Raw genomic sequence first — 115,343 nt, 5'->3', positions numbered from 1 at the left:
GGCGCCGACCACGCCGCGTTCGGCCCCGGAGAGCACGCAGGTGTAGCGCCCCCGGTCGACGGCGATGACGAACCCGTCGACAGCGTCGGCGTGCTGCGGGCGGGTGCGCGTACGCGGGCGCGACGACTTTCCGGGCCGGACCCGCACGTCGTCCTCGTCGTACTCCCGCCGTTTGGTCGCCAGGACCTGTCCTCTTCTCGCGTCAGCTCTTGCCGGTCACCATCGCTGACCATAGTGCCGGGAACTCGGGCATGGTCTTGGAGGTACACCCCACGTCGTCCACCTCGATGCCCGGAACGGCCAGCCCGGCCACCGCTGCGGCGTGCGCCATCCGGTGGTCGTGGTAGGTGCGGAAGACGCCGCCGCGCAGCGGTCGGGGCCGGATCTCCAACCCGTCCGGTGTTTCGGTGATGTCCGCCCCGAGGCCGCCGAACTCGCGGGCGAGCGCGGCGAGCCGGTCGGTCTCGTGGCCACGGATGTGCCCGACGCCGGTGAACACCGACGGCGAGTCGGCCAGCATTGCCAGCGCGGTCAGCACGAGGGTCAGCTCGCCGACGTCGGACAGGTCGGCGGTCAGACCGTGCACCACGCCGGTGCCACGGACGGTCAGCCCGTTTGTGGAGAGGGTGACCTCGCCGCCCATCCGCTGGAGCAGCGAGCGGAGTTTCTCGACCGGCTGACCGCTGCTGTGCGGCCAACCCTGCAAGGTGACCTCGCCGCCGGTGACCAGCGCGGCGGCGAAGAACGGCACGGCGCCGGAGAGGTCCGGTTCGATGTCCCAGCCGCGCCCGGTGAGCGGGCCGGGCTCGACTGCCCAGACGTCGGGGGTGCTGTCGTCGACCGCCGCGCCGGCGGCCCGCAGCATCTGCACCGTCATCCGAACGTGCGGCGCGGAGGGCACCGGCGGGCCGACGTGGCGGACCACGACGCCCCGGTCGAAGCGTGGGGCGGCCAGCAACAGCCCGGAGACGAGTTGGCTGGAGGCCGACGCGTCGATCACGACCTCGCCGCCGGTGACCCGGCCGGCGCCGAGCACTGTCAGCGGCAGGCTGCCGGTGCCGGTGACGTCGATCCGAACGCCCAACGAGCGCAGCGCGCCGACCAGCGGGCCGAGTGGGCGGGTGCGCACGTACGGGTCACCGTCGAAGGTGACCTGCCCGTCGGCCAGGCCCGCCACCGGTGGCACGAATCGCATCACGGTGCCGGCCAGCCCGACGTCGACGTGGGCGGGGCCGGCCAGCGGGTGCGGTCGGACCAGCCAGCGCTCGTCGTCGCTGATCGAGACGTGTGCGCCCATCGCCCGCAGGCCGGCGGCCATCAACTCGGTGTCGCGGGCGCGCAGTGGCCGGGCCAGTGTCGACGGGCCGGCGGCCAGTGCGCTGAGCACCAGGGCCCGGGCGGTCATCGATTTGGAACCGGGCAGGCGCAGCGTCGCCGCCACCGGGTCGGATGCGGTCGGTGCGGTCCACGGCTGCGGCGGCCGGGTCGCGGTCAGGTTGCCCACGGTTACATTCTGCCGTGTCGGCGGGCGGGCGGCGGCGCCCGGCACTCGTACTCCCGGTTGGCGGGACAGCCGACGGGGCCTCCGACGCGTTAGCGTGTGCCCCATGTGCGGCAGGTACGCGACGACCCGGAGCTCCGGCGAGCTGAGCGCGCTGTTCGAGTCGTCCGACGACTCCGACGGCCTGATCAGGGCGGACCACAACGTCGCGCCGACCGACCCGGTGCCGCTGGTCCGGGTCAGCCCGGAGGGGCACCGCAGCCTCTGTGTCGGTCGCTGGGGTCTGTTGCCGCACTGGTCCCGGTCCGCCTCGGGAGCCGCCCGGATGATCAACGCGCGGGCGGAGACCGTGGCCACCAGCCGGGCGTACGCCCGGTCCTTCTCCCGTCGCCGTTGCCTGGTTCCGGCCGACGGCTGGTACGAGTGGGTCCGGCTGCCCGAGGGCGGGCGACAGGCGTACTTCATGACCCCCCGGGACGGCTCGGTGCTCGCGCTGGCCGGCATCTGGTCGGTCTGGAAGTCCGACGCGGAGACCCGGCTCACCTTCAGCGTGCTGACCACCGCGGCGCTCGGCGACCTGGCCGAGGTCCACGACCGGATGCCGGTGCTGCTGCCACCCGAGCGGTGGTCGTCGTGGCTCGCGCCGACCGAGGAGCCGGAGCGGCTGCTCACTCCGGCGTCGGCCGAGCAGTTGGCCGGGTTGGAGATCCGCCCGGTGGGCGCGGCGGTGGGAGACGTTCGCAACGACGGGCCACAGCTGACCGCGCGGGTGGCGGTGGCGCCGACTGTGACACCGCAGGAGCTGACCCTCTTCTGACGCCGCCGCGCATCGTCGGCCGCCGATTTGCCAGGGTTCCGCGCGATTCGTCTCCTGGCTGTTCAGTCATGTTCCCGGCAGACCCTTGTCCCGGTGTTGCGAAGTGCGATAGAACACAGCGCCGGTAGTGGCTGTCGGTCCGCACGGGGCGGACGACGTCCACAGCTCTTGCCGGTCCCACGGGGGAGGTGGGTGGATGACACGGGCACGTATGCCGCGCCCGCACGAGGTGGCGGCGGCGCGGCGAGATCCGCGACTGCTGCGGGCCGTGCGAGAACGGCGACAGGACGACGCATGGCGCACCAGAGGAACCTGCCAGAGCGTCGATCCGGAGACATTCTTTCCGGCACCGAACGAGCCGGCGGACGCCGCCGTCGCGCTGTGTCGCAGTTGTGACGTGCAGGGGTCCTGCCTGGCCTGGGCCCTCGACGTCGGTGACTGCCACGGCGTGTGGGGCGGCACCACGCCGCGGGAACGACGCGCGATGCTTGTCGCCTGGCGCGGCGAGGTCGAACCCGATCCGGACGCCGTCGACGACGCGGGCCCGCCGGTGCGCGATCGCCTGCTGGCCCTGGTCCCGCTGAGCTGATCGGCGGCCCGGTTCGCACCCGACGCCCGTCCGGCGGCGCAGAATAGGCCGGTGCCAGCCAGCAACGAGATCGACACCCCGCGCGGTCCGGCGTGGATCGACACCGACCTGCCGGTCCGCCCGGCCACCGCCCTGCTCGTCCTCGGGCACGGCGCGGGCGGCAGCGTCGACGCGCCCGACCTGCTCGCGGTCCGGGACGCGTCGGTGGCGGCCGGCCTGGCGGTGGTCCGGGTCACGCAGCCCTACCGGGTCGCCGGTCGACGTGCCCCGGCACCGGCAGGTCACCTCGACGAGGCCTGGGCGGCGGTGCTCGCCGAGCTGCGTGACCGGCACGCCGACGTGCCGACGGTGGTGGTCGGTGGGCGTTCCAGCGGCGCACGGGTGGCCTGTCGGACGGCCCGTGCGGTGGGCGCGGTGGGCGTGGTCGCCTTGGCCTTTCCACTGCACCCGCCCGGCCGGCCGGAACGCTCGCGCGCCGCGGAACTGGGCACGGGCCTGCCGACGTTGGTCGTCAACGGAGACCGGGATCCGTTCGGGACCCCGGAGCCGGGACCGGCAGTGCAGGTGGTGAGCCGTCCCGGTGAGACGCACGACCTGCGCCGCGATCCGGCCGGCACCGCCGCCGCGGTGCGCGACTGGCTGTCCGCCCAGGGCTGGGCGGCCGGCTGACGCGTCGCGGTCGGCTCGCCGGGGCGACCGTTTCCGGCGCGGGCACGGGTCGTTGCATCCGTTGGTGCCGCAGGCCCGAGCAGGGCCCGTTACACCAGTCCTCCCAGGCCCTTCCTGGTCCCAGCGCCGGCCGACGTCGGGGCCGGGACCAGGAACGGGGAGGACCGGCCGGAATGCCCCAGTGGTCATCTCGCGTTACTACCCCCGGACGACTTTTCTTCGAGGGGGGTGACCGGTGCCAACCGAGACACGAAGCCTGGAACGGGACGAGCGGGACGCCCGGCAGCTGAAGCGGCTGCTGGACGGTCCGGAGTGGCCGGCGACGGCGGGACCGGGCGTGGTGGGTGCGGTGAGCACGGGCACACCGGCCGGAAGTGAATCTGCGGGCAGGTCCGTGCGCGTATCCTCGGCGGGAAAGCATCCGACGCGAGGGGATGTGCGGTTGACCACCGAGAAGACGGACGAGCGCAGGGCCCGATTCGAGCGGGACGCGATGCCATTCGTCGATCAGCTCTACGCTGCTGGGCTGCGAATGACACGCAACCCGGCGGATGCCGAGGACCTGGTCCAGGAGACGTACCTGAAGGCGTACGCGGCCTTCCACCAGTTTGAGCAGGGCACGAACCTCAAGGCCTGGCTCTACCGGATCCTGACCAACACCTACATCAACTCCTACCGCAAGCGGCAGCGTCAGCCGATCCAGGCGCCCACCGAGGAGATCACCGACTGGCAGCTCGCCGAGGCCGAGTCGCACACCTCCAGCGGGTTGCGCTCGGCCGAGACCGAGGCACTGGACCGGCTGCCGGACAGCGACGTCAAGGAGGCCCTCCAGCAGTTGCCGGAGGAGTTCCGCCTGGCCGTCTACCTCACCGATGTCGAGGGCTTCTCCTACAAGGAGGTCGCGGACATCATGGGCACGCCGATCGGCACCGTGATGTCGCGTCTGCACCGGGGCCGTCGTAATCTGCGCAAGCTGCTCGAGCGTTACGCCGGGGAGCGGGGCTTCAGTGCGGCCCGCTCGGCGAAGGGCTCGACCGCCGCTGCCGGCCGGGAGGTATGACGTGAGCTGTGGGGAGCCGCACGAGACGGACTGCCGCGAAGTGCTCGCGGAGGTGTATCTCTACCTGGATCTGGAGTGCGCCGACGAGCGCCGCTCGCTGATCCGGCACCACCTGGACGAGTGCGGGCCCTGCCTGCGCGAGTACGGGCTGGAGCAGGAGGTGCGGGCGCTGGTGGCGCGTTGCTGTGGCAACGAGACCGCGCCGGATCAGCTGCGCGAGCGGCTGCGGGTCAAGCTCACCGAGCTGGTGGTCTTCGAGACCAGCGACTCTCGTGAGCTGGCCGACTGATCGTTTGAGCTGGCCGATCGAGCGCCGGCACCAGCTGGCAAGACCGGTGGCCCGGGTCGATGTCGACCCGGGCCACCGGTGTACCCGGCCTCGGCCGGCTGAGCGGCGACGGGCAGTCGGCCCGTCGACCCGTTCAGGAGTTGGGACGCTTGCCGTGGTTCGCGGCGTTCTTCTTACGAGCCTTCTTCTTCCGGGACTTCTTCGCCATGCTGACCTCCTCGTGATGGGTCGGATCCGTCCTGCGCACGACCTCGGCGCGGATGCGGCCACCGGCGGTCCGGCGTCGGGTCCGACCCGCTGATGGTAGTGCGGTCGACAGCCGCCGCCTTCCCCAGGGCGGGCCTGTCATCCCGGCTGCGCCGCTGCCCGCCCATCGCCGGTCGACGCATGATTGGATACATCGGCAGGCACGTCGCGAAGAGGGAGGGCCTGGACATGGCCGAGGAGATCCGCGCCGAGATGGTGGCCAACGTCTGGAAGGTCGTCGCCACGGCGGGTGACACGGTGACCGAGGGCGACACCCTGGTGATCCTCGAGTCGATGAAGATGGAGATCCCGGTCGTCGCCGAGTCCGATGGTGTGCTCCAGCAGCTCGTCGTCAACGAGGGCGACGTCGTGCAGGACGGTGACCTGATCGCGGTGATCGCTTGACCGGGTTGCGGGTCCGTTTGGCCGAGTCGGCCGACTTCCCGGCGGTGGCCCGGCTGACAGTGGCCGCGTACGAGGCGGACGGCCAGCTCAAGGGCGAACACGGGTACGGCGAGGTGCTGGCCGACGTGTCGACCCGAGCCGCCAGCGGCGAGGTGCTGATCGCAGTCGACGAGGTGACCGGGGCGGTGCTCGGCTCGGTCACGTTCGTGCTGCCGGGCACCCCGTTCGCCGAACTGGCGGGGCCGGGCGAGGCGGAGTTCCGGATGCTCGCCGTCGACCCGGGCGCCCAGGGGCGGGGTGTGGGTGCCGCGCTGGTCGAGGCGTGTGTCGACCGGGCGACCGAGTTGGGTTGCACGGCGGTGGCGATCTGCGTCCGGGCCGGGATGGCCGATTCGGCGCACCGGCTCTACTCGCGGCGCGGTTTCGTCCGTTCTCCGGAGAAGGACTGGTCACCGCTGCCGGGTGTGGATCTGCTCGGCCTGCGGCTGGAGCTGACGCGCGGCTGAGCCGGCGACCGACGAGCCCCGGGCCGGCACGATCACGCCCGGTCAGGCGTCGGGTTGCGTGCCGATGGCGGCCAGCAGTTCGTCTGCCACCTCCAGGGCGAGCTTGCGGCGTTCGTCGTCGCTGATGTGCGGCGCGCGGACCGCGAACCAGCTGGTGTGCACAGCGAAGATTGACAGCGCCGCGCGCAGTTGGGCGGCGGGGGAGTCGTCGCCCCGGCAGAGCGCGTCGGCCAGCTCCAACATCCGACCGCGCATCTTCTGCCCGGAGGAGAGGCTCTTGAGCGCGGTCTGGTTCTGCTCGAAGAAGCGCATCACCGACGGCTGAGTGCCGTCGAACATCGTGTCGGCGTACCGGGAGATCAGCTCGCGCCGGGTGGACAGGGTGGCGGGCTGGGTGGCGGCCCAGGCGATCAGCGCATCCATCCCCTCCAGCCGGTCCTCGACGAAGCTGGCGACGATGTCGTCCTTGCTCTTGAAGTGGTAGTAGAGCGCGGCCTTGGTGACGTTGAGGCGCTCGGCGATTTCCCGGAGCGAGGTCTTCTCGTACCCCTGCTCGGTGAAGAGTTCGAGCGCGACGGCCTTGATCCGTTCCCGCGTTCCGCCGCCTGTGCTCTCGCTCACGCACACCCTCCAAATGGCTTGACCGTTGCTTGTACCCAACTTACCGTGCGGCTAGTAAGGTGACTAGCCGGGCGGCAAGTAAGTACGGCAATCCTCGGGGGGAGCTTACCCATGACTCAGGCAACCCAGGCCGGCACTCGACCCAACAACATCCGGGTCGTGCTGTTCGGGCTGATGATCGCGATGATGCTCGCGATGCTCGACAATATGATCGTCAGCACCGCGTTACCGCGGATCGTCGGCGAGTTCGGCGGGCTCAACCACTTCACCTGGGTGGTTACCGCGTACGTCCTCGGCACCACCGTCTCCACCCCGATCTGGGGCAAGCTCGGTGACCTCTACGGCCGCAAGTCCGTCTTCCTGACCTCGGTCGTCGTCTTCCTGGTCGGCTCCGCCCTCTGTGGCATGGCCGGCTCCGGGATGCTCGGCGGCCCAGAGGACGGCATGGTCCAGCTCATCGCCTTCCGGGCCGTGCAGGGCCTCGGCGCCGGTGGCCTCATGGTCGGCGTGATGGCGATCATCGGTGACCTGGTCCCGCCCCGCGAGCGCGGGCGCTACCAGGGCATGATCGCCGGCATCATGGCCATCGCCATGGTCGCCGGCCCGCTGGTCGGCGGGTTCATCACCGACCACCTCTCGTGGCGCTGGGCGTTCTACGTGAACCTGCCGCTGGGCGGAATCGCGCTGCTCGTGCTGATCACCACCATGCACCTGCCCAAGTACCGCACCGAGCACCGGATCGACTGGCTCGGCGCCGGGCTGCTCTCGGTCGGCATCACAGCGATCGTGCTCATCACCACCTGGGGTGGCAACGAGTACGACTGGGTGTCACTGCCGATCCTTGGCCTGGCCGTGCTGGCCGTCGTCGCGTTGGCGGCGTTCGGCCTTGTGGAACGCCGTGTCCAGGAGCCGATCCTGCCGCTGGCGCTCTTCGCCAACCGTAACTTCGCGCTGATCTCGGTGATCGGCTTCCTGCTCGGCTTCGCGATGTTCGGCGCGATGAACTTCCTGCCGCTCTACCAGCAGACAGTGCAGGGGGCGTCGGCCACCAACAGTGGTCTGCTGCTGCTGCCGTTGATGTTCGGCATGCTCGTCGTCTCGCTGGTCATCGGCCGGGCGATCACCCGCAACGGCAGGTACCGGGCGTACCCGATCATCGGTGGCGTGACGATGACGGCGGGCATGGCGCTGCTGTCCATGCTCGACACCGACACCAGCAAGCTGATGTCCTCGCTCTACATGATCGTGCTCGGCGTCGGCATGGGCTTCCTCATGCAGACGTCGATGCTGATCGCGCAGAACAGCGTGGAGCAGAAGGACCTCGGCGCGGCCAGCGGCGCGGCCACCTTCTTCCGGTCGATCGGCGGCTCGTTCGGCATCTCGCTGTTCGGCGCGATCTTCGCCAACCGGCTGGCCAGCTCCGAGGGCGGCCGGGCCTTCGGTGGCGGCGAGGCCGGCGCCGGGATGGACCTGGAGAAGCTCAGGGAACTGCCCGCCCAGGCGCGCGAGGCGGTGCTCGGTGGTCTGTCCGACGCCATCTCGCACGTCTTCCTCTGGGCGGTGCTGTTCACCATCGTGATCCCGGTGCTCGCCTGGTTCATCAAGGAGATCCCGCTGCGCACCGCGAACGAGGCGCCGCCGCAGGCCACCCCGGAGGAGGACGCCGAGGTCGCCCTCGGCAAGGCCCCGGTCGCCTGACCCACGAACCTCCGCGATCTTGCACTTTGTGCGCGTGCATAAGCACTGTTTCCGACAAAACGGCGACAGTAAGTGCAAGATCGCGGGGTGGTGGGAGTCAGCGGCGGAGCAGGCGTTGCCAGAGGCGGCGTAGGGGGTTGCGGGGGCGGGGGAGCCGGGGGGAGTAGGTGGCCAGCAGTTCGGTGGCCAGTGCCGCCGTCGCCGGATCCAACTGCGGGGCGGCGAGTGCCAGGTGGGCGAGCGAGGCGGCGATCGGGACCGGTCGGCTCCGCGCCACGGCAGCCGCGTCGGCCAGCCGCTCCGCCACCACCCGGGCCACGTCCGACCGCACCGAGGGGTCCACCCAGGCGGCCGTGACCAGGGCGAACAGCGCCGCCTCGGTGACCCAGTCCTCGACGCCCCAGATCAGATCGAGCAGCACCCGGCGCCGGGTCGAGCCCTCCCACGGCTCGTCGGTGCGGTGGTGCAGCAGCCCCAGACAGGCCCACACCTGCACTCCACGGACCCAGACCGACGGGTCGTGGGCCGCCAGCAGTCGACCCACCGCGTTGGCCGGCGCCGCCGGCGGGTGCACCAGCAAACCGAGCAGGTCGCCCAGGTCGAGGCCGGCCAGGCCCACCGCGGCGTCGTACGCCGCCGGTGGATGTGCCCACGCCGGGTGGGCGATCTGCCCGATCCGTTCGACAGCCGTCGCCGAGGGCGCCGCGAGCGCGGGCGTCGGGACGGCGTCCGCGTAGTGCCACAACCGCTGAGCGGTCTCCCGGCGGGGCTCGCGCGGGTCGGGCTCGGGCGTGCCGACCACCTCGATCCGCAGCCCGGGGGCGGTGGAGATCGCCGTCCCGACCGCGCTCGGCGGGGCGGCGGCGGGCAGGCGTACGGCACCACCGAGACCAAGTTCGTCATCGGCCACCGCCTGGCGCATGGCGTCGACAAGGGGCCCACCGGCCGGGGTGAGTTGGCCGAGCCAGGGCCTACCTCGGCAGCACTGGGCCAGGTCGCCGTGCTCGTGGCTGTCGTCCGGGTGGTCCCGCACGAAGTCGGCGAGCGCGACAAGGTGGGCGAGGTCACCGTCGCGCAGGTGCCGCAGGCGGTGGGCGGTGTGCACCGCGCAGTCGAACGACGGATCGCGCGCCAGCGCCCGCTCGGTCCACTCCAACGCCTCGTCCAGTCGGCCGATCTCGGCCAGGGTGCCGGCGATGTCCGCGTAGATCGCCAGGTCGTCGGGGTCCAGCTCGACGGCCCGACCGAGGGCCGCGAGGCCGTCACGGGTCCGGCCCGAGCTGCGGTACGCGTACCCGAGCCACACCTCGCCCATCTTCGAGGGCTGTGCGCGAACCCCTCGGGTGGCCCAGCGGACCGCCAGCTCGACCTCGCCGAGGCGCCGGGCCAGCGCGGACGCCGCGCCCAGCAGCAGGCCGTGTTCGGGGTGCACTGTGGCCGCGTTGCGGGCGAGCGTGAGGTACGGGGTCAGCGGGGCCCGGCCGATCCGCGGCACCGGGTCGGGTAGTGCGGCGCAGACCTGCATGAGGACGCGGGCGATGTGCTCCGGTTCCAGTCGTTCGGCCAGCTCGGGCGCGGTGACCCAGGGCACGCCGGCCCACTCGGTGCCGGGCGCGTACGACGTCGCGGCGGCCAGCAGCTCCAGCCCTTCGGCGGGGCGCCCGGCGGTGGCGAGGAGGTGGGCGCGGGCGACGACCGCGCCGACGAACGTGTGGTGGTTGATGGGGAAGAGGTCGAGGCCGCCGCCGCTCGACACGGCGAGCCGGGCCAGCGTCTCGTGCACCTCCGGCAGGGTGGGGGCCCGTGCCAACGCGCCGGCGAGGTGGCCGGCGGCGTGGTGCAGGTCGCCCTCGTCGAGTGCCAGCCGGGCCAGCGCCAGCTCCTCCGTCGCGGAGAGCGCGGGATCGTCCGTTCCCTCGGGCACGTCGTCCTCTCGTGGCAGTTAGACCGGGTGCAACGGGTAAAGCTTAGTTGATATTGAGATCAACTGGTGATCAGCTGCGCAATCCTGCTCGTTCGATTGCTGAGATACGCTCAAAAGTGCAAGACTGAGCAAGAATCGCGCGGCAACCGCGCAGGGGGAGGGTTTCCGTGACACGTGCAGGGGCTGGAATGGCAGCCGACATCGACGAGCAGCCGGCTGGCTACGCGCGCCTGCTCTCCGCTGCCAACGCCGCCGAGATCGCCCGGGTGGCGGCGGTCATCGCGGAACGTCGGCCACGGCACGTGGTCTTCACCGCGCGGGGCACCTCCGATCACGCGGCGCTCTACGGGGCCTACCTGACCGAGATCCGGCTCGGCCTGCCCGCCGGGCTGGCCTCGCCCAGCGTCGTCACCCTGTTCGGGGCCCGCCCCGACCTCTCCGACGCGCTGGTCGTCGGGGTCAGCCAGAGCGGCGGCTCGCCCGACCTGGCCGAGGTGCTGCGCGCCGCCCGAGCCTCCGGTGCGCTGACCCTCGCTGTGACAAACGCCCCCGACTCGCCGCTGGTCGACGTGGCCGAGTTGAGCGTCGACATCGCCGCCGGGCACGAGCGGGCGGTGGCCGCCACCAAGACGTACACCGCGGAGCTGCTCGCCCTGCTGATGCTGGTGGAGGGGATCCGGGCCGGCGACGGCGTGCTCCCGAAGGCCGAACGGGAGGCGCTCGACGCGCTGCCCGAGCTGGCCGCCCGCACCCTGGCCGACGGCACCCCGGCCCAGCTCGCCCCGCGCTACCGGTTCGCCCGGCAGTTGGTCACCACCGGCCGGGGGTACGCCTACCCCACCGCGCGGGAGGCCGCGCTGAAGCTGATGGAGACCTCGTACCTGCCGGCACTCGCCTTCTCCGGCGCCGACCTGCTGCACGGCCCGCTCGCGATGACCGACCCGGAGGTCCCCGTGCTCGCCGTGGTCGGCTCCGGCCCCGGCGGCCGGTCGATGGGTGAGGTGCTGCCGCGCCTCGGCGAACGCCGCGCCGACGTCGTGGTGGTCGGCTCCGCCGACGTACCGGGCGCCACCCGGCTGGCCGTCCCCGAGGTCGACGAGCGGTACGCCCCGCTCCTGGACATCCTGCCGATGCAGCGGTTGGCGCTGGCCCTGGCTCTGACCCGAGGCGAGGACCCGGACGCGCCGCGCGGGTTGAAGAAGGTCACCGCGACGATGTGAGGCGCGGCGTGGCACCCTGGTCACCGTGTCCACGCTGCGCGACCTCGCCGAGGAGCACACCCATCTCCGTCCGGCCGACATCGACCACCTGCACCGGATCGCCGGCGACTGGCAACTGCTCTCCGATCTGTCCTTCGCCGACCTGCTGCTCTGGGTGCCGGTCGACGCCGACGGCACGTTCCTCTGCGTCGCCCAGGTGCGCCCGACCACCGCACCGACCGCCTACCAGGACGACCAGGTGGGTCGGATCGTCGGCGGTCCGGAGGTGGCCCACCTGGGGGTGGCGTACTCCCAGGGCCGGATCTGGCGCGAGGGCGACCCGGTCTGGTACGGCGACGTGCCGGCCCGCCACGAGGCGATCCCGGTTCGGCTGCGTACCGCCGAGGGGGAGGCCGGCGAGGTGATCGCCGTGGTGGGGCGGGACACCAACCTCTCCACCGCGCGTACGCCCAGCCAGCTGGAGCTCAACTACCTCACCACCGCCGACGACCTGGCGCAGATGATCGCGGACGGCACCTTCCCGCCGCCGCGGCATCCGGGCGAGACCACATCGGCGCCCCGGGTCGGCGACGGCCTGGTCCGGCTCGACGCCGGCGGCAAGGTCACCTACGCCAGCCCGAACGCGCAGTCCGCGTACCGCCGCCTGGGCTACGCCTCGCACCTCGTGGGGGAGGACCTGGCCGCGTTGCACCGCCGGTTGGCCGGTGACCCGCTGGACGGCACCGAGGCCTCGAACGGCATCCTGGCCGCGCTGCGCGGTGAGGCGCCACCCCGCCGGGAGATCGACGCACGAGGTGCCACGATGCTCACCCGGGCGCTGCCGCTGATGCCGGCCGGGGTGCCGATCGGAGCGTTGGTGCTGGTCCGGGACATCACCGAGGTACGCCGCCGGGACCGGGCGCTGATCACCAAGGACGCCACCATCCGGGAGATCCACCACCGGGTGAAGAACAATCTTCAGACGGTGGCCGCGCTGCTGCGGTTGCAGGCCCGCCGGGTGGCGATGCCGGAGGCCCGGGTCGCGCTCGAGGAATCGGTCCGTCGGGTCGCCTCGATCGCCCTGGTGCACGAGACCCTCTCGATGTCCAGCGACGAGGCGGTGGAGTTCGACGGCATCGTCGACCGGGTGGCCAGCGCGGCGACCGAGGTCGCGGCGACCGAGGTGAGCGTCGGCATGCGCCGGCGGGGCAGCTTCGGCGTACTGCCGGCGGAGATCGCCACCTCGCTGGTGATGGTTCTCAACGAGTTGCTGCTCAACGCCGTCGAGCACGGCTTCCCACCGGCCGACGAGGCGGAGGATCCCCCGGTGGCCTCCGCCTCCGGCATGGTGCCGGTCGCCGCGCCCGAGGTGGACCCGTCGCTGCGACCCGAGGTGGTGGTCTCCGCGCACCGGTTCCGCAAGATGCTGCACGTCTCGGTGACCGACAACGGGCGCGGCCTGCCCCCGGACTTCGACGCCGAACGCGGCAGCCGGCTCGGCCTGCAGATCGTCCGAGCGCTGATCACCGGGGAGCTGCGCGGCACCATCGAACTGCGTGCCGGCGCCAACGGTGGCACCGAGGCAATGCTGGTCGTCCCGCTGGCCCGCAACACCCACGACGGCCGCTCGCAGACCTGAGCCGCCGGCCTGCCCGTGGACGGGCCGGTCAGCGGTCGGGGCGGCTGGTCAGCAGGGCAATGGTCAGGCCGGGGCGCGGCCAGACCTGGGTGACGGTGAAGTCGGTGCGTAGGGCGTCGCCCTTGGGGCCGGGCACAGCGGCCAGCGGCTCCGCGTGCCGGCCGGAGACGACGAGCCACACCCTCGTCGTACCGGCCAGGCACGGTGCTGGCTGGGGGCACTCGGCGGCCCACAGGTCGCCGCGGCGGACCTCGTCCTCGGTGACCAGCACGTCGCGTGGCGGGTCGCTGAGGTGGTACTCGATGCCGAGATCGAGGAAGAGCCAGCTGTGCCGGGGCGAGTAGACCACCGCGTCCCCCGGGCGTTGGCCGTCGGCGATCACCCGGGCCGCCCCCGCGTAGTCCACCGGCGCGCTGCGCGGCCACTCGTGGGTCCGTCGCAGCGCGGCCTGGTCGGGTAGGCCGAGCAGCCCGGCCAGGACCACCACGACGAGCGCGGCCGGAGCGGCCACGGCGGCCAGCGCCGCGCCCGCCAGCAGGCACGCGAAGGGCACCACGAAGACCAGGTACCGGGGCACCCACAGCGGTACGACAGTGCCGGCGGCGAAGAGCAGCAGTACGGGCAGCAGCACCGCGCCGACCGGCAGCAGGGAGCGCCGCCCGAGCCGGGCCGCGCCCAACGCGGCGACCCCGAGCAGCAGGCCACCGACCACACCGCTCTGGGCCACGCCGCCGGGCAGCGCGCTCAGGTCGTCCAGCCGGGCCAGGTGGACCCAGTTCAACTGCCGGGACTGCTGGCTACGCGCCTTGACCAGCAGCGGGCCGGCCAGCAGCGCGACCGGCACCACGGCGACCAGCCACCGCCACACCCGCCGGTCCCGCTCGGCGTCGGGCTGGGCCGGGGTGGCGATGCCGGCCGGGGCCGGGCCGCGCCACCAGACGATGAGGACGACCAGCGCGTGGGCGGCGAGCAGTGTGAGCGCGATCAGGTGGATGAGCCCGAGAGCGGCGACGGCGGCGGCGTAACCGGCCCAGCGGGCCCAGCTCGGTCGACGCAACGCGGCCACCAGCAGCACTGTGGCGAGCACGGCGAGCATGGTGGCCAGCGCGTACGGGCGAGCCTCCTGCCCGTAGCGGGAGGTGCCGGGGAGCACCGCGAACAGCAGCCCGGCGAAGAGACCGCCGCGCCGGTCGACGAGCCGCGCGCCGAGCACGGCGAGCAGCCCGGCGGCCACTGTCATCGCCAACACGGCCGGTACGCGCAGGGCGATCGTGGAGTCGCCGAAGACCCCCGTCCAGAGGTGCATCAGCAGGTAGTACGGCCCGGTGGCGGCGTCGATGGTGCCGGCCAGTCGGGCCAGGTCGCCGGGCGACCGGGTGGCCGCGCTCCACGTCGCCAATTCGTCGCGCCAGAGCTGGGCGGAGCCCAGCCCGGTCACTGTCACCGCCACTGTCAACAGCACCGGGGGGAGCCAGACCGGCAGGCGGCGCAGGTGCTCCCACGCCGCCCCGGCCGACCTCTCGGACAATTGCCGCACGGTCCGAGCCTGCCACGACCACCCCCTCCGTGGGCGTCACCGGCGCTCTCCGCGTTATGCCCGAACTGTCCTTGGTGACCAGCTGGTCGGCTGAGCTCCGGCCCGTGATGTGGGATCCAGCACGTGGACATTGGCCGGCCCCCATGGGGTGTGGCAGCATGGGCCCATGACCGCCGCAGTCGTCCGCCGCTTCGTGGCACGCCGCCACGTCGATTACGGCCGCGTGCGCAGCGCGATCTGTCCGGCCTACTGACGACGCCCGACCATTCTGTCTCGGGCGCGCTCCGCGCCGGCTGTCTCAGACACCGTTGTCCCGCCCGCTTCGCCGGGCCGGCCGCCGCGCCCCGCGTATCCCGAGGCACAGCAGACAACGGAGGACGCCGCGATGGCGGTCAGCAGCATCCCGGCCCGTTCCGAGGACCCGACGGCTCGCCCGACCCGAGCGCCGCGCCGGCCACGGGGTGAGGGTCAGTGGGCGCTCGGCCACCGCGAGCCGCTCAACCCCAACGAGCGGATCAAGAAGGACGACGACCCGCTCAACGTCCGGGCCCGCATCGAGACCATCTACGCGCATCGCGGCTTCGCCTCGATCGATCCGCAGGACCTGCGGGGCCGGTTCCGCTGGTGGGGCCTCTACACCCAGCGCAAGGCGGGCATCGACGGTGGGCGTACCGCGGTGCTGGAGCCGCACGAGCTGGAGGACGAGTTCTTCATGCTCCGGGTCCGCATCGACGGCGGGCAGCTCAGCCTTGCCCAGCTGCGGGTGATCGCGGACATCTCCCGGGAGTTCGCGCGGGACACCGCCGACATCACCGACCGGCAGAACATCCAGTACCACTGGATCCGGGTCGAGGACATGCCGGAGATCTGGCGTCGGCTGGAGTCGGTCGGTCTGCAGACCACCGAGGCCTGCGGCGACTGCCCGCGGATCGTGCTGGGCAGCCCGGTCGCCGGTGTGGCCCGCGACGAGCTGCTCGACCCGACCCCGGCGATCGACGAGATCGTCTCCCGGTACGTCGGCGACAAGCAGTTCTCCAACCTGCCCCGCAAGTTCAAGACGTCGATCTCCTGGCTGGTGGACACCCCGTACGAGTCGAACGACATCGCCTTCCTCGGTGTCGACCACCCGGAGCACGGGCCCGGCTTCGACGTCTGGGTCGGCGGGGGGCTCTCCACCAACCCGATGCTCGCCAAGCGGCTCGGCGTCTGGGTGCCGCTGGCCGAGGTGCCGGACGTGTGGGCCGGGGTGGTCGGGATCTTCCGCGACTACGGCTACCGCCGACTGCGCAACCGGGCCCGGTTGAAGTTCCTGGTGGCCGACTGGGGTGTGGAGCGCTTCCGCGAGGTCCTGGAGAAGGACTACCTCGGTCGTACGCTGCTCGACGGCCCGGCGCCGATCCTGCCGTCGAAGCCGGTCGACCACGTGGGCGTGCACGAGCAGGCCGACGGGCGGCACTACGTGGGTGCAGCTCCGGTGGTCGGGCGGGTCTCCGGCGCGCAGCTCAGCCAGCTGGCCGACGTGGTCGAGGCGCACGGCAGCGACCGGGTGCGGCTCACCCCGTACCAGAAGCTGCTGGTGCTCGACGTGCCGTCGGAGCGGACGGAGTCGCTGATCGACGCGCTGCGCGGAATCGGTCTGGAGGCCCGGCCGTCCGCCTGGCGGCGCGGCACGATGGCGTGCACCGGCATCGAGTACTGCAAGCTCGCCATCGTCGAGACGAAGGCCCGCGGCGAGGAGTTGGTGGCCCGGCTGGAGCAGCGGCTGCGCGACTTCGACGCGGACATCTCGATCCACATCAACGGCTGCCCGAACGCGTGCGCACGCACCCAGGTGGCCGACATCGGGCTCAAGGGGCAGCTGGTGGTCGGCCCGGACGGCCGGCAGGTCGAGGGTTTCCAGGTGCACCTGGGCGGCGGGCTGGGCATGGCCCAGGGGCAGACCGCCGGTTTCGGCCGCAAGCTTCGCGGCCTGAAGACCACCGCCGACGAACTTCCGGAGTACGTGGAACGGCTGGCCCGTCGCTACCTGGCCGGTCGGAGCGAGGGCGAGACGTTCGCCAACTGGGTGATCAGAGTCGACGAGGAGGAACTGCGGTGAGCAGCGAGAACCGAGCGGCACCTCTGTACTGCCCGTACTGCGGCGAGGAGGACCTACGGCCGCACGAGGCGGGTCACGGCGCCTGGGAGTGCCACGCCTGCACCCGGGTCTTCTCGGTGAAGTTCACCGGGTTGCTGAGTCGGGCGGTGACCTCATGAGTCTCGTCTCAGCCGCGAGCCTGCGCCTGGTGGGCCCGGGCGGCTCGACGTCGGCCGACCCGGCCCGGCGCGACCCGGACGAGCTGCGGGCCCTGGCCGAGCAGGCCGCTCGGGACCTGGAGGGCGCCCCGGCACTGGAGATCGCCCGCTGGGCTGCGCAGACCTTCGGTGAGCGGTTCTGCGTGACCAGCTCGATGGCCGACGCCGTGCTGGCGCACCTGGTCTCCCGGGTGGCCCCCGGGGTGGACGTGGTCTTCCTCGACACCGGCCTGCACTTCCCCGAGACGCTACGGGTACGCGACGAGGTCGCCCGGACGCTGCCGGTGAACGTCAGGTCGATCCGGCCCCGGCTCACCGTCGGCCAGCAGGACGGCCAGTACGGCCCTCGGCTGTTCAACAAGTCGCCGGACGACTGCTGCCAGTTGCGCAAGGTGGAGCCGCTGGAGCGGGCGCTGACCGGGTACGACGCGTGGGCCGCCGGTCTGCGTCGGGACGAGTCGCCGAGCCGGGCCAACACACCTGTGGTGACCTTCGACGCCCGTCGGGGCAAGGTCAAGGTCAACCCGATCGCGGCCTGGTCGCAGAAGGATGTGGACTCCTACATCGCCCGTTTCAACGTGCCGGTCAACGAGCTGTTCAAGCAGGGTTACGGGTCGATCGGCTGCTGGCCGTGCACCCGCCGTACGAAGGCCGGCGAGGACGCGCGGGCCGGCCGGTGGGCCATGTTCGAGAAGACCGAGTGCGGGCTGCACGTCTGACCTCCCCGGCGACGCCCCTGACCGGCCTCGGTGCGGCTGGCGGGGCGGACCCGGTGGTGCTTGTCGCGCACGGCAGTCGTGACCCACGGGCTGCCGATGCCACCCGGGCGCTGGCTCGGGCGGTGTCGGCGGCCCGGCCGGGCACACCGGTGTGGGCGAGTTGGCTGGACCACACCGAGCCGGGGCCGACCGAGGTGCTGCGGGACCTGGCCGTGGCCGGTCACCGCCGGGCGGTGCTGGTGCCTCTGCTGCTGACCGCCGCGTACCACCATCGGGTGGACATTCCGGCGGCGGTCGCCGCGGCGACGCGGTCCGGGCCACCGCTGTCGGTACGGGTGACCGATGTGCTCGGGCCGGCGGAGGACACTCCCGATCCTGGGCTGCTGGCCGGGCTGTGCCGACGGCTGGGTGAGACGCGTCCGGGCCGCTTCGACGCGTTGGTGCTGGCCGCGGCGGGCACCCGGGACGCGCGGGCGCGGCGATCGGTGGGCCGGGTCGCCGATGCGCTCGGCGTGGAGTTCGGGGTGCCCTGCCGGGTGGCGTACGCCTCGGCGGCTCCACCAGCGGCCGGTGTGGCGGTGTCCCGGTTGCGGGCGTCCGGCGCGCGTCGGGTCGCGGTGTCCGCGTACTTCCTCGCGCCGGGGCTGTTCCATGACGCGGTGACCGAGGCGGCCGGGGCGGCGGGTGCGGTGGCGGTCGCCGCGCCGCTGACCGACGCACCGGAGTTGGTCGAGTTGGTGCTGCGTCGGGTCGACGACCGGCCGGTGCTGGCGTCTACGGGCTGACCCGTGCCGGCGCTGCGTGATCCGGCCCGTGCGGGCACTGGGTGATCCCGGCCCGTGCGGGCACTGGGTGATCCGGTGCCGGACAGCAGAACGCCCCGGTGGGCGAACCCACCGGGGCGTACAGCTGTGTGTTGGGGTTCAGGCGGAGTGAGCGCGCAACACCCGGAGACCGCCGCGCCGCTTGACGGCGCGCCGCTCCTCCTCGCTCATTCCGCCCCAGACGCCGGCGTCCTGACCAGACTCGAGTGCCCACTGAAGGCACTGGTCGGTCACGGAGCAGCGCCTGCAGACGGCCTTGGCCTGCTCGACCTGCAGCAGAGCCGGTCCAGACGTCCCGATCGGGAAGAACAGCTCGGGGTCCTCGTCGCGGCAGACACTATGGTGACGCCAGTCCATGGCGGCAACACTCCTCATTCTGGATGGGTGGCGAACAATTGCTTGTCGTGCTTTTCCTATATGCATCCGCAGTGCCGATGGTGACAGTTAGCGTCTGTCCATTCGGCAGTGCGTGAGCAGGCGTTCAGCGCCGGGGACCTGCTGGAACAGCTCAACCTGACGAGCATATCCAGGCAATGTCCCGGTAACTCAAGTTCGCTTGTGAATACTTTCACGAACAGTCGCGATGTCAAGGGTGACGCTCGGAAAAACTCCGGGCGGTGAGCAAGCCCACAACCCATTTGTCCGGATTCCAGTGCTTTCCTGGTTACCCGCCGTGCCACAGTCGAGGATCAATATAGTACAGTCCGCGTGACATTGCTGACATTTCCGGCACCTGCCCCTCGGTGTGGCGGCGACCAAGTCGATCGGTTGTGGCCACCGTGTCGACCAAGGGCAGTACCCGAGACCTAGCAGATTACTCTCAGTGCGGCCGGAACGGAGGTGAATCTGACTTTCTCCCGCTCGCCGAGATAGTCCCCGTCCAGCTGGAACGCCTGCGGACGACTGGAGACCAGCGTGAACTCCGCGGTGTCATGGAGTCGTAACACCTGCCGACCGCGTGGATCCGGTTGCCGGGACAGGAACTGCGTCACTGTCCGTGTTGTGCTAGCCACCCGGAGCTGACGCAACGCCAGCACATCGAGCCCCAGATCGAACGACGCCGCCGGGTTCGGGTTGACCTCCCGGTCGCCCAGGTACGTCCACGGTGCCGTGTTCTGGATGATGACGGTGGCCAGCTCGGCCTCCGCCGGCTCACCCGGACGCTCCAGGACGATCGCCGGATGCCGCCGGTCCGAGGCGAAGAAGTACTGGTTCATGATCGAACGCAGATAGAGCGATGGTGTCGAGACCCGCCCCTTCCGCCGGGCCTGCTCCACCCGGTGGATCACCGCGGCGTCCAGGCCGAAGCCGGCGCAGAAGGTGAAGTAGCGGTCGTCGGCGAGGCCCAGCCCCACCGTCCGGCTCCGGCCCAGCCGCAGCCCTTCCAGGATCATGCTGGTCGCCTCCGGCCACTCCCGGGGCAGACCCACAGCGCGGGCGAACACGTTTGTCGAGCCACCGGGGACGGTCGCCAGCGCGGGCAGTCGCTCCGCCATCGGCGCGTCGCCGGCGCGAGTCGGCGGTTCGGCCGTCATCAGGCCGTTCACCACCTCGTTCACAGTGCCATCGCCACCCAGGGTGACGACCAGGTCGACGCCCTCAGCGGCTGCCTCCCGGGCCAGCGCCACGGCGTGTCCACGCCGACGGGTGTAGCGCACGCTGAGATCGACTTCGCTGCGCAGCGCCCGGACGAGCACGTCCCGGCTGCGTTCGCTGGTGGTGGTGGCCTTCGGATTGACCACCAGGACGGCCCGCATGGGCGGCACTGTACCTTCCGGCAGCCCGGGTATCGTGGCGCGCGTGACCATCGACTCGGACCCGATCCCCGTCACGCTCCGCTGGGCCGTCCGGCTGCTGTGGGCGGAGGCGGCCGTCGTCGGGCTGATCGCCGTCTGGCTGATCTGGGCCGACCTCACGGCCACCCGCACCGACCTGCTGGTGGCATTGCTGGTGACAGTGTTCGCCATCGGGGCGGCCGTCGCGCTCTGGGCCCTGGGTCGCGCGCTGCTACGCCGTCAGGCGGGCGCACGAGCCCCCGCGATAGTGCTTCAGCTGATGCTGCTGCCGATCGGGTGGTTCATGATCCAGGCCGGCCTGGGTTGGCTGGGCGTGCCGCTGATGGCGCTCGGCCTGGGCGTGGCCTGGCTGCTGATCTGCCCACCGACGACCCGGGCCCTCGGCTTCGAGTGACCCCGCCGGTGCGTCGGACCGGTTAGTAGCCGCCGGAGCGGCGGGTGAGCAGCGCGATCGTGGCCCGATCGTCGGCGGAGGTGGCGGACGCCGAGGTGGTCAGCGCGGTGAGCACCTTCCAGGCGAACGATGACTCGCCGGGCAGGGTGGCACCGCGCACGGTCGGCACCGTCACCTCGACGGTCAGCGCGTCCTCGGTGACCGCGAAGCGGCACTCCAACTCGGCGTCGCGGGTGGCGATGGCGAGCAGCATGGCGCACGCCTCGTCGACAGCGATCCGTAGATCCTCGATCTCGTCGAGCGCGAACTGCAACCGGGCCGCGAGACCGGCGGTGGCGGTGCGGAGCACGCCGAGGTAACCGCCGTCGGCAGGCACCGTGAGGTGCACCACGTCGTCGTCGGTCGCTGGCTGGCCAGTCAGTTGAGTCACGCCTCATCCCCCCGGTCGGGGACTCTACCCGGTCAGTCGCCCGTACGCGTGCCGGCGGTGGTGGCGTGCTCGGCCAGCTCGCGGAGCGCGGCGCCGCTGAGTCGGTAGGGAACCCACTCGCTCATCTGTTCGGCGCCGATCGAGGCGTAGAAGCCGGCCGCCGGATTCCAGTCGATCATCCACCACTCCAGCCGCTGGTAGCCGCGTCGTACGCAGATGTCGGCCAGCGCGGCGAGCAGCAGTCGACCGGCTCCGGTGCCCCGGGCGGCCGGCCGGACGTAGAGGTCCTCCAGGTGGATGCCGTGCACGCCGGCCCAGGTGGAGAAGTTGAGGAACCACAGCGCGAAGCCGACCGGCTCGTCGTGCGCGTCCACCGCGACGTGACCGAAGAGCGCCGGAGCGGTCGTACGACCGCTCCAGCTCGGCGCGTCTGACGCCACGCCGCGACCTGGAGCAGTCGCGAAGAGCGCCGAGGTCAGTTGCTCGGTGGTGAGGTGGCACTGCTCCGCGGCACGCTCGTACTCGGCCAACTCGTGCACCATGGCGACGACGGCCGGCACGTCCTCGGGACGTGCCGGCCGGATCGTTGGGATGACCGGGGAGGTCACGCCTTCTTGGTCTCCCAGAAGATCTTCGAGATCTCGTCGATCTTCGCGAGCAGCTTGTCGGCGGTGGCCGGGTCGAGGCTGCCCTTGACGCCACCGGCGCCGGCGAGCTTGGTGGCCTCGTTGAACAGGCTGTGCAGGTTCGGGTACTTCTCGAAGTGCGGCGGCTTGAAGTAGTCGGTCCACAGCACCCAGAGGTGGTGCTTGACCAGCTCGGCGCGCTGCTCCTTGATGATGACGGCGCGGGTGCGGAACTCCGGGTCGGTGTTCGCCTGGTACTTCTCGCAGATCATTTTGACCGATTCGGCCTCGATCCGGGCCTGAGCCGGGTCGTAGACACCGCACGGCAGGTCGCAGTGAGCGCTCGCGGTGACGCGGGGCGCAAGGATGCGCGGAAGTCGCATCGGGATCCTCCATGGGAAGTTTGCGATGATCAAAGGCGACATTACTCCTGGGAATGCTCCCCGAACGGGGTGGAGGTGAAACCAGTGGCCGCCGATCACCCGGCTGAGGTGCCCCGGTTGCGCGGGCCGCTGACCGCCGTTCTGGTGACCGGCCCGTCCATGGCCCCGACCCTGCGGCACGGCGACGCGGTTCTGGTTCGTCCCGGTGGCCGCCCGATCCGCGCCGGCGACGTGGTGGTCGCTGTCTTCCGGACCCGGCCCGATCTGCTGGTGGTGAAGCGTGCGGTCCGGCCGCAGGACGGCGGCTGGTGGCTGCGTGGCGACAACGACCTGATCACCGATGACTCCCGGGCGTACGGGGTGGCCGACGTACGAGGGCGGGTGGTGGCCCGCTACTGGCCACGCCCCGGACGGGTACCTCGCCGTCAGTTATGACCCTGCTCACATCCGAGGGGTGGTGCCGACACTATGCTCGGAAAGTGCCCGGGTGACCCCCCGCACCGCGTGCCACCGCTCGCCGCCCACCTCGCGGCGAGGCAGGCCGCCTCACATCTGCTCGACAGATCCTGGAGTCACCACCATGTCGTCGTCCACCGTGGACCCCGCTGATCCCGTCTTCCTCCTGCACCGGGGCGGCAAGATGGCCGTCACCTCGACAGTGCCGCTCACCAGCCGGGAGGACCTTTCCCTGGCGTACACCCCGGGGGTGGCCCGGGTGTGTGAGGCGATCGCCGCCGACCCCGCCCTGGTGGACGACTACACCTGGGTGTCGCACACGGTCGCGGTGGTCACCGACGGCTCGGCGGTGCTCGGGCTGGGCAACATCGGTCCCCGGGCCGCGCTCCCGGTGATGGAGGGCAAGGCGGTGCTGTTCAAGCAGTTCGCCGGGGTGGACGCCGTGCCGGTGTGCCTGGACACCCAGGACGTGGACGAGATCGTCGCCGTGGTGCGGGCGCTGGCACCGTCCTTCGGTGGGATCAACCTGGAGGACATCAGCGCGCCGCGATGCTTCGAGATCGAGCGTCGGCTCGACGAGGCGCTGGACATCCCGGTCTTCCACGACGACCAGCACGGCACCGCCATCGTGGTGCTGGCCGCGCTGCGCAACGCCGCGACGCTGCTCGACCGCAAGCTCGGTGACCTGCGGGTGGCGGTGAGCGGCGCGGGCGCGGCCGGCGTGGCCGTGACGAAGATGCTGATCGCCGGGGGCGTCAACCCCGACCAGGTGGTGGTCTGTGACTCCAAGGGAATCATCGGCCGGCACCGCACCGAACTGACCGGCACCAAGGCCGAGTTGGCGGCGAGCACCAACGCCGACGGCCGCCACGGCGACATCACCGAGGCGTTGCGCGACGCGGACGTGCTGGTCGGGGTCTCCGGCGGGCAGATCCCCGAGGCCGCGGTGGCCGGGATGGCGCCGGGCGGGATCGTGTTCGCGCTGGCGAACCCGACCCCCGAGGTGCACCCCGAGGTGGCCGCCCGGCACGTCGCTGTGGTCGCCACCGGGCGCAGCGACTACCCGAACCAGATCAACAACGTGCTGGCCTTCCCCGGTGTGTTCCGCGGCGCGCTGGATGCCGGCGCCACCCGGATCACCGAGGCGATGAAGGTCGCCGCCGCGGACGCCATCGCCGGTGTGGTGGCGGAGTCCCTGACCGCCGACGCGATCGTTCCGTCTCCGCTCGACCCGCGCGTCGCGCCGGCCGTGGCCGAGGCGGTCGCCGAGGCCGCCCGCCGCGACGGCGTCGCCCGCCGCTGAGCGCACGCGTGGGCCGGGGCGTTCCGACGCCGCCGGCCTGTGCGCACTCGTTGGCCGGGGCGCTCCGGCGCAGCATGCGCCGCCGGCCTGTGCGCACGCGTTGGCCGGGGGCGCTCCGGCGCAGCATGCGCCGCCGGCCTGTGCGCACGCGTGGGCCGGGGGCGCTCCGGCGCAGCATGCGCCGCCGGCCTGCGCGCAGGCTTCTTAACGAGCGCTCAGCTTGTTACCGTGCCGATCATGCGTGCTGCCTTTGCCTCCCGTTTCGACGACGCCGATCCGCTCGCCGCGCTCACCGTCGGCGAGCGGCCCGAGCCGACCCCTCCGGCTGACGACTGGGTGACCGTGCAGTTGCGGGCCACCTCGCTCAACCACCACGACCTCTGGTCGCTGCGCGGGGTGGGTCTCACCAAGGCCCAGCTGCCGATGATCCTCGGCTGTGACGCTGTCGGGCTGGACCCGGAGGGACGCCCGGTGGTCGTGTACCCGGTGGTCGTCACGCCAGGTGACCCGCGCGGGGTTTCCATCCTCTCCGAGCACTTTGCCGGGACGCTCGCCGAGCGGGTGGCCGTACCCCGGTCGAATCTGATCCCGCTGCCCGACGGCATGGCGGCGACCGACGCGGCGTGCCTCCCCACGGCCTGGCTGACCGCATGGCGGATGTTGACCACCAAGGGCCGCGTCGCGGACGCCGACAGCGTGCTGGTCCAGGGCGCGGGCGGCGGCGTGGCCACAGCGGCCGTCGCGCTCGCCGTCGCGATGGGCAAGCGGGTGTACGCCACCAGCCGCGACGCCGTCAAGCGGGACCGGATCTCGGCCCTCGGCGCCATCGCCGTGGAACCCGGTGCCCGGCTGCCGGAGCGGGTGGACGTGGTGATCGAGACGGTCGGTGCGGCCACCTTCGACCACTCGCTGAAGTCGGCCGCGCCGATGGCCCGGATCGTGGTCTCCGGCGCGACGGCCGGGCACGAGCCGTCGGTCAACCTGCGCCGGGTGTTCGCCATGCAGCTGGAGATCCTGGGCACCTCGATGGGCACGCCCGGCGAGCTGTACGAGCTGCTGGCGTTCTGCTCCGACAACGAGGTGCGCCCGGTGGTGGACAGCGTCATCCCGTTCAGCCGGGTCGAGGACGCCTTCGCCCGACTGCACTCCGGCGACGCCTTCGGCAAGGTCGTCATCGACCACACGGCCTGACGCGCACCGCGCGCGGCGTCGCCGCGCCGCCCGGCCTGGCCCCGCCCGGCCTGGCCTGGCCCGCCGCAAGATCGCGCAATATCACGGAAATAGTGGCCTCCGCGTCGTGGGAGGCCACTATTTCCTGGTTACTGCACGATCTTGTGGCGGTCGAGTGCCGGAGCGGCCGTCAGAGGTGGTCGTCGAAGGTGGCGATGTCGCCGCGCGTCGCGTCGGTGGAGATGCGCTTCTTGGCGTCGGCGTCGCCGTAGAGCGACCAACGCAGGAACTCGACCGACGTGTCCGAGACGACCCGCAGCGTCGCGCCGTCGCCGAGCAGCGCCCGCCCGTGGTCGCCCTTGGGCAGGCTCAGCATCGCCTTCGGCCAGGGCACCTTGTCGTACGCGGCCTTGCCCGCCGCGTACTCGACCACCTCGTCCAACTCGCCGTGCACGAACAGCTGTGGCGCTGCCGCGCCCGCGAACGCGGTGCCCACGCCGAGCGCCGTGCCCGCGAACACCACACCCGCGTCCAGCCGCTCGTCCCGGCTCGCGGTGAACAGGCCGATGGTGGTCACCCCTCCCGCGGAGTGCCCGGCCGCGGCCACCCGCTCGCCGTCCAGCCGGCCGCGCAACGCGTCGCCGGCCTTGCCGTCCAACGCCAGCACCTGGTCCAACGCGTACGACACGTCGGCGGGTTGGTTGAGCACGTCGAGGACGTTGTTGTCAGCGCCCCGCGAGGTGTGCGGGAATGTCGGCGCGGCCACCACGAAACCCGCCGCCGCCCAGCGGGTCAGCAGCGTCGCGTAGTCGTCCGGTCGCCCACCCAGGCCGTGACTGAACATCACCACCGGGAACCGGCCCTCAGCCGCCGTCGCCGACCGCTTGGCCGCGCCGCCAGACTGCCCGGCCGCCGGGTACCAGAGCGTCGTCGGCAGCGCGCGGCCGTCCCGGTTCAGCTTGAGCTGGCGTACGCCGACCGCGAAGGCGCGCTGCGGGGCCTCGCCGGCGGGGACCTGCGGTGTCGGCGTGGCGGCGGGCGGTGGCTCGACGGGCGCCTGCTGACCCTCGGTCTTCCTGGCGTCCGCTGAGCAGCCGACCAGACCGGCCATGAGCACGGCGCTGGCCAGCAGGGCGGGGGTGACGCGACGTGGCATGAATCCGATTGTGCCTCGCCCCGCCGACGTGCCTGGTGGACTTCGACGCGGTGTGCCCGTCGACTCACCCAGCGCTGCGCGGTCGGTATCAGGCCGTAGCACGTTCGGCGAGCGGGCGTCGCCGACATGCGGCGTCGGTCAGCGCGCGCGGAGGGAAGGCGGCGTTGGGGTTGTACCGGTTCGTTCCAGCGCAACGATCTCGTCGATCCGGTCGGGGGCGCGTCGTTCCGGCATCCAGACCGGGTGCATCTGCTTGAACCCGATCTGGGGCGCCACCTGTGTCGGTCGGGTCAGTGGGCCGGGCGGGACTCGTAACGGGTCAGGGTGGGGGAGTGGGCGTCGGCGGGGAGGCGGGCACCGGCGGCCCGGTCGCCGTAGAGGGTCCAGCGCAGGAAGTCGGTGGTGGTGGCGAGCACCGGGGCGAAGCCGGGGTGACCCGGCGTGAGGTAGGCGCCGTGGTCCTGGCCGAGCAGGCTGAGGAACCCGGCCGGCCCGGGGGTGCGGGCGTACGCGGCCCGGCCGACAGTCACCGGCACCACCGGGTCGGCCGTGCCGTGCACGAAGAGCACTGGCGCGGCCGGCCCGGCGAAGCTGCCCGGCAGCCCACCGCCAGCGATCACGATCCCGGCGCGTAGCCGAGCCGAGTGACCCTCGCTGAACATGCCCGAGGTGGTGAAGCCGCCCGCCGAGTGCCCGGCGGCGGCGACCGAGGTCAGGTCGAGGTGCCCGGCGAGGGGATCGACAGGGCTCCGGTCGAGGTCGCCCAGATGCCGGATCAGTCGCCAGGCGTCGGCCGGCTGGTGGCGTACGTCGGCCCGGGTGAAGTGCGCGGCACCCTGTCGGGTGTGCGGGTACGCGGGTGCGGCCACCACGAAGCCAGCCGCCGCCCAGCGGGTGGTCAGGCCGGCGTGCAGCTCGGGCAGGCTGCCCAGCCCGTGGCTGTAGACCACCACCGGGAACCGTCCGGCCGCCACCTGATCGGTCGACGCCGGGTACCAGATCGTCACCGGCAGGGGGCGCGTCGAGCGCGGATCGAGGGTGAACGTACGCACGCCGACGGCGTACGACACCTCGGGCGCCCGACGCGCCGACACCGGCCCGGTGGCCCCGCCGGCCACGGCGGTGGCCGGCGCACAACCGGCCAGCAGCGCTGTCACCAGTACGGCCATCAGCCGGCCCGCCCCCATCGTTCCACGGTAGGTGCCCGGGCGGGCGTGGCGGCCCCGCCGTCCGGCTCGGGTGCACGCGCCACCCGGTCGGTCCCCTCCGCCGGCCGGGTCCACCCCTGGGACGCCGCGGGCCGGGGACGGTGCCGCCTGGCCGGCTTCGCTAGGGTCACCGACATGCCTGAGAACTACACGGACCCCAGCGGCAACACCGAGGCGTTCCGCGCCTTCAACCAGACGCCGGAGACCGCTGCGCCGACGGAGGCTCCGTCCCGCCTGCCGCTCATCATCGGTGCGGCAGTGGTCGTCGTGGTGCTGGTGGCACTCGTCGCCTGGCTGGCGACCGGCTGATCGAGACGTCTGGCTGGCGTCTCGCTGATCGAGTCGCGTGGCTGGCGCCGGCACCGGACGGGCTTCACCGAATCGCGCGCACCCTCGGGTTCCCCGGGGGTGCGCGCCTCAGTGGCGTCAGGCCGCCCCGACCACGTCCCGGGTCTGCCGGGCGATTTCCCGCTCCTCGTCGGTGCGGATGACGCAGACGCTCACCTCGGCGTTGTCGGGCGAGATCAACCGGTCGCCCTCGCCGTCGTTGCGGGCGTCGTCCACTGTGATGCCGAGCCGGCCCAGGCCGGCCAGCGCGGTGGTCCGCACCGGCGCGGCGTGCTCGCCGACCCCGGCGGTGAAGGCGATCGCGTCGACCCGACCGAGCAGCGCGTAGTACGCCCCGACGTACTCGGTGATGCGCCGGCAGTACACGTCGAAGGCCAACGCCGCCGCCCGGTCACCGGCCGCCCGGCGTTCGAGCACCTCGCGCATGTCGTTGGCGCCGGTCAGCCCGAGCAGGCCGCTGCGGTGGTTGAGCAGGTCGTCGATGTCGTCCACCGACAGCCCACCCTCGCGGCGCAGGTGGAAGATCATGGTCGGGTCCACGTCGCCGCTGCGGGTCCCCATCACCAGCCCCTGCAACGGGGACATGCCCATCGAGGTGGCGACGCTGCGACCGTTCGCCACCGCGCAGGCGCTGGCCCCGTTACCCAGGTGCAGGGTGATCGTGTTGATCTGCTCGTACGGGCGGCCCAGCAGTTCGGCGGTGCGCCGGGACACGTACGCGTGCGAGGTGCCGTGGAAGCCGTACCGGCGGATGTCGTACCGCTCGGCGGTGTCCCGGTCGATCGCGTACGTCGCGGCGGCCTCCGGCAGGGTGTGGTGGAACGCGGTGTCGAAGACGGCGACCTGCGGGACGTCCGGCAGCGCCTCGCGGGCCACCTCGATGCCGGCCAGGTTGGCCGGGTTGTGCAGTGGGGCGAGCGGCACCAGATTCTTGATCGCGGCCAGCACGGCGTCGTCGACGAGTACCGGCGCGCTGAACGTCCGGCCGCCGTGCACCACCCGGTGTCCGACCGCCGCCAGCCCCGCCAGGTCCAGCCCGTCCAGGATCTGCCGGACCGCCTCGGCGTGGTCCACCGGGCCGCCGCCGGGCTCACCGATCCGCTCGACGGTGCCGTGGTCGAGTGCCCGGTCACCGTCGTAGCGGCGCCACTTCACCGACGACGACCCGCAGTTGAGCACCAGTACCCGACTCACGACGCCTCCTCGGTGGCCGCCTGGATGGCGGTGATCGCCACGGTGTTGACGATGTCCGGCACCGTGGCACCCCGCGACAGGTCGTTCACCGGCCGCCGCAGGCCCTGCATCACCGGGCCGACGGCGACCGCCCCGGCCGAGCGCTGCACCGCCTTGTACGTGTTGTTGCCGGTGTTCAGGTCCGGGAAGATGAAGACGGTGGCGTGCCCCGCCACGGGGCTGTCGGGCAGCTTCGTGGCCGCCACCGCCGGGTCGATCGCCGCGTCGTACTGGATGGGCCCCTCGACCAGCAGGTCGGGCCGGCGCTCCCGGACCAGCGCGGTGGCCGCGGCGACCTTCTCCACGTCGGCGCCCGCGCCGGAGCTGCCGGTCGAGTACGACAGCATGGCCACCCGGGGTTCGATGCCGAACCGGGCGGCGGTGTCGGCCGACGAGATCGCGATGTCGGCGAGCTGGGCCGCGTCCGGGTCGCGGTTGACAGCGCAGTCGCCGTAGACCAGCACCCGGTCGGCGAGCAGCATGAAGAAGACGCTGGAGGCCACCGAGACGTCCGGCAGCGTACGGATGATCTCGAACGCCGGCCGGATGGTAGCTGCGGTGGTGTGCGTGGCGCCGGAGACCATGCCGTCGGCGCGGCCGGTGGCCACCATCAACGTGCCGAAGTAGTTGGGCTGCGCCACGATGTCGTGCGCCAACTCGGTGGTGACGCCCCGGTGGGCGCGCAGCCGGGCGTACTCGGCGGCGAAGTCGTCGCGCCACTCGCTGGCGCCCGGGTCGACCACCTGCGCGTCGCCGAGGTCGATGCCCAGCTCCCGGGTGCGTCGGGAGATGTCGTCCGGCCGGCCGAGCACCGTCAGTTCGGCCACTCCACGCCGTAGCAGGATCTCCGCCGCGCGCAGGATCCGCTCGTCGGTGCCCTCCGGCAACACCAGGTGCCGGGGCTTCGAGCGGGCACGGTCGATCAGCTCGTTCTCGAACATCAGTGGGGTGACCCGCGCCGACCGGCTGAACCGCAGCCGACGGGCCAGGTCGTCGGTGTCCACACAGCGCTCGAACGCGCCGAGCGCGGCCTCCACCTTGCGGGGATTTGTCGCGCTGGGCCGGCCCTCGATGCGACTGGACGCGGCCACCGTGTCGTAGCTGTCGAGACGCACGGAGAGCACCGCCAACCCGGTGTTGAGCCCCTCCACCAGCCGCATGACCCTGGGGTCGGGCTGCTCGCCGAGGGTGAGCACCAGCCCGGCCACCGACACCTGCCCGGCCACGTGCGCGGCGCTCGCGGCGACGAGCAGGTCGGCCCGGTCCCCGGGGGTGATCACCAGGGCGCCCTCGGTGAGGTGGCCCAGCACTGTCGGCACGTGCGCCGCGCCGACCACGAAGTCCAGCACGTCGCGACCGAGCGCGGCGTCGTCTCCGGCCAGCAGGGTGGCGTCGAGCGCCGCCGCCACCTCGGCCACCGTCGGCGCGGACACGCTCGGCACCTCCGGGATGGCGTACGCGGGGACCGGCAGGTCGGGCAGCGTCATCGGCGCGGTCACCCGGTTGGCGATCACCGCGAGCACCGTTGCGCCGAGGTCGGCCAAATCGTGGTACGCCCCCCGCATCGCCGACGCGACAGCCGCCGGCTCCTGCCCGAAGCCGTCCACGACGGGCACCACCACGCTGCCGAACTCGGTGGCCAGCCGGGCGTTGAAGGCCAGTTCCCGGGGGTGGGCCGGGTCGCCCGGCTCGTCGAAGTCACTGCCCACCACCACCACCGCCGGGCACTGCCGCTCCACCGCCCGGTAGCGCTCGACGATGGCGGAGATGAGCTGCTCCCGGCGGCCGTCGGCGACCAGCGCCGAAGCCTCGGCGTAGCTCGCCCCGGCCAGTTCGGACAGCGGCACCTCGACCCGGTACCGCTCGCTCAGCAGGGCGAGGATCGGGTCCTGGCCGGTGTCGGCCACCAACGGCCGGAACACGCCGATCCGCCCGACCTGGCGGGACAGCAACTCCGCCAACCCGAGGGCAATCGTCGACTTGCCCCCGCCGGACCCCACGCTGGTGAGGTAAACACTCCGAGCCACGTTCCCACCCCCTGCCCGTTGATCAAGAAGTTTGCGTCAGCTCCGGCCCCCATCGTGACCGAAACTTCTTGATCACCGGGTGCGGAACGGGGTTAGGGGTTAGGCGTCTTCGTCGTCGGGGTCGTCTAGGCGGGCCAGGTAGGTTGCCAGGCGCTCGATGGGGGTTTCGAAGTCCGGGTTGAGGTCGACGAAGTCGCGCAGGCGCTCGCCTAGCCACTCCAGCGTGACCTGCTCTTCGCCCCGGCGCTCGACCAGCTCCTCGATGCCACGGTCGGTGAAGTACATGGGTACGTCCTCGTGCTCGGCCCGGCTCGGGCCGGGCGGATGAGATGGCGGGTGGACCGACAGAGCGGGGCAGGACCGTGGTGAAACGGCCCTGCCCCGGCTTCCGTGCTCAGGTCAGGTCACGGGCGGGGGAGAGCCGCCTCGATCAGCGCGTTCTGCTCGACCTCGTGGGTCTTGGCCGAGCCGACCGCCGGGGCGGCCGCGGCCGGGCGGGAGATCCGCCGCAGCCGAACGTCAGTGAGGTGCTCCAGCAGGTTGAGCGCGACGAACGACCAGCCACCCTGGTTGGCCGGCTCCTCCTGCACCCAGGCGAAGTCCTCCGCGTTCGGGAACTGCGCGAGGGCGGCCCGGATCTCCTCCACCGGCAGCGGGTACAGCTGCTCCAGCCGGAGGATCGCGGTGTCGGTGACGCCGCGCTCCTGCCGGGCCTGGAACAGGTCGTAGTAGACCTTGCCGGAGCAGAGCAGCACCCGCTTCACCGACTCCGGCGCCGGAGCGGCCGTGTCGCGCAGCACCGTCTGGAAGGTGCCGGTGGTGAAGTCCTCCACCGACGAGACGCAGAGCTTGTGCCGCAGCAGCGACTTCGGCGTGAACACCACCAGCGGCTTGCGCTTGGGCGACAGGGCCTGGCGGCGCAGCAGGTGGAAGTAGTTCGCCGGGGTCGTCGGGATGGACACCCGCATGTTGTCCTCGGCGCACATCTGCAGGAACCGCTCCGGCCGGCCGGAGGTGTGGTCCGGGCCCTGACCCTCGTGGCCGTGCGGCAGCAGCAGGGTGATGGCGGAGCGCTGGCCCCACTTCACCTCACCGGACGAGATGAACTCGTCGATCACCGACTGGGCGCCGTTGACGAAGTCGCCGAACTGGGCCTCCCAGGCGACGAGGGCGTTGATGTTCTCCACCGAGTAGCCGTACTCGAAGCCCATCGCCGCGTACTCGCTGAGCAGCGAGTCGTGCACGAAGAACCGGGAGCGGTCGCCGTCGCCGGTGAGCGACTTCAGCGGCAGGTAGTCGTCGCCGGTGCGGGAGTCGACCACCGAGGCGTGTCGCTGGACGAACGTGCCGCGACGAGAGTCCTGCCCGGCGAGCCGGACGGTGACCCCGTCGTGCAGCAGCGCCCCGAGCGCGATGATCTCGCCGAAGCCCCAGTCGATGTTGCCCTCGACGGACATCTTGGCCCGCCGGTCCAGCAGCTGCTGGATCCGCTTGTGCGGGGTGAAGCCTTCCGGCAGGTTGACGTGCGCCTCGCCGATGGCCTTGACCACTGACGCGTCGGTGGCGGTGTCGACCTGCGGCTCCGGCTCCTCCTCGCGGCGCGGCCGGTTGAGCTGGCGCGGTGCCGAGGCGGCGTCCCGGGTGGCCTTGAAGACCTTCTCCAACTGCGCCTGGTAGTCGCGCAGCAGCTCCTCCGCGTCCTCCACGGTGATGTCACCGCGACCGATCAGCTCCTCGGTGTAGAGCTTGCGGACCGAGCGCTTCGAGTCAATGATCTTGTACATCTGGGGGTTGGACATCGACGGGTCGTCGCCCTCGTTGTGCCCGCGCCGGCGGTAGCAGACCATGTCGATCACGACGTCCTTGTTGAACGTCTGCCGGTACTCGAAGGCCAGCCGGGCCACCCGGACCACTGCCTCCGGGTCGTCGCCGTTGACGTGGAAGATCGGCGCCTGGATCATCCGGGCCACGTCGGTGCTGTAGAGGCTGGACCGGCTGTACTCCGGGGCGGTGGTGAAGCCGACCTGGTTGTTCACCACCACGTGCACCGTGCCGCCGGTGCGGTAGCCGCGCAGCTGGGACAGGTTGAGCGTCTCGGCGACCACACCCTGCCCGGCGAAGGCGGCGTCACCGTGCACCGCCAGCGGCAGCACCGTGTAACCCTCCAGCTTGAGGTCGATCCGGTCCTGCTTGGCCCGGACGATGCCCTCCAGCACCGGGTCGACGGCCTCCAGGTGCGACGGGTTGGCCACCACCGACACCTTGACCGCGTGCTCGCCGTCGGGGGTGGTGAACTTGCCGTTCTGGCCCAGGTGGTACTTCACGTCGCCGGAGCCCTGCGTCGAGCGTGGGTCCAGGTGACCCTCGAACTCCGAGAAGATCTTCTCGTACGGCTTGCCGACGATGTTGGCCAGCACGTTGAGCCGACCCCGGTGGGCCATGCCGATGACGACCTCGTCCAGCCCGTTCTCGGCGGAGGACTCCAGCACCTCACCGAGCAGCGGGATCAGCGACTCGCCGCCCTCCAGCGAGAAGCGCTTCTGGCCGACGTACTTGGTCTGGAGGAAGGTCTCGAACGCCTCGGCGGCGTTGAGCCGGTTGAGCACGTGCTTCTGCTCGTCGGCGGACGGCTTCTCGTACTTGCGCTCGATCCGTTCCTGGACCCAGCGCCGCTCCTCCGGGTCCTGGATGTGCATGTACTCGATGCCGACCCGGCGGCAGTACGAGTCGCGCAGCACGCCGAGGATCTCGCGGAGCTTCATCCGCTGCCGGCCGGCGAAGCCGTTGACCGGGAACTCGCGGTCCAGGTCCCACAGGGTCAGCCCGTGCTGGAGGACGTCCAGGTCGGGGTGCTTGCGGATCTTGAATTCCAGCGGGTCGGTGTCGGCCATCAGGTGACCGCGCACCCGGTACGCGTGGATCAGCTCGTGCACCCGGGCGGTCTTGTTGATCTGACCCTCGGAGTTGACAGCGACATCGCGCATCCAGCGCACCGGCTCGTACGGGATGCGCAGCGCGGTGAAGATCTGGTCGTAGAAACCGTGCTCGCCCAGGATCAGCTCGTGCATCACCTTGAGGAACTCGCCGGACTGCGCGCCCTGGATGATCCGGTGGTCGTACGTGCTGGTCAGCGTGATGATCTTGCTGACCGCCAGCTCGGCCAGGGTCGCCTCGGACATCCCCTGGTAGGGGGCCGGGTACTCCATCGCGCCGACGCCGATGATCGCGCTCTGCCCCTGCATGAGCCGCGGCATCGAGTGCACGGTGCCGATGCCGCCCGGGTTGGTCAGCGAGATCGTGGTGCCGGAGTAGTCCTCCATGGTCAGCTCGTTGCGCCGCGCCCGTCGGACCACGTCCTCGTACGCCTGCCAGAACTGCCGGAAGTCCATCTGCTCGCAACCCTTGATGGAGGGGACCACCAGGTTGCGGCTGCCGTCCGGCTTGGCGAGGTCGATCGCGATGCCGAGGTTGACGTGTGCCGGGCGGAGCACCGCCGGCTTGCCGTTGGCCTCGGCGAAGGAGTTGTTCATCTCGGGGTGCTGGACCAGCGCGCGAACCATCGCGTAGCCGACCAGGTGGGTGAAGCTGACCTTGCCGCCGCGCCCACGGGCGAGGTGGTTGTTGATCACGATGCGGTTGTCCACCAGCAGCTTGGCCGGGACTGCGCGCACGCTGGTCGCGGTGGGCACGCTCAGCGAGGCGTCCATGTTCTGGACGATCTTCGCCGCGACGCCCCGCAACGGTGTGGTCTGCGGGCCGTCGGCGCTCGGCGCGGCGGCCTTGGCGGCCGGCTTGGGCGCAGCGGTCTTCTCCGGTGCGGTGGTCTTCACCGGCGCGGCCTTCGTGGCCGGAGCGGCGGGCTTGGCCGGCGCCGCCTGGGCGGCGGCCGGCTTGCTAGCGGTCGCCGGCGTGGCCGGGGCGCTCGGTTGGGCGACGGTGGCGGCTGCCTCCGGCTGACCGTCCGGCTCCGGGGCGGCGGCCGGCTTGTCCGACGATTCGGCGCCGCGCGGGGTGCCCGCTCCCGGTGCCGGTCGGTAGTCGGCGAAGAAGTCGTGCCAGGCCGAATCGACGCTCGATGGGTCGGCGAGGTAGCGCTGGTACATCTCCTCGACGATCCACTCATTCGGGCCGAAACCCGCCAGTGGGTTCTCCTGCGAAGTCTGCTGGGTCGACACGGCCGGTAATCGCCTCTTTCACGCGGGTTTGTGTGGCACGCGGTGGGTCCGTCGCGCCCGATTAGGAGCACGGACTAGACGGCTCCCAGGCTACGCCGTACCGATCCCGCAGGCATTTCCGCCTCGGTCCCGTGGCCGGTTTCACAGAAGATGCCAGAAGTTCAGCAACGCCTGCGCGCACCGTGTCGAACTGGTAACACCCGGCCCGCGTACGGCCGGTCGCCGAGGGTGACGCCCGACCCCGGAGCGGCCAGCCTGTCACTGCCGCTCCGGGGTCGCAGACGCCATCAGGCGATGTCGCGCCGCCGGGTGAGCAGGACACCGGCGATTCCGCTGACCAGCGCGTAGCCGATCAGCACCAGGGCCCCGACCCACCAGGACGGTGTGAACTCCGAGGTGCCCTCCGTGATCATGACCTGGGATGCCACAGCGGGCCAGATGACCTGCCACTTGAGCACCGCCTGGCTGTCGAGCACGTTCGACAGGAGCAGGAACAGCAGACCCACCACCTGGGTGCCGATCAGGTAGAGCACCGCCGCCGTGATCACCGCACCGAGCTGGTTGGTGATCAGCGTGCCGATGCCCACCCCGAGGATCGTCCAGATGGCGTAGGCCAGCAGGTTGAACAACAGCGCCCGCTGCACCGGCCACTCGCCGAGCTGAGTGCCGTAGTCGTTCGCGGACAGGAAGATCGCGCCGGCGGCCAGGTCGATGAGCGTGGTCGCCAGCCAGAACATGAAGCCGAGCAGGCTGGCGGCGACGAGCTTGCTGACGATGACCGACGTACGCCGGGGAGTCGTCAGGAACGTCGTGGTCGCGGTCTGGTGGAAGAACTCGTTGGTGACCATCAGGATGCCGATGAGCATCACGAACATCAGCCCGAGGTACTGGCCCGAGGTATAGAGGTTCGCCGCCTGCGCCGGCGCGGTCGCCTGCTCGGCGCTGACGCCGACGTCCTCGGCGTCGCCGCCGAGCGTCGTGACGGCCAACCACGCGTTGATCGCGAACGCCAGGGCGATCGAGAGGAACGCGCCGAGGGCCAGCCACCACCAGGTGCTGGTGGTACGGATCTTGAGTAGCTCGGATCGGACCAGGTTCATCGGATGCCCGCCTTTCCGGCCGTCAGCTCCAGGAAGACCCGTTCCAGATCGGGCCGTTCGGTGGTCAGTTCGTGCAGCTCGACCCCGGCCGCGAGGGCGGATCGGCCGATCGTCGGGGCGTCCACCCCGCCGACCAGCAGCACACCCTGCTCGTCGGTCTCGATGGTCGCCGACTGCGCCTTGAGGGCGGCGGTCAACGCCTCGGCCTGCGGGGTGCGGACCCGGACCCGGGCGCCCTGGGCCATCGACCCGAGCACCTGGTCGACAGGCCCCTGCCGGACCAACTGCCCGGCCGCGATGATCACCACGTCGTCGGCGAGGAGCTGCATCTCCGACAGCAGGTGGCTGGAGACCAGCACCGTACGACCCTCGTGGGCGAGGTTCTTGAGGAACCCACGCATCCACCGGATGCCCTCCGGGTCCAGCCCGTTGGCCGGCTCGTCGAGGATCAGCACGCGGGGGTCACCGAGCATCGCGGCGGCGATGCCGAGCCGCTGCTTCATGCCCAGCGAGTAACCCTTGAACTTGCGCTTCGCCGCCGGGGTCAGCCCGACCAGGGCCAACGCCTCGTCGGCCCGCTGCTTGGGCAGCCCGGCCGCCGCGCAGATGACCCGGAGGTGGTTGATGCCGGTGCGGCCCTTGTGCGCGCTGGAGGCCTCCAGCACCGCGCCGACCTGCCGCAGCGGGGTGGCGAGGTCGGCGTAGCGCTGGCCGCTGATGGTGGCCGTGCCGGCGGTCGGCGTGACCAGATTCAGCAGCATGCGCAGCGTGGTGGTCTTGCCTGCGCCGTTCGGGCCGAGGAAGCCGGTCACCCGTCCCGGCGCCACTGTGAAGGACAGGTTGTTCACCGCCCGGACGTTCTTGTACTGCTTCGTCAGACCGGACACCACGATCTGACCGTCGCTGGTGGGGCTTCGCTGCCCGTCAGTCATCGTTCTCCTCCCGTGTGTGGCGTCGAGGTACGCCGTGGCACAGCGTGACGGCCCGTGGCAACAAGGTCAATCAGGCGCGGTCGCTACGTTTGCCTCCGTCGCGGGGCGGACGCGACTCATCCCTGCGGACGACGGCCCGGGTTCAGCGGGCGATCCAGGTTGCCCGCGCCGCGCCGAGCAGCGACCCGTCCGGGCCGTACAGGCTGGTGTGCACCAGCGCCTTGCGTCCATCGACGCGGCGCAACGCCCCGGTCACCACGCACTCGTCGCCCGGCCCGGGCAGCGCCGCGACCTCGGCGGCGATCCGGCCCAGCAGGTACGGGCGGCCCGGCGCGAGCACCGCCCAACCACCGGGACAGTCCAGCGCGGCCCAGACCGTGGCAACGCTGACCTGTGCGGGCGCGCGGAACGGCGCGGCGGTCCGGCCATTGGGCAGGCGACCGGGGAAGATCCGCAGCCCGTCCGCCCGCTGCGGCCCGCAGACGTAACAGCTGGGAAACGGATGCTCGACCAGGCCGGGGTAGCGGGCCGCGGCGGCCACCGCCGTCTCCAGGTCGACAGGGGGTACGACGGCATCGATCACCCCGGCCGGGCGCACCTCGGCCACCAGCTCGCCGGCCGGGTCCCGGACCTCGCCGTCGACGAGGATCAGCTCGGTGTCCAGCGGTGGTGGCCGGCGCAGGGTCACCTCGACCGGCCCGCTGCCGTCCGCCTCGGCGGCGAAGATCCCCGCGCTCCAGCCGCCGTTGCCGGAACCGGCGGGCCCGTTGTAGCGGGTTTCGATGCGCATCGTCGACCTCCGGTGGTGCGTGTCGGCGCCGTCGCCGGCCTGGTCCGGCAGCCTCGCACGGTCTGCGCCGGGCGTCGCTAGCGGTCTCGCCTGCCGGCGTTCATCCGATCGACACCAGTGGTCCCCGTGGATGGCAACCCGGGCACCTACACAGATCCCATGGCCGTTCTGCATGCCGCTGGCGCACCCCTGAAGACCAGCGGATACACCCTGCTGATCGCCGACGACCCCACCCAGGTCGCGGCCGCGCAACGCCTGCGCCACGAGGTGTTCGCCACCGAGCTCGGCGCCACCCTCCTTCCCGGCGGGGCCGGATTGGACGTGGACCCCTTCGACGCGTACTGCGATCACCTGATCGTCCGCGAGGACAGCACCGGCGAGGTGGTCGGCACGTACCGGCTGCTGCCGCCGGGGCGTACGACCCGGCGCTACGCCGAGGACGAGTTCGACCTGAGCCCGCTCGACCCGCTCCGCGACGACCTGGTCGAGGCGGGTCGGTCCTGCGTGCACCCGGACCACCGCTCCGGCGCGGTGATCAACCTGATGTGGGCCGGCATCATCCGGTACCTGCACCTGCGCGGCTCCCGCTGGCTCGGCGGCTGCGCCTCGGTGCCGGTGGCTGACCGCGGGCGGACGGTCGCCGAGGTGTGGACCCAGGCCCGGGCCCGGCACCTGTCGCCGCCGCCGCTGCGGGTCCGTCCGTTGCGGCCCTGGTTCACCGAGGCGGCTGCCGCCGGCCCGGTCGCCGCAGCCCCGGCCGGGCGGGTGGCGGTTCCGCCGCTGCTGCGCGGCTATCTCCGGCTCGGTGCGTGGATCTGCGGTGAGCCGTCGTACGACAGCGACTTCGGGTGCGCGGACTTCTACGTCCTCTTCTCCCTGGACCGGATGAACCCGCGCTACCTGCGGCACTTCCTCGGCGGTGAGCAGCGGTGAGCGCCGTGCCGCGCGACCTGTGGCGGCCCTCCTCGGGCTGCGGCGACGACTGTCTGCCAGCGGCCGGCGAGGTGCCCACGGTGCCGGTGGCCCGCCGGGTGCTCCGGCTGGTCGCCGCGCTCGGCATGCTGCTGGCAGGGATCCCGGTGGTGGCGCTGCTGCCAGTGCTCCCCACTCGGGAACGGCGGGCGCTGCTCAGCGGCTGGGCGCGGGCGACCGCGCGCGCCTTCGGCGTCCGTCTCGTGGTCCGGGGTCGGTTGCCCCGGCGACGCGCGCTGCTGGTCGCGAACCATGTCTCCTGGCTGGACATCCTCGCGGTGCTGGCGGTCGCGCCCACCCGGATGGTGGCGAAACGGGAGATCCGCTCCTGGCCGGTGGTCGGTCTGCTGGCAGCGGCGGCGGGCACTGTCTTCGTGGACCGCGCCCGACCTCTGGCGCTGCCGAGGACCGTCGCCCGGGTCGCCGAGGCGCTGCGCGCCGGGCGGTCGGTGGCGGTCTTCCCGGAGGGTACGACGTCGTGTGCCGGGATCGGTTCCACCGACTGCCGCCCGGGGGGTGGGTTCCGGCCCGCGACGTTCCAGGCGGCCATCGACACGGGCAGCCCGGTGGTCCCGCTGCGGCTCACCTATAGCTGTGCGGCCACCGGGTCGACCACGACGGCCGCCGCCTTCCTCGGTGCGGACACCCTGCTGCGTTCGGTGGCACGGGTGGTCGCGGCGCGGGATCTGGTGGTCTCGGTGACGATCGCCGCCGCGCTGCACCCGGCCCGTGACGCCGACCGGCGGTTGCTGGCCCGGGCCGCCGAGTCGGCAGTACACCTGGTGCCGACGGCGGGTGCGGTGGCGCGGGCCCGTCTGCGGCCGGTGCCGACGGTGACCCCAGCCGTTTCCGCGCCGGCTCCGCTTGCCGATCGGGAGCTGGACCTGGCGGCCTGAGGGGAGCACGCCGAGCCGAGCCGGCGACCAACTCGCGACCTGTCTTGTGATGTCGCGATGTATCGCGTTACAGTCTCCTCCTGTTCGGCGTGCCTCCCGCGCGTCGTCGAGAGGGGGACGCCATGGCCGGATGGACTGTCGAGAGCCCACGACGGCTCACACTGGACGCTCCGGTCGTCCGCCTGGACGTTCGACTGATCAGTGGGCGGCTCAACGTGGTCGCCACCGACGGGCCGACCCGGATCGACGTGACCCAGGTCGGCCGTCGGCCGGTCCTGATCGACCACACCGACGGTCGGCTCAGCATCCGCCAGGAGCGCGGTCGGGGCTGGTCGGACGTCCTGCGCTGGTTCCGGATGATCCACCGCTATCCCCGGGTGGACGTCTCCATCGCCGTGCCCGCCGACGTCCTCGCCGACCTGGGCCTCGTCGCGGGCTCGCTGGTCGCCTCCGGCCTGCGCCGGCAGACCACCGCCAACGTCGTCGCCGGCCAGATCACCCTGATGGGGCTGCGCGGCAGCACCTCCGCGAAGCTCACCTCGGGGCCGGTGGAGGCACTCGGCGTCCGCGGTGACCTCACAGTGGAGACGGTCTCCGGGGAGGTGATCCTCGCCGACAGCGCCGCCGACCGGGTGCGGGCGCAGACCGTCTCAGGTCAGATCACCTGTGATTTGGACAACCCCCGGCGCAGCGAGATCCGGTTGACCACCATCTCGGGCAGCATCACCGTCCGGGTCCGTGCGGACAGCGACCTCGCCGTCCAGCTGAACACCGCCTCCGGCCGGATCACCAGCGGCTTTCCGCAGCTGCGCACCTCGACGTTCCCACTGCCCAGCAGCGAAGGGGTGCTCGGCGCCGGCGACGGTAAGCTCTGGGCTTCCGCGACCTCGGGGAGCATCGCCCTGCTCGCCCGAGCCGTCGACGACGATGCAGAGGAGCTGCCGTGACCGCCGTGTTCAGCCACGGGCGGCTCCGGCTCTACCTGCTCAAGCTCCTCGACGACGGCCCGAAGCACGGTTACGAGCTGATCCGCCTGCTGGAGGACCGCTTCCTCGGGCTGTACGCGCCCAGCGCCGGCACCATCTACCCCCGGCTGCAACGGCTGGAGGTCGAGGGTCTGGTCAGCCACACCGCGGCCGGTGGCCGCAAGACGTACGACATCACCGACGCCGGCCGTGCGGAGCTGCGCCAGCGGGCCGGCGAGTTGACCGCGCTGGAGACGGACATCGCGGCCTCCGTGGCGGACCTCTCCAGCCTGGCCGGCGAGATCCGCAGCGAGGTACGCGGATCGGTACGCGACCTCAAGCGGGAGCTGAGCGAGGCCACCCGGCAGACCCGGCGGGCCCGGTGGGAGGCGCCCGCACCGCCGCCCCGGCCGGCGTCGACAGCCGGGCCGCAGGCCGAGCTCCTCGACGAGCTGGACCAGCGGCTGGCCGCGTTCACCGCCGAGGTGGGCCGGCTGATCCGCGCCCGACAGTTCAGCGACACCCAACTTCGCACAGCGATCCGGCTGCTCGACGGCGCCCTCGACGGGCTGCGTCGCCTGCTGCGCTGACCGACGTCGCCGACCGGCCGTCGACTCACAGCCTTTTTGCAGGAAGCGTCCAGCGCTGGCGCAGTGATGTCACCGATGATGGGCGCATGCCCGCTACCCAGACCGAGGCGCGACTGCTCGTCGTCGAGGACGACCCCAACATCCTCGAACTGCTCTCCGCGAGCCTGCGGTTCGCGGGCTTCGACGTGGCCACCGCGACAAGTGGGAGCGCGGCGCTGAACGCCGCCAAGGACCACCGGCCCGACCTGGTGGTGCTCGACGTGATGCTCCCCGACCTGGACGGCTTCGAGGTCATCCGGATGCTCCGCGAGGGCGGCACGCGTACCCCGGTGGTGTTCCTGACCGCCCGGGACGCCACCGACGACAAGATCCGTGGGCTGACCCTGGGCGGCGACGACTACGTCACGAAGCCGTTCAGCCTGGAGGAGTTGACCGCCCGGATCCGCGCCGTGCTGCGCCGCACCACTACCGGCGAGCAGGCCCCGTCCCGGCTCACCTTCGCCGACCTGGAGTTGGACGAGGAGACCCACGAGGTGCACCGGGCCGGCCAGCGGGTGCAGCTCTCGCCGACCGAGTTCAAGCTGCTGCGGTACCTGATGCTCAACGCCAACCGGGTGCTGTCCAAGGCGCAGATCCTCGACCACGTCTGGAACTACGACTTCCGTGGCGACGACAACATCGTCGAGTCCTACATCTCGTACCTGCGGCGCAAGGTCGACACCACCCAACCCCGGCTGATCCACACTCTTCGCGGCGTCGGGTACGTCCTGCGCAAGCCGGCGGCGTGAACGCGGTCCAGCAGGCGAAGGGACGGGTGCGCAGCGTTCCGCTGCGGGTGAAGCTGGTCACCTCGGTGCTCGCGCTGGTCGCCGTCGCGCTTCTGGTGATCAGCTCGCTGACCGCGTACTTCCTTCGCAACTACCTGGAGGGCCAGGTCGACGGGCAGGTCCGGTCGACAGCCCAGGGCCTCGGCCAGGTGCTTCTGAAGCTGCGCAGCGGTGAGGTCGGCGCGTTGCTGCCCAGCGACTACGTCGTGATCGTGGCCGACGAGCGGCGGGTGTACGACCCCCTGTACGACAAGCGCAACTTCGACCCCGCGCAGCTACCCACGTTCCCCGCCAGCCGTAAGGACTTCGAGGCGGCGGAGGGCGAACCGCGCACTGTCGTCTCACACGATCGCCTCACCCGGTGGCGGGTCTACTACGCGGCTCAACCGGACGGGTCAGTGCTGGCAGTGGGTCAGCCGCTGACCGAGGTGGACCGGGCGGTGAAGCAGCTCGTCTGGATAGACCTCCTGGTCGGTGGCGCAGTGCTGATCATGCTGGCCTCGGTCGGCGCGGCGATCGTCCGGACCAGCCTCAAGCCCCTCGTCGAGATCGAACAGACCGCCGCGGCGATCGCCGGCGGTGACCTGACCCGCCGGGTGCCCGACCCGGAGGAGGGCCAGGCCGAGCCGACCTCGGAGCTGGGCCGGCTCTCCCGCGCGCTGAACGCGATGCTCACCCAGATCGAGGCGGCGTTCACCGCCCGAGCCGCGTCGGAAACCTCGGCCCGGTGGGCGGAGAGCGCCGCCCGGGACGCCGCCGCCGCCGCTCAGGCGTCCGAGGCGCGGGCCATCCGCTCCGAGGAGCGGATGCGGCAGTTCGTCGCCGACGCCTCGCACGAGCTTCGGACGCCGCTCACCACCATTCGTGGCTTCGCCGAGCTGTACCGGCAGGGTGCGGCAAGTGCGCCGGAGCAGACCGCCGGCCTGCTGCGCCGGATCGAGGACGAGGCGGCCCGGATGGGGCTGCTGGTGGAGGATCTGCTGCTGCTCGCCCGGTTGGACATGGAACGGCCGCTCTCGCTGACCCCGGTGGAGCTGCCGGTGCTCGCCTCCGACGCGGTGCAGGCGGCGCGGGCGATGGCGCCGGACCGGCGGATCGAGCTGGAGATCGCGCCCGAATCCGGCCCGCTCGTCGTCTCCGCCGACGACGCCCGGCTGCGGCAGGTGATCGGCAACCTGGTCACCAACGCGCTCACCCACACCCCACCGGAGGCAGAAGTCCGGGTACGGCTTCGCGCCGAACCGGGTGACTTCGCCGTCGTGGAGGTGGTCGACACCGGTCCCGGCCTCTCGGCCGAGCAGGCGGAACGGGTCTTCGAACGGTTCTACCGGGCCGACGCGGCCCGTACCCGGCGGGCCGACGGCAACACCGGCACCGGCCTCGGCCTGGCCATCGTGGCGGCGCTGGTCGCCGCCCACCACGGCTCGGTCGAGGTGGCCGAGACGCCCGGCGGCGGTGCCACCTTCCGGGTTCGGCTGCCGCTGCTGCCACAGGTCGACGGAGCGGGCGAGTGACTTTCAGCCAACTTCCAGGACGGTTCCAGGTTGATTGCAGTGCGGAGGGAGAAGGTAGTCCCATGACCGAGTTCGAGTCCGACCCGCAGCGCCGGCCGGCCCCCACCGACGCCGAGCCGTCGCACCCCACCGCCGAGCTGCCGCGAGACGAGCGCGCGCAGTCCGACTCCCCGACCACTCCCGTACCGGTCGTCTCGACCGGCGGCGACCCGACGGTCGCCTCCACCACCGGTGACGCGGAGGCCACCGCCGTCACCCCGGCCGCCGCGCCGGTCGGGTACCCCGGTTCCGCCGCGCCCGCCGGCCAGCCGGCCGCCGCTCAGCCGACCGGGTACGAGCCGTCGACCGGCTACGAGCGCCCGGCCGCCGCCGCGTCCGCGCCGCCGTACCCGGTCTCCGGTCACCCGGCGCCCGGCCAGCCCGGCTACCCGCAGCCGGCCGCCGGCCACTACCCAGGTGCCCAGTGGTACCCGGGTCAACAGTCCGGCTGGGCCGGCGGGGGCCAGCCGGGCATGCCGTACGCCCAGCACCAGCAGCACCCCGGGCAGCACGCCCAGCACCCCGGACAGCACCCGCACCACCCGGGCCAGCCGGTCCCGCCGTGGGGCCCGCAGGTCGCGCCGCCCGGCAGCGGCCCCCGGCCGGGCCGGATCGCCAAGTTCGCCGGTGCCGGTGTCGCGGTGTTCGCCCTGATGCTCGGTTCCGGTGTTGCCGGTGGGGCGCTCGCGCTCGCCCTCGACGGCGACGGTGGCGGCATCACCCGCACCTACTCCGCAGCTCCCGTGATCAATGGTGCCGACCTGCCGAAGATCGCCGCCTCGGTGCAGGACAGCGTCGTCTCGATCACCACCGGCAGCGGTGAGGGCTCCGGGGTGGTGCTCAGCGCCGACGGGTACGTGCTGACGAACAACCACGTTGTCGCGTCCGCCGCCGGCGACGCCGTGCGGGTGGTCTTCGCCGACGGCAAGACCGCCGACGCGAAGATCATCGGCACCGACCCGAAGACCGACCTGGCAGTGGTGAAGGCCAACGGGGTGAGCGACCTCAAGCCGGCCAAGTTCGGCGACAGCGACGCCATGCAGGTCGGCGACCAGGTGCTCGCTTTGGGCAGCCCGCTCGGTCTGCAGGGTTCGGTGACCTCGGGCATCCTCAGCGCCCGGGACCGCACCATCCGGGCCGGTGAGGGTCAGCCGCAGGACCCGACCCAGCAGCAGGGCCAGCCGGTCAGCTCGATCTCCGGCCTGCTCCAGACGGACGCCCCGATCAACCCCGGCAACTCCGGTGGCGCGCTGGTCAACACCCGGGGCGAGGTGATCGGCGTCAACACCGCCATCGCGACCTCCGGGCAGAGCACCGGCAACATCGGTGTCGGGTTCGCCATCCCCAGCAACAAGGCCAAGGACGTCGCGGGCAAGCTCCAGCGTGGCGAGAAGGTCAGCCACCCGTCGCTCGGAGTCGGCGTCAACCAGGCCGAGGGCGGCGGCGCCCTCGTCGCGTCGGTCACCCCGGGCAGCCCGGCGGAGAAGGCTGGCCTCCAGCGCGGCGACGTCGTCACCCGGTTCGGCGACAAGCCCGTCAACGACTCGGACGACCTGGTCGGCGCGGTGCAGGCCGGCAAGGTCGGCGACCGGGTCGAGGTCCAGTTCAAGCGCAACGGTGTCGAGAAGACGGAGACCGTGACGCTCGCCGAGACGTCCTAACCAGCTATGTGAAACCTGCTTCCTTCCTCCGGCGGCGGGTGGCGGGGCCGAGGGGGTCGGCTCCGTCACCCGCCGCTCTTTTCCGCCCAGACGGCGGTTCACCCGGATCGGGTGAACCGCCGTCACCCGCTTGCCCGGCAGGTTCGGAGGGCGACGACCGGAACCGGGGGTGGGGTGCCATGACCGAGGTGGTGGGTGTCCGCGACGACCAGCGGATCCAACGCGACGTTCTGGCCGAGCTGGCCTGGGACGCCCGGCTGCGACCGAACGAGATCGGGGTGACAGTCGACCAGGGCGTTGTCACCCTGACCGGATTCGTGGACGGTGCCGCCCGCGGCTGGGCCGCGACGCGGTGCGCGCAGCGGGTTCGCGGCGTACGGGCGGTGGCCGACGAGATGGAGGTGCGGCTGCCCGGCACTCCGGGGCGTACCGATGCCGAGGTCGCCAACGCCGCCACCCGCGCCCTGGAGTGGGACAGCTTCGTGCCCGCCGAACGGCTGGACGTGACAGTGGCGAACGGCTGGCTGATGCTGCGCGGTGAGGTCGAGTTCGGATGGCAGCGGCGGGCCGCCGAGGGCGAGGTGCGCCGGCTCGACGGCGTACGCGGGATCACCAACCTGATCGAGGTACGACCCGCGGCGCCACCGGATGCCGAACGGCTGCGGCGCGACGTCCAGCGGGCGTTGTTGCGCACGCTCGGCGGCGAGCGGGTGAGCGTCGAGGTGGACGGCGACACGCTGGTCCTCGCGGGCGTGGTCCGTTCCTGGTGGGAACGCGATCAGGTCGAGCGGGTGGCGTGGTCCGCGCCCGGGGTGCGGGTGGTCCACGACCAACTCCTGGTGGGCGGGTGATCGTCCGCCATGTCCGGTTTACCTGGGACGCCACCGGGAAACCGCCGCCGACCGGCGGTGCCGCCGCACCGGGGAGCAACGGGGAGGACTCGTGGCCGTGAACCACTCGCCTGCGGGCCGCCCCGAGGAGCGGTCGCTGCGCATCGCGATGGTGGTTCCGCCGTGGTTGTCCGTGCCGCCGCCTGGCTACGGCGGCCTCGAACAGGTCGTCGCCGCCCTGGTGGACGCGCTCTGCGGGCAGGGGCACTCGGTGACCCTGTTCGGCGCCGGAGGTGACCACGGCACGGCGGCCGACGGCTTCGTCTCCACAGTGGCCGAGGTGCAGTACGAGCGGCTCGGCGAGTCACTGCCCGAGCTGGCCCACCTGGCCCGGGTGAATCGGCTGATCAGCCCCGCCGACTTCGACGTGATCCACGATCACACCACCATCGGTCCGTTGGTCGCCGGCCGTCGGGCCGTGCCGACTGTCGCGACGGTGCACGGCAACCCCGTCGGGGAGTACGGCGACGTGCTGAGCGACATCGACGCGGGCGTCGCACTGGTGGCCATCTCGCACGCCCAGCGCCGGCTGAACCCGAACCTGCCCTGGGCCGGCACCGTGCACAACGCGCTCGACATCCGCGGCTTCCCGCGCAAGCACACGCCCGGCGCGGGGCCGGTGCTGTGGCTGGCCCGGTTCAGCCCGGACAAGGGCCCGGACACCGCCATCCGCGCGTGCCGGGCGGCCGGACTGCCCCTGCTGTTGGCCGGCAAGTGCAACGAGCCGGCCGAGCGCCGCTACTACGAGCAGGTCGTCGCGCCGATGGTCGACGAGGACGTGACAGTCGTGCTCAACGCGGACCGCGCGACGACGCTGCGGATGCTTGTCGACGCCCGCTGCCTGATCATGCCGATCCAGTGGGACGAGCCGTTCGGCATGGTGATGCTGGAGGCGATGGCCACCGGCACCCCGGTGGTGGCTCTCAACCGGGGTGCGGTGCCGGAGCTGGTGCGGCCGGGGCTGACCGGGCTCGTCGTCGAGCGGTCGGAGGAGCTGCCCGCGGCGTTGCTCGAGGCGGAGCGGCTCGACCCGGAGGACTGCGTGGCGCACGTCGCTGGGAACTTCTCGGTCGAGCGGATGGCGAGCGGCTACGCGGATGTCTATCGGCGCTTCGCCCTCGGTCGGCACGGCGTCCGTGAACCGGCCCGGGTGCCGGTGCGCTGACCCGCCGGTGTCGCCGGGTCAGGCCCCGGTCGCGCCCAGCTCGGCGATGGCGGCGTCGAGCCGAGAGGCGTACGCCGGGCTGATGCCACCCTCACCGAGACGGACGGCGACCTTCGCGCGCAGCCGGGCCACCGGCGGCGCCAGCTCTTCGCGGCCGGAGCTGACCGCCACTGTCAGGTTGCGGAGCTCGTTGCGCAGGTCGAGGGCCACGTCGTCGCGGATCTCGCCGGCGCTCAGGCCGGCGCCGATCAACCTGTCGACGCGGTTCGCGACCTCGGTCAGGGTGCCCGGGTTCGAGGTGGGCGCACCGGTGGTCGGCTTCGTCGACGGCGCCGGGGTCGGCGGGGTCGACGTGATCGGCGGGGACGACTCGGGGGCCGGCGGGTCGGTCGACGGTGTCGTGACCGGCCCGGCGGAGGGCTGCGCCCGGCGGGTCGGCTGCTGTTCGGGTAGCAGGGCCACCCCGGCCAGTGTCACCCCGACGGCCAGCACCAGCAGCAACACCAGCCGCCGCCGCGACCAGCCCGACCCGGTCGCCGGCTCGCCCGCGCTGGAGGAGGTTCCGCCGTCCGACGTGTCTCCGTCCAGTCGTGCCGCCGCCGGGACGCTGGCCGTGGCGACGGCGGGCGACTGCTGTGGCAGGGGCTGGGTGGGCACCCGGATGGTCGCCGTCGGGGGCTCGGCGGGCAGCGCGTGGTCGCGGAGCGCGGTGGCGACCTGCCGGGCGGTCGGCCGATCGGCGGGGTTCCGGGCGAGGCTGCGCAGGCAGATCTGGGCCACCGGTGCGGGCAGGTCCGGTAGGTCGGCCAGCGTCGGCGGCGGTCCAGTGGCCAGCGCGGCGCTGAGCTGCTCCCAGGTGTCCGCCGGATACGGAACCCGGCCGGTGAGCGCCTCGTGCAGCAGCACACCGAGCGAGTAGACGTCGGTGGACGGTTGGGCCGGCGCGCCGTCGAGACGTTCCGGGGCGACGTACGCGGGGGTGCCGAAGGTCTCGCCGTCCTCGTCCTCGTCGGGCGCGCCGATCCGGGTGGCGATGCCGAAGTCGAGAACCTTGACGCCCGTCCCGGTCATCATCACGTTGGCCGGGGTGATGTCCCGGTGCACGATGCCGAGCCGGTGCGCGGCGGCCAGCGCGTCCGCCACCTGCGCGCCCACCTGGACCGCCTCGGTCCACGGCAACGGCCCCTCGGTGAGCCGCAGCTTCAACTCCTCGCCGCTGAGCAACTCCATCACCACGAACGAGGTGATCGAGCCGTCCGGGTCGACCGTCTCGCCGTAGTCGTGCACCGAGGTCAGGTGCGGGTGCACCAGTTGGGCGGCGGCCCGTGCCTCCTCGCGCACCATGCCCCGGAACCGCGCGTCGGCGGCGAGTGACGGAGCGAGCACCTTCAGCGCGACCACCCGGTCCAGTACCTCGTCCCGGGCACGCCAGATGACCGACATGCCACCGGCGCCGATCTGGTCCAGAAGTCGGTATCTGCGAGCCAGCAATCGGCCCGGATGCAGCGCTGCCTTCAACGATCGCACCTGCCTCAGGGGTGGGAGCGGTATCAGGTTGCGCGAATGCGTCCTGCCTGTCAACGCCGTCGCCACCGGCCGTCGACGGACGGTGCCTGCCGTGCGCCGACCGCCGGTCGACAGCGGCCCACCGGGCGGCTGCGGGCCCGTGCCAGGATGAGAGACATGGCGGGGGGACCGGTGGCGTTCGTGCTCGGCGGCGGTGGAGTGCTCGGCGCGGTCGAGGTCGGCATGTTGCGTGCCCTGTTCCGGGCCGGTATCCAACCCGACATGGTCCTCGGCACCTCGATCGGCGCGGTCAACGGCGCGCTGGTCGCCGCCGACCCGTCGGAGGCGGTGACCGACCGGCTGGTCCGGCTCTGGGCCTCGCCGGAGGCGAGCGAGGTGTACGGCGACTCGGTCGCCCGGCAACTGCGCCGCTTCGCCGCCCGTACCCACCTGCACTCACCCCGGCCGCTGCGCCGCCTGCTCGAGACCGAGCTGGGGGTGGACACCACCTTCGCCGACCTGCGGGTGCCGTTCCGGTGCTGCGCCGCCCACATCGAGCGGGCCGCCGAGCACTGGTTCGACAGCGGTCCGGTGGTGCCGGCCGTGATGGCGTCGGCCTCGGTGCCGGGCCTGCTTCCGCCGATGGAGATCGACGGCGCGCACTACGTGGACGGCGGCATCGTCAACTCCATCCCGATCGGCGAGGCGGTGGCCGTCGGCGCCCGCCGGATCTACGTCCTCCAGGTGGGTCGGATCGAACGGGAGCTGACCCCACCCCGTCGGCCGTGGGAGATCGCGCAGGTCGCGTTCGAGATCTCCCGCCGGCACCGCTTCTTCCGGGAGTTGGCGGCGCTGCCGGAGGGGGTGGAGGTGCACGTCCTGCCGACCGGCGGGCTCAACCCGCGCGACGACACGCCGTGGGCGTACCGGGACATGGCGGCGGTGGGCCGGCGGATCAGCCGCGCGTACACCGCCTCCCGGCGCTACCTCGCCACCCACCTGGAGAGTTGATGTCGCTGCCTCCCCGGTGGCTGCGTCGGCTGCTGCTCGCTCCCGCCGTCGTGTTGCTCGCCTTCCTCGTGGTCACCACGTTGCCGATCTGGGCGCTGCTCGCCGCAGCCGCGTCCCCGCTGGTCCCCGGCCGGTTGCGCCCGCTGCGACTGCTCTGGATCGGCTGCTTCTACCTGGTCTGGGACGCCGCCGCGCTGCTCGCGCTCTTCCTGCTCTGGGTCGTCTCCGGCTTCGGCTGGCGGGCCCGGTCCCCGGCCTTCCAGCGCGCGCACTACGTGCTGGCCGGCTGGTTCCTGCGGGTGCTGTTCTGGCAGGCACGCTGGACACTGCGCCTGAGCATCGACGTGGTGGGCACCGACCCGGACACCGCGCTGCCCGGCCGGCCCGAGCTGGTGCTCTGCCGGCACGCCGGGCCGGGCGACTCGTTCATCCTGATCCACGGGCTGGTCAACTGGTTCCACCGCGAGCCACGGATCGTCCTCAAGGACAGCCTCCAGTGGGATCCGGCGATCGACGTGCTGCTCAACCGGCTGCCCAACCGGTTCATCGCGCCGACCCCGGAGCGCGGCGAGGAGACGGTACGCCAGGTCGGGCACCTCGCCACCGGCCTGGACGACAACGACGCGTTCGTGATCTTCCCCGAGGGTGGCAACTTCACCCCCAGGCGACGGCTGCGCGCCATCGCCCGGCTGCGCTCCCTCGGCCTGGAGAGGATGGCCCTGCGCGCCGAGCGGATGCGCCACGTGCTCGCCCCGCAGCCCGGTGGGATGCTCGCCGCGCTGGACGCCGCACCGGACGCCGGGGTCATCTTCGTCGCCCACACCGGTCTGGACCGGATGCTCACCGTCGCCGACGTGTGGCGGGAACTGCCGATGGACAAGCGGATCGTGATGCGGTTCTGGTCCGTGCCGCCGGAGGACGTACCGACCGGACGGCAGGAACGCATCGACTGGCTCTTCGATTGGTGGGCGCAGATTGATGCCTGGATCGCCGCTAATCGGTAAATGTCCGCGTAGGGTGCGGGCGTGGACGAGATCTGCGTGGTGACAACGGTGGTGGACGCGCGTTCGGTCGCCGACGTGCTGGCGGCTGCGGCCGTCGCCGGCAGGCTCGCCGCCTGCGCCCAGGTTGGTGGTCAGGTGGACAGCACCTACTGGTGGCGGTCCGGGATGGAGACGAGCACCGAGTGGTCGGTGCAGTTCAAGACCGCACCGGATCGGCTCACCGCGTTGCTGGACCAGATCCGGGTCAGCCACCCGTACGAGGTGCCGGAGATCCTGGTGTCCAGGGTGGAGAGCGGCAACCCCGACTACGCCACCTGGGTGTACGAGCACACCCGATCCTGAGTACGCGCACTCTGGGTCGTACCCCGGTCGGTTGTCGATGATGACCGGGTGGACGACACCCGTTACCCCTGCCCCGCCTGCGGTGCACCGGCCGATCTGAGCGCCGGTTGCTCCGGCTGCCGACGCGCGCCCGACCCGATCGCCGCCGAGGTGGTTCGGCTGAGCCGGGAGGTGGCCGAGCTTGAGCCGCAGGTGGAGCGGGCTCGCCGCGCGTACGCCGAGCTGGCCGGGCGGCTGTCGACAGTGTCCGGGCGGCGGGCCGAACTGGCCGCCGTCGTCCGCGCCGGGTTGGCGGCCTCGGTCGTGGCGCGCCAGGCGCCTGTCGTCGGCCCGGCGCCGTTCATCGGTCCGGGCCCCGGGGTCGCCACGGGTTCGCGGCCGGGTGCGGCGGAGACCTCGACCCGCACGGTCCAGGGCCTGCTCTTCGTCCTCGGCGGACTCCTGCTGGGCACTGCGGCGGTGGTGTTCACAGCGGTGGCCTGGGCGGCGGTGGGGGTCGCCGGGCGGGCGTTGATCCTGGTGGCGTTCACAGCGCTCGCGCTGGGCGTACCGCTGCTGGCGGTCCGGCGAGGGCTGCGCGGTACGGCGGAGACGTTCGCCGCGGTGGGATTGCTGCTGGTGGTGCTGGACGGTTACGCGGCCTGGTCGGTGGACCTGGCGGGCGTGACCGGCTGGCCGGGCAGCCGGTACGCCGCGCTGGTCGGGGGGGCCAGCGCGGCGGTCGCCGTGGCGTACGGCCGGTGGAGCGGGTTGACGGGGCCCTGGTTCGCCGCCCTGGTGGCCGCCCAGCCGGCGTTGCCGCTGCTCGCTGCCGAGGCCGGGCTGGGCGCGGCGGGGTGGGCGTTGGTACTGCTCGGGGTGGCGTCGCTGAACCTGGCCGTGCTGACCGCGCTGCGTGGCCGGGGAGGGGCGGCGCAGCTCGTCGGCCGGGTGTTGGCCGGCGCCGGTCACGTCGCCGCGCTGGTGGGTGCCTCGGCGTGCGCGATGGTGCCGCTGGTCGCTGGGCGGGCGGGGGGCTCGCCACTGCTGGCCGGGGTGCCGCTGTTGCTTGTCGCGTTGACCGGGTTCGGTGCGGCCTGGCTCGTCGGGGGGCGGGCGCTGCGGGCGGTGGCGGCCGGGTTGCTGGTGCCGGTGCTCGCCGCCGCCCTGCTGCGTCCGGTGGCGGAGCTGCGGCCGTCAGTGCTGCTGCTCGCGGCGGCGACGGTGGCGCTGGCGATGGCCGCCGCCGTGCGGCTCCTGCCGGTGGTGTCGGCGGTGGACGGTGGCGGGGGTTGGCGGACCGGTCCGCGGGCCGGCGCGCTGGTCGTCGCGGCGGGTACGGCGCAGGTCACCGCGTTGATCACCATCGGGCTGGCGGTCGCCTCCGTCGGCCGGTCGCTGCCGCCCTGGGGCGGTGCCGGGACCGGGCCCGACCTGAGCTGGGGTTGGCAGCTGGCACCCGCTGTGGCACTGGCGATCGGTGCCACGGTGCTGCTGCTCCCTCTGAACACGCGGGCGGTGCTCGCCACGGCCGGCGCGGTGGCGGTGCTCTTCGCCGTACCCGCCGGCTGGTCGGCCTCCTGGCCTCAGGTGGTGGCCATCGACCTGGTCGGCGGGGTTGCGCTGCTGCTCGCCGTGCTGGCCCGCCCGGGTACCCCATCGGTCGCCCTGCGCACCCGCGCGCTCGGCGGTGCCGTCCTGCTCGGGCACGGGCTGCTGGTTGCCCTGGCCGCGCCGACCGGTGCCCTGGTGGCGCTCGGCGCGCTCGCCGTGGTCGGGCTGGCACTGGCCGTCCGGCGGGGGGCCGGCGCGTACCGGGAGGTGGCCGGCGTGGGTCTGCTGGTCGGGCAGCTCGCGCTGCCCGGGATAGCGGCGGTGGCGATGTTCGCCGCGGGCGGGCCGCCCTGGTGGCAGGCCCGGCTCGCGCTGGCCGCCGCCGGGCTGTCGCTGGTCGCGGCGCTCGCGGCCCGCCGCCACCGGGTGGAGCTGATCGGGTACGCCGTGACCGGCGCCGTCGCGGCGGTGACAGTGCCCGGCCTCGCGCCTCTGGTAGGGGCGGGTGACGAGCCGCTCGTGCTGTACGCGGCGCTGGCCGCGCTGGGTGTCACGTTCGTCGCCTGCTGGCTGCCATCGGCGAGCGCCCCCGGCCAGGCGGCCCTCGGGGACCGGTCGGCGGCCCACGGGCGCGAGTCGGCCCGGTCGGCGCTGTTGCTGGCGGCCGGCGGAACGCTGGCGGTGGTCGCCGTCCTGGCGGCCCTGCCGACGGTGCTGACCGCGCTCGGGTCGCCCTACGGCGGCGGGAACCGGGTGTGGTCGGGGGTGCCCACTGTCGTCGCCGACCCGACGGTGCTCCCGGTCGGGTTCGCGCTGCTCGTGCTGGCGGTGGCCGGCGCGCTGGCCGGTCGGCGGTTCGGCCTGCCGGTGCCACCCGCGCTGCCGTTCGTCGCGGCGGCGCTGCCGGTGCTGCTCATCGCGATCGGCGCGCCGTGGCCGGTGCTGCCGGCCGCCGTTCTGCTCACCGGCCTGGCGGCGCTGCTGTTCACCGCGCTGGCGGCAGCCCGCCCGGCGCTCACACCGGTCGCCGTGCCGGTGGGCGTGGTGCTGGTGGCCTCCGGTGTGCTCGGTCTACTGGTCACCCGCGCCGGGACGCTTGCCGCCGAGGGGGCGCTGCTGGTGGCGGCGGTCGCGGTCGCCGCCGGGGCGCGCCGGTTCGAGGTACGGGTCGCCGGCTGTCTCGCCGCCGTGGGCGCGGCGTCCGCGTTGGCGGTGACCGCCCCGCTCGCCGGTGGGCTTCCCTTGCGGGCCGCCGCGTACCCACTGCTGACGGTGGCCGCGTTGGTGCTGGCCGCCGCGGCGGTCACCCCGGCGCGGGTCCGGCTGGGACGGGTGCTGGACGCCGCCTCGCAGGCCGTCGCGCTGGTGGCGGCGGTGCTCGCCGTCGAGGCGGCGCGGCACCTCGCCACCGTCTGCGTGCTCTGGGGTGTCGCCGTCGCGCTGCGGCTGCTGCGCCGGGGCGAACCGGCCGCTCGGCGGTGGGCGTTCGCCGGGATCGCCGCCGGCAGCGAGTTGCTCGGGGCCTGGGTGCTGCTGGCCGCCGGTGGGGTGACGGTGCTGGAGGCGTACACGCTGCCGGCCGCGGCGCTCGCCGTCGGGGCGGGCCTGCTGGCGTTGCGCACCCGCCCGGGGTTGACCAGCTGGCCGGCCCTCGGCCCGGGGCTGGTCGCGGCGTTGCTGCCCAGCCTCGTGTCGGTGCTGGCCGGTGCGGACCCGCAGCCCTGGCGGCGACTGCTCCTCGGCGTGGCGGCGACCGGCGCGGTGCTGGCCGGCGCGACCCGCCGGTGGCAGGCGCCGGTGCTGCTCGGCGGCGGGGTGTTGACGTTGTTGGCGCTGCACGAGCTGGCCCGAGGGTGGGATCTGCTGCCCCGGTGGATCTACCTGGGAATCGGCGGGCTGGCGCTGGTCGGACTCGCCGCCACCTACGAGCGGCGTCGACGTGACCTGGCTCGACTGCGCGCCGCGGTGGGCCGACTGACCTGAGTCGAACCAGTAGGGGTAGGGCCTGCCCTACCCCCCATTCGGGGGTTGTCGGGGTTACTGAGGGCTACCGCGATCGGGAGACTTGACATTAAGCCCGAACCACCCCGGTACGGGCGCAAGCGGAACGGGAGCAGCGATGGCGCTCGGAGCGGTGGCGGAACCGCCGGTACGACGGCGAGGCAGTGACTACGCACAGTTGTCCCGACGGATCAGCCAGGCGGGCCTGCTGGATCGGCGCCCCGGCTGGTATGTCACCCGCATCGTGCTCACCCTCGGTGCCTTCGTGGCCGGCTGGGTGGCCGTGTTCCTGCTCGGCGACTCCTGGTGGCAGCTCCCGCTCGCGGCCCTGATGGCAGTGGCCACCACCCAGGTCGCGTTCCTCGGTCACGACGCGGGGCACCGTCAGATGTTCCGTCGGCGTGGCCCCAGCGAGTTGGTCGGGCTGCTCGCCGGCAACGTGGCGGTGGGGATCAGCTACGGCTGGTGGGTCGACAAGCACAACCGGCACCACGCCAACCCGAACCACGAAGACGAGGACCCGGACGTCGGCGCGGGGGCCCTGGTGTGGACGCCCGAGCAGGCGTTGGAGACCCGGGGGTTCGGCCGTTGGATGGCGCAGCGGCAGGCGTACTTCTTCTTCCCGATGCTGCTGCTCGAGGGCCTGAGCCTGCACGTGGCGAGCATCCGGGCGATCGTCGGGCGGGAGGACGGCAAGTACGCCGTTCCGATGCGGCACCGGGCGGTCGAGGCGGCGTTGCTCGTCGCGCACACCGCCGCCTACGTGGCGCTGCTGTTGGCGGTCATGTCCCCGGTCAAGGCGCTGCTCTTCGCCGTCGTGCACCAGGCGCTGTGGGGCCTCTACATGGGCTGCGCGTTCGCGCCGAACCACAAGGGCATGCCGATGCCGACCGCCGAGGATGAGCTGGACTTCCTGCGTAAGCAGGTGCTGACCTCCCGCAACGTGCGCGGCAGCCGACTGGTGGACACCACGCTCGGCGGCCTCAACTACCAGATCGAGCACCACCTCTTCCCGAACATGCCCCGCGCCAACCTGCGCCGGGCCCAGCCGATCGTTCGCGCCTACTGTGTCGAGCAGGGCATCCCGTACGCGGAGACCGGGCTGGTCGAGTCGTACCGGCAGGCTCTCGGCCACCTGCACGAGGTGGGTCGGCCGCTGCGCGGCTGAACACACCAGGGGGAAGGTGGGGGCGGTGCCAAACGGCACCGCCCCCACCTGCGCGTATCGGGCCGATCGACATCCCGCTACCGCTGGTCGATGCCGGCCGGCGTCCCCGGTAGGGTCGGCGCATGGTAGACCTGCTCACCGCGGACGCGGTGCGAGAAGAGCTGAGCCGGTTGCCCGACTGGTCGGGTGACCCGACCGGCATCGGCCGTACCGTCCAGCTCGGCAGTTTCCCGGCGGCCATCGCCGTGGTGGACCGGGTGGCGAACCTGGCCGAGGAGCTCGACCACCATCCCGACATCGACATCCGATGGCGGACCCTGACCTTCCGCTGTGTCACGCACTCGGCCGGTGGGGTCACCCACCGGGACATCGAGTTGGCCGGGCGGATCGACGACATCGTCCGGAGCGCGGCATGAGATTTGAGATCAGCAAGGTGTTGGACGCCATCGAGGGTCGCGTCTGCACCGACCCGTCACTGGCCCGAGCCGTGATCGACCTGGCCGAGGTGATCCGCTACCAGGACATCGACGGTGGCCGGCCGGCCAGTCTGCTGCGCCTCGGCATGGTCATCGACGCGCTCTCCCGCGAGTTGGAGGAGGACAGCGTCCAGGTCTACGCGGTCGTGCACCGGGCGTTGCTCTCCGACGCCGACCTCACCTCGAACGAGCGGATGGTCGTCCGCCGCTGGGCCGACGACGGGCTCGTCGAGGTGCTCGACAACCCGGGTGACCGGATGTTGGAGGTCGCCGACCTGCTCGGTCTGCCGGTGCTCAGCCGGGTCCGCTTCGACGGGTTGCGCGGTCGGTTCCCGTGGCTGGTCGAACAGCCCGGTCGGGTGGTCGCGCCGGTGCCGGGCGCCGGCGGGCCGGTGTTCATCGCGCACGTCGGTGGTGGGCACTCGCCGGTGGCCGGGAAGCGGTCGCCGACCGGCGTCAAGCTGCTGGCCCGCCAGTGGCGCTGCCCGGAGTCGGGCTGCGCGCTGTTCGGCGGCGGTGGTGGGGGTGGCGCGTTCGCCGACCTGGCCGGGGGTGCCGACCGCAGCCCCGCAGCGCAGCCGCCGCCCGCGCTGCGCAACGGCGTGCCGACCTGCCCCCGCCATGGCGTACGGCTCGGTGACGCCGGCCCGCGTCCGCGTACCGAGGTGCTCGCGGTGCGCGTCGGCGGCCTGGTCCGACGGCGGTTCGTGCTCAGCGAGGAACAGCCGATCGTGGCCGGTCGGGCTCCCGAGCAGGACGGCGGGATCATGCTCGGGCAGTGGCTCAACGACGAGGCCCGGCGCTGGATCAGCCGTGGTCACGTCCGCTTCGAGCTGCGGGTCGGCGAGGTCATCGTGACCGACGTCAGCACCAACGGCTCCGGCATCCGCCCGGCCGGTTCGATGACCGAGTCCGACCGGATCCCGCTGGCGCCGCAGCAGTCCCGGGTGCTGGGTGAGAACGACATGGTGGAGCTGTACCCGGGGGTGCAGATCGGTCGGGCAGAGGAGTTGCCCACCGGTGCCCCGTTCACGCCCACCTCGGTGATGGCCGAGGCCCCGACGATGGCCATGCGCCTGCCCCGCCCCTGACGCGAAAGGCGGGCGTCGGGGTTCCGACGCCCGCCTTTCACCACGTTCCCGGGTCAGCCAGCCAGCACCTCGGCCAGCCGGGTCACCGCCAGGTCGATCTCCTCCTCGGTGATCACCAGCGGTGGGGCGAGCCGGATGGTGGAGCCGTGGGTGTCCTTGGCGAGCACTCCGCGCGCGGCAAGCCGCTCACACGCCTCCCGACCGCTCATCAGCGCCGGGTCGATGTCCAGCCCGGCCCACAGGCCACGGACGCGTACCCCGACGAGCCCCTTGCCGAGCAGCCCTTCCAGACCGGCCCGTAGCCGCTCACCCAGCTCGGCCGAGCGGCGCTGGAACTCGCCGGTGGCCAGCAGCCGGACCACCTCGATCGCCACCGCGCAGGCGAGCGGGTTGCCGCCGAAGGTGGAGCCGTGCTGACCGGGCTTGAGCACGCCGAGGACGTCGGCGTTCGCGGCCACCGCGGACACCGGCACGATGCCGCCGCCGAGCGCCTTGCCGAGCAGGTACATGTCCGGCACGACGCCCTCGTGGTCACAGGCGAAGGTCGCGCCGGTACGCCCCAGACCCGACTGGATCTCGTCGGCGATGAACAGCACGTCGCGTTCGGTGCAGAGCTGGCGTACGCCCGGCAGGTAGCCCTCCGGCGGCACCACCACACCCTGCTCACCCTGGATCGGCTCCAGCAGCACGGCGACTGTGTTCTCGTCGATCGCGGCGGTCAGCGCGGCCAGGTCGCCGTACGGCACGACAGTGAACCCCGGGGTGTAGGGCCCGAAGTCGGCGCGGGCGTCCTCGTCGGTGGAGAAGCTCACGATGGTGGTGGTCCGCCCGTGGAAGTTGCCCTCGGCGACCACGATGTTGGCCTGTCCGGCGGGCACGCCCTTGACCTGGTAGCCCCACTTGCGGGCCACCTTGATCCCGGTCTCCACCGCCTCGGCGCCGGTGTTCATCGGCAGCACGAGGTCCTTGCCGCACAGCTCGGCCAGCTCCCGGCAGAAGTCGGCGAACTGGTCGTGGATGAACGCCCTGCTGGTCAGCGTCAGCCGGTCCAGTTGGGCGTGCGCGGCGGCGATCAACTGTGGGTGGCGGTGACCGAAGTTCAGTGCGGAGTAGCCGGCCAGGCAGTCCAGGTAGCGGCGCCCGTCCACGTCGGTGAGCCAGGCGCCCTCGGCGGACGAGATCACCACCGGCAGCGGGTGGTAGTTGTGCGCGGTCCAGCGCTCGGCGTCCCGGACCGCTCCCGGCGTACGCAGCTTGTCATCCACTATCACTTGCTTGCCTTTCCCTGACGGAGTCGCAGCGTGCAGCACTTCGGTCCGCCGCCGGCCTTACGTAGCTCGGACAGGTCGACCCCGATGGTTTCGTAGCCCCGGTCGCGCAGCTTGGCGGCCAGGTCGGTGGCCTGCGCGGGCAGCACCACGTGCCGTCCGTCGCTGACCGCGTTCAGCCCCAGCACCTCGGCGTCGGCCATTGTGGCGTGCACCGCGTCGGGGAAGAGCCGGCGCAGCACAGCCTGGCTGCCCGGGGAGAAAGCCTCCGGCAGGTACGCGACGGTCCGCTCGTCGAGCACTGTCAACGCGGTGTCCAGGTGGTAGAAGCGCGGGTCGACAAGTTGCATGGTGATCACCGGGTAGCCGAAGACCTCCTGCAACTGGGCGTGTGCGGCGTGCGCCGTGCGGAAGCCGGTGCCGGCCAGCAGGTGGTCACCGGCCAGCAGGACGTCGCCCTCGCCCTCGTTGACGTGCTTCGGGTCGTACATCTCGAAGCCGGCGGCCTCGAACCAGGCCCGGTACGCGGGCGCCTCGTCGGCGCGCTGCGGGTCGCGGAACTGTACGGCCATCGCCTTGCCGTCGATCACGGTGCCGCCGTTGGCGGCGAAGACCATGTCAGGCAGGCCGGGCACCGGAGTGATCTCCTCGACGGTGTGGCCCAGGTCAAGGTACGTCTGGCGCAGCTGCTCCCACTGCCGGACGGCCAGCGCGGCGTCGACCGGCGCGCTCGGGTCCATCCAGGGATTGATCGCGTAATCGACGGCGAAGTACGTCGGCCGGCACATCAACAGGCGCTGGCTGGTGGCGTCCATCGTCATTGTCCTGCTCCCAGGGGTCGGGCGCGCCCGGCCACCGTGGCCCACGGGCTGGCGCCGTTGCTCAACGGTATGCGGCGTCAGCGGCAGGATCCACCACCGAGAGTTGCGCAGACCGAACATTCGTTGCGTGTGGCGGGCCATGTGAAGCGATTTGTTGCGTTGGAGCGTGGATGCGTCGGGTCTCTTGCCGCAGGCGAGGCGATCGGAGTGGGGGCGGGGGCCGAGAGTCGGGGCCGGAGGACTCGTTGGCAGCCTTTGCTCTGCTGCCCTATATGCGCCGCCAGACGGGTTCCACCCTCACCGGCGAGTACCGGATCCGTCGGCCACTGTCCGGCGCCGCCGCGCCGGAAGCCCGCCGGACGCCTGCCGGACGCCCGGTGGAAGCCCGCCGGACGCCGGTGGAAGCCCCGCCGGACGCCCGGTGGCGCATATAGGTATGCAGAGCAAAGGGCGGTGTTCGTGGTTCTCCCGACCGCGGGGACGCGCGAGTTGGCTGCTCGGCGACCTGGACCGGAACCGTCGAACCCCGGACACACTTCAGGGGCGGCGAACCGCCGCCCCTGAAAGGGTGTCGCCCGGCCGGCGAACCACCGGACTGATCGGGCTGCCGGCGAACCGCCGGCTGTTCGCCGGTGCATCACCGGCGAGCGGAACAGTGCCCGCTAGAAACGATCCACAAACTGTGAGTCAAGCCACTCTCGGAAGCGCGGCACCCAGTCGCCGTCGGTGGTCGGCCAGTCGAACTGGCCGGTCATCGCGAGCACCCCGATCACGACCGCGGCCAACCCGATCAGCACGCCGAAGAGCGCGTCGGTCTTGCCGGCGACGTGCCGACGACGGGTGGCCATCAGGCCGAGGACCGCGAGCACCGCGCCGAACGCGCCGAGCCCGATTCCGTACCCGGCCAGGGTCCCGGTCAGCACGAACATCGCGCCGGCGACCGAGACGATCAGGCCGAGGGTGGCGAGCAGGCTGGCCCGCGGCTTCGGGCCACGCGTCACCGGCGGCTCGGGCGTGCTCACGCCCGGGGTCGGGTCGACCGGGCGGTCCGTGGCGACCCGGTCGGTGGTGTCGGGCCGACGGGTGGTGCTGTCGAGGTCGGCGTCCCGCTCGGCGGTGCGCGCCGTGGTCGGGGTGACGGTGGGCCGGGACTCGGTCTCCACCCCGTGGGCGGTGCGGGGCTCGGGTGCGACCGGGCTGGTCGTGCCGGTCACCGGCTCGGGTGCGACGGGGCGGGTCGTGCCGTTCACCGGCTCGGGTGCGACCGGGCGGGAGGCGGTGCCCCGGGAATCGGTCTCCGCCGGTCGCCCGGTGGCGGCTCGGGCAACCGCCGCCCGCTCGTTTGCCCGCCGCTCGGCCTCGCTGGTCTGGCCGCCGGTCGCGCCGGCGCTGCGATACGTCGTCTGCTCGGCGTCCCGGTCGGTGACCACCGGGCGGCCGACGGTGTCGTCGGACTGACCGGTCTCGGTGACCGGGGTGTCGCGGCCGTCGACGCGGCCGTCGAGGTTCTCATCCCGCGTCGGTGCCGGCTCGGACCGGCGGGACAGCGAAGGAATCCTGACCACTACACACCTCCTGATGAATGCGTGGTGGCCGACGGAAAGGGTGGCACCCACGCGGTGTCGGCCCTCAAATACCCACCTGGGCGTTTCCTGACACCAATCCTGGGTACGGTCGCCGAGAACGGCCCTGACCGGGCGGGGCTGGCTATCCTTGGCACCTGTGCCAGAGGGACACACGATCCATCGCCTGGCGGCCCGGCACGCCGAGCTGTTCGCCGGGGACAAGCTGCACGCCGCCAGCCCGCAGGGCCGCTTCGCCGAGGGTGCCACCCGGCTCTCCGGGACGGTGCTGGAGAGCACCGAGGCGTACGGCAAGCATCTGCTGCACCACTACGCAGGCGAACTGACGTTGCACGTACACCTCGGGTTGTACGGCACGTTCACCGACGGGCCGGGGGAGCCGCCGGAGCCGGTCGGGCAGGTGCGACTACGACTGGTCAGCGACCGGCACTGGCTCGACCTGCGCGGGCCGACGGCCTGCGAGCTGCTCACCCCACCCGAGGTGGCCGCGCTGCGCGACCGTCTTGGGCCGGACCCGTTGCGCGCCGACGCCGACCCGGAGCGGGCGTACGCCCGGATCGCCCGCAGCCCCACCCCTCTCGCCGCGCTGTTGCTGGACCAATCCGTGGTGGCCGGCACCGGTTTGATCTTCGTGACCGAGGCGCTCTTCCGGGCGGGGCTGCCGCCGACGATGCCGGGCCGACAGTTGACCACTACCGGCTGGGACGCGCTCTGGGCCGACCTGGTCGGGTTGATGCGGCTCGCGGTCAAGCACGGCCGGATCGACACGGTCCGCGACGCGCACCTGCCGGAGGCGATGGGGCGGCCGGCGCGGGTGGACCGGCACGGCGGCGAGGTGTACGTCTACCGCCGCCCGGGAGCGCCCTGCCACGTCTGCGGCACCGAGGTCAGTCGCGGCGAACTAGCCGGCCGCAACCTGTACTGGTGCCCCACCTGCCAAACCGCCTGACCCCGCCCCCCCCGCCCCGCACCCCCGTACCCCCGCGCCGATCTTGCAGTTTCTGTTGTCGGTATGGGGGGATATGCACCCTAGGTCGGGACAGAAAGTGCAAGATCGCGGAGGTGGGTCGGGGGCACCGCCGCGTGATCGCCGAGCCGGGCCTTAGTCGGTGTCGAGCAGCCAGCGGACCACTTCGATCTTCTCGGGGAAGACGGTGTCGTCGGCGACGCTCCAGGACAGCGTGTGGCCGATCGTCCAACCCCGGACCCGCTCCCGGTCCAGGCCCAGTTCATCGCTGAGCCGGTGCAGTCGATGCCGGACGGCGGCCGGGGAGTGGCCCAACTCCGGGCCGCGCACCATCGGCACGACCGAGAACTCCCGTTCCCCGGTCAGCGGCTTCGGGTCGATCGCCAGCCAAGGCCCTCGGGCGGCGTCGAGTGCGTCGGCGGCGAGGATGTTGCCGGCGTGCAGGTCCTGGTTGACCAGCACCTGCTCGCCCTGGCTCGACGCCAGGCCGGTTACCAGTTCGAGCGCCGCGTCCAGCAGCCGTCGCTCATACGGTCGGCCGGCCCGTTCCCAGGCCCGGGGCATCCGGTCGATCCAGCCGGCGGCCTCCTGCGCCAGCGGGGTGAACGGCGCGCCGGCCGATCGCCAGAGCCGGGGGAGCAGACCGACCACCACGTCCAGCGCTCGGTCCGGCGGTAGGTCGTGCAGGGGAGTGCCGGGCTGGCAGCGTTCGAGCAGCAGGGCACGCCGCTCGGGGTCGTGGGCGAGCAGACGGATCGCCGCGTCACCGTCCCACTGGGCCAAGGCGTCGGCCTCGTACCGGCTCTCCTCGTCGGGGTACTGGAGCTTCAGCACCGCCGCGGTGCCGTCGGGCAGGTGGACGGGGAGCGCCAGTGACGCGTACGCCTGCCGGAAGGGCGGGCCGACCCGCAGCGACCAGCGCTCGGCGCACTCGTTCAGCCACGTCGGGAGTGTGGCCAGCCAGGCGCGACCGGCCTGTGATCCGCGTACCCAGTCGAGCCCCTCGGGCAGATCCATCCGGTGCTCCTGAGTCGTGCGGCGATTCGTGCCGGCTGTCAGGTGATTCGGCCGGGCCACGGCGTTCCCACGCCGGTCCACAGTGGCTAGCGTGGACGGGTGCAGATTGGTGTGAACGTACCGAACTTCGCCCCGGGCACCGACCCCGACGTGCTGCGCCGGTGGGCGCAGACGGTGGAGGGTCTCGGCTTCGACCTGTTGATGGTCTCCGATCACATCGCGGTGACACCGGACGTGGCCGAGCAGTATCCGGCGCCGTTCTACGAGCCGTTCACCACGCTGTCCTGGCTGGCCGGGGTGACCAGCCGGGTTCGGCTGGGCACGACTGTGCTCATCGTCCCGTACCGGCACCCGCTGCTCACCGCCCGGATGGCGGCGAACCTCAACCGGCTCAGCGGCGGCCGGCTCGTCCTCGGTGTCGGCGTCGGCTGGGCCCGGCAGGAGTTCGAGGCGCTCGGCGTGCCGTTCCGGCAGCGCGGCGCGCTGACCGACGAGTACCTGCACACCATGCGCGAGGCCTGGCAGGACACCGACGACTACGACACGGCTGCGATCCCGATCTGGGTCGGTGGCAACAGCGAGGCCGGCATGCGCCGCGCGGTACTGCTCGGTGACGCGTGGCACCCGCTGCGGATCACGCCGGCACGGCTCGCCGAGGCTGTCGGACGACTGGCGGAGATCGCCGACGAGTTGGGTCGCCCGGTGCCGGCAGTGGTGCCGCGGATCGCGCTCCAGGAGACCCGAGAACCGATCACCGACCCGGACCGGCTCGCCGGTGTCGGCACCATCGATCAGATCGTCGCCGACCTGGACAAGCTTCGTTCGCTCGGCGCGGACACGGTGGTGCTGGACCCGTTCAACGGCGACCTGACCGAGATCCGTCAGCCCGAACGCGCCTGGCGGACCCTTGCGGCAGTGGCCGCACATCACGCAACCCAGGAGGACCGATGACCCCCGACGACGAGAAGTTTCTCCGCCACGCCGTGGAAATCGCCAGGCGGGCGGGGGCTTCCGGCGAACGGCCGTTCGGCTCGTTGCTGGTCGACGCGGCCGGCGTCGTCCTGATCGAGGACCACAACACTGTGGTTTCCGACGCGGACATCAGCGCCCATCCGGAGTTGAAGCTGGCCCGCTGGGCCGCTCGGGAACTCTCCCCCGAGGTGGCAGCCAGCACCACCATGTTCACCAGTTGTCAGCCCTGCGCGATGTGCGCGACGGCGATCGACCGGTCCGGCCTCGGGCGGGTGGTGTACGCGCTGTCCACCGAGCAGTTCGAGGAGGTCAAGCCGGCCACCCCGCCGCTGCCACCGGTCCGCTACGAGGGGCCGGCGCTGTTCGACGAGGCACGCCAGCCGATCGACGACTACTACTGACCGGGCCCGTCTGAGGCGGTCTGGTAGGTGAGGGCGAGACGACCCGCCACGTCCACCGTCACGACACCTGGCCGCGCCGAGGCCGAGGGCTGCCCCGGGTGCTCAGGCCGTGTTGCGGACGCGTGCGCGCCACAGGTCGTCCTGGGTGCCTGCCTTGTGCCAGAGGTGGGCGACGCCCTCCGGGCCGAGGTCGTCGAGGGGTACGAGGAAGTCAGTGGACAGCGTTCTGGCGAATTCGTCGACATCGGCGATCATGCGGGGGGTGCTGGCGGCGGCACCCAGCCGACGCAACGTCCGGGACAGCAGGACCAGGGTGTGGTCGCCGCTCGGCCGAGCGGCCATGAGCGTGGTGACGTATGCCGAGGCGGGGGAGGTGGACAGCTCCCGGGAGTGGGTGGCGAAGTCGGCGACCTCCCGTGGCTGCAGGCGTAGGTCGTAGGAGGCGATGGTTCCGCCGGGGTGGTGGTGGAAGCGCCAGGTATCCGGATCGAGCCGCTCAAGCCGGTAGGCCAGGCTTCCCTGAATGTGGGGCCCTTCCCGCATCGGCAACGGCTGGATGAATCCGTCGCCGATGCCGGCGTCGACCAGCCAGCGTCGGCCACCGAGGTCGACCAGCAGCGCGTTGTGGTTGCCCCACATCGCCTCGCCGCGGGTAGCGCGCATGACTGCGGCCTCCACCATGGTCACCTGGAAGCCGGCCAGACGCAGCAGCATGGCCAGGCCGGCGTTCTGCTCGTAGCAGTAACCGCCGCGCCGCCGCCGCACGAGCTTGTCGAAGAGCGCCTCCGCATCGAGGGCGATCGGCCGGCCGAGCTGGATGTCGAGGTTTTCGTACGGCACGGCGTATCGCCAGGCCTGATGCAATGCGAACAGCGTTTCCACGTCGGCTGCGACGCGCCCGTGGTGCCCGATTCTGTGCAACGTCTGCCTCATCGCTGCCTTTGTGTCCATCATCGACCTCCTAAGTGAGAGAACTTCCTCCGTTTAGGAAAGTGTAAGTGAGAGAATGGCATCCGTATGCTGGTCAGGTGAAGAACGAGAGCCCCAGGCTCCGGGCGGACGCCAGGCACAACCGCGAACAGATCATCGAGGCGGCCCGCGCACTCATCGCCGAACGCGGTGTCGAAGTGCCGATGGAGGAGGTGGCCCGCCGCGCCGGTGTCGGGGCCGCCACCCTCTATCGCCGGTTCCCCGACCGTGAGGCTCTGGTACGCGGGGTCGCGCTGGACGGCTTCGACCGCGTGGTCGCCATCGCTCGCGACGCCGAAGACGAGGAGCCTGACGCGTGGCATGCGCTCGCACGCTTCGTCCGCCGGGCGGCCGCCGAGCTGAGGCTGGCGACCTGGCTGTCGATCTGGTTCACCAGCACCTGGGAAGAGCTGCACGCCGAGCCCGAGGAGCAGCGGCTCCGTCAAGCCCTGCTGAAGATCCTCGACCGGCTCGTCCGCCGCGCCCAAGCCGATGGTGACCTGCGTCCCGACGTGGACGCCGGCGACCTGACCCTCATGATGGCGCTGCTGCTGAGGCCACTACCCGGCCTACGCGCGGAGCTCACCCAGCGCAGCGTGGACCGCTACCTGACCCTCATGCTCGAGGGCCTGCGTGCTGGCCCGGACGTCCAAGCCCTTCCCCCCGCCGAGATCGGCCTGGTCGACCTCGGGGGCGCCTGATGGATGCGGGGGCGCGGACCATCGCCACAGACGGGCGGCCGCCCCCGTTGCGATGTGACGCAGCAGGAATTGACAGTCGACCCGCTGCCAGAGCAGGGTTGAGCGGTGACAACGATGTCAACGGGCAAATGGGAGGAAAAGCCTCCCGCCGCGCTCCGACCCCGGCCAGTCGATTCGTGGCGTACCGTTGGCGGTTTTGCGGCGCGGACCCGGTCCGTCGCCGATCCTGGCCGTATGTCCCTTTCCTACCCGACGGTGACCAGCTGAGATGACCGACGTGCCCCGATCCGACGCCGCAACGACCCCTGCTCCGGCGGGGTCACCAGACCTGCCCGATCTGAACGAGTTCCTCGTCGACCAGACCCGGACGCTGCTCGACACCGCCCGCCGCTCGGTCCGGCCCGAGGGCGGCTTCTGGTGGCTCACCGACGACCGCACCCCGGATCGCGGCGAACCGATCCACACCTGGATCACCTGCCGGATGACCCACGTGGCCGCCCTCGCCCACCGCAACGGCGACCCGGACGCCGCCGCCCTGGTCGACCACGGGATCACCGCGCTCAGCACGCTGCTGCGCGACGACCGGTACGGCGGCTGGTTCGGCGCGGTGGACCAGCAGGGAGTACCCGTCAACGACCGTAAGGCCGGCTACGACCACGCGTTCGTGCTGCTCGCCGCCTCCAGCGCCGCGCGCGCCGGACGGCCCGGCGCGGACCGGCTGCTCGCCGACGTGCTGGACGTCGTGCGGGACCGGTTCTGGGACGACGACGCCGGCGCGGTCCGCGAATCGTGGAACCGGGACTGGACGGTCACCGAGGACTACCGGGGCGCCAACAGCAGCATGCACATGGTCGAGGCGTTCCTCGGCGCTGCCGCCGCCACCGGTGACGCGAGCTGGGCCGACCGGGCCCTGCGGATCGCCACCCACCTGGTGCACGGTGAGGCGGCCCGACACGACTGGCGGCTGCCCGAGCACTTCACCACCGACTGGACGCCGCTGCCCGACTACAACCGGGACCAGCCCGCCGACCCGTTCCGGCCGTACGGCTCCACGATCGGGCACTGGCTGGAGTGGGCCCGGCTGCTGCTGGAGTTGGAGGCGGTGCTGCCGCAGCCACCCCGCTGGCTGCTCGCCGACGCCCGCGCCCTGTTCGCCGCGGCCGTGCGTCGCGGCTGGGCGGTCGACGGCGCGGACGGCTTCATCTACACCATCGACTGGGACGACCGGCCGGTGGTGCGCTCCCGGATGCACTGGGTTCTCGCCGAGGCCATCGGCGCGGCGATCACCCTGCACCGCCGCACCGGGGACACCGTCTACCTCGACTGGTACCAGGTCTTCTGGGCGTACGCCCGTCGCGGTCTCATCGACCAGACCGGATGGCGGCACGAGTTGGACGCGCAGAACCTGCCCGCCGACACGGTCTGGCACGGCCGACCGGACGTCTACCACGCCTACCAGGCGGTACTGCTGTCCCGCGCGGCCGACGGGCTCGGCGGCCCCGGCCCGCTCGCACCGGGGGAGGTGACCGCGTGATCGTCGTCGCGGGTGAGGCGCTGATCGACCTCGTCGTCACCGCCGAGGGGCAGCGGGCCGTGCCCGGTGGCTCCCCGGCGAACGTCGCGGTCACCCTGGCCCGGCTCGACCAGCCGGTACGACTGCTGGCCCGACTCGCCAGCGATGCGTACGGTCGGCAACTCGTCGAGCATCTGAGCGCCAACCGGGTGGACCTGGAGTGGGCGGTACGCGCCGAGGAGCCCACGTCGGTGGCGGTGGCCACCCTGAACGCCGCCGGGCAGGCCAGCTACGAGTTCCGGCTGGCCGGTGCGGCCGACTGGCAATGGACGCCGCAGGAGCTGCCCGAGCTGGCCGGCTCACCGGCGATCGCGCTGCACACCGGATCCCTCGCGCTCGCGTTGGCACCCGGCGCGAACGCGCTGGAGGACCTGCTCACCCGGGAACGCCGGCGGGATGGGCTCACCGTCTCCATCGACCTCAACCTGCGCCCGAGCATCGTCACCGACCGGGCGGCGGAGCAGGAACGGGTAGGCCGGCAGATTCGCCTCGCGCACCTGGTCAAGGCCAGCGACGAGGACCTGGCCTGGCTCTACCCGGGCCGTTCCGTGGCCGACGTGATGACCGAGTGGCGTACCGCCGGTGTGTCCTGCGCCGTGGTGACCCGCGGCGGGGACGGCGCCTGGCTGCTCGCGCCGGACGGCTCGCTGCACGAGGAGCCGGCGGTCCGCACCACGGTGGTCGACACCGTCGGCGCCGGCGACTCGTTCACCGGTGGCCTGCTGGCCGCGCTGGCCGACCTTGACGCGCTCGGTGACCGCCCCGCCGACCGGCTCGCCGCGGTGACCCCGCAGCAGTGGGGTGCGGTGCTCCGGCAGGCCGCCACTGTGGCGGCACTGACCTGCGGCCGTCGGGGTGCCGACCCGCCCCGCCGCTCGGAGGTGGCGGCCCGCCTCACCCCCGCAAACTGACTCCTTTGCTCTGCACCCGCGGATGCGACGGCTACGAGCCGTGACCGGCCGTGACCGCTGGTGACCGGCCGTGACCGGTGCGCATAAGGGTGCAGAGCAAAGGAGGGGGCAGGGGGTTGTCGGCCTTGCTCCTCCGGGGCGTGCACGTCCTGCTCAACGCTCGCGGTTCCGCCACCGGATGGGGCGGGCGGGGGTCAGGTGAGGCCGCGGGGTCGGAGCCGCGTGGGGAGCACCGTGGTTGTCGGTGGGGAGTCGTCGCCGGCTATGCGCTCGAACAGCCGTTCTGTGGCGACCCTCGCCAGTTCCCGGGTGTCGTAGGCGACGACGGTCAGCGGTCGGGGCATCAGGTGGGCCAGCTCGAAGTCGTCGAAGCCGACCAGCGCGGCGTCACTGCCCCGCCGGTGCAGCTCCTGGAGCGCGCCGACGGTGAGCCGGTTGTTGGCGCAGAAGAACGCGGTGGGCGGCTCCGGAAGGTCGAGCAGCGCGGCCACCGCCCGGCTGGCCTCCTCGGGAGCGATGAGCCGCTCACGGATCAGCGACTCGTCCGGCTCGACCCCGGCGGCGTCCAGTGCCGCCCGTGCCCCGGCCAGCCGCTCCCGCATCGTGGGTACGCTCGGAGCGCCGAGCAGCAGCCCCACCCGTCGATGCCCCTCGTCGAGCAGCGCGCTCACCCCGGCGTGGCTGCCACCCCGGTTGTCCAACAGCACGGCGTCGGCCTGAAGCCCCTGCGGCGGCCGGTCCAGGAACACCACAGGCATGCCCAGCTCGACCTCCCGACGCAGGAACGAGTGGTCCAGGCCCGCCGGCACCACCAGCAGGCCGTCGACGCGGCGTTGGGTGAAATCCTGGAGCAGGGCGCGTTCGCGCTCCGGGTCCTCCTCCGACGACGCGGTGATCAGCATGGTGCCGTGGGCGGCGGCGATCTCGGCGGCGACGCTCGCGATGGTCGCGTAGAACGGGTTGGCGATCTCCTCGATCAGCAGCCCGACCGTGGCGTTGAGCTGCCGGGAGCGCAGGTTACGAGCGATGTCGTTGCGCCGGAAGCCCAGCTCGGCGATGGCGGCCAGCACCCGGCCGACCAACTCCTGGCCGACCGGCTCGTCGTTCACGACCCGGGAGACCGTCTTCAGGCTGACGTCGGCCCGCCGGGCCACGTCGACCATCGTGGGACGCCGACGCACTGTCGGCCGGGTCGGGGTCTGGGTCACGGGGTGGTCCTCCACGGCAGGCGCGGGTCAACGGTCGAGGGCGGCGAGCGCGTCGACCGCTTTTCGGGCGGCGATGAGCACCGGATCCCAGACCGGCGCGTACGGCGGAGCGTAGCCCAGGTCCAGCTGTGTCATATCGTCCACCGTCATGCCGTTCCACAGCGCCACGGCCAGCGAGTCGATCCGTTTGGCCGCCTCGGACCAGCCGACGATCTGCGCGCCGAGCAACCGGCCGCTGGGGCGCTCGGCGATCAGCTTGACGGTCATCGGCCGGGCGCCCGGGTAGTAGCCGGCCCGGTTGGTCGACTCGGCGATCACCGAGACGAACTCGAAGCCGGCAGCCGTGGCGTCGCGCTCGCGCAGACCCGTCCGACCCACCTCCAGGTCGCAGACCTTCGTCACCGCCGTGCCGATCACGCCCGTGAAGGTGGCGTACCCGCCGCCGATGTTGATCCCGGCGACCCGGCCCTGCTTGTTGGCGTGCGTGCCGAGCGGCACGTGCACCGGCAACCCGCTGACCCGGTGCAGGGTCTCCACGCAGTCACCGGCCGCCCAGACCCCGGGGTGCCCGGGCACCCGCATCCGGCGGTCCACCCGGATCGCGCCGGTCGGCCCGAGGGGCAGCCCGGCCGCCTCCGCGAGCGCGGCGTTGGGGCGTACGCCCAGACCCATGACCACGACGTCGGTCGGGATCGGCCCCTCGGCGGTGACCACGGCGGACACCCGGCCGTCCCGCTCCTCCAGGCCGGTCACCGGCAGGCTGCCGCGGATCGTGATGCCGAGGCCGCGCATCGCCTCGGCGACCAGCTCGCCCATGTCGCTGTCGACAGTCGACATGGGCTGCTCGCCGGCCTCCACCAGGGTCACCGAGAGGCCGCGTTGGATGAGGGCCTCGGCGATCTCGACGCCGATGTACCCGCCGCCGACCACCACGGCCCGGCGCGGCTGCGGGTCGGCGTCCAGCCAGTCGCGTAGCGCCGCGCCGTCGTCGAGGGTCTGCATGCCGAACACGCCGCCCGCGTCGGTGATCGCCCACGACGGTTTCACCGGCACCGCGCCGGTGGCGTACATCAGGTCGTCGAAGCGTTCGCGGACCTCGCCGCCGCCCTTCAGGTCCCGCGCGACCACCTCGCGGCGTTCCAGGTCGATGGCAGTGACCTCGTGACGCATCCGGACGTCCATCGCGTAGTCGGTGCGGAACGTCTCCGGGGTCCGGGCGATCAACGCCTCGGGGCCGGGCACCAGGCCACTGATCCAGTACGGGATGCCGCACGCCGAGTAGGAGGTGAAGTTGCCCCGCTCGAAGACCACGATCTCCAGGTCGCCACGGTCACGGCGGCGTCGGGCCTGGGACGCCGCCGACATACCGGCGGCGTCTCCGCCGATGACGATCAGCCGTTGCGCCACGGGTTCATCCTGTCATGCGGTGATCAGCCGCGGGTCTGCCGCGCGACGTCCTGCACCACGTCGGTGAGTCGGCCGGTGCGCTCGAACACCGCGCGCTGCCGCGCCGCGCCGCTGCCGTGCCGGCGCAACCCACCCAGCAGGTCGGTCACCTCGGCCCAGTCGCCGTGCTGCTCCAGCGCCGGCCGCATCCGCTCCACGAACCGGTCCAACAGCTCCCAGGCCGGGCGCAGCTCACCGTTGGTGACGTCGACGGCTTCACCTTCCAGGCCGTCATGGGCGGCCCGCCAGTGCGCCCCGACCAGCAGGTGGTGGTCGGTCTGCAACGCCGGTCGGCCGGCCTCGACATCCGCCATGGCGGTGGCCACCAGCGCCCGGACCAGCGCGGCGACCAGCACCGCGTCGTCCACCGACGGGCAGACGTCGCCGATCCGCAGCTCCACGGTCGGATACTTCGCCGACAGGCGGGCGTACCAGTAGAGCATCCCCTCGTCGAGCATCACCCCGCTGGAGATCAACTGGCGGATCAGCCGCTGGTAGTGCTCGTGCGACTCCAGGAACGGCGTCGGCGCCACCGACGGCCAGCGCTCCCACTCCACCGAGCGCCAACTGGCGTAGCCGGTGTCCTCGCCCCGGGAGAACGGCGAGTTGGTGGTGACCGCGTGCAGCATTGGCAGCCACGGCCGTACGTGGTTGAGCACCTGCACGCCGGTGTCCGGGTCGGGCACCCCGACGTGTACGTGCATGCCGTTGTTGCCGGGGCCGGGGACGAGCAGCCGGAACCGCTCGATCATCCGGTCGAAGCGGGGCTTGTCCACCACTGGCGGCACCGGGCCGTCCACCGGGCCGGTGCCGATGGCGAGCAGGCGTACGCCGGCCCGCTCGGCGGCGTCGGAGAGCGCCCGACGCAGGACGCCGAGGGAGTGCCGGATCGACGAGAGCTCGAGGCCGGGCGGGCTGCCGATCTCGATCTGACTGGTCTGGAACTCCCGCTCCACCTGCCCGCGAAGTTCGGCCGGCACCTGCTCCATGACCAGGTCCACGGCCGGAACCGCGGCCCCGGTGTGCGGGTCGACGAGCAGGAACTCCTCCTCGACACCCACGGTGAGCAACCCGGTCGCCGCAGCCATGTCGCTGGGCGCCTCCGCCACCTGACCCGTCATCGACATCACCCGTCCGTTCCTACCGTTCGCGGTCCGTCCGCGCCGGTCCTTCGTGGTTACCCAACGTGGCGATGCCGGGAAACGTGGCGGCGACGCGGCGTTGGAGGGCGGGCCGCCGGGGATTCGGCTGGGTGACGTGACAGCGGGTCCTATGCTGAGCCGGTGCCGGTGCTGCTGGGCTATGTCGGGGTCGCGTGGATGTCCGCGTTCGCCCAGCTCACTCTGCTCGCGGGCCGACCGGTCGACCTGCTGGCGGGCGCCGCGCTGACCGCCCTGGTCCTGCTCGCGGTGGTGCTGGCGGCCCGGGTGCACGACCGGGCGGGCGCGCCCGGTGCCGGGCCACGGTGGGCCGGCCTGCGGGCCCGCTCCCGAAGTCGCCGGATGCCCCGCCAGATCGACCCGGATGCCGCCGGTCGGCCTCGTCCCCGTGCTCCGGGGCACCCCTCGGCCGCGTAGCGCCTCGCCGCCGCGCGGCCGATCCCGCCGTCACCGGCCACCCCTGCTGAGCGGATACCGCCCGGGGGAGGGCCTCACCGGAATCGGACCGAGGGGCTTCCCATGCTTGCCTTCGCACCACTGCACGACGCTGTCGCCGCTGCCGGCAGCGCGCTGTCCTGGCTCACCGAGCTGCTCGAACCACTGGCCGGCGGCGGGGCGACCGCCGCCGCCATCGTGCTCTTCACCATCGCCGTCCGCCTGCTGATCTCGCCGCTGACCGTCGCGCAGGTCCGTGGTGAGCGGCGGCGCGCGGCGCTCGCCCCGCAGGTGCGTGACCTTCAGAAGCGGTACGCCGACGACCCGGCGACGCTTCAGCGCGAGGTGTTCACGTTGTACCGCGAGGCTGGCGCGAACCCGATCGCCGGCTGCCTGCCGCTGCTCATCCAGGCGCCGTTCCTGCTGGTGCTGTACCGGTTGTTCAGCACCAGCGAGGGTGGCACCGGGTTGCTGGACGAGCGGTTGGCCGGCGTACCACTGGGTCACCACCTCAGCGACGGGCTGGCCGGTGCGGCCGGACCGCTGTTCGGCGTACTGCTGGTGGTGTTGCTGGTGGTGGCCTGGTGGTCGTCGCGGCGGGCCCGCCGGGCGTCGGCTGCGGTGGGCACTGTGGCCGGTACGCCGGCCGAGGGGCCGGGGGCGGCCACGCTCGGCCGGCTGCTGCCCCTGCTGCCCTTCACGACGGTGCTGGTGGCGCTGGTGCTGCCGCTCGCCGCAGTGATCTACCTGGTGACCACCAGCGTGTGGTCGGCTCTTGAGCAGGCGGTGCTCCGCCGCCCGCAGGCGGTCCCGACGCGCCCCCTGGACAGAAACAGTTAACTGTCTTAATAATTGGCAGCAACGTTGACGTCCATAAATGCCCGTCCGGGCCCGGAGGGTCGCATGAAACGCTCCAGATCCCTTGTCCTGTCCCTCGTAGCCGCCCTCGCGGCGACACTCGGCGCGGCCTGGGTGGCGCTGCCCGCGTACGCCGCCGGGGCCACCGCCAGCTTCGTCAAGACCGCCGACTGGGGCTCCGGCTGGGAGGGGAAGTACACCATCACCAACGGCGGCAGCTCGACCATCAACGGCTGGAACCTCGCCTTCGACCTGCCGTCCGGCACCACCCTCGGCAGCTACTGGGACGCGTTGCTCAGCTCGTCCGGCCAGCGGCACACCTTCACCAACCGATCGTGGAACGGCGCGATCGCCCCGGGCGCGTCGGTCTCCTTCGGTTTCCTGGCCAGCGGCTCCGGCTCACCGAGCGGCTGCCAGCTCAACGGCGCGTCCTGCGGCGGCGGTACCCCACCGACCACGCCACCGCCCACCACGCCACCGCCCACCGACCCGCCCACCGGTGGGCTGCCGAAACACCTGCTCACCGGGTACTGGCACAACTTCGACAACCCCGCCGTCGAGCTGCGGCTCCGCGACGTCCCCGCCGAGTACGACCTGGTGGCGGTCGCCTTCGCCGAGGCCACCGCGACTCCCGGCGCGCTCACCTTCGGCGTCGACCCCGGGCTGGCCGCCGCGCTCGGCGGCTACACCGACGCGGACTTCACCGCCGACGTGCGCACCCTGCACAGCCGGGGCAAGCGGGTGATCCTCTCCGTCGGTGGTGAGACCGGCCGGGTAACAGTGAACAACGCCGCGTCGGCCACCGCGTTCGCCAACACGGCAGCCGCGTTGATCGCCCGGTACGGCTTCGACGGGATCGACATCGACCTGGAGAACGGGCTCAACCCGACCTACATGGCGCAGGCGCTGCGTGCGCTGCGGGCCACTGTCGGGTCGAGCCTGATCATCGCGATGGCGCCGCAGACCATCGACATGCAGAACCCGGCCGGCGGCTACTTCAAGCTGGCGCTCGACATCAAGGACATCCTCACTGTCGTCAACACCCAGTACTACAACTCCGGCGCCATGCTCGGCTGCGACCAGAACGCCGCGTACGGCCAGGGCACCGTGAACTTCATCGTCGCTTTGGCCTGCATCCAGTTGGAGGCCGGGCTCCGCCCCGACCAGGTCGGCCTCGGCCTGCCCGCCGGAGCGGGAGCGGCCGGCGGCGGCATCGTCGCGCCCAGCGTGGTCAACGCCGCCCTGGACTGCCTGGCCCGAGGCGCCAACTGCGGCAGCTTCCGCCCGCCGCGCACCTACCCCGGCATTCGGGGCGCGATGACCTGGTCGGTGAACTGGGACGTCAGCAACGGCAACGGCTTCGCCAACACGGTGGGCCCACACCTGGACACCCTGCCCTGACCGCGCTCGCCGGCGTCCGGACCGGACGCCGGCGGTGAGCGGGAACGCGGATCAGCGACCGGCGGTCACCGACGGCCGGTCGCCGCGGTCCCGACGCTTGCGAACCTTACGGATCGCCCAACTGGCCACCATCACGACGAAGACCGCGACGATCGCGTAGTTGAACCAGTCGCTGTAGCGCTCGACGTCCTGCCAACGGCGTCCGAGCGCGTAACCGGCTCCCACGATGAGACCGTTCCACACCCCACTGCCGATGGTGGTGAGCAGGATGAACTCACCCAGCGGCATCCGGTTGGCCCCGGCCGGCACGGAAACCAGGCTGCGGACCACCGGCACCACCCGGCCGATCAGCACCGCCCACCGACCGTGCCGCTCGAACCACTTGTCGGCCTTCTCCAGGTCGTCGCTGTCCACCAACGGGATGTGGTCCAGCCAGCGCTTGAGCCGTTCCTCGCCCAGCGCCGCGCCTAGCCAGTAGAGCACCAACGCGCCGACCAGCGAGCCGACCGTCGCGGCCAGCACCACGAGGAAGACGTTGAACTCACCCTCGTGTGCCAGGAAACCGGCGAGGGCCAGCACGATCTCACTGGGGATCGGCGGAACGATGCTCTCCAGCGCCACCAGCAGCGCCACTCCGACCGGGCCCATCGCCTCGATCACCGAGGCCACCCAGCCGGTCAACCCGGTGAACTCGGACGGGTCGCCAGCCTGGGCGTACGCCATGGTCGTCCTTCCGGTCGGCTGTCGGGGATCGGATGGTCATACCCAGCGGGGCGCGAACCACACCTGCGCTCAGTGCTCCGGGTGCAGCGCGGTGTCAGCCGGCCCCTGCCGCCAACCAGTGAACACCACTGTCAGGCCGGCGCGGGACGGCGCGCAGCAGAACGGGCCGGCGACGGCCTCGGCCGTCGGGTCCAGCGGGGCGAGCCGGACCAGTCGCCACGGCTCGTCGTCGACCCGGGCGCGGATGGTCAGCGCGTCGCGGGCCCGGCTGACCCGGACGGTCACCTCCCGGTCCGCCCACTCCGGCACCGGCCCCACCGACCAGTCGGAGAACTCCCGGGTCACCACGGCGCCGAGCTGCGCCTCGCCGTCGCTCACCTCGACACCGGCCTTGGTCCAGGTCCGTTCGTCGACGCGGACGAACGCCCCGGCCTGGTCGAACTGCGCCGAGAAGTCGAGCCGGAAGCTCACCTCCATGGCGGTGCCCACCGGCAGCGGCGCCAGCAGGGCCGGGCCGTTGTCGTGCACGAAGCCGTAGCTGGTCCGTCGCCAGAAGTCGCTCTCCGCCGCCGGTTCGACGACCAACTCGCCGGCCGGGCCCTCCTCGACGCGTACCGGCGGGTGCAGCCAGCTGCCCCGGGACCAGTCCAACAGTTCGCTCGGCGGTACGAGGTCGTTCTCCATGACGGCACGGTAGCCAACGCCGTGTGCCGCCCGCCGCCCGCCGTGCGCCGCCCGCCCCGCGCCCGCCGGACGGGTTTGCCGGGGTGACCGAACGGAGATGTTCCTCCGACATGGGTGACCGTTGGTATTCCGAAGCCGTCGTCTACTGCCTCGACATCGACACGTACGCCGACTCCGACGGCGACGGGGTCGGTGACATCCGTGGGCTGATCGGGAGGCTGGACTACCTGGCCCGGCTCGGGGTGACCTGCCTGTGGCTGCACCCCATCCACCCGTCGCCCAACCGTGACGACGGCTACGACGCCACCGACTTCTACAACGTGGACCCGCGTTTCGGCACCCTGGGCGACTTCGCCGAGCTGCTGCACCAGGCGCAGAACCGGGGCATCCGCGTGATCATCGACCTAGTGGTCAACCACACCTCCGACGAGCACCCGTGGTTTCAGTCCGCCCGCTCCTCGCCGGACTCGCCGTACCGGGACTGGTACGTCTGGTCCGACACCGAGCCGGACGACCGGCACCAGGGCATGGTCTTCCCCGGCGAGCAGGACGAGACCTGGAGCTACGACCGGACCGCCAAGGCGTGGTTCTACCACCGCTTCTACAAGTTCCAGCCGGACCTCAACTTCGCCAATCCGCAGGTCCGGGACGAGATCAAGAAGATCATGTCGTTCTGGCTCCAGCTCGGCGTCTCCGGTTTCCGGATGGACGCGGTGCCGTTCATCATCGAGCTGACCGAACCGGGCAACCCGAACTCCCCGAAGGACTTCGAGTTCCTCACCGAAATGCGCCAGCACGTCCAGTGGCGCCGCGGCGACGCCGTCCTGCTGGCCGAGGCGAACGTCGAGCCGGACCAGCTACCGACGTTCTTCGGCGATGCCAGCGGTTCCGGCAACCGGATCCACATGCTCTTCGACTTCATGCTCAACGGGCGACTCATGCTCTCCCTGGCCCGCCAGGACCCGGAGCAGTTGATCGACGCGTTGCACGACACCCCGAAGCTGCCGGTCGGTGGGCAGTGGGCCACCTTCCTGCGCAACCACGACGAGATCGACCTGTCCCGGCTGACGACCGAACAGCGCAACCAGGTGTACGCGGAGTTCGGCCCGGACGAGAACATGCGCATCTACGACCGGGGCATCCGTCGCCGGCTCGCCCCGATGCTCGGCAACGACCGGCGGCGCATCGAGCTGGCGTACGCCCTGCAGTTCTCGATGCGCGGTACGCCGGTTCTGCGCTACGGCGAGGAGATCGGGATGGGTGAGGACCTGTCGCTGCGCGGTCGGGACGCGATCCGTACCCCGATGCAGTGGTCGTACCAGCCGAACGCCGGCTTCTCCACGGCGGACCCGGAGAAGCTGGTCCGCCCGGTCATCGACAAGGGTGAGTTCGGCTACCAGACGGTGAACGTCACCGCCCAGCGGGGCGACCCGAAGTCGCTGCTCGCCTGGTTCGAGCGCATGATCCGTACGCTGCGGGAGGCGCCGGAGATCGGCTCCGGCTCGACCAGCCACATCGACGTGCCGGTGCCGCCCGGCGTGCTGACGCACCGGGCGGACGGGCCGACCGGGACGATGGTCTTCGTGCACAACCTGGGCACCGACGACGTCGAGGTGGACCTCAGCAGCCTCGAACCGGAGGCCGACCTGCCGATCGACGTGCTCGCCGACCGTGGCTACGGAGAGTTGGGCAAGCTCGGCGCGGTGAAGGTCTCCGGCTACGGATACCGGTGGATTCGCCTATGCCGAGGGTCGGCCTGTTGAGGTTAAGCTCCTCCGATCGACCCCAAGTTACCGGGAGGTAATCATGTCGGAGGAGTCCCGCGTCGCCATCGTCACCGGAGCCGCACGCGGCATCGGCGCGGCCACCGCCCGACGGCTGGCCGCCGACGGAATGGCAGTCGCCGTGGTCGACATCGAGGAGGCGGCCACCAAGGAGACGGTGGACGCCATCGCCGGTGCCGGTGGCCGGGCACTCGGAGTGGGCGCCGACGTGTCCGACCGGGACCAGGTCGAGGCGGCGGTGAGCCGCGTCGCCGCCGAACTGGGCGCGCCCACCGTGCTGGTCAACAACGCCGGTGTGCTCCGCGACAACCTGCTGTTCAAGATGACCAACGCCGACTGGGACACGGTGATGGGGGTGCACCTGCGCGGCGCGTTCCTGGTCAGCCAGGCCGCCCAGAAGCACATGGTGGACCAGAAGTGGGGGCGGATCGTCAACCTCTCCAGCACCTCCGCGCTGGGCAACCGGGGCCAGGCGAACTACGCCGCGGCCAAGGCCGGTCTCCAGGGCTTCACCAAGACGCTCGCCATCGAGCTGGGTCCGTTCGGGGTGACAGTGAACGCTGTCGCGCCCGGCTTCATCGTCACCGACATGACGGCGGCCACCGCTGCCCGCATGAAGGTCGACTTCGACGACTTCCAGAAGCACGCCGCCGCCGAGATCCCGGTTCGTCGCCCGGGTCGGCCGGAGGACGTCGCGCACACCATCTCGTTCCTGGCGAGCGAGGGCGCGGGCTTCGTCTCCGGTCAGGTCATCTACGTCGCGGGCGGCCCACGGGACTGACCCGTACTCCCGACGAGGGCGCTCCGGCAGGTGAGCCGGCGCCCTCGTCGCCGGGTCTGCGCCCTCGTGCGGGTGCGCGGCGGGTCAGGCGGGTGCGCGGCGGGTCAGGCGGGTGCGCGGCGGGTGCGCCAGAGCCAGATCAGGCCGAGCACCGGCAGCACCAACGGGATGTAGCCGTACCCGCTGCCGAACTGCGACCAGACCGTCTCGTCCGGGAAGAGGTCCTTGTCGACCAGGCTCAGGATGCCGACCGCGACCACCCCGACCAGCTCCACCGAGCAGCACGCCAGCGCCACCCGACGGCCGGTGTGACCGGCGCGGGCCAACCCCACAGCCGCCACGATGTAGATGAGCGCGGCGACACCGGAGAGCAGGTACGCCACCGGCGCCTCGTCGAACTTCGTGGCGAGTTGCAAGCCCGCCCGACTCGTCGCCGCGATGGCGAAGAGCAGGTAGACCGCGATCAACAGCCGACCCGGGCCGGAGTTCGTACGCTGCCGGGCCGATCCTGTCTCAACCACCGAGCACCTCCCAGGTCTGCTGCAACCGGACCACCACCACCGGGGCCACGAGGCAGACCGCGCACACGATCGCCGAGCCCCAGCGGGTCGGTTCCATCCGGGCCAGCACCCAGGCCAGGGGTGGCAGGCACACCAGCGTGACGAGGTAGCCGAAGAAGGCACCGGGCTCGCCGGGTCGATCCCCGCCGCCCACGGCGACGAGCGCCAGCACGCTCAACACCAACAACGCCACCTCGACGACGGCCAGACCGACGAACTGCAACCGGTCCGGTGGCCGGTGGCGTACCGCCGCCACCAGCGCCCACACCGCCACGAGCAGCGACAGCACGATCGGCACTGTCGCGACGATCCCGTCCACCGGCGAATCGGCGCCCACGCTGGTCACCGGCACCACCCGGTCGTTGCCTCGGTCACCGGCACAGCCTACTAACCGTCGTAGTAAAGGAGTGCCCTGCCTCTCCGGGTGTGACGCGCACCCGTCGAGGGGTCCGCGGCCCCGGTGCCCACGCTCCTCGGATGGGCGTCAGTCGTCTGCTTGCGGCCAGTGGACGGAGATGGCAAGGAGCGGGTCCGGTCCGTCGTTCCGAGTCTGGAAGTGAAGGTGAGCTGCTTCGATTGGTCGAACCCGCCGCCGTCATGGCCGCCCGGGCGACTAGCGTGGATCACGTCCGTGGCGTTGTCGCGGTGCGGGGAAACAGCGGAGGTACACGTGCTGCGGTTCGGCTTGTTCGGCACCGGTCACTGGGCGATCGAGACGCACGGGAAGGCGTTGCACGCACATCCCGACGCGGAACTGGTCGGAGTGTGGGGCCGCAACCCGGAGCGTGCCTCCGCGCTGGCCGAGCGGTACGGCGTGCCCGCCTACGCCGACGTCGACGCGCTGATCGAGCAGTGCGAGGCGATCGCCGTCGCCCTGCCGCCGGACATCCAGGCCGACATCGCGGTCCGGGCCGCCCGCGCCGGCCGCCACCTGCTGCTGGACAAGCCGCTGGCGCTCAGCGTGGCCGACGCCGACCGGGTCGTGGCCGCCGCCGAGGAGTCCGGGGTCGCCTCGGTCGTCTTCTTCACCCAGCGGTTCCAGCCGAACGTGACAGCGTTCCTCGCCGCCACCGCCGCCGCCGGAGGCTGGCAGCACGGCCGGACCACCGCGTTCGCCTCGATCTTCCAGGACGGCAGCCCGTACGGCGGCTCGTTGTGGCGTCGCGAGCACGGCGCGCTCTGGGACATCGCCCCGCACGCGCTCTCGATCCTCCTGCCGGTGCTGGGTCGGGTGACGCAGGTGGCGGCGATGGACGGACCGAGCGGGATGGTGCATCTGCTGCTCACCCACGAGGGCGGTGCCACGAGCAGCGCCTCGCTCTCCCTGGATGCCCCGACCGAGTCGATGGCCCGGGAGTTCGTGTTCTATGGCGAGAACGGCATCGAGAACGTCCCGTTCGGCGAGAACGACGCGGCTACCGCGTTCGGCGTCGCCATCGACCAGTTGGTCGAGCAGGTGCGGGCCGGCACCCGGGACCACCGCTGCGACGTCCGCTTCGGCCGCGAGGTCGTCGCCATCCTCGCCGCCGCCGAAACCGCCCGCGCCGAATCCCGCACCATCCCAATCCCCTAACCCCCTAACCCCCCGGGCCCCCGGGTCCCGTCGCACCCCACCCACCCACCCACCCACCAGCTCAGGTTGATCAAGAGGTTTGCGTCACGACACGCCACAGGGCATGACGCAAACCTCTTGATCACCGGGGCCGAGTCGAGCCGGGGCGGGCCGGGCCGGGTCGGGCCGGGTCGGGTTCGGGCCGGGCACCCGGGTTCGGGCGGGGCGGGGCGGGGCTGGGTCGGTTTAGGTGGCGGTGGAGAGGGCGGCGTTCAGTTCGTCGGGGGAGTTGAACTGCTCGGGTGGTAGGGCCTGGAGCATTTGCAACATCGCCGTGCTGGCCCCGTTCTCCTGACCCCAGCGGATCAGGTCCTCGCGGGAGACCGGGTAGTCGAGCCCGGCCAGGTACTCCTGCAACTGAACCCCGGTGACGGTCATGTCGGCCGGCTACCCGCTCGCGGTGGTCGTACACCGGCTTGGTTGGGGCCCACGACGGCCCGGCGGCCGGCGTGTCGGCCCGCGACGCGCGCACGGTTTGCCGCAGCGGCGGCCGGGTAGCCGCTGGCATGCTGGTTCAGCGGCTCGGCGCGCCGAGCGATTTCGACCCGTTGCTGGAGCGCGTTCGTAACGCCAGGGTGGTGATGATCGGTGAGTCCACCCACGGCAGCTACGACTACTACCGGTTGCGCGAGCAGCTCACCCGCCGGTTGATCGCGGAGTGCGGTTTCTCCTTCGTCGCCGTGGAGGGTGACTGGCCCGACTGCGACCGGGTGCACCGTTCGGTGACTGCCGCGCCGGGCGGCGCGCTCGAACCGCAGCTCGCACTCGATCAGTTTGAGCGATGGCCGACCTGGATGTGGGCCAATGCCGAGGTGGCCCGGTTCGCGAGCTGGTTGCGGGCCTGGAACGTGGAGCGGCCGGAGGAGCAACGGGCCGGGTTCCACGGCCTCGACGTCTACAGCCTCTGGGAGTCGATGCAGGCGATCTTCGACTACCTGGGGGAGGAGGACCCGAAGTCGCTGGAGGCGGCGCAGGACGCGTACCGGTGCTTCGAACCGTACGGCAAGAGGGTCGAGGAGTACGGCGCGGCAAGCCGGTTCGTCTCCGCCCGGTGCGAGGAGGAAGTTGTCCGGTTGCTCGCCCGGACCCGCGAACACGCCCTGTCCGACGGCCCGGACCGCTTCTCGGCCTGGCAGAACGCGGAGGTGGTGGCCGGCGCCGAGCGCTACTACCGGGCGATGGTGGCCGGCGGGCCGGACTCGTGGAACATCCGCGACACCCACATGCAGGACACCCTGGACCGGCTGTTGGACCGGTACGGCCCCGACGCCCGAGGCATCGTCTGGGCGCACAACACGCACGTCGGGGATGCGCGGGCCACCGACATGGCCGCCGACGGGATGGTCAACATTGGTCAGTTGGCCAGGGAGCGGCACGGCGAGGACGCGGTGGCCCTGGTCGGCTTCGGCAGCTACCGGGGCACCGTGATCGCCGCACCCCGCTGGGGTTCGCCGCCCGAGGCGATGGTGGTGCCCCCGGCCCGGGAGGGCTCGATCGAGCGGCGGTTGCACGAACTGATGCCGGAGCGGGCGGTGCTGATCTTCGGCGGTGACGACCAGCCTGGCTGGGTCACCGACACCGTGGACCACCGGGCGATCGGGGTCGTCTACGACCCGTCGTTCGAGTCCTGGGGCAACTACGTGCCCACCCGCCTCGGCGACCGCTATGACGCCTTCATCTGGTGCGACGACACCACGGCCCTGCACCCGCTACCGGTGCCAGCGGTTCCGGGCGAGATGGAAACCTACCCGGCAGGCGTCTGACGGCCGCCTGCTCGCGTCGATCACGGAGTTGTGGTGCTGGACGAAGGCCTCTGATCGGGGCACGACGGGCACCACAACTCCGTGATCGACAGGGGTGCGGGTTAGACGTGGGTTGGGGTGCGGTCTTCTAGGTGGGTGCGCAGGCCCTCGCCTTCGATGTCCACGTTGGGCAGGGCGCGGTTGAGCCAGCGGGGCAGCCACCAGGCGCGGTCGCCAAGGAGCGACATCACCGCCGGGACGATGGTCATCCGGACCACGAACGCGTCGATGGCGACACCGATCGCGAGCGCGAAGCCCATCGACTTGATCACTGGGTCCTCCAGGAAGACGAAGCCCCCGAAGACCGAGATCATGATCAGCGCGGCGGCCGTGACCACCCGTGCGCCGTGCCCCATGCCGCTGATGGTGGCCTGTCGGGCCGTCTCACCGTGCACGAAGTCCTCCCGCATGCGGGACACCAGGAACACCTCGTAGTCCATGGCGAGCCCGAACAGGATGCCGATGAGCAGGATCGGCAGGAAGCTGATCAGCGGGCCGGGCGTGTCCAGGCCGACCAGGTCGGCGAGGTGCCCCTGCTGGAAGACGGCCACGGTGATGCCGAACGTGGCGGCGACGGTGAGCAGGAAGCCCAGCGCCGCCTTGATCGGCACCAGCAGCGAGCGGAACACCAGCATCAGCAGCAGCACCGAGAGCCCGACCACCAGCAGCAGGTAGATCGGTAGCGCGTCGGAGAGCTTCTCGGAGACGTCGATGCCGATGGCGGTGACGCCGGTGAGCAGTACCTCCGCGTCGGGGATACCGCTTACCGCGCCACGGATGTCGTGCACCAGGGTCTCGGTGGCCTCGTCGGTCGGGCCGGTCTTGGGCACCACGCCGAGCAGCGCGGTCCGGCCGTCCGGGCTGAGCTGGGGTGGCGCCACCGCGAGGACGTTCTCGGTGCGCTGGAGCAGGGCGGTGACCTGCGGTACGGCAGCCGAGGTGGCCTGTGGCGTGTCGCCGGCCACCACCACCGCGAGCCGGCCGGTGAAGCCCGCTCCGAAGCCCTCGACGGTCAGGTCGTTCGCCACCCGGGCGGGTGAGCCGACGGCGGCCGTCGCGGCGCCCGGTAGGGCCAGCCGCATGTCCGGCGTGGGCAGCGCGAGCAGCCCCAGGCCGAGCAGGCCGACCAGGATGACCGGTACGCGGAACCGGGTGACCAGTCGCGCCCAGCGGAAACCGAACCGGTTGCGCTCCTCGGTCGTGGTCGTGGTCGTGGTCGTCGTCGCGGCCGGCCGATCGGTGACGTCCGAGTCGTCCTCGTCAACGGCGGTGCCGTCGGTAGGAACGGAGCGCAGCCGGCGGGGGAGCACCCGGCGACCGGCGAAGCCGAGCAACGCCGGCTGGAGGGTGATGGCTACCAGGACGGCGACCGTGACGGTGCCGGCGGCGGCGAGACCCATCACGGTGAGGAACGGGATGTCCACCACGGCGAGCCCGGCCAGGGCGATGACGACTGTGGCGCCGGCGAAGACCACTGCCGAGCCGGCGGTGCCCACGGCCCGGCCGACCGCCTCCTCCGGGGACAGGCCGTCGAGCAGGTTCTGCCGGTGTCGGGAGGTGATGAAGAGTGAGTAGTCGATGCCGACCGCGAGACCGAGCATCAGCGCCAGGATCGGCGCGGTGCTGGTGAGCTGGACGACGCCGCTCAGCGCGAACAGTCCGGCCATGCCGGCGCCCACGCCGATCAGCGCGTTGAGCATCGTCATGCCGGCGGCGACCAGGGAGCCGAACGTGATGATCAGGACGATAGCGGCGACCAGTACGCCGAGCGCCTCGGTGGAGCCGATCTCCGGCTCGCCGCCGAGCACCTCACCGCCGGGGGCTACCTGCCAGCCCTGCGCCTTCGCCGCTGCGCCAACCTGCTCGTACGCGGTGCGCTGCTCGTCGGTGACGTCGTCCCCGCCGCTGGCGAACTGGACCTGGACCAGCGCGTACCGGCCGTTGGGTGAGACCGCGCCGACCTGGAGCGGGTTGACCGCGCCGACCACGCCGGGCAGTGCCGACGCCTGCTGGACGAGTTCCTGTACCACTGCCTGACCCTGCGGGGTGGCCAGTTGGCCGTCGGCGGGCGCCTTGACCGCGATGGTGCCGGTGGCGCCGCTGGCAGCGGGGAACTGGTCGGCCAGCAGGTCGAGCGCGCGCTGGCTCTCGGTGCCGGGCATTGTGAAGTTGCTCGCCGTCGGGCCGCGCAGGGTCGCCGCGGCCAGGCCGGCGGCGACGAGTACGACGAGCCAGAGCGCGACGACGAGCCGTCGCCGGCGCAACGCGCCCCGGCCGAGCCGGTAGAGCAGGGTGGCCATCAGGAGTCCTTGTCCTCGGTCGTGGGTGGATGGGGCAGTGGCGCGTCGACGGGTTCGACTGCCCGTCGGGCGAGGGTGAGCAGGGCGAGGCGCAGTTCGTCGTCGGGGATGTCGGCGAACTCGCCGCACGCCTCGGAGATGCCGGCGAGCAGCACCAGCGCGGCGATCCGGGCGCCCGGCCGGTCGGAGTGCCCGGCCAACGCGTCCCGCAGCCGGTCGGAGATCTCCTGGATGTGTGCGAAGGCCGGCTGGCACAGCAGTTCCGGGAACTCGCCGCGCAGTACCGCGATCTCCTGCCGGAACCGGACCGCGAGGTCGACGAAGCCCTGTGCGGCGACCTCCTGCGCGGCAGCTCCGGTCAGACCGGCGAGCTGGTCGTCGAGGCTGCGGAGCACCTCGATCGCGGGGGCCATCAGCTCGGCGAGCAGGGCTTCCTTGTTGGCGAAGTGGTAGAGCACAGTGGCCTTGGAGCAGCCGACCTCCCGGGCGATGTCCTGCAGGGAGGTGCCCCGGTAGCCGGTCACCGTGAACTGCCGTGCCGCTGCGGCGAGGATCTCGCCGTGCGTGTCGGGTACCGCTCTGGCCATGCCCGGTCCACCTCCCGCAGACCAGCATGCCTGACCGATCGGTCAGACCCTGACCGATCGGTCAGATGGAAGCGGTGGCGTTCACCACACCCCTGGCGGGTTTTATCCGGCGTGCTGGGTGTCGTACCTGGTCCGCGCCTCGGCGATGGCCCGGCGGTGCCGCTCGGCCCAACTGGTCAGCGCGACGAGCGACTCGTAGAGCTCCAGCGCCATCGGGGTGGCTGTGTATTCGACCTTGGGCGGGACGGTCGGGTAGACCGTGCGGTGCAGCAGGCCGTCCCGTTCCAGGTTGCGCAGCGTCAGGGTGAGCATCCGGCGGCTGATCCCCTCGATGTGCCGCTCCAACTCGGTGAAGCGCACCGGCCCGTGCGAGGCGGCCACCAGGATGCCGATGCTCCACTTGCCGCCGACCCGGTCCAGCACCTCGCGGACCGTGCACGCCCGAGCCTGACCCGGGGTGAACGGCACGTTCTCGGCTGCGCAGGTCAGCTCGGCCTCGACCAGCGCGGACACATCGCTGTTCCTCTGGGACATCAAAGTGCCTCCTTCCGCTCCGGTTCATGGTCACAGACGATGACCTCGGTAACAAACCGTGCACCAAGGAGGGTTTCGTGGAGCGTGTCGTCCCATCCCGTTGGCCGGCGCTGCTGGTGCTCTGCGCCGGCAGCCTGATGATCATCCTGGATGGCACAGTGGTCGCGGTGGCGCTGCCCGCCATCCAACGCGACCTGGGCTTCAGCGCCGCCGGCCTGGCCTGGGTGGTGAACGCCTACCTGGTCGCGTTCGGCGGGCTGCTGCTGCTCGCCGGCCGGCTCGGTGACCTGCTGGGCCGGCGCAGGGTCTTCCTGGCCGGCGTCGCGTTGTTCACGCTGGCCTCGCTGGCCTGCGCGGTCGCCACCGGGCCGGCAGTGCTGGTGGGCGCGCGGTTCGGGCAGGGCGTCGGAGGCGCGCTGGCCATGGCGGTCAGCCTCGGCATGATCGTTCGGCTCTATCCCGAAGCGGCCGAGCGGGCCCGCGCCATCGCCGTCTTCAGCTTCACCGGCGCCGCCGGTGCGTCGGTCGGCACTGTCGCCGGAGGGGTGCTCACCCAGGCCGCCGGCTGGCGGACGATCTTCCTGGTCAACGTGCCGATCGGGGCGGCCATCCTCATCGCGGCCCTCCGCCGGCTCACTGCCGAACGAGGGATCGGCCTGCGCGCCGGCCTGGACCTGCCCGGCGCGCTGCTCGCCACCGCCGGTCTGATGGTCGCCGTGTTGGGCATCGTCGGGACGGGCGAGCACGACTGGACCAGCCCTCGGACGCTCGGCACGGTGGCCCTCGCGGCGCTGCTGCTCGGCGGGTTCGCGCTGCGCCAACGGGTGGCGGCGACCCCGCTGGTGCCGTCCCGGGTGCTGCGCGTCCCGGGCCTGGTGGCGGCGAACGCCGTGCAGTTCCTCATGGTCTGCGCGTACTTCGGATTCCAGTTCCTGCTCGCCGTGGAGCTGCAACTGGTGCTGGGGTTGGACGCCGCCACGACCGGCTGGGCCTTCCTTCCCACCCCGGTCGTGATCGCCGTGGTCTCGCTCGGCCTGGCCGGTCGGCTGATCGCCCGCTTCAATGCCCGGATGGTTCTGCTGGTCGGGCTCGTCCTGGCGACCGTCGGCTTCCTCCTGCTCGCCCGACTGCCCGCCGACGGCGCCTACGTAGCGGACGTGCTCCCCGCGATGGTGATCTTCGGGGTGGCCGGCGGCCTGACCCTGCCGGCGGTCACCACACTCGCCATGGCCGGCGCGACCGACACCGACGCCGGGCTCGCCTCCGGCCTGGCCAACACCACCCAACAGGTCGGCGGGGCGGTCGGCCTGGCCGCGCTGGCCACCCTGGCCGCCAGCCGCAGCGACGGGCTGCGAGCCGCCGGCTGGGCCGAGACCGCCGCGCTCGCCGGCGGCTACCGGACCGCGTTCGCCGTGGCCGCCGGTCTGGTGGTCGCCGCGTGGCTGGTGGCGCTGACCACGGTGCCCCGACGCCCGGCCCGGCCGTCGCCGGTCACCGATCCGTCGGATCCGGCCGGGGTTGGCGCCGGAATCGATTCGTACCGAAGCGCCGCGTCCAGTTGACCGACGGCAGCGGGGCCGGGAGGGTGGTCGGGTGAGCGAGGCTGACGAGACCCGGGACGGCGTGGCCCTGACCAACCTGGACCAGCCGCTGTCCGACCGCGACGACGCGACGAAGCGTGACCTGGTCGACTACCTCGACGCGGTCCGGGACCGGATCCTCCCGCAGCTGCGGGGCCGGCCGCTGTCGGTGATCAGGGTCCGCCCCGGCCAGCCGCCGTTCATGCAGAAGAACCTGCCCCGGTACACCCCGGACTGGGTTCGCCGCGCGCCGGTCTGGGCGGAGGCGTCGCACCGGGAGATCTCGTACGCCCTCTGCGACGACCGCCGCACCCTGCTCTGGTTCGCCAACCAGCGGGCGGTGGAGTACCACCCGACGCTGGCCACCGTGGCGGATCTGCACCGCCCGACCCACCTGATCCTCGACCTGGACCCGCCGGACGGCGACGGGTTCCGCGCGGCGGTCGACGCCGCCCTGCTGGTCCGTCAGGCGCTCGCCGACGCCGGCCTGGCCGGCGCCGTCAAGACCAGCGGCGCCAAGGGCGTGCACGTCTTCGTCCCGGTGACCGACGAACCAACGGCCGAGGAGTTGGCCGCCGCCACCCGGGCCCTCGCCGTCCGCGCCGAGCGGCTCGACCCGGCGTTGGCCACCACGGCGTACATCAAGGAGGACCGGGGTGGCCGGGTCTTCGTGGACGCCACCCGGGCGGGCGGTGCGACAGTGGCCGCCGCGTACAGCCCCCGGCTGCGCCCGGGAATGCCGGTCTCGTTTCCGGTCGACTGGGCCGACCTGACCGAGGTGACCCCCGCCGACTTCACCATCCGGACCGCGCCAGCGCTGCTCGCCGACGGCGACCCGTGGGCCGCCCTGATGCCGGCCCCGCAACCGCTCCCCGCCGACCTGGTGGCCGAGGGCCGGACCATCCCGGTGGCCAGGGTGCAGGCCATGCACGAGGGGAAGCGCCGGGCCCGCGCCCGCCGCGAGGCCGGCTGACCGGCTGGTCGAACCCCCGCCCGCGCTCGGCGTGCGGCGGATTGTCGGTGGGTTGTGGCACGATTTCGCAGGTGAGCAGCAAATCCGACGCGGCCCAGCGACTGGCCGACCTGGCGCGGCTGCGCCGGGTCCGCGACCGGATCGACAGGGAATACGCGTCTCCGCTGGACGTCGAGGCGCTCGCCCGTGGCGCGCACATGTCGGCCGGGCACCTCAGCCGCGAGTTCCGGCTCGCCTATGGCGAATCTCCGTACAGCTACCTCATGACCCGACGGATCGAGCGGGCGATGGCCCTGTTGCGCCGTGGCGACCTGAGCGTCACCGACGTCTGTTTCGCTGTCGGTTGTTCGTCCTTGGGCACCTTCAGCACCCGCTTCACGGAGCTGGTGGGCGTGCCGCCCAGCGTCTACCGGCGGCAGGCGGCGCAGGCGACGGCGGGCATGCCGTCGTGCGTGGCGAAGCAGGTGACCAGACCGGTCAGGAATCGAGAAGCGCGGGTCACCGAGCCGCAACTAGCGTGACCAGCATGGACATCACCATTCACTCGAGTTTTCTTCCGCACACCGACCCGGAGGCCTCGCTGGCCTTCTACCGCGACATCCTCGGCTTCGAGGTCCGCCTCGACGTCGGGTACGAGGGGATGCGGTGGATCACGGTCGGGCCGGTCGGCCAGCCCAGCACCGCCATCGTCCTGCACCCGCCGGCCGCCAACCCCGGCATTACCGACGACGAGCGGCAGACCATCCTTGAGCTGATGGCCAAGGGCAGCTACTTCGGCGTCAACCTCGCCACCACCGACCTCGACGCCACCTTCGCCAAGCTCGAGGCCAGCGACGCCGAGGTCGTCCAGGAGCCGACCGAGCAGCCGTACGGCGTGCGCGACTGTGCCTTCCGCGATCCGGCGGGCAACATGGTCCGCATCCAGGAAGTGCGCTGAGTCCTGCGCGCCCGACAGATGGAGACACGATGAGCACGGCCATCCAGCCGTCCGAGCCGCACGTCGCCGACAGCCACGACCTGATCCGGGTGCAGGGCGCGCGGGTGAACAACCTCAAGGACGTCAGCGTCGAGATCCCGAAGCGGCGGCTGACGGTGTTCACCGGTGTCTCCGGCTCCGGCAAGAGCTCTCTGGTGTTCGGCACGATCGCGGCCGAGTCGCAGCGGATGATCAACGAGACCTACAGCGCCTTCGTGCAGGGCTTCATGCCGACGTTGGCGCGGCCCGAGGTCGACCTGCTGGATGGCCTGACCACGGCGATCATCGTGGACCAGGAGCGGATGGGCGCCAACTCCCGCTCCACCGTCGGCACCGCCACCGACGCCAACGCGATGCTGCGCATCCTGTTCAGCCGGCTCGGGCAGCCGCACATCGGCTCGCCCAACGCCTACTCCTTCAATGTTCCCTCGGTGAAGGCGACCGGGGCGATCACAGTCGAGCGCGGCGCCGGCAAGACGAAGACCGAGAAGGCGACCTTCAACCGTCTCGGCGGCATGTGCCGGCGGTGCGAGGGCATGGGTGCGGTGACCGACATCGACCTGTCGGCGCTCTACGACGACAACCTCTCGCTCAACGAGGGCGCGATCACCATCCCGGGTTACAGCATGGAGGGCTGGTTCGGCCGGATCTTCCGGGGCTGCGGCTACTTCGACCCGGACAAGCCGATCGCCAAGTTCACCAAGCGGGAGCTGCACGACCTGCTCCACCGGGAGCCCACCAAGGTCAAAATCGACGGGATCAACCTGACGTACGCGGGCCTGATCCCGTCGATCCAGAAGTCCTTCCTCGCCAAGGACATCGACGCGTTGCAGCCGCACATCCGCGCCTTCGTGGAGCGCGCGGTGACCTTCACGACCTGCCCCGAGTGTGCCGGCACCCGGCTCAGCAAGGAGGCCCGGTCCTCGAAGATCAAGGGCAAGAACATCGCCGACGCGTGCGCGATGCAGATCAGCGACCTGGCCGCCTGGGTGCGCGGAATCGAAGACCCGTCGGTGGCCCCGTTGCTGGCCGGCCTGCAACACCTCCTCGACTCGTTCGAGGAGATCGGGCTGGGCTACCTGTCGCTCGATCGACCGTCGGGCACCCTCTCCGGCGGTGAGGCGCAGCGCACCAAGATGATCCGCCATCTCGGCTCCTCGCTCACCGACGTCACCTACGTCTTCGACGAGCCGACGATCGGGCTGCACCCGCACGACATCCAACGGATGAACGAGCTGCTGCTCCAACTGCGCGACAAGGGCAACACGGTGCTGGTCGTGGAGCACAAGCCGGAGGCCATCGCCATCGCCGACCACGTCGTCGACCTCGGGCCCGGCGCCGGCACCGAGGGCGGGACCGTCTGTTACGAGGGCACAGTGGAAGGTCTGCGGGCCAGCGGCACCATCACCGGCCGTCACCTCGACGACCGGGCGGCCCTCAAGGAGACGGTGCGGACGCCCACCGGCAAGCTGGAGATCCGGGGGGCCACTGCCAACAACCTCCGGGACGTGAACGTCGACGTACCCCTCGGGGTGCTCGTCGTCGTGACCGGCGTCGCCGGCTCCGGCAAGAGTTCGCTCGTGCACGGATCGATCCCGGCCGGCGCGGGCGTGGTCTCGATCGACCAGGGCGCGATCCGCGGCTCACGGCGCAGCAACCCGGCCACGTACACCGGGTTGCTCGACCCGATCCGTAAGGCGTTCGCGAAGGCCAACGGGGTGAAGCCGGCGCTGTTCAGCGCCAACTCCGAGGGTGCCTGCCCGAGTTGCAACGGCGCCGGTGTCATCTACACCGACCTGGGAATGATGGCGGGCGTCGCCGCGCCCTGCGAGGACTGCGAGGGCAAGCGGTTCCAGGCATCGGTGCTGGAATACCGCTTCGGCGGTCGCGACATCAGCGAGGTGCTTGCGATGTCGGTGACGGAGGCCGAGAAGTTCTTCGGCGCCGGCGAGGCGCGTACGCCGGCAGCGCACGCCATCCTCGACCGGCTCGCCGACGTCGGGCTCGGCTACCTGAGCCTCGGACAGCCGCTCACCACTCTGTCCGGCGGGGAACGGCAACGGCTCAAGCTGGCCACCCACATGGCCGAGAAGGGCGGCGTCTACGTCCTCGACGAGCCGACCACCGGCCTGCACCTGGCCGACGTCGAGCAACTGCTCGGCCTGCTCGACCGCCTGGTCGACTCCGGCAAGTCGGTGATCGTCATCGAGCACCACCAGGCCGTCATGGCGCACGCCGACTGGATCATCGATATCGGTCCCGGCGCCGGCCACGACGGTGGCCGGATCGTCTTCGAGGGCACTCCCGCGGACCTCGTCGCCGCCCGCTCCACCCTCACCGGCGAGCACCTGGCGGCGTACGTCGGCAGCTGACGGCCGCCATTCACGTCACCGCTTGTCGGGTGCGCCGAGCCGTCGTGCTGGCGAGGACTCCGCAGGCGGCGGCGACCAGACCGAGACCGGCCGTGCCCTGGTTGACGTACCCGGGCACGGACGAGGTGACGTAGGAGCCGCCACCGCTGAGGCGGCACTCGAAGTGGATCGGCAGGAAGCTGACGTCGTAACCGACGACCAGGCTCGCCACCTGTGGTCCGGCCTCGCGACAGGGGCCGACCGGGGCGGATCCGGCACCGCCGTCCTCGGCCTGCATCACCGCGTAGCCGAGGTGGAGCAGACCCCAGGCGTACAGGGCGACGGCACCCGCGCCGACGAGCAGCGCCGCAGCGCGGAGGCGACCCGACCGTTCGTTCTTCCTGACCATCGCGCGGAATCCACTGACGGTGAGGGCGGTCGCGATGACGGCCCCACCCAGCGCGGAGAGGAGCAGACCGAAAAACAGCATGATCGACATTCTGGTGGGTGTTCCGCCAAAACAATGAAGGCCCCTGACCGAATTTCTGGTCAGGAGCCTCTCGTGCTGGTCAATCTTGGTGCCCCCGGCAGGATTCGAACCTGCGCCCCCGCCTCCGGAGGGCGGTGCTCTATCCCCTGAGCTACGGGGGCTCAGCGACTGGAGAAGACTAGCAAACCTCCCCTGCGTACGCCGAATCGGTATCGGGTGAGCCGATCGTGTCGGACCGGCCCACCCGGTGCTCAGGCGGCTACCGCCCGCCCGCAGCTGGGCAGCGGGTGCAGGACGATTCGTCGAGGGAGCCGGCGCGGCCACTCGTTGCGCGGCCAGGAGCCGTCCACTATCAGGTGGACGGTGCGCTGCTCCTCGCCACTGAGCCGCAGCACGAAGTCGCGGGGGAGCGGCGGGTCCACCGTCGGCGTAGTGATCATGAAGCGCACCCGACCGCGGGACGAGACGGCGGAGATCACGTCGGCGGCCGGCATCGTGCCGCGCAGCCGGACCCGGCCGATCCAGTAGACCTCAGCGAGGTGCTCCTGGGCGGCCCGGGTGATCCCCGGGTACTCGCTGCGGACCCAACGCTCGACAGCGCTGACGCAGAGCCCGCAGGCCCGCTCACGCGGTTCCCGCGGACCCAACCCCCAGGCCCGCAGGTACGCCCCGACCGCGCCAGTGTCCAGCGGCAGCTCGAAGCGCCGCTGGATGAGCGTGGTGAGGCTCTGCCGCGTCCACAGCTCCTCGTCCAGGCCGAACTCGTCGGGATGGACGCCCCGCAGCGTGTCGATCAACTCGAGTTCCTGTTCGCGGCTGAGCAATCCCGGCTCGCCCTGCCGCTGTCCGCGACGGACGGCTGCCACCGCCCCGTCACCACCGATGGTGTGGCGTCGGCACCAACTGGTTACCGAACGCCGTGCGTCTCTGAGTGCAACCCCCACGTCTTGGGCAACGAGCCCGAATCGCAACTGGTCACGATATGTGGGGAGAAAACTCTCTAAGCAACGTAATCGCCTGTGTCACGCAAAACGCCCACAAGGTGCGAGAGGGGTTTTCAGGTCATACACGACGGCTTCGGCATGGGGCCGGGGCTGCGCCAGCGGTTGGCAGGGGCCGAGCCGGCGGGCGCTCTGGAGTCGACATGGAGCGGCCCGCGTCACCGCCTCTGATCGGCGGGGACGCGGGCCGGGTGCGCCAGTCCGCTCGGTCAGCCCTTGGCCTGCGCCTGGAGCTGCCGGAGGTTGTTCAGCTCGGTCTGCTGGGTGTTCTTCATGGTGTTGGCCACCCGCACCACCTCGGCGTTGTCGGTCGCGCCGAGTGCCGCGTCGATCATGTGGATGCCGCCCAGGTGGTGGTTGTACATCAGGGTGAGGAACTGCCTGTCGACCTCGATGCCCTGGGCCTCGCGCAGGGCGGTCATCTGTTGCGGCGTGGCCATGCCCGGCATCAGACCGTCCTTGACGGCGGCCCCGTCGGACATCCAGGACATCGGCGGGTTCGACCCGGTCGGGCTGAGGCCCCACTCGCGCAGCCAGGTCTGCATCGCGCCGATCTCGCCCTGCTGCCCGGTGGCGATGTCGACGGCGATCTGGCGCACCTCGGGGAGGGTCGCCGACCGGTACGCGATCAGGCTCATCTCCACCGCCTGCGCGTGGTGGGTCGTCATGTCCCGGGCGAAGCCCGCCTCGACCGAGGCGTCACCGGGTCGGGTGATCCGTGGCGTGAGCAGACCGCCCGCGTACCCGAGGAGGAGCCCCACCACCAGCATGATGGCGAGCGCCAGCACGCCGTAGCGCGACGCCGGGGCCCGGCCGCCCTCGTCCAGGGCGGCCGGGATCTCGTCGTGCTCGCTGTCGGTGGTTGCCGGAGCGGTCATTGCCGTCCTTACTGGGTGGGCTGCTGCTGTTGCTGGAGTTCACGCGGCGTGGTGCCGGTGGCGGTGATGCCGGTGTTGCAGAGCGCCGTCGGGCCCTCCACGGAGGCGTTCACCCGCAGGTCCTTGATGAACTCGTCGATCCGCGAGTCGTCGGCGTTGTCGAGCTTGAGCTGGTAGCCCCAGGCCTGCAGCGAGATGGGCTTGTCCAGGCCCTCGTACGGGCTCATCAGCATCTTCTCGACGCCGCGCACCTTGCCGGCGAGCTTGTCGACCTGGTCCTTGGGCAGGTCCGGGCGGTAGGTGACCCACACCGCGCCGTGCTCCAGGCTGTGCACCGCGTGCTCGCTGGCGATCGGGGCGTCGTAGACGTCGCCCATGCAGTTCTGCCAGGCGGCGTTGTGCACCCCACCCACCGGCGGCGAGTACTTGTAGGTCAGCGGGCCCGACTTGTGCGACTCGTAGTCGAGGCTCGTCTTGTCGGTCTTGCGGATGTTGACGATGCCCTCGATGGCGTTGGCCCGCTTGTCCCAGGGCTTGGAGCCCTGGAACGACGCCCAGGCGCCGTAACCGATGATGCCGGCCGCGAGCACGCCGACCGCGACGAAGAGCGCGATCGGCCCCCACGCGCGGCCCTGGCTCACCTTGACCGGGGTGACCGGCTTGCGCGGGCCCTTGCCCCCGGACCGGGGAGTGCCCGTCGGCTTGCCGGAACCGGCCTTGGCGCCGGACGCCGGCCGGCCCGCGGCCGGCTTCTTGCCGGTGCTGACCACGGTCGGGCGGCGCTCAGGGCCACCCGGGGTGCTGATGCTCATCGTGCCTCGTCAAGTCGGTCGGTCAGGGGAGTGGCGGGCCGGATGACGCGCAGGGGAGCCGCCGAGTGCCCGAGTCTACCCCCGATAACATGGTTGGGTGACTCCTGCAGAACTAGCCTCGGTCGTCCTTGCCGCCGCCCACGCCGTCTTCGAGCAGCGTGGGCTGGACCGCGCCGCGTTGCCGGCGAGCACCGTGGTGGAACGACCGCGCAACCCCGAGCACGGCGACTACGCCTCGACGCTCGCACTGCAGTTGAGCAAGAAGGTCGGCGTCCCGCCCCGGGAGCTGGCGACGGCCCTGGCCGACGAGTTGGGCCGGGCACCAGGGGTCAAGTCGGTGGAAATCGCCGGGCCGGGCTTCCTGAACATCCGGCTCGACGCCGCAGCGGCCGGTCAGCTCGCGCGGGTGATCGTCGAGACCGGCGCCGAGTACGGCCGCAGCGACCGGCTCGCCGGCGAGAAGATCAACCTGGAGTTCGTCTCGGCCAACCCGACCGGGCCGGTGCACATCGGTGGGGTCCGCTGGGCGGCCGTCGGTGACGCGCTGAGCCGGCTGCTGCGGGCCACCGGCGCCGACGTCGGCACGGAGTACTACTTCAACGACGCCGGTTCGCAGATCGACCGGTTCGCCCGGTCGCTGCTCGCCGCCGCCAAGGGTGAGTCGGCGCCGGAGGACGGCTACGGCGGGGCGTACATCGCCGAGATCGCCGCCGAGGTGCAGGCCCGCCGGCCGGAAGTGCGCTCGCTCGACGACGACGCCGCCCAGGAGGTCTTCCGGGTCGAGGGCGTCGCGCTGATGTTCGACGAGATCCGCTCCTCGCTGCGCGACTTCGGGGTGGAGTTCGACACCTACTTCAACGAGAAGGACCTGCACGACCGGGGTGAGCTCGACCTGGCGTTGAACCGGCTGCGCGAGCAGGGCCACCTCTACGAGTCCGAGGGCGCCACCTGGCTGCGCACCACCGACTTCGGCGACGACAAGGACCGGGTGCTGCGCAAGTCCAACGGCGAGTGGACGTACTTCGCCGCGGACTGCGCCTACTACCTGGACAAGCGCGAGCGCGGCTTCGAGCGGGTCGTGATCATGCTGGGCGCCGACCACCACGGCTACATCGGCCGGATGAAGGCGATGTCCGCCTGCTTCGGCGACGACCCGGAGCGCAACCTGGAGATCCTCATCGGGCAGCTGGTCAACCTGCTGCGCGACGGCGCGCCGATGCGGATGAGCAAGCGGGCCGGCACGGTGATCACGCTGGAGGACCTGGTCGAGGCGATCGGCGTGGACGCCTCCCGGTACGCGTTGGCCCGCTATTCCAGCGACTCCCCGATCGACATCGACATCGAGCTGTGGACCCGGGCGACCCGCGACAACCCGGTCTACTACGTGCAGTACGTGGCAGCCCGGACGGCGGGCGTGGCCCGCAACGCCGCCGAGGTGGGGCTGGTTCCGGGCGACGCCGACGGGTTCCGCCCCGAACTGCTCGACCACGAGAAGGAGAACGAGCTGCTCAAGGCGCTCGCGCAGTTCCCCGCTGTGGTGGCGACGGCCGCCGAGCTGCGGGAGCCGCACCGGGTGGCCCGCTACCTGGAGGAGAGCGTGGCCGCCTCCTACCACCGGTTCTACGACAACTGCCGGGTGCTGCCGCTGGGCGACGAGGAGATCACCGACCTGCACCGCGCTCGGCTCTGGCTCAACAACGCCACCCGCACGGTGATCGCCAACGGCCTCTACCTGCTCGGCGTCTCCGCACCCGAGAGGATGTGACATGAGGGCTCATGAGGCTGGTGCGCTGCACGCGGACATCAGCAACCAGGGGCCGGCCTGGCTGCGTACCCCGGCCGACGTCAACGACCTCGTGCCGGCGCTGTGGCCGCGGTCGGTGACGCGCGGCGCCGACGGCGCTGTCGCCGTCGCGGGCCTGAGCGTCCGCGACATCGCGGCCGAGTTCGGCACCCCGGTGTACGTCCTCGACGAGGCCGACCTGCGCTCGCGCTGCCGCGACTTCCGGGCGGCCTTCCCGACCGAGGACGTGTTCTACGCGGGCAAGGCGTTCCTCTGCCGGGCTGTGGTCCGGATGATCGCCGAGGAGGGGCTACACCTGGACGTCTGCACCGGTGGTGAGCTGGCCACCGCACTGTCGGCCGGGATGCCGCCGGAGCGGATCGGCTTCCACGGCAACAACAAGTCGGTCGCCGAGCTGGGCCGGGCGCTGGACGCCGGCGTGGGCCGCATCATCGTCGACTCGTTCACCGAGATCGACCGGCTCACCGCGCTGGCCCGTGAGCGCGGGGTCCGGCCCCGGGTGCTGGTCCGGGTCACTGTGGGGGTCGAGGCGCACACCCACGAGTTCATCGCCACCGCCCACGAGGACCAGAAGTTCGGCTTCTCGCTGGCCGGCGGTGCCGCCGCCAACGCCGCGTTCAAGATCCTCGACGAGGGCGTGCTGGAGCTGCGTGGTCTGCACTCGCACATCGGTTCGCAGATCTTCGACGCCAGCGGCTTCGAGGTCTCGGCCCGGCGGGTGCTCGCCCTTCAGGCGCAGATCCGCGACGCGCGCGGAGTGGAGCTGCCCGAGCTGGACCTGGGCGGTGGCTTCGGCATCGCGTACACCACCCAGGACGACCCGGCGACCCCGCAGGATCTCGCCAAGCGGCTTCGCAAGATCGTCGATTCGGAGTGCGCGGCGGAGAACCTGGCCGTGCCGCACCTGTCGATCGAGCCGGGCCGGGCCATCGTCGGGCCGGCCGTGTTCACCCTCTACGAGGTCGGCACTGTCAAGGACCTCGACGGCCTCCGGACGTACGTCAGTGTCGACGGCGGGATGAGCGACAACATCCGCACCGCCCTCTACGACGCGTCCTACTCGGCGACGCTGGCCTCGCGGGCCTCGACCGCGCAGCCGTTGCTCGCCCGCGTGGTGGGAAAGCACTGTGAGTCGGGGGACATCGTGGTGAAGGATGAATTCCTGCCCGCCGACGTGCAGCCCGGAGATCTTGTCGCAGTGCCCGGCACCGGTGCGTACTGCCGAAGCATGGCCAGCAACTACAACCATGTGCCCCGGCCACCGGTGGTCGCGGTGCGCGACGGCCAGGCGCGCCTGATCGTCCGGCGGGAAACCGAAGACGACCTGCTGGCTTTGGATGTGGGATGACGTCACCTGTGCGCTTGGCGCTGCTCGGCTGTGGCACTGTCGGCCAGGAGGTGGTCCGGCTGCTGCACGAGCAGTCCGCCGACCTCACCGCGCGGATCGGCGCTCCGCTGGAGATCGCCGGCATCGCCGTCCGTCGGCTCGGCCGCGACCGGGGTGACCTGCCGGTCGACGAGGACCTCTTCACCACCGACGCGCTTGGCCTGATCAAGCGCGACGACGTGGACGTGGTGATCGAGGTGATCGGCGGCATCGAACCGGCCCGGAGCTGGCTGGTCGAGGCGCTGCGCGCCGGCAAGAGCGTGGTCACCGCCAACAAGGCGCTGCTCGCCGAGGACGGCGTGGCCCTGCACGAGGCGGCGGCCGAGGGCGGCGGCGACCTCTACTACGAGGCGTCCGTCGCGGGGGCAATCCCGCTGCTGCGTCCGCTACGGGAGTCGCTGCACGGCGACCGGATCAACCGGGTCACCGGCATCGTCAACGGCACCACCAACTTCATCCTCTCCGCGATGGACGCGACCGGCGCCGGCTTCGCCGAGGCCCTCGAAGAGGCCACCGCCCTGGGGTACGCGGAGGCCGATCCGACCGCCGACGTGGAGGGCTTCGACGCGGCGGCGAAGGCGGCGATCCTCGCCTCGCTGGCGTTCCACACCCGGGTCGGCGCCGCCGACGTGCACCGCGAGGGCATCACCGAGGTGACCGCCGCGGACATGGCCAGCGCCCAGGCGATGGGCTGCACGATCAAACTGCTCTGCATCGCGGCCCGGGGTGTCGACTCCACCGGCCGGGAGACGGTCAGCGTCCGGGTACACCCGGCGATGATCCCGCGCAGCCACCCGCTGGCCAGCGTCGGCGACGCGTTCAACGCGGTCTTCGTGGAGGCGGACGCGGCAGGCCAGTTGATGTTCTACGGTCGCGGCGCCGGTGGCGCGCCCACCGCCAGCGCGGTCCTCGGTGACGTGGTCGCGGTGTCCCGCAACCGGCTCGCCGGGGTGCGCGCGGCCAGCGAGAGCGCGTACGCGGACCTCGCGGTCCGGCCGATGGGTGAGGCGTTGACCCGTTACCACGTGAGCCTCGACGTGGCCGACCGCCCGGGTGTGCTGGCCTCGGTGGCGAGCGTGTTCGCCCGGCACGACGTGTCGATCGCGACGGTGCGGCAGGGTTCGGCGGGCGGGCCGGCGGGCCGCGACGGCGACGCCGAGCTGGTCATCGTCACGCATGTGGCACCGGACGCCGCGCTCGCCGCGACCGTCGGTGAGCTGCGCGGTCTGGACATCGTCCGGTCGGTGACCAGTGTGTTGCGGGTCGAGGGCGACGCCTGAGTCGTTGCATCATCGACGGGACGGCTCGTGCGTCCCGCCAGGTGGGTAAGCCAGGGTGTGCCGTTGACCACTCCAGCAGGCTGGTCCAAGGTGGCCCTGACAATCGGGTGGGCGCGGCGGTAGAGGCGAGGAGAACGACATGTGGCGGGGTCTGATCGAGGCGTACCGGGATCGGCTGCCGGTCACCGCGGCCACGCCGGTCGTCACGCTGCACGAGGGCAACACCCCGCTGTTGCCGGCGCCGGTGCTGTCCGCCCGGCTCGGTTGCGACGTGCACCTCAAGGTGGAGGGCGCCAACCCGACCGGCTCCTTCAAGGACCGGGGGATGACCCTCGCGGTGTCCAAGGCGGTCGAGGCCGGCAACAAGGCCATCATCTGCGCCTCCACCGGCAACACCAGCGCCTCCGCCGCGGCGTACGCGGCCCGGGCCGGGTTGACCTGCGCCGTGCTGGTGCCGCAGGGCAAGATCGCGCTGGGCAAGCTGGCCCAGGCGCTGGTGCACGGCGCGAAGCTGCTCCAGGTGAACGGCAACTTCGACGACTGCCTCGCGACGGCCGCCAAGCTCGCCCAGGACTACCCGGTCGCGTTGGTCAACTCGGTGAACATCGACCGGCTGCACGGCCAGAAGACCGCAGCCTTCGAGATCGTCGAGGCGCTCGGTGACGCGCCCGACATCCACTGCCTGCCGGTCGGCAACGCCGGCAACATCTCCGCGTACTGGATGGGATACGGGGAGGAGTTGGCCGCCGGCGCCACCACCCGCACCCCGAAGATGTACGGCTTCCAGGCCGCCGGGGCGGCCCCGATCGTGACCGGTCAGGTGGTGCCGGAGCCGTCCACCATCGCCACGGCGATCCGGATCGGCAACCCGGCGAGCTGGACCAAGGCACTGGACGCCCGGGACGCCTCCGGTGGCCTGATCGCGTCGGTGACCGACCGGGAGATCCTGTCCGCGTACCGTCTGCTCGCCCGTGAGGTGGGGGTCTTCGTCGAGCTGGGGAGCGCGGCCAGCGTGGCCGGCCTGCTGCAGCAGGCGGCGGCGGGCGCGGTGCCGCCCGGTTCGACAGTGGTCTGCACGGTGACCGGCCACGGGCTGAAGGACCCGGAATGGGCGATCTCCACAGCGCCGGCGCCGGTGACCATCGCGAACGACCCGCTGGCCGCGGCGCGCGCCCTCGACCTGGCCTGAGCGCGCCACCGTCCGGGTGGTGATCGACGGCGGGTAGCTGGGCGGCGCGACGGCCCGGGGGCGGCGGGGGCCGAGGTATGCGAGTCCGGCACACTTTCGGGTATCCCCGCCCGCATTCTCGTTCAGGAGTGAGCCAGGCCGATGTCGCTGCTCGCCAGATTCAGCCTCGCCAACCGAGGGCTGATTGCCCTCATCGCGGTGGTGACCACGGTGTTCGGAGTGTTCGCCGTGCCGTCGCTGAAGCAGCAACTGCTGCCGTCGCTCGAGTTCCCGGCCGCGTTCATCGTGGCTCCCTACCCCGGCGCCGGCCCCGAGATCGTCGAGTCGCAGGTGACCGAGCCGATCGAGAACGCCCTCCAGGGCATCCCGGGGCTGGACCAGGTCACCTCCACCTCCCGCGAGGGGGCGGCCACCGTCCAGGTGACGTACGAGTTCGGCACCGACCTCGACGACGTGGTCAACAAGATGCAGACCGCGTTGAGCCGGATCGACGCCCAGCTGCCGGAGGGCGTCGACCCGCAGGTCATCGCGGGTAGCACCGACGACCTGCCGGCCGTGGTGCTGGCCGCGGCCGGCGCTGCGGACGAGCGGGCGCTCGCCGAGAAGCTGCGCGAGACCGTGGTGCCGGAGCTGGAGGGCATCGAGGGGGTACGCACCGTCGAGGTGACCGGCACCCGCGACGACGTCGTGGTGGTCACCCCGGACCCGGCCAAGTTGGCCGCCGCGAAGATCCAGCCGACGGCGATCGGCGCGGCGCTGAAGACAAACGGCGTGGCGGTTCCGGCCGGCGCGGTGACCGACGGCGCGTTGGCCCTCCCGGTGCAGGTCGGCACGCCGATCTCCACCCTGGAGGAGCTGCGCGGCATCGTGGTCGCCCCGGCCGCGGCGCCGGTTCGCCTCGGTGACGTGGCGACTGTCGAGCAGCAGCTCGCCCCGGCCACGGCGATCACCCGGACCAACGGCAAGGACAGCCTCGGTATCGCTGTCACCGCGGCGCCGGACGGCAACGCCGTGGAGATCTCGCACGAGATCCGGGACCGGCTCGACGACCTGAAGGACGCCTCCGGCGCGGAGCTGACCGTGGTCTTCGACCAGGCGCCGTTCGTCGAGAAGTCGATCGAGTCGCTGACCACGGAGGGCCTGCTGGGCCTGGTGATGGCTGTCATCGTCATCCTGGTCTTCCTGCTGTCGGTGCGCTCGACGGTGGTCACCGCGGTCTCCATCCCGCTCTCCGTGCTGGTGGCGCTGATCGCCCTGTGGATCGGCGACTACTCGCTCAACCTGCTCACCCTCGGCGCGTTGACCATCGCGGTCGGTCGGGTGGTCGACGACTCGATCGTGGTCTTGGAGAACATCAAACGACATCTGGAGTACGGCGAGGAGAAGCGGCACGCCATCATCACCGGTGTCCGGGAGGTCGCCGGTGCGGTGACCGCGTCCACCCTCACCACGGTGGCGGTGTTCGCGCCGATCGCGCTGGTCGGCGGGTTCGTGGGGCAGCTCTTCGCGCCGTTCGCGATCACCGTGACGGTGGCTCTGCTCGCCTCGCTGCTGGTGTCGCTGACAGTGATCCCGGTCCTCGCGTACTGGTTCCTCAAGCCGCGCGGCGGCACCGCGGACGACGAGGCGGTACGGCACGCCGCGGAGGAGAAGGAGCTGCGCAGCCCGTTGCAGCGGGCGTACCTGCCCGTCATCGGGTTCGCCACCCGCAAGCGGTCGACCCGTTGGATCACCGTCGGGCTGGGCCTGCTGGTGCTCTTCGGCACCTTCGGTCTGGCGCAGAAGTTGGAGACCAACTTCCTGGACGACTCCGGCCAGGACACCCTCAACATGAGCCAGGAGCTGCCGGCCGGCAGTGGCCTGGCGGCCACCGACGCGGCGGCCAAGCAGGTCGAGTCGGTGCTGTCCCGCACCGACGGCGTCGAGACGTACCAGGTGACAGCGGGCGGTGGCGACAACCCGTGGGCGGGCGGCGGCGGCAACAACGTCGCCAGCTGGTCGCTGGCGCTCGACGGTGACACCGACGCGAAGCAGATGCGTGAGGTGCTGCGCAAGGAGTTCGACAAGCTCGGCGCCGGTGTGGGCGAGATCAGCTTCGGTGGCGGGCAGGAGGCGTCGACCAGCCAGCTTGAGGTGATCGTCCAGGCGAGCGACCCGGAGGCGCTGACCCGGGCCGCCGAGGAGGCGCGGGCGGCGATGGCCGGCGTCCCGGACGTCGAGGACGTCTCCACCAGCCTGGCCGCGCGGGTGCCGCGGGTCGACGTGGTGGTCGACAGGGTCGCCGCGGGTCGGGTCGGGCTCACCGAGGCCGCCGTGGGGCAGTTCGTGTCGCAGGCGTTCCGGGGAGCGCCGCTGGGTCAGGTAGCGCTCGACGGCCAGCAGCAGAACGTGGTGCTGCGGTCGGGCACGCAACCGCCGACGACAGTGGAGCAGCTGCGGGCACTGCCGGTTGGTCCGGTGAAGCTGGGCGACATCGCGCAGGTCACCCAGGGCGAGGGGCCGCAGCAGGTCACCCGCATCGACGGTGAGCGCAGCGTGTCGGTGACCGGCGCGGCGACCGGCTCGAACCTGGGCGCGACAAGCACGGAGTTGCAGAAGCGGCTGGACGGCATCAACGTGCCGGGTGCGAGCTTCACCATCGGTGGTGTCAGCGCGGATCAGGCGGATGCCTTCGCGGACCTGGGCCTGGCGGTGCTGGCCGCGATCGCCATCGTCTTCCTGATCATGGTGGCCACGTTCCGTAGCCTCACGCAGGCGCTGATCCTGCTGATCTCCATCCCGTTCGCGGCGACCGGCGCCATCGGTCTGCTGTTGGTCACCGGGACGCCGCTCGGTGTGCCGGCGCTGATCGGTGTGCTGATGCTGGTCGGCATCGTGGTGACCAACGCGATCGTGTTGCTCGACCTGATCAACCAGTACCGGGCGCAGGGCATGGGGGTCCGGGAGGCGGTGGTCGAAGGTGGCCGTCGCCGGCTGCGCCCGATCCTGATGACGGCGGTGGCGACCATCTTCGCGCTGCTGCCGATGGCGTTCGGGTTGACCGGTGAGGGCGGCTTCATCTCTCAGCCGCTGGCGGTCGTGGTGATCGGTGGTCTGCTCAGCTCGACGCTGCTCACGCTGATCCTGGTGCCGACGTTGTACACGATGGTGGAGCACACCAAGGAGTCGCTGCGGGGTCGGCGCGCACGGCGGCGCTCCGGAGGGTCGACGGTGACCACGACGGAGACCGACGAGGTGCCAGCGCCGAACCAGGTAGCGGTGCCGAGCGGCGCGCCCGCCCCGGTCGCGGCCGAGGATGTGCGACCGGCCGGGCGACCCGCGCCGTCGGCCGCGTTGGTGGAGGGCACGGACCAGTTCGAGGTGCTGCGGCTACCGCGTAGCCGTACCTCGCCGTTGCCTCCGGCGGAGCCGACCGAGTAGGTCGCAGCGCGTTTCGGAACGCCCCCGGCGGATTTTCGCCGGGGGCGTTTCAGGTTCGTTCGACCGAAAACACTCCGACTCGCCCACCCCATACTTTGTGTAACTTCTTGCATACTCCTTGTGGGTGAGTGGGGGTGTGGGTGAAGTGGGGCGGGCGGATGGCCGAGGGCGCGAGCGGATGGGGGCGGCGCGATCTGCTGCGCCGTGGCCTGCTGGTGGCGGGCGGTATGGCCATCGGCGCGGGGACGTCCGAGGCGTGGCGGATCACGCATCGCCGGATGCCGATCGCCGGCGGCCCCGCCAGCGCCACCCTCGGTAACGGCCAGCAGAAGGTCAGCTCCGGCGCGCTGGAGGTCGTCTGGTCCGGGCGGACCAACCAGCGCCTGGTGGCCCTCACCTTCGACGACGGCCCCGCGCCACAGTGGACCCCCATGGTGCTCGACACCCTGGCCCAGCACCGGGTCCCGGCTACCTTCTTCATGGTCGGGACGCAGGTCCGCCGGCACGCCGACGTCGTCCGCGACCGGCTCGACGGGCACGAGGTGGGAAACCACAGCTGGGCGCACCGGGACCTGGCCGACCTGGACGCCGCCGAGGCGTACGACGACCTGCGCCGCAGCCACGACGCGATCGCCGACCTGACCGGGGTGCCGCCGGCGCTTCTCCGCCCGCCGTACGGCCACCTGGGCGGGGCGGTGCTGCACGCGGCGGCTCGGCTGGACTATCGGCTGGTGCTCTGGTCGTTGCAGATGGTGGAGCGTGAGTTCCCTCACGATCCGGCCGGTCACGCCCGACGGATCATGGCCGAGGTTCGACCGGGAACGATAGTGCTCGGTCACGATGTGGGGGCGCGCCGGCGGCTGGTCGCACTGCGGGGCCTGCCCGACATGATCAACGGGCTACGGTCGCGTGGCTACACATTCGTCACGGTCTCGGCGCTGCTGGGAGCGGATATGGCTTCGACGACGACCGGGTAGGGTCGCGCTCCGTGGCGTCCACCCTCTCGGTTCTGACCGGCAATCGGAGCTTCCGCAACCTGTTCCTCGCCGAGCTGGTGGTCTTCGGCGCCGACTGGTTCGTCATGGTGCCGCTGCTGGTGCTGCTACCGCACCTGACCGGCAGTGGCGTCTGGGGCGCGCTGGTGTTGGCGGTGGACACCGGCATTGTGGCGTTGCTGCTGCCGTACACCGGCACGATCGCCGACCGCTTCGACCGCCGGAAGGTCATGATCGCCGCGAACGTGGCCGCGCTGGTGGGCGTGCTGCTGCTGCTCGGCGTGCGGAACGCCGCAACCGCGTGGCTGGCACTGGTAGCGATCGGCGTGGTGGCGGTCGCCAAGGCGTTCTACTCGCCGGCCGCCCAGGCCGCGCTGCCCAACGTGCTGGAGCCGCACGAACTCGCCGCGGGCAACGCCATCGCTGGCTCGGCCTGGGGCACCATGACGGTGGTCGGCGCCTCGCTCGGCGGTGTGCTCAGCACCGCTGCCGGCCCGTACGTCTGCTTCTGGGTGGCGGCGGCGGGCCTCGCGGCGGCCGCGACCCTCGCCACCCGGATCCGCCGGCCGTTGCAGGCGCCCCGGGACGCCGACCAACCGGCCCAGCGGACCTGGTCGGCGGTCCGCGAGGCGCTCGGCTACATCGGTCACCGCCCCCGGGTGCTCGCGCTGGTCACCGTCAAGTCGGCGGTGGGCCTGGGCAACGGCGTGCTGACGGTGTTTCCGCTGCTGGCCGGCGTGTACGGCGTCGGTCCGCTCGGCGCCGGCCTGCTCTTCGCGGTACGCGGCGCGGGAGCGTTGGTGGGGCCGATCCTGATGCGCCGGGTGTTGACCAACCGAGCGTGGCTGCTTCCCGGGCTCGCGCTGTCCATGTCGCTCTACGGCCTGGCCTACCTGGGCACCTCGGTGGTGCGATGGTTTCCGCTGGTGCTGCTGCTGGTCTTCGTGGCCCACTTCGCGGGCGGCAGCAACTGGGTGATGTCGAACTTCGCCCTTCAGGGTGAAGTTCCGGACCGGTTGCGGGGCCGCGTCTTCGCCACCGACATGATGCTGGCGACGCTGGCGATCTCGGTGAGCCAACTGGCGGTGGCCCTGGTGGTGGACTCCGTCGACGAACGGGTGGTGCTCGCCGGCTGCGGTCTGATCACCCTCGTGTACGCGGTCGGCTGGCGGATCGCCACCCGCCGGCTGTCGCTCACCGATCCGGCCGTCGAGCCGGTCCCGGACCCGGCCGGCTGAACTCGGCGATCCCAGGCAGCGGGCGCGGGACCGGTTCGTCGGTCCCGGGCCCTAGCATGAGCGCGTGCCGACGAACTTCACCGCCGAGCCGGTCCGGGTCCGCGTCCCGGCGACCAGCGCCAACCTGGGCCCGGGCTTCGACGCGCTGGGTCTCGCCCTCGGGCTCTACGACGACGTGGCCGCCGAGGTCGCCTCGGGTGGTGTTCGGGTGACGGTGACCGGGCAGGGCGCCGGTGAACTGCCCGACGACGACCGGCATTTGGTGGTGCGGGCCATGCGTGCCGCGTTCGACGTGCTCGGGGCCTACCCCGCGGGGCTGAGCGTGGAGTGCGTCAACCGGATCCCCCAGGCACGTGGGCTGGGCTCCTCGTCCGCCGCGATCGTCGCCGGGGTGCTGCTGGCCCGCGCCCTGGTCGTCGATGGGGAGCACCACCTCGACGACGCCGGCGCGCTGCGGCTGGCCGCCGAGATCGAGGGCCACCCCGACAACGTGGCGCCGTGCCTGCTCGGCGGTTTCACGGTGGCCTGGTCCGAGTCGGGCGGCGCCCGGGCGGTCTCCCTGCCGGTCGCCGCAGCGGTGCGGCCCACTGTTTTCGTCCCGGCGGAACGCGGTTTGACAGCGACCGCGCGGGCGGCTCTGCCGGCAACAGTGCCGCACGGTGACGCCGCGTTGACCGCCGGGCGGGCAGCGCTGCTGGTGCACGCGCTCACCACGGACCCGACCCTGCTGCTGCCGGCCACGGTCGACAGACTCCATCAGGATTACCGCGCAGCCGGGATGCCAGGCACATCTGCCCTGGTCAGCGCGTTGCGAGCGGCCGGTGTGGCAGCTGTGGTCAGTGGGGCGGGGCCGACTGTGCTGGCGCTCAGCCAGCCTCCAGCGGGCTTCCCGGTGGGAACAGACTGGGAGATCTGGCAGTTACCGATAGACGTCAGCGGCGCGCGGGTCGCACGGGGTAGACTTGGACACGCCGAGCGGGACCCTGTTGCCGCAGGTCGGAAGAGTTGATTACGCTCTAGACCTAGCACAGCCGCGAAGCACGCGATCTCCTGCGGGGCGGCGCACCCCCGAAGCTCTCGGCGGTCAGCCCGTCTACCCCTGCCAAAGGCCCACGCCGCACCGCAGTTTCCACAGGTCGCCGCAGACGGCGAGACCTGCTCACCGACGTTGGTGAGTCGGGATACCGACCGGCTGCTGTGTCACAGACTCCCGCGACGCGTCCTTGCGAGGCGGGTGCACCGAGGCCGCCCGGCCACCTGAGCTCCGACTCCGGGCAGTCCCGGCCTATCGAGGGAAGGAATCCATTGAGCGACACCACCGACGTGACGTCGGATGTTTCCAACGTCGCTGGCGATGCCACCGCAGCCGCTCCCGCCCGTCGTCGGCGTAGCGGCACCGGTCTGTCGGCGATGCTGCTGCCAGAGCTGCAGAGCCTGGCTGCGTCGCTCGGCATCTCCGGCACGGCTCGCATGCGCAAGGGCGAGCTGATCGCCGCGATTTCCGAGCGGCAGGGCGGCAACGCCGCCGGGACCCCTCGACCACGGGCCGAGGTCGCGGCCGCGGCCGCCCCGACCCGTGAGGGAGTGCGCGCCGAGGTGCGGGAGACCGCCGACCGGCCGGCAGCCGAAGGACGCGGTGCCGAGCAGGCGCCGGCCGAGCCGGCCGCCGAGACCGAGGGCCGTAGCCGTACCCGGCGGAGCCGGACCGCAACGGCAGAGGCCCGTGCCACCGAGGCTCGCCCCGCTGAGGCGCGGGCGACTGAGGCGCGGGCGACTGAGGCGCGGGCGACTGAGGCTCGGGCGACCGAGACGCGTACCGACGAGGCGGAAGCCGGCGAGCGGGCCGACCGTGGCGAGAACCGCCGCGAGCGGGCCGAGCGTCCGGAGCGTGCCGACCGGACCGAGCGTGCCGACCGTGGCGAGCGGGCCGAGCGTGGCGAGCGGACCGAGCGTGGCGAGCGGACCGAGCGTGGCGAGCGGACCGAGCGTGGCGAGCGGACCGAGCGTGGCGAGCGGACCGAGCGTGCCGACCGTGGCGAGCGGACCGAGCGTGGCGAGCGGACCGAGCGTGGCGAGCGGACCGAGCGCAACGACCGGGGCGAGCGTGCCGATCGTGGCGAGCGCAACGACCGGACCGAGCGTTCCGACCGGGGTGAGCGGGCCGAGCGCAACGACCGACCCGACCGCGGTGACCGCAACGACCGCAACGACCGTGGTCAGCGTGCCGAGCGGGACAGCGACGACGACGACGAGGGTGGCGGCCGGCGCGGCCGGCGCAGCCGTTTCCGGGACCGTCGCCGCGGGCGCGGCGAGCGCACCGAGACCGGTGCCGACACCGGCGGGCGTGAGCCGCAGGTCAACGAGGACGACGTGCTCGTCCCGGTGGCCGGCATCATCGACGTGCTCGACAACTACGCCTTCGTGCGGACGACCGGTTACCTGGCCGGCCCGAACGACGTGTACGTCTCGATGTCCCAGATCAAGAAGTACGGCCTGCGCCGCGGTGACGCGATCACCGGTGCGGTGCGGGCGGCCCGCGAGGGCGGCAACACCGGCGACCAGCGGCGCGACAAGTACAACCCGCTGATGCGGCTGGACACGATCAACGGGATGGAGCCCGAGGAGGCCCGGCGTCGTCCGGAGTTCTACAAGCTCACCCCGCTCTACCCGCAGGAGCGCCTGCGGCTGGAGACCGAGCCGCACATCCTGACCACCCGGGTCATCGACCTGGTCATGCCGATCGGCAAGGGCCAGCGGGCACTCATCCAGTCTCCGCCCAAGGCGGGTAAGACGATGGTGCTGCAGGCGATCGCGAACGCGATCACCCGCAACAACCCGGAGTGCCACCTGATGGTGGTGCTGGTGGACGAGCGGCCTGAAGAGGTCACCGACATGCAGCGGTCGATCAAGGGCGAGGTCATCGCGGCCACGTTCGACCGTCCGCCGCAGGACCACACCACGGTGGCGGAGCTGGCCATCGAGCGGGCCAAGCGCCTCGTCGAGCTTGGACACGACGTCGTCGTGCTGCTCGACTCGGTGACCCGGCTCGGTCGGTCGTACAACCTGGCGGCGCCGGCCAGCGGTCGGATCATGTCGGGTGGTATCGACTCCACCGCGCTGTACCCGCCGAAGCGCTTCCTCGGCGCGGCCCGCAACATCGAGAACGGCGGGTCGCTGACCATCATCGCCACGGCGTTGGTGGAGACCGGGTCCATGGCGGACACGGTCATCTTCGAGGAGTTCAAGGGCACCGGCAACGCCGAGTTGAAGCTGGACCGGAAGATCGCCGACAAGCGGACCTTCCCGGCCATCGACATCAACCCGTCCGGTACGCGTAAGGAAGAGGTCCTGCTCGCACCGGAAGAGCTGGCCATCATCCACAAGCTCCGGAAGGTGCTGCACTCGCTGGACTCGCAGGCCGCGATGGATCTCCTGCTGGACCGGCTCAAGCAGTCCCGCACGAACATCGAGTTCCTGATGCAGATCGCGAAGTCGACGCCGGGGGAGTAACCATCCCCGGGTGACGATCGAAGGGGCACGGCCATCGCGGCCGTGCCCCTTCGTCATGTTCCCGGGCCCGACACCGGCAGTCGGCGGGAGCCGCAGCGGGCGGGAGATGACGCCCGCGCCGCGCGGTGATGGAATTTTCCTTCGGTTCAGTCGACAGGTATTGAAACTTCTATTCATCGCCGGGTTGACTGTCGTCCATGCGTACCCGCAGACGATCCGCCCGCCGCACCGGCGTCCTGCTGCTGACGCCGGTGCTCGCCCTGGCCCTGTCGCCGCCGGCCACCGCCGCACCCACCATCGACCCGCCCACAGTGGCCCCACCGTCGGTGGCCTCACCCACCATCGCCGAGGACGCGCCGCCCGCGTCCTCCCGCCCGGCCGGCTCGGTCAGCCTGGCCGCCGCCCCGACAGTCGCGACCGCCCCGACCGCCGGCGCTGGTGGTCTGGAGCCGGCCGGCGGGCTGGAGACCACTACTGCCACCCGGCCGGTCGCGCCGGGCGTGCAGCTGACGTCCTTCGACAGGTACGACGCCGAGGGTTGGCTGCGCGCCGACGCGCTCACCACCGACCTGGCCGGCGGCTCCACCGTCGACTACGTCAACTCCGGCGCGGTCAGCCGGGCCGAGCCGCTGCGAAAGGCTGTGGACCAGTCGCACGCGGTCGCCGCCGTCAACGGCGACTTCTTCGACATCAACAACTCCGGTGCCGCCCAGGGCGTCGGCGTCCGCGACGGCGAGCTGATCCAGTCGGGGGTCAGCGGTCACCGCAACGCGGTGGCGGTCACCACGAACGGCCTCGGGCGAGTGATCGAGGTGAACTTCGACGGCAGCGCCACACTGCCCACCGGGCCGGTCCCGCTGACCCAGTTCAACAACATGGTGCAGGCCGACGGCATCGGCGCCTTCACCGAGCTGTGGGGGACGTACTCCCGACAGCGTGCCGTGGAGGGCGCGGCGCGGGTGATCGAGGTCACAGTGACCAACGGTCGGGTGGCCGCGGTGGGAAGCGTGGCCGGTAGCGGCCCGATCGTCGCGGGCAGCACCGTGCTGCTCGGGCGCGATCTCGGCGCGGACGCGCTGGCCGGCCTGCGCCCCGGTGACCCGGTGACGGTGGCCTGGCGGCCGAAGCCCTCCGACGGCAGCACCCTGCACGCGGCGGTCGGTGGCGGCAACGTCCTGGTCCGCGACGGCGTCGTGCAGACCATCGCCGACCCGACCCTCGCCCCCCGCACCGCCGTCGGGTTCAGCGCCGACGGTCGAAAAATGATCATGCTGACGGTGGACGGCCGTCAGGTCGACAGCCGTGGGGTGACGCAGACCGAGATGGGCCGGATGATGGCCGAGCTGGGCGCCCATCACGCGCTCAACCTGGATGGTGGCGGATCGTCCACGCTGTTGGCCCGGGAGCCGGGCGCGCCCGCCGTGCAGCTGGAGAACGGCCCCTCCGACGGCAGCGAGCGGGCCGTGCCCAACGGCCTGGCCATCTACGCGCCGAAGGGCAGTGGGCGACTCACCGGTTACTGGGTCGAGACGGCCAGCGACCCCACCGCCGCCCCGGGCGTCTCACCTGTGCGAGGTGGGCGGCCCGACCGGGTCTTCCCAGGGCTGACCCGCACCCTCACCGCATCCGGCTACGACGAGACGTACGGCCCGGCGGCGGGCGCCCCCACCTGGCGGGTGACCCCGGCGGCACGCGGCCGGGTCGACAGTGACGGCGTCTTCCGCGCCGGCGCACCGGGGGCCAGCACGGTCACCGCCGCACGCGGGCGGGTCACCGGCTCGCTGAACCTCACAGTGCTCGGCCCGCTGGCCCGGATCGGCACCACCGAGCCGCGGGTCGGGTTGACCGGCCGGGACGGTAACGCCACGATCGGCGTGGTCGGGTACGACGCCGAGGGCAACACCGCGCCGATCGAGCCGGCCGACCTCACAGTCGACTACGACCGGGACCTGCTGCGGATCACTCCGACCGGGGACGGCAACCTGTCCATCGCCGCGTTGCGGGACACCGGCTCGGGCCTGGTGACCGTTCACGTCGGACGCACGAGCGCTGTCCTGCCGGTCACCGTCGGGCTGACCGACGTGCCGGTCGCCGGTTTCGACGACGCGACGTCCTGGCGGTTCAGCCAGGCCCGCGCCAGCGGTTCGGTCACGTCGGCGCCCGGACACACCGGCACCGGTCTGCGCATGTCGTACGACTTCAGCCAGTCCACCGGCACGCGGGCCGCGTACGCCGACCCACCCGCCTGGATCGAGGTGCCCGGTCAGCCGCAGGCCTTCGGGATGTGGATCCACGGCAACGGCACCGGGGAGTGGCCCAGTCTGCACCTGCACGACGCCCAGGACACCCAACACGTGCTGCGCGGCCCACTGATCACCTGGACCGGCTGGCGGTACGTGGAGTTCGCGGTGCCGGCCGGGGTGCAGTACCCGGTGCGGGTACGCCGCTTCTACGTGGCCGAGACGAACGCCGCGGCGCAGTACACCAGCGAGGTGATCATCGACGACCTGGTAGCGAAGGTGCCCCCGACTGTCGACGTGCCGCACGTGGCCCCGCGTACCGATCGGGTGGTGGTCCGCGACGGCACCGTGGACGGCGCGCCGTGGCGGTTCGCGGTGCTCTCCGACGCCCAGTTCGTCGCCGCCGACCCGGACAGCGACCTGGTCGCCCAGGCCCGGCGGACGTTGCGCGAGGTGCGGGCGGCCCGGCCGGACTTCCTCCTGATCAACGGCGACTTCGTGGACACCGCCTACCCGGCCGACTTCGCGCTGGCCCGGCGGATCCTCGACGAGGAGTTGGGCGACGCGCTGCCCTGGTACTACGTGCCCGGCAACCACGAGATCATGGGGGCCCCGATCAGCAACTTCGCTGCCGCGTTCGGCGCCACCTCCCGGGTGTTCGACCACAACGGCACCCGGTTCGTCACGCTGAACTCGTCCACCGGGACGCTGCGCGGCGGCGGCTTCGACCAGGTACGGATGCTTCGGGAGACGCTGGACGCGGCGGCCACCGACCGGCGCGTGGGTTCGGTGGTCGTCCTGCACCACCATCCGCCGCGCGACCCCAGCCCGGCGCAGGCCAGCCAGCTTGGCGACCGCAAGGAGGCAGCGCTGCTGGAGCAGTGGCTGGCCGACTTCCAGCACCGCACCGGCAAGGGCGCGCTGTTCGTGGGCGGGCACGTCGGCACCTTCCACGCCGACCGGGTGGACGGTGTGCCGTACGTGATCAACGGCAACGCGGGCAAGACACCGTCCACCCCCGCCGACCAGGGCGGCTTCACCGGGTGGACGGAGTTCGGCGTGGATCCGGTGACCCCGGCCGAGGCCGACCGGGCCCGTCGTAACCCGCTCGCCGAGGGCCCGCGCTGGGTGGACGCGGAGTTCCACGCGCACGCCGACCGCCTCACGGTGACCGCCCCGGCCGGCGTCGCGGTCGGCACCCCCGCCGCGGTCACCGCCACGCTGACCCAGCCCGGCGGGCGTACGGTCCCGGTGGTCGCACCGGTCAGCGCCGACTGGTCGGCCTCGCCGGGAGTGCACGTCGGCTCGGCGGCCGGGGTGCGCCAGTGGCACACCGCCCGATTCGACCCGGCCACCGGCACCCTGACCGCACTGCGGCCCGGCGCGCCGATACGCCTGGCGGTCGAGGTCAACGGCGTCCGTGCCGAGGCCACCATCACCGTCACCGGGTGAACTGTCCGGACGGGCCCCCACGCGTGGGGGCCCGTCCGGACACCTCAGAAGTCGCCGTCGGCCACCTGGAAGACGGTGAGGCCGAGGGATCGCCACATCTGGACCACCTGGACGCGGTCGTCGAAGACGCCGGCCACCCGGTAACGGTCTCGGATCTCCCGGTCGTAGATCTCCCGCTTGACGATCGAGTCCTTCCGGGAGTCACCGATGGCCCGCAGGTGCAGGCCCAGGTAGGGCACTCGTACGTGCCGGGCCAGCCACGCCTCGGTGGCCGCGCGGGCGGAGGCGTCCCTCCCGGAGCAGAAGACCACCCCGTAGCCGGCGGCGTGCATCGCCCGGACCGCCGCGATCACCGCCGTGTTCGGCTGGTCCTGGCCCACCCGGGTCATGTCGTACGGGCTGCGGGAGACGGCCAGCGCGACGGTGCCGTCGATGTCCACCAGGACGATCTCCGGTGGCTCGGTCGACGGCGGATGCACCACGGCGGGGCTGCCGGTGCGGGCCTGCGGCACCGGCAACGGCAGCTCCCGCCCCTGCAGGTACCGCTCGTGCAGCCGGCGGATCGCGTCCGCGCCGACCTGGTCGGCGGGCGGCCGGGCGGCGTCGCGGCGCAGGCACTCGTCAAGCGGCACGTCGGTGAAGTCGTGCACCTCGAAGTCCGCGCCGTGGCGGGCGGCCAGCTCGGCCCAGCCCCGCAGGGTCCGCGCGCGCAGATTGGTGTCGTCCACGCAGACGTCCGCTCTGGCCCGCAGCAGCGCCTCGACCTGAGCCTGCTGTACGGCGGTCACCTGCGCCTCGGCCCACTGGGTGAACAACCGCTCGCCGTGCAACATCCGGCGCAGATCGTCCCGGTTGACCCGCGATACGGACGGCTGGAGCGTGCGGGCGAACGTCGTCTTGCCCGAGGCGGGCAGTCCCCGGGTGGCGATCAGGCGGGTCATGGACGCACCTCCGGCTCGACGGGCGTACCCCGGCCGGGGTACCTGGCGGCGA

The 115,343-nt window shown here is 71.8% G+C and carries 104 protein-coding genes, 1 tRNA gene and 2 pseudogenes (1 of these 107 only partly in view); 63 read left to right on the top strand and 44 right to left on the bottom strand.

Features of this window, described 5'->3' with window-relative positions; all coding sequences use genetic code 11:
• Together rsgA and aroA are read right to left on the bottom strand one after the other, a co-directional pair.
• Positions 1-147 carry the 5' portion of a ribosome small subunit-dependent GTPase A gene (gene rsgA, locus OHB44_RS29325; RefSeq protein WP_210784616.1) on the bottom strand. It extends 930 nt beyond the left edge of the window, so the window shows 147 of its 1,077 coding nt (coding positions 1-147); the start codon lies at positions 145-147; its stop codon lies off the left edge, out of view.
• Positions 148-202: 55 nt separating this feature from the next.
• Positions 203-1,504: a 3-phosphoshikimate 1-carboxyvinyltransferase gene (gene aroA, locus OHB44_RS29320; protein ID WP_238687438.1), complete on the bottom strand. Its 1,302-nt coding sequence runs from the start codon at positions 1,502-1,504 to the stop codon at positions 203-205.
• 103 nt (positions 1,505-1,607) lie between these two features.
• On the opposite strand from aroA, the gene OHB44_RS29315 reads away from it, so the two are divergent.
• The 5 genes from OHB44_RS29315 to rsrA all read left to right on the top strand — a co-directional run bounded on the left by OHB44_RS29315 (position 1,608) and on the right by rsrA (position 4,925).
• Positions 1,608-2,318, top strand: coding sequence for an SOS response-associated peptidase (locus OHB44_RS29315; RefSeq protein ID WP_238687437.1), 711 nt, complete (start codon positions 1,608-1,610; stop codon positions 2,316-2,318).
• Positions 2,319-2,514: 196 nt separating this feature from the next.
• Complete coding sequence (locus OHB44_RS29310; RefSeq protein ID WP_238687436.1) at positions 2,515-2,907, top strand: WhiB family transcriptional regulator; 393 nt, start codon at positions 2,515-2,517, stop codon at positions 2,905-2,907.
• Positions 2,908-2,958: 51 nt separating this feature from the next.
• On the top strand, positions 2,959-3,576 hold the full coding sequence (locus OHB44_RS29305; RefSeq protein WP_266304500.1) for an alpha/beta hydrolase family protein: 618 nt from the start codon (positions 2,959-2,961) through the stop codon (positions 3,574-3,576).
• Between the two features lie 235 nt (positions 3,577-3,811).
• A complete protein-coding gene (locus OHB44_RS29300) occupies positions 3,812-4,636 on the top strand; it encodes a sigma-70 family RNA polymerase sigma factor (protein ID WP_210784612.1) in 825 nt (274 codons plus the stop codon).
• A gap of 1 nt (position 4,637) precedes the next feature.
• Entirely contained in the window at positions 4,638-4,925 is a 288-nt protein-coding gene (gene rsrA, locus OHB44_RS29295; protein ID WP_030490399.1) for a mycothiol system anti-sigma-R factor, read from the top strand.
• A 133-nt stretch (positions 4,926-5,058) separates the two neighbouring features.
• Here rsrA and OHB44_RS33555 read toward each other — a convergent pair whose 3' ends face one another.
• Positions 5,059-5,133 carry a 50S ribosomal protein bL37 gene (locus OHB44_RS33555; protein WP_372433306.1) on the bottom strand — a complete coding sequence of 25 codons (75 nt, stop codon included), beginning with the start codon at positions 5,131-5,133 and terminating at the stop codon, positions 5,059-5,061.
• Between the two features lie 221 nt (positions 5,134-5,354).
• On the opposite strand from OHB44_RS33555, the gene OHB44_RS29285 reads away from it, so the two are divergent.
• Entirely contained in the window at positions 5,355-5,576 is a 222-nt protein-coding gene (locus OHB44_RS29285) for a biotin/lipoyl-binding carrier protein (protein ID WP_181518367.1), read from the top strand.
• On the top strand, positions 5,573-6,082 hold the full coding sequence (locus tag OHB44_RS29280; protein WP_238687434.1) for a GNAT family N-acetyltransferase: 510 nt from the start codon (positions 5,573-5,575) through the stop codon (positions 6,080-6,082). The genes OHB44_RS29285 and OHB44_RS29280 overlap by 4 nt, the downstream gene beginning before the upstream one ends.
• Positions 6,083-6,124: 42 nt before the next feature.
• On the opposite strand, the gene OHB44_RS29275 is transcribed toward OHB44_RS29280, so the two are convergent.
• The gene (locus tag OHB44_RS29275) at positions 6,125-6,709 is read right to left on the bottom strand and encodes a TetR/AcrR family transcriptional regulator (protein WP_238687433.1); all 585 of its coding nucleotides are present in this window, start codon (positions 6,707-6,709) and stop codon (positions 6,125-6,127) included.
• Between the two features lie 105 nt (positions 6,710-6,814).
• Between OHB44_RS29275 and OHB44_RS29270 the strand changes: the two genes are divergently transcribed.
• Positions 6,815-8,401, top strand: coding sequence for an MDR family MFS transporter (locus tag OHB44_RS29270; protein WP_238687432.1), 1,587 nt, complete (start codon positions 6,815-6,817; stop codon positions 8,399-8,401).
• A gap of 97 nt (positions 8,402-8,498) precedes the next feature.
• Here OHB44_RS29270 and OHB44_RS29265 read toward each other — a convergent pair whose 3' ends face one another.
• Positions 8,499-10,325, bottom strand: a complete 1,827-nt coding sequence (locus tag OHB44_RS29265) for a tetratricopeptide repeat protein (protein WP_266304502.1) — start codon at positions 10,323-10,325, stop codon at positions 8,499-8,501.
• A gap of 188 nt (positions 10,326-10,513) precedes the next feature.
• On the opposite strand from OHB44_RS29265, the gene OHB44_RS29260 reads away from it, so the two are divergent.
• Positions 10,514-11,545 carry an SIS domain-containing protein gene (locus tag OHB44_RS29260; protein ID WP_124776247.1) on the top strand — a complete coding sequence of 344 codons (1,032 nt, stop codon included), beginning with the start codon at positions 10,514-10,516 and terminating at the stop codon, positions 11,543-11,545.
• A gap of 25 nt (positions 11,546-11,570) precedes the next feature.
• Entirely contained in the window at positions 11,571-13,163 is a 1,593-nt protein-coding gene (locus tag OHB44_RS29255) for a PAS domain-containing sensor histidine kinase (protein ID WP_238687430.1), read from the top strand.
• Between the two features lie 28 nt (positions 13,164-13,191).
• Here OHB44_RS29255 and OHB44_RS29250 read toward each other — a convergent pair whose 3' ends face one another.
• Positions 13,192-14,700 carry a glycosyltransferase family 39 protein gene (locus OHB44_RS29250; protein WP_330438911.1) on the bottom strand — a complete coding sequence of 503 codons (1,509 nt, stop codon included), beginning with the start codon at positions 14,698-14,700 and terminating at the stop codon, positions 13,192-13,194.
• A 385-nt stretch (positions 14,701-15,085) separates the two neighbouring features.
• Here OHB44_RS29250 and OHB44_RS29245 point away from each other — a divergent pair, with 385 nt between their 5' ends.
• The 4 genes from OHB44_RS29245 to OHB44_RS29230 are packed head-to-tail and all read left to right on the top strand — an operon-like array spanning position 15,086 to position 18,499.
• A complete protein-coding gene (locus tag OHB44_RS29245; RefSeq protein WP_238687428.1) occupies positions 15,086-16,798 on the top strand; it encodes a nitrite/sulfite reductase in 1,713 nt (570 codons plus the stop codon).
• Positions 16,795-16,956 carry a hypothetical protein gene (locus OHB44_RS29240; RefSeq protein ID WP_165435836.1) on the top strand — a complete coding sequence of 54 codons (162 nt, stop codon included), beginning with the start codon at positions 16,795-16,797 and terminating at the stop codon, positions 16,954-16,956. The genes OHB44_RS29245 and OHB44_RS29240 overlap by 4 nt, the downstream gene beginning before the upstream one ends.
• Positions 16,953-17,714, top strand: a complete 762-nt coding sequence (locus tag OHB44_RS29235; protein WP_210784604.1) for a phosphoadenylyl-sulfate reductase — start codon at positions 16,953-16,955, stop codon at positions 17,712-17,714. The genes OHB44_RS29240 and OHB44_RS29235 overlap by 4 nt, the downstream gene beginning before the upstream one ends.
• Before the next feature lie 17 nt (positions 17,715-17,731).
• Positions 17,732-18,499 carry a sirohydrochlorin chelatase gene (locus OHB44_RS29230; RefSeq protein WP_238687481.1) on the top strand — a complete coding sequence of 256 codons (768 nt, stop codon included), beginning with the start codon at positions 17,732-17,734 and terminating at the stop codon, positions 18,497-18,499.
• A gap of 138 nt (positions 18,500-18,637) precedes the next feature.
• Here the strand turns inward: OHB44_RS29230 and OHB44_RS29225 are convergent, their stop codons facing one another.
• Both OHB44_RS29225 and OHB44_RS29220 read right to left on the bottom strand, forming a co-directional pair.
• Complete coding sequence (locus OHB44_RS29225) at positions 18,638-18,895, bottom strand: WhiB family transcriptional regulator (protein WP_088950012.1); 258 nt, start codon at positions 18,893-18,895, stop codon at positions 18,638-18,640.
• Between the two features lie 449 nt (positions 18,896-19,344).
• Entirely contained in the window at positions 19,345-20,295 is a 951-nt protein-coding gene (locus OHB44_RS29220; protein WP_091406065.1) for a diacylglycerol/lipid kinase family protein, read from the bottom strand.
• A 43-nt stretch (positions 20,296-20,338) separates the two neighbouring features.
• Between OHB44_RS29220 and OHB44_RS29215 the strand changes: the two genes are divergently transcribed.
• Positions 20,339-20,728 carry a hypothetical protein gene (locus tag OHB44_RS29215; protein ID WP_266304505.1) on the top strand — a complete coding sequence of 130 codons (390 nt, stop codon included), beginning with the start codon at positions 20,339-20,341 and terminating at the stop codon, positions 20,726-20,728.
• A 22-nt stretch (positions 20,729-20,750) separates the two neighbouring features.
• Here OHB44_RS29215 and OHB44_RS29210 read toward each other — a convergent pair whose 3' ends face one another.
• The 3 genes from OHB44_RS29210 to sodN are packed head-to-tail and all read right to left on the bottom strand — an operon-like array spanning position 20,751 to position 22,167.
• Complete coding sequence (locus OHB44_RS29210; RefSeq protein ID WP_210784602.1) at positions 20,751-21,158, bottom strand: ATP-binding protein; 408 nt, start codon at positions 21,156-21,158, stop codon at positions 20,751-20,753.
• Between the two features lie 32 nt (positions 21,159-21,190).
• Positions 21,191-21,766, bottom strand: a complete 576-nt coding sequence (locus OHB44_RS29205; RefSeq protein ID WP_238687426.1) for a GNAT family N-acetyltransferase — start codon at positions 21,764-21,766, stop codon at positions 21,191-21,193.
• Positions 21,763-22,167, bottom strand: a complete 405-nt coding sequence (gene sodN, locus OHB44_RS29200) for a superoxide dismutase, Ni (RefSeq protein WP_088987805.1) — start codon at positions 22,165-22,167, stop codon at positions 21,763-21,765. Before sodN ends, OHB44_RS29205 begins: the two co-directional genes overlap by 4 nt.
• Before the next feature lie 84 nt (positions 22,168-22,251).
• Here sodN and OHB44_RS29195 point away from each other — a divergent pair, with 84 nt between their 5' ends.
• The 3 genes from OHB44_RS29195 to OHB44_RS29185 all read left to right on the top strand — a co-directional run bounded on the left by OHB44_RS29195 (position 22,252) and on the right by OHB44_RS29185 (position 25,117).
• Positions 22,252-22,602, top strand: a complete 351-nt coding sequence (locus OHB44_RS29195; protein ID WP_238687480.1) for a S24/S26 family peptidase — start codon at positions 22,252-22,254, stop codon at positions 22,600-22,602.
• Positions 22,603-22,747: 145 nt separating this feature from the next.
• A complete protein-coding gene (locus OHB44_RS29190; RefSeq protein ID WP_238687425.1) occupies positions 22,748-23,926 on the top strand; it encodes an NAD(P)-dependent malic enzyme in 1,179 nt (392 codons plus the stop codon).
• Between the two features lie 228 nt (positions 23,927-24,154).
• A complete protein-coding gene (locus OHB44_RS29185) occupies positions 24,155-25,117 on the top strand; it encodes a zinc-binding dehydrogenase (protein WP_266304508.1) in 963 nt (320 codons plus the stop codon).
• A gap of 169 nt (positions 25,118-25,286) precedes the next feature.
• Here OHB44_RS29185 and OHB44_RS29180 read toward each other — a convergent pair whose 3' ends face one another.
• Positions 25,287-26,252 (bottom strand): alpha/beta hydrolase family protein, encoded by a 966-nt coding sequence (locus tag OHB44_RS29180; protein WP_330438910.1) that lies wholly within the window; start codon positions 26,250-26,252, stop codon positions 25,287-25,289.
• Positions 26,253-26,542: 290 nt separating this feature from the next.
• Positions 26,543-27,439, bottom strand: a complete 897-nt coding sequence (locus tag OHB44_RS29175) for an alpha/beta hydrolase family protein (RefSeq protein ID WP_330438909.1) — start codon at positions 27,437-27,439, stop codon at positions 26,543-26,545.
• A 156-nt stretch (positions 27,440-27,595) separates the two neighbouring features.
• Here OHB44_RS29175 and OHB44_RS29170 point away from each other — a divergent pair, with 156 nt between their 5' ends.
• Positions 27,596-27,769, top strand: coding sequence for a hypothetical protein (locus OHB44_RS29170; protein WP_167362491.1), 174 nt, complete (start codon positions 27,596-27,598; stop codon positions 27,767-27,769).
• Positions 27,770-27,886: 117 nt separating this feature from the next.
• Here the strand turns inward: OHB44_RS29170 and OHB44_RS29165 are convergent, their stop codons facing one another.
• From OHB44_RS29165 to OHB44_RS29135, 7 genes are all read right to left on the bottom strand, one after another.
• On the bottom strand, positions 27,887-29,002 hold the full coding sequence (locus tag OHB44_RS29165; protein ID WP_330438908.1) for an acetate/propionate family kinase: 1,116 nt from the start codon (positions 29,000-29,002) through the stop codon (positions 27,887-27,889).
• Positions 28,999-31,068 carry a phosphate acetyltransferase gene (gene pta / locus OHB44_RS29160; protein ID WP_330438907.1) on the bottom strand — a complete coding sequence of 690 codons (2,070 nt, stop codon included), beginning with the start codon at positions 31,066-31,068 and terminating at the stop codon, positions 28,999-29,001. Before pta ends, OHB44_RS29165 begins: the two co-directional genes overlap by 4 nt.
• Before the next feature lie 99 nt (positions 31,069-31,167).
• Positions 31,168-31,353, bottom strand: a complete 186-nt coding sequence (locus OHB44_RS29155; RefSeq protein ID WP_030490374.1) for a DUF6104 family protein — start codon at positions 31,351-31,353, stop codon at positions 31,168-31,170.
• Between the two features lie 119 nt (positions 31,354-31,472).
• Positions 31,473-35,243, bottom strand: coding sequence for a multifunctional oxoglutarate decarboxylase/oxoglutarate dehydrogenase thiamine pyrophosphate-binding subunit/dihydrolipoyllysine-residue succinyltransferase subunit (locus OHB44_RS29150; protein WP_266304511.1), 3,771 nt, complete (start codon positions 35,241-35,243; stop codon positions 31,473-31,475).
• 287 nt (positions 35,244-35,530) lie between these two features.
• Positions 35,531-36,343 (bottom strand): ABC transporter permease, encoded by an 813-nt coding sequence (locus OHB44_RS29145; RefSeq protein WP_330438906.1) that lies wholly within the window; start codon positions 36,341-36,343, stop codon positions 35,531-35,533.
• The gene (locus tag OHB44_RS29140) at positions 36,340-37,275 is read right to left on the bottom strand and encodes an ABC transporter ATP-binding protein (RefSeq protein WP_091406038.1); all 936 of its coding nucleotides are present in this window, start codon (positions 37,273-37,275) and stop codon (positions 36,340-36,342) included. The genes OHB44_RS29145 and OHB44_RS29140 overlap by 4 nt, the downstream gene beginning before the upstream one ends.
• A gap of 142 nt (positions 37,276-37,417) precedes the next feature.
• A complete protein-coding gene (locus OHB44_RS29135; protein ID WP_330438905.1) occupies positions 37,418-38,065 on the bottom strand; it encodes a hypothetical protein in 648 nt (215 codons plus the stop codon).
• Positions 38,066-38,224: 159 nt separating this feature from the next.
• Here OHB44_RS29135 and OHB44_RS29130 point away from each other — a divergent pair, with 159 nt between their 5' ends.
• The 9 genes from OHB44_RS29130 to OHB44_RS29090 all read left to right on the top strand — a co-directional run bounded on the left by OHB44_RS29130 (position 38,225) and on the right by OHB44_RS29090 (position 47,584).
• Positions 38,225-38,998, top strand: coding sequence for a GNAT family N-acetyltransferase (locus OHB44_RS29130; protein WP_330438904.1), 774 nt, complete (start codon positions 38,225-38,227; stop codon positions 38,996-38,998).
• On the top strand, positions 38,995-39,933 hold the full coding sequence (locus tag OHB44_RS29125; protein WP_330438903.1) for a lysophospholipid acyltransferase family protein: 939 nt from the start codon (positions 38,995-38,997) through the stop codon (positions 39,931-39,933). The genes OHB44_RS29130 and OHB44_RS29125 overlap by 4 nt, the downstream gene beginning before the upstream one ends.
• A 122-nt stretch (positions 39,934-40,055) precedes the next feature.
• Positions 40,056-40,880 (top strand): DUF4097 family beta strand repeat-containing protein, encoded by an 825-nt coding sequence (locus OHB44_RS29120; RefSeq protein WP_330438902.1) that lies wholly within the window; start codon positions 40,056-40,058, stop codon positions 40,878-40,880.
• On the top strand, positions 40,877-41,488 hold the full coding sequence (locus OHB44_RS29115) for a PadR family transcriptional regulator (RefSeq protein ID WP_330438901.1): 612 nt from the start codon (positions 40,877-40,879) through the stop codon (positions 41,486-41,488). Before OHB44_RS29120 ends, OHB44_RS29115 begins: the two co-directional genes overlap by 4 nt.
• Positions 41,489-41,574: 86 nt before the next feature.
• Positions 41,575-42,276, top strand: coding sequence for a response regulator transcription factor (locus tag OHB44_RS29110; RefSeq protein WP_030336721.1), 702 nt, complete (start codon positions 41,575-41,577; stop codon positions 42,274-42,276).
• The gene (locus tag OHB44_RS29105) at positions 42,273-43,829 is read left to right on the top strand and encodes a sensor histidine kinase (RefSeq protein WP_238687410.1); all 1,557 of its coding nucleotides are present in this window, start codon (positions 42,273-42,275) and stop codon (positions 43,827-43,829) included. Before OHB44_RS29110 ends, OHB44_RS29105 begins: the two co-directional genes overlap by 4 nt.
• A 62-nt stretch (positions 43,830-43,891) precedes the next feature.
• Positions 43,892-45,529: a trypsin-like peptidase domain-containing protein gene (locus OHB44_RS29100; protein ID WP_330438900.1), complete on the top strand. Its 1,638-nt coding sequence runs from the start codon at positions 43,892-43,894 to the stop codon at positions 45,527-45,529.
• A gap of 179 nt (positions 45,530-45,708) precedes the next feature.
• Positions 45,709-46,380, top strand: coding sequence for a BON domain-containing protein (locus OHB44_RS29095; protein ID WP_238687408.1), 672 nt, complete (start codon positions 45,709-45,711; stop codon positions 46,378-46,380).
• 148 nt (positions 46,381-46,528) lie between these two features.
• Entirely contained in the window at positions 46,529-47,584 is a 1,056-nt protein-coding gene (locus OHB44_RS29090) for a glycosyltransferase family 4 protein (RefSeq protein WP_238687479.1), read from the top strand.
• A gap of 18 nt (positions 47,585-47,602) precedes the next feature.
• On the opposite strand, the gene OHB44_RS29085 is transcribed toward OHB44_RS29090, so the two are convergent.
• Positions 47,603-49,102 carry a protein kinase domain-containing protein gene (locus OHB44_RS29085; RefSeq protein WP_442932632.1) on the bottom strand — a complete coding sequence of 500 codons (1,500 nt, stop codon included), beginning with the start codon at positions 49,100-49,102 and terminating at the stop codon, positions 47,603-47,605.
• Positions 49,103-49,267: 165 nt separating this feature from the next.
• Here OHB44_RS29085 and OHB44_RS29080 point away from each other — a divergent pair, with 165 nt between their 5' ends.
• The 7 genes from OHB44_RS29080 (at position 49,268) to OHB44_RS29050 (ending at position 57,716) form a co-directional block, all read left to right on the top strand.
• The gene (locus tag OHB44_RS29080; RefSeq protein ID WP_238687406.1) at positions 49,268-50,101 is read left to right on the top strand and encodes a patatin-like phospholipase family protein; all 834 of its coding nucleotides are present in this window, start codon (positions 49,268-49,270) and stop codon (positions 50,099-50,101) included.
• Positions 50,101-51,105: a 1-acyl-sn-glycerol-3-phosphate acyltransferase gene (locus OHB44_RS29075; protein WP_238687405.1), complete on the top strand. Its 1,005-nt coding sequence runs from the start codon at positions 50,101-50,103 to the stop codon at positions 51,103-51,105. The genes OHB44_RS29080 and OHB44_RS29075 overlap by 1 nt, the downstream gene beginning before the upstream one ends.
• Positions 51,106-51,126: 21 nt before the next feature.
• Positions 51,127-51,447 (top strand): divalent-cation tolerance protein CutA, encoded by a 321-nt coding sequence (cutA, locus tag OHB44_RS29070; protein WP_091406014.1) that lies wholly within the window; start codon positions 51,127-51,129, stop codon positions 51,445-51,447.
• A 48-nt stretch (positions 51,448-51,495) separates the two neighbouring features.
• The gene (locus OHB44_RS29065; RefSeq protein ID WP_330438898.1) at positions 51,496-54,963 is read left to right on the top strand and encodes an SCO7613 C-terminal domain-containing membrane protein; all 3,468 of its coding nucleotides are present in this window, start codon (positions 51,496-51,498) and stop codon (positions 54,961-54,963) included.
• Between the two features lie 136 nt (positions 54,964-55,099).
• A complete protein-coding gene (locus tag OHB44_RS29060; RefSeq protein WP_238687403.1) occupies positions 55,100-56,149 on the top strand; it encodes a fatty acid desaturase family protein in 1,050 nt (349 codons plus the stop codon).
• A 122-nt stretch (positions 56,150-56,271) separates the two neighbouring features.
• A complete protein-coding gene (locus OHB44_RS29055) occupies positions 56,272-56,565 on the top strand; it encodes a 4a-hydroxytetrahydrobiopterin dehydratase (protein ID WP_238687402.1) in 294 nt (97 codons plus the stop codon).
• Entirely contained in the window at positions 56,562-57,716 is a 1,155-nt protein-coding gene (locus OHB44_RS29050; RefSeq protein WP_238687401.1) for an FHA domain-containing protein, read from the top strand. Before OHB44_RS29055 ends, OHB44_RS29050 begins: the two co-directional genes overlap by 4 nt.
• Before the next feature lie 53 nt (positions 57,717-57,769).
• Here OHB44_RS29050 and rocD read toward each other — a convergent pair whose 3' ends face one another.
• The 3 genes from rocD to OHB44_RS29035 all read right to left on the bottom strand — a co-directional run bounded on the left by rocD (position 57,770) and on the right by OHB44_RS29035 (position 61,370).
• Positions 57,770-58,984 (bottom strand): ornithine--oxo-acid transaminase, encoded by a 1,215-nt coding sequence (gene rocD / locus OHB44_RS29045; protein WP_238687478.1) that lies wholly within the window; start codon positions 58,982-58,984, stop codon positions 57,770-57,772.
• Positions 58,984-59,799 (bottom strand): dimethylargininase, encoded by an 816-nt coding sequence (gene ddaH, locus OHB44_RS29040; protein WP_181518433.1) that lies wholly within the window; start codon positions 59,797-59,799, stop codon positions 58,984-58,986. The genes rocD and ddaH overlap by 1 nt, the downstream gene beginning before the upstream one ends.
• A gap of 668 nt (positions 59,800-60,467) precedes the next feature.
• The gene (locus OHB44_RS29035; protein ID WP_266304520.1) at positions 60,468-61,370 is read right to left on the bottom strand and encodes a thrombospondin; all 903 of its coding nucleotides are present in this window, start codon (positions 61,368-61,370) and stop codon (positions 60,468-60,470) included.
• Positions 61,371-61,527: 157 nt separating this feature from the next.
• Here OHB44_RS29035 and OHB44_RS29030 point away from each other — a divergent pair, with 157 nt between their 5' ends.
• Positions 61,528-62,337 carry an Fpg/Nei family DNA glycosylase gene (locus OHB44_RS29030; RefSeq protein ID WP_330438897.1) on the top strand — a complete coding sequence of 270 codons (810 nt, stop codon included), beginning with the start codon at positions 61,528-61,530 and terminating at the stop codon, positions 62,335-62,337.
• A 153-nt stretch (positions 62,338-62,490) separates the two neighbouring features.
• Here the strand turns inward: OHB44_RS29030 and OHB44_RS29025 are convergent, their stop codons facing one another.
• Positions 62,491-63,372, bottom strand: a complete 882-nt coding sequence (locus OHB44_RS29025; protein ID WP_266304522.1) for an aminoglycoside phosphotransferase family protein — start codon at positions 63,370-63,372, stop codon at positions 62,491-62,493.
• A 99-nt stretch (positions 63,373-63,471) separates the two neighbouring features.
• Between OHB44_RS29025 and OHB44_RS29020 the strand changes: the two genes are divergently transcribed.
• Positions 63,472-64,323: an LLM class flavin-dependent oxidoreductase gene (locus OHB44_RS29020; RefSeq protein ID WP_330438896.1), complete on the top strand. Its 852-nt coding sequence runs from the start codon at positions 63,472-63,474 to the stop codon at positions 64,321-64,323.
• Positions 64,320-64,745 (top strand): nucleoside deaminase, encoded by a 426-nt coding sequence (locus OHB44_RS29015; RefSeq protein WP_330438895.1) that lies wholly within the window; start codon positions 64,320-64,322, stop codon positions 64,743-64,745. Before OHB44_RS29020 ends, OHB44_RS29015 begins: the two co-directional genes overlap by 4 nt.
• Positions 64,746-64,847: 102 nt before the next feature.
• Here the strand turns inward: OHB44_RS29015 and OHB44_RS29010 are convergent, their stop codons facing one another.
• Positions 64,848-65,678, bottom strand: a complete 831-nt coding sequence (locus OHB44_RS29010; RefSeq protein ID WP_330438894.1) for an arylamine N-acetyltransferase family protein — start codon at positions 65,676-65,678, stop codon at positions 64,848-64,850.
• 95 nt (positions 65,679-65,773) lie between these two features.
• Here OHB44_RS29010 and OHB44_RS29005 point away from each other — a divergent pair, with 95 nt between their 5' ends.
• The 3 genes from OHB44_RS29005 (at position 65,774) to OHB44_RS28995 (ending at position 68,899) form a co-directional block, all read left to right on the top strand.
• Entirely contained in the window at positions 65,774-66,415 is a 642-nt protein-coding gene (locus OHB44_RS29005; protein WP_330438893.1) for a TetR/AcrR family transcriptional regulator, read from the top strand.
• Positions 66,416-66,683: 268 nt separating this feature from the next.
• On the top strand, positions 66,684-67,949 hold the full coding sequence (locus OHB44_RS29000; protein WP_330438892.1) for an AGE family epimerase/isomerase: 1,266 nt from the start codon (positions 66,684-66,686) through the stop codon (positions 67,947-67,949).
• The gene (locus OHB44_RS28995) at positions 67,946-68,899 is read left to right on the top strand and encodes a carbohydrate kinase family protein (RefSeq protein ID WP_330438891.1); all 954 of its coding nucleotides are present in this window, start codon (positions 67,946-67,948) and stop codon (positions 68,897-68,899) included. The genes OHB44_RS29000 and OHB44_RS28995 overlap by 4 nt, the downstream gene beginning before the upstream one ends.
• Before the next feature lie 194 nt (positions 68,900-69,093).
• Here the strand turns inward: OHB44_RS28995 and OHB44_RS28990 are convergent, their stop codons facing one another.
• From OHB44_RS28990 to OHB44_RS28980, 3 genes are all read right to left on the bottom strand, one after another.
• A complete protein-coding gene (locus tag OHB44_RS28990; protein WP_266305277.1) occupies positions 69,094-70,062 on the bottom strand; it encodes a LacI family DNA-binding transcriptional regulator in 969 nt (322 codons plus the stop codon).
• A gap of 72 nt (positions 70,063-70,134) precedes the next feature.
• Positions 70,135-71,514, bottom strand: coding sequence for an FAD-dependent oxidoreductase (locus OHB44_RS28985; protein ID WP_238687393.1), 1,380 nt, complete (start codon positions 71,512-71,514; stop codon positions 70,135-70,137).
• Between the two features lie 23 nt (positions 71,515-71,537).
• Positions 71,538-72,680: a carboxylate-amine ligase gene (locus OHB44_RS28980; RefSeq protein ID WP_372488423.1), complete on the bottom strand. Its 1,143-nt coding sequence runs from the start codon at positions 72,678-72,680 to the stop codon at positions 71,538-71,540.
• Positions 72,681-72,836: 156 nt separating this feature from the next.
• Here OHB44_RS28980 and OHB44_RS28975 point away from each other — a divergent pair, with 156 nt between their 5' ends.
• The 3 genes from OHB44_RS28975 to OHB44_RS28965 all read left to right on the top strand — a co-directional run bounded on the left by OHB44_RS28975 (position 72,837) and on the right by OHB44_RS28965 (position 75,407).
• Entirely contained in the window at positions 72,837-73,130 is a 294-nt protein-coding gene (locus OHB44_RS28975; protein ID WP_266304528.1) for a DUF6412 domain-containing protein, read from the top strand.
• A gap of 102 nt (positions 73,131-73,232) precedes the next feature.
• Positions 73,233-73,988, top strand: a complete 756-nt coding sequence (locus OHB44_RS28970) for a YidC/Oxa1 family membrane protein insertase (protein WP_330438890.1) — start codon at positions 73,233-73,235, stop codon at positions 73,986-73,988.
• 63 nt (positions 73,989-74,051) lie between these two features.
• The gene (locus OHB44_RS28965) at positions 74,052-75,407 is read left to right on the top strand and encodes a chitinase (RefSeq protein ID WP_330438889.1); all 1,356 of its coding nucleotides are present in this window, start codon (positions 74,052-74,054) and stop codon (positions 75,405-75,407) included.
• 51 nt (positions 75,408-75,458) lie between these two features.
• Here OHB44_RS28965 and OHB44_RS28960 read toward each other — a convergent pair whose 3' ends face one another.
• Complete coding sequence (locus OHB44_RS28960) at positions 75,459-76,130, bottom strand: DedA family protein (protein WP_238687389.1); 672 nt, start codon at positions 76,128-76,130, stop codon at positions 75,459-75,461.
• 69 nt (positions 76,131-76,199) lie between these two features.
• Entirely contained in the window at positions 76,200-76,814 is a 615-nt protein-coding gene (locus tag OHB44_RS28955; protein WP_330438888.1) for a DUF1349 domain-containing protein, read from the bottom strand.
• 110 nt (positions 76,815-76,924) lie between these two features.
• Here OHB44_RS28955 and OHB44_RS28950 point away from each other — a divergent pair, with 110 nt between their 5' ends.
• Positions 76,925-78,577: an alpha-amylase family protein gene (locus OHB44_RS28950; protein ID WP_238687387.1), complete on the top strand. Its 1,653-nt coding sequence runs from the start codon at positions 76,925-76,927 to the stop codon at positions 78,575-78,577.
• A gap of 43 nt (positions 78,578-78,620) precedes the next feature.
• On the top strand, positions 78,621-79,379 hold the full coding sequence (fabG, locus tag OHB44_RS28945; RefSeq protein ID WP_238687386.1) for a 3-oxoacyl-ACP reductase FabG: 759 nt from the start codon (positions 78,621-78,623) through the stop codon (positions 79,377-79,379).
• Positions 79,380-79,483: 104 nt separating this feature from the next.
• On the opposite strand, the gene OHB44_RS28940 is transcribed toward fabG, so the two are convergent.
• Positions 79,484-79,900, bottom strand: coding sequence for a hypothetical protein (locus OHB44_RS28940; RefSeq protein ID WP_091405972.1), 417 nt, complete (start codon positions 79,898-79,900; stop codon positions 79,484-79,486).
• Complete coding sequence (locus tag OHB44_RS28935) at positions 79,893-80,285, bottom strand: hypothetical protein (protein WP_238687385.1); 393 nt, start codon at positions 80,283-80,285, stop codon at positions 79,893-79,895. Before OHB44_RS28935 ends, OHB44_RS28940 begins: the two co-directional genes overlap by 8 nt.
• A 324-nt stretch (positions 80,286-80,609) precedes the next feature.
• Here OHB44_RS28935 and OHB44_RS28930 point away from each other — a divergent pair, with 324 nt between their 5' ends.
• A complete protein-coding gene (locus tag OHB44_RS28930; protein ID WP_238687384.1) occupies positions 80,610-81,512 on the top strand; it encodes a Gfo/Idh/MocA family protein in 903 nt (300 codons plus the stop codon).
• Positions 81,513-81,737: 225 nt separating this feature from the next.
• Here OHB44_RS28930 and OHB44_RS28925 read toward each other — a convergent pair whose 3' ends face one another.
• Entirely contained in the window at positions 81,738-81,929 is a 192-nt protein-coding gene (locus OHB44_RS28925; protein WP_266304535.1) for a DUF2795 domain-containing protein, read from the bottom strand.
• Positions 81,930-82,057: 128 nt separating this feature from the next.
• Here OHB44_RS28925 and OHB44_RS28920 point away from each other — a divergent pair, with 128 nt between their 5' ends.
• Complete coding sequence (locus OHB44_RS28920; protein ID WP_238687382.1) at positions 82,058-83,314, top strand: erythromycin esterase family protein; 1,257 nt, start codon at positions 82,058-82,060, stop codon at positions 83,312-83,314.
• A 101-nt stretch (positions 83,315-83,415) separates the two neighbouring features.
• Here OHB44_RS28920 and OHB44_RS33550 read toward each other — a convergent pair.
• The 4 genes and pseudogenes from OHB44_RS33550 to OHB44_RS28905 all read right to left on the bottom strand — a co-directional run.
• Positions 83,416-84,540, bottom strand: a pseudogene (locus OHB44_RS33550) (MMPL family transporter); the annotation flags it as partial.
• Positions 84,541-84,647: 107 nt separating this feature from the next.
• Positions 84,648-85,653: pseudogene (locus tag OHB44_RS33545) on the bottom strand (MMPL family transporter); the annotation flags it as partial.
• The gene (locus tag OHB44_RS28910; RefSeq protein WP_330438886.1) at positions 85,653-86,240 is read right to left on the bottom strand and encodes a TetR/AcrR family transcriptional regulator; all 588 of its coding nucleotides are present in this window, start codon (positions 86,238-86,240) and stop codon (positions 85,653-85,655) included. The pseudogene OHB44_RS33545 and the gene OHB44_RS28910, both read right to left, overlap by 1 nt.
• Positions 86,241-86,342: 102 nt before the next feature.
• Positions 86,343-86,777, bottom strand: a complete 435-nt coding sequence (locus tag OHB44_RS28905; RefSeq protein ID WP_238687379.1) for a winged helix-turn-helix transcriptional regulator — start codon at positions 86,775-86,777, stop codon at positions 86,343-86,345.
• Positions 86,778-86,851: 74 nt separating this feature from the next.
• Between OHB44_RS28905 and OHB44_RS28900 the strand changes: the two genes are divergently transcribed.
• The 5 genes from OHB44_RS28900 to OHB44_RS28880 all read left to right on the top strand — a co-directional run bounded on the left by OHB44_RS28900 (position 86,852) and on the right by OHB44_RS28880 (position 92,675).
• Positions 86,852-88,336 carry an MFS transporter gene (locus OHB44_RS28900; RefSeq protein ID WP_330438885.1) on the top strand — a complete coding sequence of 495 codons (1,485 nt, stop codon included), beginning with the start codon at positions 86,852-86,854 and terminating at the stop codon, positions 88,334-88,336.
• Positions 88,337-88,367: 31 nt separating this feature from the next.
• Positions 88,368-89,327: a DNA polymerase domain-containing protein gene (locus OHB44_RS28895; RefSeq protein ID WP_238687377.1), complete on the top strand. Its 960-nt coding sequence runs from the start codon at positions 88,368-88,370 to the stop codon at positions 89,325-89,327.
• 71 nt (positions 89,328-89,398) lie between these two features.
• Positions 89,399-89,848: a helix-turn-helix transcriptional regulator gene (locus tag OHB44_RS28890; RefSeq protein WP_238687376.1), complete on the top strand. Its 450-nt coding sequence runs from the start codon at positions 89,399-89,401 to the stop codon at positions 89,846-89,848.
• Positions 89,849-89,853: 5 nt separating this feature from the next.
• Positions 89,854-90,264, top strand: a complete 411-nt coding sequence (locus OHB44_RS28885; RefSeq protein WP_330438884.1) for a VOC family protein — start codon at positions 89,854-89,856, stop codon at positions 90,262-90,264.
• 29 nt (positions 90,265-90,293) lie between these two features.
• The gene (locus tag OHB44_RS28880) at positions 90,294-92,675 is read left to right on the top strand and encodes an excinuclease ABC subunit UvrA (protein ID WP_330438883.1); all 2,382 of its coding nucleotides are present in this window, start codon (positions 90,294-90,296) and stop codon (positions 92,673-92,675) included.
• Between the two features lie 10 nt (positions 92,676-92,685).
• Here OHB44_RS28880 and OHB44_RS28875 read toward each other — a convergent pair whose 3' ends face one another.
• From OHB44_RS28875 to OHB44_RS28855, 5 genes are all read right to left on the bottom strand, one after another.
• Complete coding sequence (locus OHB44_RS28875; protein ID WP_330438882.1) at positions 92,686-93,144, bottom strand: hypothetical protein; 459 nt, start codon at positions 93,142-93,144, stop codon at positions 92,686-92,688.
• A gap of 86 nt (positions 93,145-93,230) precedes the next feature.
• A tRNA-Arg gene (locus OHB44_RS28870) sits at positions 93,231-93,305 on the bottom strand.
• A 90-nt stretch (positions 93,306-93,395) separates the two neighbouring features.
• On the bottom strand, positions 93,396-94,088 hold the full coding sequence (locus OHB44_RS28865; RefSeq protein ID WP_266304539.1) for a winged helix-turn-helix domain-containing protein: 693 nt from the start codon (positions 94,086-94,088) through the stop codon (positions 93,396-93,398).
• Between the two features lie 266 nt (positions 94,089-94,354).
• Positions 94,355-95,023: a DUF305 domain-containing protein gene (locus OHB44_RS28860; protein ID WP_266304540.1), complete on the bottom strand. Its 669-nt coding sequence runs from the start codon at positions 95,021-95,023 to the stop codon at positions 94,355-94,357.
• An 8-nt stretch (positions 95,024-95,031) separates the two neighbouring features.
• Positions 95,032-95,835 (bottom strand): DUF3105 domain-containing protein, encoded by an 804-nt coding sequence (locus OHB44_RS28855; protein WP_238687370.1) that lies wholly within the window; start codon positions 95,833-95,835, stop codon positions 95,032-95,034.
• A 97-nt stretch (positions 95,836-95,932) separates the two neighbouring features.
• On the opposite strand from OHB44_RS28855, the gene argS reads away from it, so the two are divergent.
• The 10 genes from argS to OHB44_RS28805 all read left to right on the top strand — a co-directional run bounded on the left by argS (position 95,933) and on the right by OHB44_RS28805 (position 114,350).
• On the top strand, positions 95,933-97,600 hold the full coding sequence (argS, locus tag OHB44_RS28850) for an arginine--tRNA ligase (RefSeq protein WP_238687369.1): 1,668 nt from the start codon (positions 95,933-95,935) through the stop codon (positions 97,598-97,600).
• 1 nt (position 97,601) lies between these two features.
• Positions 97,602-98,987, top strand: a complete 1,386-nt coding sequence (lysA, locus tag OHB44_RS28845; RefSeq protein ID WP_238687368.1) for a diaminopimelate decarboxylase — start codon at positions 97,602-97,604, stop codon at positions 98,985-98,987.
• A gap of 8 nt (positions 98,988-98,995) precedes the next feature.
• Entirely contained in the window at positions 98,996-100,306 is a 1,311-nt protein-coding gene (locus OHB44_RS28840; RefSeq protein WP_330441292.1) for a homoserine dehydrogenase, read from the top strand.
• 139 nt (positions 100,307-100,445) lie between these two features.
• Positions 100,446-101,495 carry a threonine synthase gene (thrC, locus tag OHB44_RS28835; protein WP_238687367.1) on the top strand — a complete coding sequence of 350 codons (1,050 nt, stop codon included), beginning with the start codon at positions 100,446-100,448 and terminating at the stop codon, positions 101,493-101,495.
• Positions 101,496-101,636: 141 nt separating this feature from the next.
• Positions 101,637-104,915 (top strand): efflux RND transporter permease subunit, encoded by a 3,279-nt coding sequence (locus tag OHB44_RS28830; RefSeq protein ID WP_330438881.1) that lies wholly within the window; start codon positions 101,637-101,639, stop codon positions 104,913-104,915.
• Between the two features lie 134 nt (positions 104,916-105,049).
• Positions 105,050-105,892, top strand: a complete 843-nt coding sequence (locus OHB44_RS28825; protein ID WP_330438880.1) for a polysaccharide deacetylase family protein — start codon at positions 105,050-105,052, stop codon at positions 105,890-105,892.
• Between the two features lie 11 nt (positions 105,893-105,903).
• Complete coding sequence (locus tag OHB44_RS28820; protein ID WP_238687364.1) at positions 105,904-107,148, top strand: MFS transporter; 1,245 nt, start codon at positions 105,904-105,906, stop codon at positions 107,146-107,148.
• A 64-nt stretch (positions 107,149-107,212) separates the two neighbouring features.
• On the top strand, positions 107,213-108,157 hold the full coding sequence (gene thrB, locus OHB44_RS28815; protein ID WP_330438879.1) for a homoserine kinase: 945 nt from the start codon (positions 107,213-107,215) through the stop codon (positions 108,155-108,157).
• Positions 108,158-108,453: 296 nt separating this feature from the next.
• Positions 108,454-110,658, top strand: a complete 2,205-nt coding sequence (gene rho / locus OHB44_RS28810) for a transcription termination factor Rho (protein ID WP_330438878.1) — start codon at positions 108,454-108,456, stop codon at positions 110,656-110,658.
• A 197-nt stretch (positions 110,659-110,855) separates the two neighbouring features.
• Positions 110,856-114,350: a phosphodiester glycosidase family protein gene (locus tag OHB44_RS28805; RefSeq protein WP_330438877.1), complete on the top strand. Its 3,495-nt coding sequence runs from the start codon at positions 110,856-110,858 to the stop codon at positions 114,348-114,350.
• A 44-nt stretch (positions 114,351-114,394) separates the two neighbouring features.
• Here OHB44_RS28805 and OHB44_RS28800 read toward each other — a convergent pair whose 3' ends face one another.
• The gene (locus OHB44_RS28800; RefSeq protein WP_238687360.1) at positions 114,395-115,291 is read right to left on the bottom strand and encodes a phosphatase domain-containing protein; all 897 of its coding nucleotides are present in this window, start codon (positions 115,289-115,291) and stop codon (positions 114,395-114,397) included.
• Positions 115,292-115,343: the final 52 nt, after the last annotated feature.

It is taken from the genome of Micromonospora sp. NBC_00821, assembly GCF_036347035.1.
GTDB classification, from domain to species: domain Bacteria; phylum Actinomycetota; class Actinomycetes; order Mycobacteriales; family Micromonosporaceae; genus Micromonospora; species Micromonospora hortensis.
The sequence above is the reverse complement of the archived record's forward strand: the minus strand, read 5'-3'. Positions and strand labels throughout refer to the sequence as shown.

Coding starts and splice junctions, on each gene's coding strand:
- OHB44_RS29080 (WP_238687406.1), top strand. CDS start 49,268: ATGGCGGGGGGACCGGTGGCGTTCGTGCTCGGCGGCGGTGGAGTGCTC.
- OHB44_RS28880 (WP_330438883.1), top strand. CDS start 90,294: ATGAGCACGGCCATCCAGCCGTCCGAGCCGCACGTCGCCGACAGCCAC.
- OHB44_RS29145 (WP_330438906.1), bottom strand. CDS start 36,343: ATGAACCTGGTCCGATCCGAGCTACTCAAGATCCGTACCACCAGCACC.
- OHB44_RS29060 (WP_238687403.1), top strand. CDS start 55,100: ATGGCGCTCGGAGCGGTGGCGGAACCGCCGGTACGACGGCGAGGCAGT.
- OHB44_RS28960 (WP_238687389.1), bottom strand. CDS start 76,130: ATGGCGTACGCCCAGGCTGGCGACCCGTCCGAGTTCACCGGGTTGACC.
- OHB44_RS28950 (WP_238687387.1), top strand. CDS start 76,925: ATGGGTGACCGTTGGTATTCCGAAGCCGTCGTCTACTGCCTCGACATC.
- OHB44_RS29135 (WP_330438905.1), bottom strand. CDS start 38,065: ATGCGCATCGAAACCCGCTACAACGGGCCCGCCGGTTCCGGCAACGGC.
- OHB44_RS28910 (WP_330438886.1), bottom strand. CDS start 86,240: ATGGCCAGAGCGGTACCCGACACGCACGGCGAGATCCTCGCCGCAGCG.
- OHB44_RS29025 (WP_266304522.1), bottom strand. CDS start 63,372: ATGGATCTGCCCGAGGGGCTCGACTGGGTACGCGGATCACAGGCCGGT.
- OHB44_RS28925 (WP_266304535.1), bottom strand. CDS start 81,929: ATGACCGTCACCGGGGTTCAGTTGCAGGAGTACCTGGCCGGGCTCGAC.
- OHB44_RS28860 (WP_266304540.1), bottom strand. CDS start 95,023: ATGACCGCTCCGGCAACCACCGACAGCGAGCACGACGAGATCCCGGCC.
- fabG (WP_238687386.1), top strand. CDS start 78,621: ATGTCGGAGGAGTCCCGCGTCGCCATCGTCACCGGAGCCGCACGCGGC.
- OHB44_RS29220 (WP_091406065.1), bottom strand. CDS start 20,295: ATGCGGGCCGTCCTGGTGGTCAATCCGAAGGCCACCACCACCAGCGAA.
- OHB44_RS29100 (WP_330438900.1), top strand. CDS start 43,892: ATGACCGAGTTCGAGTCCGACCCGCAGCGCCGGCCGGCCCCCACCGAC.
- OHB44_RS29055 (WP_238687402.1), top strand. CDS start 56,272: ATGGTAGACCTGCTCACCGCGGACGCGGTGCGAGAAGAGCTGAGCCGG.
- OHB44_RS29175 (WP_330438909.1), bottom strand. CDS start 27,439: ATGGGGGCGGGCCGGCTGATGGCCGTACTGGTGACAGCGCTGCTGGCC.
- OHB44_RS29110 (WP_030336721.1), top strand. CDS start 41,575: ATGCCCGCTACCCAGACCGAGGCGCGACTGCTCGTCGTCGAGGACGAC.
- OHB44_RS29170 (WP_167362491.1), top strand. CDS start 27,596: ATGCCTGAGAACTACACGGACCCCAGCGGCAACACCGAGGCGTTCCGC.
- OHB44_RS29050 (WP_238687401.1), top strand. CDS start 56,562: ATGAGATTTGAGATCAGCAAGGTGTTGGACGCCATCGAGGGTCGCGTC.
- OHB44_RS29235 (WP_210784604.1), top strand. CDS start 16,953: ATGAGTCTCGTCTCAGCCGCGAGCCTGCGCCTGGTGGGCCCGGGCGGC.
- OHB44_RS29090 (WP_238687479.1), top strand. CDS start 46,529: ATGGTGGTTCCGCCGTGGTTGTCCGTGCCGCCGCCTGGCTACGGCGGC.
- OHB44_RS28875 (WP_330438882.1), bottom strand. CDS start 93,144: ATGCTGTTTTTCGGTCTGCTCCTCTCCGCGCTGGGTGGGGCCGTCATC.
- OHB44_RS29140 (WP_091406038.1), bottom strand. CDS start 37,275: ATGACTGACGGGCAGCGAAGCCCCACCAGCGACGGTCAGATCGTGGTG.
- OHB44_RS29225 (WP_088950012.1), bottom strand. CDS start 18,895: ATGGACTGGCGTCACCATAGTGTCTGCCGCGACGAGGACCCCGAGCTG.
- OHB44_RS28920 (WP_238687382.1), top strand. CDS start 82,058: ATGCTGGTTCAGCGGCTCGGCGCGCCGAGCGATTTCGACCCGTTGCTG.
- OHB44_RS29095 (WP_238687408.1), top strand. CDS start 45,709: ATGACCGAGGTGGTGGGTGTCCGCGACGACCAGCGGATCCAACGCGAC.
- OHB44_RS29075 (WP_238687405.1), top strand. CDS start 50,101: ATGTCGCTGCCTCCCCGGTGGCTGCGTCGGCTGCTGCTCGCTCCCGCC.
- OHB44_RS29120 (WP_330438902.1), top strand. CDS start 40,056: ATGGCCGGATGGACTGTCGAGAGCCCACGACGGCTCACACTGGACGCT.
- OHB44_RS29015 (WP_330438895.1), top strand. CDS start 64,320: ATGACCCCCGACGACGAGAAGTTTCTCCGCCACGCCGTGGAAATCGCC.
- OHB44_RS28955 (WP_330438888.1), bottom strand. CDS start 76,814: ATGGAGAACGACCTCGTACCGCCGAGCGAACTGTTGGACTGGTCCCGG.
- OHB44_RS28990 (WP_266305277.1), bottom strand. CDS start 70,062: ATGGTCGACGTGGCCCGGCGGGCCGACGTCAGCCTGAAGACGGTCTCC.
- OHB44_RS29000 (WP_330438892.1), top strand. CDS start 66,684: ATGACCGACGTGCCCCGATCCGACGCCGCAACGACCCCTGCTCCGGCG.
- OHB44_RS29180 (WP_330438910.1), bottom strand. CDS start 26,252: ATGCCACGTCGCGTCACCCCCGCCCTGCTGGCCAGCGCCGTGCTCATG.
- OHB44_RS29310 (WP_238687436.1), top strand. CDS start 2,515: ATGACACGGGCACGTATGCCGCGCCCGCACGAGGTGGCGGCGGCGCGG.
- ddaH (WP_181518433.1), bottom strand. CDS start 59,799: ATGGACGCCACCAGCCAGCGCCTGTTGATGTGCCGGCCGACGTACTTC.
- OHB44_RS29245 (WP_238687428.1), top strand. CDS start 15,086: ATGGCGGTCAGCAGCATCCCGGCCCGTTCCGAGGACCCGACGGCTCGC.
- OHB44_RS29190 (WP_238687425.1), top strand. CDS start 22,748: ATGTCGTCGTCCACCGTGGACCCCGCTGATCCCGTCTTCCTCCTGCAC.
- OHB44_RS28805 (WP_330438877.1), top strand. CDS start 110,856: ATGCGTACCCGCAGACGATCCGCCCGCCGCACCGGCGTCCTGCTGCTG.
- OHB44_RS29315 (WP_238687437.1), top strand. CDS start 1,608: ATGTGCGGCAGGTACGCGACGACCCGGAGCTCCGGCGAGCTGAGCGCG.
- OHB44_RS28885 (WP_330438884.1), top strand. CDS start 89,854: ATGGACATCACCATTCACTCGAGTTTTCTTCCGCACACCGACCCGGAG.
- OHB44_RS28980 (WP_372488423.1), bottom strand. CDS start 72,680: ATGTCGATGACGGGTCAGGTGGCGGAGGCGCCCAGCGACATGGCTGCG.
- OHB44_RS29010 (WP_330438894.1), bottom strand. CDS start 65,678: ATGAGGCAGACGTTGCACAGAATCGGGCACCACGGGCGCGTCGCAGCC.
- OHB44_RS29270 (WP_238687432.1), top strand. CDS start 6,815: ATGACTCAGGCAACCCAGGCCGGCACTCGACCCAACAACATCCGGGTC.
- lysA (WP_238687368.1), top strand. CDS start 97,602: ATGAGGGCTCATGAGGCTGGTGCGCTGCACGCGGACATCAGCAACCAG.
- OHB44_RS28800 (WP_238687360.1), bottom strand. CDS start 115,291: ATGACCCGCCTGATCGCCACCCGGGGACTGCCCGCCTCGGGCAAGACG.
- OHB44_RS29130 (WP_330438904.1), top strand. CDS start 38,225: ATGGCCGTTCTGCATGCCGCTGGCGCACCCCTGAAGACCAGCGGATAC.
- OHB44_RS29155 (WP_030490374.1), bottom strand. CDS start 31,353: ATGTACTTCACCGACCGTGGCATCGAGGAGCTGGTCGAGCGCCGGGGC.
- sodN (WP_088987805.1), bottom strand. CDS start 22,167: ATGCGACTTCCGCGCATCCTTGCGCCCCGCGTCACCGCGAGCGCTCAC.
- thrC (WP_238687367.1), top strand. CDS start 100,446: ATGTGGCGGGGTCTGATCGAGGCGTACCGGGATCGGCTGCCGGTCACC.
- OHB44_RS28970 (WP_330438890.1), top strand. CDS start 73,233: ATGCTTGCCTTCGCACCACTGCACGACGCTGTCGCCGCTGCCGGCAGC.
- OHB44_RS29260 (WP_124776247.1), top strand. CDS start 10,514: ATGGCAGCCGACATCGACGAGCAGCCGGCTGGCTACGCGCGCCTGCTC.
- OHB44_RS28855 (WP_238687370.1), bottom strand. CDS start 95,835: ATGAGCATCAGCACCCCGGGTGGCCCTGAGCGCCGCCCGACCGTGGTC.
- OHB44_RS28830 (WP_330438881.1), top strand. CDS start 101,637: ATGTCGCTGCTCGCCAGATTCAGCCTCGCCAACCGAGGGCTGATTGCC.
- OHB44_RS28965 (WP_330438889.1), top strand. CDS start 74,052: ATGAAACGCTCCAGATCCCTTGTCCTGTCCCTCGTAGCCGCCCTCGCG.